This is a genomic window from Flexivirga meconopsidis, assembly GCF_026162425.1.
Taxonomy (GTDB): Bacteria; Actinomycetota; Actinomycetes; order Actinomycetales; family Dermatophilaceae; genus Flexivirga; species Flexivirga meconopsidis.
Genome location: NZ_JAOBQJ010000006.1, coordinates 56,184 through 170,198, shown reverse-complemented (window position 1 = coordinate 170,198; position 114,015 = coordinate 56,184). Strand labels below are relative to the sequence as shown.

Sequence of the window (114,015 nt, the reverse complement as noted above, 5' to 3'; positions counted from 1 at the left end):
GGCCGCCAGCTTCAACGAAGCGGTCGTGGACGTCCTGACCGCCAAGGCGATCGACGCATGCCGGACTCACGGCATCAACGACCTGCAGATCGGCGGCGGAGTGACCGCGAACTCCCGGCTGCGCGCACTCGCCGAGGAACGCTGCGCGGCCGCCGGCATCAGCCTCCGGGTGCCGCGCGTGCGACTGTGCACCGACAACGGGGCGATGGTTGCCGCGCTGGGCTCGCAGCTGGTGCAGCGCGGCCTGCCGCCGAGTTCCCTTGACCTGCCGGCAGATTCGTCCATGCCGGTGAGTGAGGTCAAGGCTTCCTGAATCGGGTGGCCGGGTAGTCGGGGTGCCCGGGTAGTCGGGTGCCGGTGCCGGCGGGCCCGCGAAACTCACCGAATAGGTGGCGGTGTAGATCCGAGCCCGCGTAACTCACCGAATAGGTGGGCGGTGTAGATCCGAGCCCGCGAAACTCACCGAATAGGTCGGCGGCGCGCCGCGGTGCGATCGTATGTCGGCGCGCCGCGCACCTTATCGGTGACTTTTGCGGGTGAGGTGCCGGACGCGCACCTTATCGGTGACTTTTGCGGGTGAGGAGCCGGAGCCGCACCTTTTCGGTGACTTTTGCGGGTGAGGTGCCGGAGCCGAGCCGGCCCGGGGTCACGCACCCGCCGGCGGCGCATCGGGATCGTCGCCGAGGCCCTTCTGGAACCACGCGACATCACGCCATCTGCCGTGCTTCCAGCCGATCCGCCGGTAGATGCCCGACTCGGTGAACCCCAACGATCGGTGCAACGCCAGACTCGCGTCGTTCGGCAGCGTGATGCCCGCGCAGGCCATCCGCATGCCGCGCTTGGCCAGGCGGTCGAGCAGCTCGACATACAGCTCCCCGCCGATCCCCTGGCCATGGGCCGACGGCGCGAGATAGACGCTGACCTCACACGAGAAGCGGTAGGCAGCGCGCGCCTTGAACGGCACGGCATACGCGTAACCGACTGTGTCGCCGTCATTTTCGGCGATCAGCCAGACGTGCTGGTCTTGCGCGCGTTCGATGCGCTGCTGGAACTCCGCCGCGTCCGGCGCCTCGGTCTCGAAGGTGATCTCGGTGTCGATCACGTATGGCGCATAGATGGCCGCGCAGGCCGCGGCGTCGGTGCTAGGCACCGCGTCGCGGATCAACACCGCAGCAGGCCCTGGCGTTCCTTGAGCGCGAGCACCCGCTTCTCCGCCGCCTGCAGCTGCTGTGCGAACCCCTTGTCGGATCCGGCGCGGCTGGTCAGTGCCGAGATCATCGCTGCGGCGTCGGACGGCCGACCGGTCAGCACGATGTCGCCGCCGGCGGCGACGAACCTGACCGCGCGCTCACCGGGCGGGATGCCCGCGACGGCGACGGCGTTCATGTCGTCGGTGACCACCACGCCCTGCCAGCCGAGTTTGCCGCGCAGCAGCCCGTTGATGATCGCCGCTGAGAATGGCGCCTGATTGGCCGAGTCGAGCTTCGGGTAGCGCGCGGAGGACACCATCACCAGCTCGGCACCGGCTTTGATACCGGCCGAGAAGGCCTGCAAATACGGGTCACTCGCGGTCATCGCATCGTCGGAGATGCCGGTGCTGGTGATGTCGGTGTTGCCGGTGATCCGGCCGATGCCCGGGAAGTGCTTGACGGTCGCCGCGACCTTCGCCTCGCCCAGGCCCTGCACCACGTCGGCCACGGCGGCGCCGACGACGCCCGGGTCATTGCCGTACTCGCGGCCGTAGCGGCCGATTGGCTGGTTGGCGGTGCCGATGGAGGATGGCACCGTGTCCGCGACCGGGGCGAGGTTGACGTTGACGCCCGCCGAGCGGAGCTGGGTGCCGATCGTCGCGGCGTAGGACTTGCGCTGTGCCGCGGGCATGGCGCCCTGCTCGCGGGCTGAGACGAGACGAGTGAAGCCCTGGCCCTTGAGCTGCTGCACCGCGCCGCCCTCCTGGTCGGCGGCAATGAGGAGGGGAACACCGCCGGTCGCGGCTGAAGTGGCTTGATCCTGCAGGTGATTCGAGGTGCTGGCGACCTTCGAAATACCCGTCCAGCCGCCGAGGTAGATGACGTTGCCGACGTTGTTGCCGGAGATGTAGCCGTCGATCGCGGTCTGCGGCGCGTTGCCGTCGATCCCGATCATCAGCAACTGACCGACCCGTTGCGCCGGCGTCAGCCGGTCGTAGGTGCTCTGCACGCAGCCGCTCGCGGGCACCGCGGACGCTGAGCCGCTGCCCGACGACGAGCCGCCGCCCGACGACGTGCCGGGGCCCGACCCCGACGGCCTGCTCGACGCTCGCGATGGCGCCGAGGACGATCCGGTCGCCGAACTCTGCGGTGCGGCTGGACCCCGGGACGTGGCCGTGCTGCCGGTGCTGTCCGGGGTGCTGGCGGAATCCCCTGAGTTGCTGCTGCAACCGGCGACGACGAGCGGAACGGTGACACCGAGGGCGAGTGCGTGGCGGAGGCGATGAGCGGTCGGCACGACAACGACGGTAACGCAGCGCAGTGCCGGAGCCCGTCAGGGAAGCGGTGCGAGGACCAGGACCGCCTGGGCGCCACCGACCCGGGTGAGCAGGATCGTGCCCGTCGCGGATCCGCCGAGGCGCAACTGGCGACGCAGCTGATCGGCGTCGACGCTCGCTCCGCGCTTCTTGATCGTCAGCCGGCCGATGTCATGGTCGCGGGCCCAGGCGCGAAGTGCCTTGACGTTGAACGGCATTGCGTCGCGCACCGCGTACTTCTTCGCCCACGGCACGACGACATCCCGTGGCGAGGTGACGACGCCGAGGCCGCCGTCGAGTTCGCTGCCATCGACCCGGCGGATCAGCGCGCCGGTGAGCCCGGCGCGAATCACCGCGCGGTCGGCCTCGTAGACGAAGCCGTGCAGCCGGTCCAGTCGCGCGGTTCTGCTCTGCGCGCCGAGGGCGTCGTCCTCGTGCACCTCGTAGGCGAAACGGCCGTTCACCACGACCGCGCACCGGCCGGGCTGCCAGGCGAGCTCTCCCCACCAGAGCACGCATTCGAGCACTTCGCCGTCGAACGAGGTCCATTGCGCCTGCGTGCCGGGCGGGATCTGGGCGTGGCCGAACGCGGGCGACAGTTTCACGCCGGCTCCGGGCATCCGGGCGCACGTGTCCTGCACGAAGTCCCAGCTGGGGACGAGTTCGTCCAGCCGGAAGGTGCGCCGGGTGCGGCCGGTGATGTCCGCGACTCCAGGCGTACGCCGGGCCGGGTCCATCCAGACCCCTGCGTCCGGTGCCACTTCGCGGGACGGCAGGGGCACCGCCTCGGCATCCTCGTGGCGCACTGTGGCGCGCTCCCACGGGCGAAGGTTGAGCGCGGCGACCGCGGCGGTGAGTTCGTCGGCGTCGACCGCGGTGACCTGCAGTCCGGACCGGGCGAACGCACGCGCGTCGGCGCCGATGCCGCAGCCGAGGTCGAAGACCTGCCGTAGCCCCGAGTCCCGGAACCGCGCCGCGTGCAGCCGCGCGAGTTCGGTGCGGGTCGCCTGCTCCAGGCCGTCGTCGGTGAAGAACATCTGCGCCGCCGCATCGCCGAACTTTCGCGCAGCGCGCGCCCGCAGACGCGACTGCGTCAGCGCCGCACCGACCAGCTCGGCGTCGAATCCGGCGGCGCGCAGTCGGCCGGCGAGCTCCAGTGCGGAGCTTTCGTCATACGGCGGGAGGGACTGCAGCAGGCCCCAGCCCTCACCGGAGGTGAGACGCGCGAGGAGTGCCGGATCCATGCCGCACATCCTCCCGTATGACGAAACGCACTGCACTAGGGTGCCGATTGCCGTCGCTACCCACCCGAGGAGTGCCTCGTGCGCGAGATCGTCGTGTTCTCCGGATCGGCCCACACCGCGCTGGCCGACCGCATCTGCGGGCACCTGGGCGTGCCGCGCTCGCGGGTCGACATCCAGCGGTTCAGCAACGACTGCCTGCAGGCGCAGCTGCTGGCCAACAGCCGGCAGCGCGACGTCTACCTGATCCAGCCGCTGGTGCCGCCGACGCAGGACAACCTGATGGAGCTGCTGCTGATGATCGACGCGGCGCGTGGCGCGTCGGCAGCGCAGATCACGCCGGTCATCCCATACTTCGCCTACGCCCGCTCGGACAAGAAGGACGCCTCCCGCATCTCGATCGGCGGCCGGCTGGTCGCCGACATGCTGGCGACGGCCGGCGCCGACCGGGTGATCACGATGGCCCTGCACGCACCGCAGGTGCACGGCTTCTTCTCCACCCCGGTCGATCACCTGACGGCCATCGGGGTGCTGGCCGAGCACTTCCGGGTGCAGGACCTGACGAACGCGGTCGTCGTTTCCCCGGACTTCGGAAACGCAAAGACCGCAACGCAGTTCGCCAGGCTGCTCGGCCTCCCGGTCGCGGCCGGTTCGAAGAAACGGCTGGCCGATGACAAGGTCGTGATCGACACGATCGTCGGTGACGTCGCCGGCAAGCGGGCGATCGTGCTGGACGACGAGATCGCCACTGGCGGCTCGGTCGTGGAGCTGATGGACCGTCTCGCCGAGCAGGGCTGCACCTCAGCCGACGTCGCCTGCACACACGGGCTCTTCGTCGGCCGGGCGGTCGAGCGCCTCTCGACCCACCCGCTGATCCGCGAGGTCGTCACCACCGACACCGTGCCGCCGCCCCTGGACTGGCCGCAGTTGCAGGTGATGTCGGTGTCCTCGCTGTTCGCCCAGGCCATCGCCCGCATCCACGACGGAGAGTCGGTCAGCAGCCTGTTCGACGGCGTCGACCCCTCACACGCACCGCCCGAGGCGACGCTCCCGCTCGGCTGATGATCTCGATCGCATGAACTCCACGGCCTTCGGTCCGGCGCGCCTCGTCGTCGGCTTCTACCTGGTTGCCGTCACCGTCGGCACTGCGCTGCTGATGCTGCCCTACGCCAAGGCCGGTCCGGGTGGTGCGGAGCTGTCGGTCGCGTTGTTCACCGCGACCAGCGCGACGTGCATCACCGGCATGTCGACAGTGGACGTTGCGACCTACTGGACCCCGCTCGGGCAAACGATCATCTTGGCGCTGGTGCAGGTCGGCGGACTCGGGATCGTCACCATCACCACGTTGCTGATCCTCATGGTGCGCGGCCGGCTCGGTCTGCAGGACACCCTTGCGGCCCAGACGGACTCGCATGCGGCGACCACCGGCGAGGTACGCCGGGTGCTGCTGCGCATTGCCCGCTTCTTCCTCGTCTTCGAAGCGATCATCGCGACGTTCCTGACCATCCGCTTCCGCATCGGCTACGACGACAACTGGCCGGATGCGTTGTGGCACGGGGTGTTTCACGGCATCTCGTCGGTCAACAACGCCGGCTTCAGCAATCTCCCGCAGGGGCTGCTGCCGTTCGTCGGCGACCTGTGGATCGTCGGCCCGATGTGCGCCGCGGTGTTCGTCGGCGGGCTCGGCTACCCCGTCTGGTTCGGGCTGCGGCGACAGTGGCGGACACCGCGCAAGTGGACGGTGCACCTGCGGCTCACCGTGTGGGGTTCTTTGGTGCTTCTGGCGGTGGGGCTGGTTTCGTTCGCCGCGTTCGAGTGGACCAACCCGGGCACGCTCGGCCGGCTCGACCTCGGCGACAAGCTGGTCGCGTCGCTCGCCGGCGGCGTCTTCCCCCGGACCGCCGGCTTCAACACCGTCGACTACGGCCTCATCCGCCCGGAGACGATGATGTTGCACTACGTGCTGATGTTCATCGGCGGCGGCAGCGCCGGCACCGCAGGTGGCATCAAGGTGACCACCTTCCTGGTGCTGGCCGCGGTCATCTGGTCCGAGGTGCGCGGAGAGCGGCAGGTCGTGGTCGGGCGCCGCGCCATACCCCTCAGTGTGCAGCGGCAGGCGCTGACTATCGCGTTGCTCGGGGTGGCCACGGTGATGGTCGGCGCCATCGCGGTCGTCACGCTGTCCGGTGAGACGTTGCAGCTGTCGCTGTTCGAGGTGATCTCGGCGTTCTCCACGACCGGTCTGTCGGCCAATCTCACTGCCGAACTGCCGGTTTCGGCACAGGTGGTGCTGATGACGTTGATGTTCCTCGGCCGAGTCGGCACCATCACGGTGGCATCTGCGTTGGCGATGCGTCGGACCAGACGCCGTTACGAACTTCCGGAGGAGCGCCCCATTGTCGGCTGATCGCACCCGCAAGATGCCCTCGCAGCGCAGCGCGTTGGTGGTCGGGTTGGGCCGGTTCGGCGCCGCCGTCGCGCAGTCGCTGGTGCACGAGGAGTGGGAGGTGCTGGCAGTCGACGAGTCGATGGACCTGGTCCAGAAGTATGCCGACACGCTCACCCACACCGCCCGCGTCGACTCGACGGACCCGGATGCCCTGGTGCAGCTCGGCGCGGCCGACTTCGAGCGTGCGGTCGTCGGCATCGGCAGCGACATGGAGGCGAGTGTGCTGACCGTCGTCAACCTGGTTGATCTGGGCGTCGAGGAGATCTGGGCCAAGGCGGTCACTCCGCAGCACGCCCGGATCCTGGAGCGGATCGGCGCCCACCATGTGGTCTTCCCCGAGCGGGCTATGGGGGAGCGGGTGGCGCACATGGTGACCGGGTCGCTCGAGGACTACATCGAGTTCGACGACGACTTCGCCATCGCCCGCACCCTCGCACCTCGCTCGCTCTGGGGCCGATCGCTCACCGAGTCCGCGCTGCGCACCAAGCTCGACATCACCGTGGTCGGCGTGAAGCGCCCGGGCACCGATTTCACCTACGCACGGCCGGAAACGGTCGTGGTCGAGGGCGACGAACTCGTCGTCTGCGGCCGCACCCACACGCTGGAGAAGTTCGCGCAGCAGAGTGAACGCTGAACTGCGGACGAACATTGGCACTCGAGTTGCGCGAGTGCTAATCACCGCATAGATTCGTCACTGGCACTCTTCCTGGGACAGTGCCAGCCAGGAGCCTTGGCCGACCCCCGCGACGGCGGCCTCGGACGTTCACTCCCGGCGGCACTGCACCAGGGTTCGCATCCGCGGCCTGCGCCACGCAGGCCCCAGCACAGGAAGGTCCCACCGTGTCGGTGAACATCAAGCCGCTCGAAGACCGCATTGTCGTCAAGTCCGTCGAGGCCGAGCAGACCACCGCGTCCGGCCTGGTCATCCCGGACACCGCCAAGGAGAAGCCGCAGGAGGGCGAGGTCCTGGCGATCGGCCCGGGTCGCGTCGACGACAACGGCCAGCGCGTTCCGCTCGACGTCGCCGTTGGCGACAAGGTCATCTACTCCAAGTACGGCGGCACCGAGGTGAAGTACGGCGGCGAGGAGCTGCTCATCCTCTCGGCCCGCGACGTGCTTGCCGTGGTCACCAAGTAAGACCCGCAGATTTTCGTATGACGACGAGGCCCCGGCTCGTGCTCGAGACTGAGCCGGGCCGGGGCATCGTCATACCTCTGGAATTGACGAAAGGTCAGTAATGGCAAAGGAACTGGAGTTCAACGACTCCGCGCGCAAGTCGCTTGAGCGAGGCGTCGACGCCCTCGCCAACGCGGTGAAGGTGACGCTTGGTCCGAAGGGCCGCAACGTCGTCATCGACAAGAAGTGGGGCGCCCCGACCATCACCAACGACGGTGTCACCATCGCCCGTGAGGTCGAGCTGGAGGACCCCTACGAGAACCTCGGCGCGCAGCTCGCCAAGGAGGTCGCGACCAAGACCAACGACATCGCCGGTGACGGCACCACCACGGCGACCGTTCTCGCCCAGGCGATGGTCCGCGAGGGGCTGCGCAACGTCGCGGCCGGCGCCGGCCCGGCCGCGCTGAAGCGCGGCATCGACCAGGCGGTCGACACCGTCAGCGAGCGGCTGCTGAAGAACGCCCGCGAGCTCGAGGGCAAGGACGAGATCGCCCAGGTTGCCGCGCTTTCGGCGCAGGACGAGACCATCGGCAAGCTGATCGCCGAGGCGTTTGACAAGGTCGGCAAGGACGGTGTCATCACCGTCGAGGAGTCCTCCACCGCGGAGACCGCGCTGGAGTTCACCGAGGGCATGCAGTTCGACAAGGGCTACATCTCGCCGTACTTCGTCACCGACACCGAGCGCATGGAGGCCGTCCTGGAGGACGCCTACGTGCTGATCAACCAGGGCAAGATCTCGGCGATCGCCGACCTGCTCCCGGTGCTGGAGAAGGTCGTGCAGACCGGCAAGCCGCTGCTGATCATCGCCGAGGACATCGACGGTGAGGCACTGTCGACCCTGGTGGTCAACAAGATCCGCGGCACGTTCAACGTGTGCGCGGTCAAGGCACCTGGCTTCGGCGACCGCCGCAAGGCCATGCTGCAGGACATCGCAATCCTCACCGGCGGTCAGGTCATCGCCGAAGAGGTCGGTCTCAAGCTCGACCAGGTCGACCTCGACCTGCTGGGCCAGACCCGTCGCGCCGTCGTCACCAAGGACACCACCACGCTGGTCGACGGCCAGGGTGACGCCGAGCAGGTCAGCGGCCGGGTCAAGGAGCTCAAGGCCGAGATCGAGCGGACCGACTCCGACTGGGACCGCGAGAAGCTGCAGGAGCGGCTCGCCAAGCTGGCCGGTGGCGTCTGCGTCATCCAGGTCGGCGCGCACACCGAGGTGGAGCTGAAGGAGAAGAAGCACCGCATCGAGGACGCGATCTCCGCGACTCGTGCGGCCATCGAGGAGGGCATCGTCGCCGGCGGTGGCTCGGCGCTCGTGCACGCCACCGCGGCGCTCGACGGCCTCAAGCTGGAGGGTGACGAGGCGACCGGTGCCGCGCTCATCGGCAAGGCCGCAGTCGAGCCGCTGCGCTGGATCGCCGAGAACGCCGGCCTCGAGGGCTACGTCGCGGTGTCCCGCGTCAAGGAGCTGAAGCCGGGTGAGGGCCTGAACGCCGCCACCGGCGAGTACGGCGACCTGATCAAGCAGGGCGTCATCGACCCGGTCAAGGTCACCCGCTCCGCGCTGCGCAATGCGGCCTCGATCGCGTCGATGGTGCTGACCACCGACACGCTCGTGGTCGACAAGCCGGAAGAGGAAGAGCCGGCCGCGGCCGGCCACGGCCACGGTCACTGATCGCGGCTCCTTTCCAAGAACGCCCGGGCAGCAACCGCTGCCCGGGCGTTCGCACGTCCCCGTGAGCGTGCGACAAGGTCGCGTGTTCGCCGTGCAGCACGCCGCGGATTGACCTGGGTGGGGTCGGCAGCCTTAACCTACGAAGCAGAATGCTCTGGCCCGCACCGGGCGTGAGTGACGGAGAACGATGTGACCTCGGGGATCTGGCAGACGAGCGCCGACCAGGATGACCTGGCCGTGGGGTTTGACGCTGCCCGCGTAACGATTCCGCGCCGTTCGGCGATGTCACAGGCGGAGGCGCAGGTCCCACTGCGCGCTCTCGCTGCCGCGGCCCGTGATGGTGACCAGGCGGCGACCGATGCACTCATGGCGGCTGTGCACCAGCTTGCGGAGCGTTACGCGCGCGGCAAGCTGGGGCGTTTCCCAGCCGCCGTCGATGCCGCGGCGGATGCGGCGCAGGAGGTGTGCGTGGCGGTGCTGACAGCCCTGCCGCGGTATGCCGACCGCGGCGCGCCCTTCGAAGCGTTCGTTTACCGGATCGCCGCGAACAAGGTGGCCGACGTGCAGCGCGGGATCATCCGCCGCCCGACCCCCACCGACGAACTTCCCGACTCGGTCGACGAGGCTCCGGGCCCGGAGGACCTGGCGCTCTCCGGCGAACAGTCCGGCCGGGTGTGGGCTCTGCTGGACCGGCTGTCGCCGCAGCATCGCGAGATCCTGACGTTGCGGGTCGCCGTCGGGCTCTCGGCCGACGAGACCGCCGACGCCCTGGGGATGTCGGCCGGCGCGGTGCGCGTCGCCCAGCACCGGGCGCTCGCGCGGCTGCGCGACCTGCTGGACGGTTCGGAGGCGGATCTATGAGCCCGCCCTCGATCGGCGATATACGGCGGGACGACGAGCTGCTCGACGCACTCGGCGCCCGTCGCGAGGCGCGAGCGCAGGACCAGGTGGCCGGCCTGCTCGGTGAGTGGGTCGCCCAGGTCGACGCCGCGCCGAGCCACGGCAAGGGCGGGCGCTACGCGCGCGCCCGTCGCGGGTCGGCGCGGGTCGGCGTCACCGCGGCAGTCGTCGTGGGCGCACTGTCGATGTCCGGTATGGCGGCCGCCGTCACCGGCGTGCCCGGCTTCTCCCGGGTGGCACAGAACATGGGGCTGACCAACCGCAGCGTGCCCAGCGCGGTCGCCGAAGGTCCCTACAGCCAGAGCCATGACCACCTGACTGGCACCTGGCAGCCCAGCTCACCGGTGCTCAGCACGTCCGCACCGAGATCCGCATCCGGATCCGCGTCACGGCCCGCATCCGGTGACGCGTCGTCGACCACGCTGCTCGCCTCGCATCAACCCCCTCGGCGGGTGATGCCCGGCGACCCGTCGTCGGTCTGGGAGCCGAGCCCGTCGCGCATCGCCCGCGGCGGCCCGGTTGCCCCCGGCACCACAACGACGCCCGCCGCCACCGGAACCCGCACCTCGTCGTCCTCCTCGACCTCCAGCAGCAGCCCGAGTTCGTCCAGCAGCTCCCCGTCGTCGACGTCTTCGCCGTCGAGCCCGAGCAGCAGCAGCAGCCTGTCGCACACCCGGTCGGCGCGGCCGTCTGCCACCTCCAGCAGTTCGGCTCCGTACTCAGGGCCGATCGCGACGCGTCGCTCCTCGGACCCGACGTCACCGAGCGCGAGTGAGCCCACGTCGCCGCTCACTTCGCCATACACCTCCACCCCGCAATCCGGATCGGCGAGCAGTGGTCGCTGACCGTGACCCGGGCCACACCGCCGGCGCGATGGCAGGGACCGGGACGAGGCATCCAGCAACGCCTCTTACACTTTTGTAATGGCGCTCGAGCAGTCCCCGAATCCGGCCCACTCCTTCGACGTTCCGAGCAAGTTCGGCCAGCTCGGCCTCACCTATGACGATGTCCTGCTGTTGCCCGGCGAGACCGACGTCATCCCCAGCGAAGTCGACACCACCTCGCGGCTGACCCGGGAGATCAACCTCCGCGTGCCGCTCGTGTCGGCCGCGATGGACACCGTCACCGAGGCACGGATGGCGATCGCGATGGCCCGGCAGGGCGGCATCGGCGTCCTGCACCGCAATCTGTCGATCGCCGATCAGGCCGAGCAGGTCGACCTGGTCAAGCGCACCCAGACCGGCATCATCTCCAACCCGGTCACGATCGGGCCGGACGCGACGCTGGAGGAGCTCGACGAAACCTGCGGCCGCTACCGCGTGTCCGGTCTGCCGGTCGTCGACGTCGGCGGTCACCTGATCGGCATCATCACCAACCGCGACCTGCGCTTCACCCCGGTCGCCGAATGGGCCTCGACCAAGGTCAGCGAGGTGATGACCGCGTCACCGCTGGTCACCGGACCGGTCGGGATCAGCCGGGACGATGCGACTGCGTTGTTGCGTCAGCACAAGCGGGAGCGGCTGCCGCTCGTCGACGACGACGGCAAGCTGGCCGGGCTCATCACCGTCAAGGACTTTGTGAAGTCCGAGCAATTCCCCTACGCCTCAAAGGATTCCGACGGTCGACTGCTGGTCGCTGCGGCCATCGGCTACTTCGGTGACGCCTGGGAGCGGGCTACCACGTTGGTCGAGGCCGGCGTGGACGTGCTCGTGCCGGACGTCGCCAACGGTCACGCCCGGCTGATGCTCGACATGATCCGCAAGCTGAAGTCCGACCCGGCCACCAGACACGTGCAGATCATCGGAGGCAACGTCGCGACCCGAGAAGGCGCCGCAGCCCTGGTCGACGCGGGTGTCGACGCGGTGAAGGTTGGCGTCGGACCGGGCTCGATCTGCACCACCCGGGTGGTCGCCGGCGTGGGGGTCCCGCAGGTGACCGCCATCTACGAGGCGGCACAGGCCTGCAAACCGGCCGGTGTGCCGGTCATCGGCGACGGCGGCCTGCAATACTCCGGCGATATCGCCAAAGCCCTTGTGGCCGGGGCAGATTCGGTCATGCTCGGCTCTCTGCTCGCCGGCTGTGAAGAGTCGCCGGGGGATCTGGTGTTCGTCAACGGCAAGCAGTTCAAGGCCTACCGCGGCATGGGCTCGCTCGGTGCGATGGCTTCCCGGGGCAAGAAATCCTTCTCCAAGGACCGCTACTTTCAGGCCGACGTCTCCAGCGACGACGAACTCGTCCCCGAGGGCATCGAGGGCCGGGTGCCCTACCGCGGCCCGCTCGGCGCGGTCATCCACCAGCTCGTCGGCGGCCTGCACCAGTCGATGTTCTACGTCGGGGCCAACACCGTCCCCGAGTTGCAGGACCGCGGGCGCTTCGTGCGCATCACCACCGCCGGTCTCAAGGAGTCGCACCCGCACGACGTCCAAGGCATCGTCGAAGCGCCGAACTACAGCTCCTGACTTCGCTCCTCCTCGTTCAGTGAGCTCGTTCCTCGCTCACTGAACGCATCGTCGCTGCGTCGCGGGTCGGCCTCCTCGTTCGGTGCAGTTGTCGTGCGCTGTTGCGTCAACTCGCGCGGTAATGCGTGTACGACGGCATCGTTCGGGCGGCCCGCCGGACCTGCCAGACTCATGCCTATGACGGCAGCCCCGATCCTGGTGTTCGACGGTGACTGCGGCTTCTGCACCCGCAGCGCCGAGGTCGCCGAACGTATCGCGCGTGACAGGTTCACCGTTGCGCCGTGGCAGCGGCTCGACCTCGGCGCACTCGGGCTGACGAGGCAGGAGTGCGAGGAGGCGGTGCAGTTCGTGCGGGGGAGCTGCCCCCGTCATACGCACGTCGCTGGGCACCGGGCGATCGCGGCGGCACTGCGGGCGGCTGGGCGGCCGTGGTCGGTGATCGGCCGGGTGCTCACCGCACCGGGCGTCGACGTCGTCGCCGGACGTGTCTACCAATGGGCGGCAGAGCACCGCCACCAGCTGCCCGGCGGCACACCGGCGTGTGCGCTCCCGGCCAATCCGCAGCAACCGCAGGGTTAGTCGTCCTTGGCGGCCGCGCGCCGGGTCGACTGGTAGAGCACCGCGAGCAGGACGACGAAGACCGCCATACCGATCCATTCGGACGCGTTCGCGAAGCTGTCGCCGACGACTGCCAGCGGTGCGTCGTCGCCCGTCGCGGCGATGAGCGCCGCGATGAGCACGCCCATGATGCTGTCGCCGACGATCAGGCCGGTGGCCATCAGCACGCCCAACCGGCGGCCGTGCTCGGGGTCGCGGCGGGTGCTCATCCAACGGTTGTAGACGACGCCGAGGATCGCGCCGATCGGAATGAGCAGGGTGACCGCCATCGGCAGGTAGAGGCCCATGCCGACCGCGAGCGGCGGCAGGCTCATCCGCTTGGTGCTGCGGGTGAGGATCTCGTCGACCACGATCGCGGCCGCGCCGATCGCGGCACCGAGACCGATCAGACCCCAGTCGAGGCTGCCGCCGAGCACCCCCTTGGCGAGCGAGGTCATCAGTGAGGCCTGCGGCGCGGCCAGCGCGTCCTTCCCGACGCCGGGGGCGCCCTGGAAGCCGAAGGCGGAGTTGAGCAAGTCGAGCACCGGGGCGATGACGATCGCGCCGAAGACGACACCGATGACCAGCGACGCCTGCTGTTTCCACGGGGTGGCGCCGACCAGCTGGCCGGTCTTCAGATCCTGCAGGTTGTCGTTGGAGATCGTCGCGACACCGAAGACGACGGCGGTCACGAACAACACGTAGGCCACCACGGAGGTGACGTGCGACGGTGAGCCGCCCCGACCGTAGACCGCGACCATCAGCAACGAGGCGAGCAGCACCACGAGGATGCCCACACCGGAGATGGGGCTGTTCGACGAGCCGATCAGACCGGCCATGTAGCCGCACACCGCGGCGATGACCGCGCTGATGATCAGCACGAAGATCAGGCTGAGCAGGATCACCCCGAAGGCGCTGTGCAATGTCGTGTCGGCCAGGAACGCCCAGAGCAGCAGGCCGATCGGGATGAGCGCGGCGATGATGACGCCACCGACCACGGTGATCGGCAGGTCCTGTTCGACCAGCTCGACCTGCTGACCGGAGCGACGGTTGCGGGTCGAGGCGACCGCCTGGGCGATGCCGCGAACGATCGGGCCGATGATCTTCAGCAGTGTCCAGATGGCGGCCACCGCGATCGCCCCGGCGCCGACGAAGCGGACCTCGGAGCTGAACGTGCCCGAGACGATGTCTGCGAGCGGCCCGCCGCTGAGGTGACCGGAGGTCTTCATCGGCACCAGCACGCCCCACGAGATGACCAGGCCGACCAGCATCGCGATCGCGACCGTGAGGCCGACCAGGTGGCCGACACCGATCAGCGCCAGCGACAGGCTCGCGCTGATCGCGGTGCCGCCGTTGCCGACCCGGAACGCGGTCGACACCTCGCTGCTGACCAGCTTCGTTGCCGCGAGTATGGCGAACCCGGCCGCGGCCACTGCGCCCTTCACGATCGCCCAGAGCCCCTGGCGGTTGCGCTCGGGGTTGGTGTCCTCGCCGCTGCCGACCTTCAGCACCTCGGCGGCCGCGACGCCCTCGGGATAGGGCAACTCGGAGTTGGTCACCAGTGCCCGGCGCAATGGCACCGAATACATCACGCCGAGGATGCCGCCGACGATGCACAGCGCGAGGGTCGTCCAGTAGTGGAAGCCGCTCCACCAGCCGATGATCACCAAGCCCGGCAGCACGAAGATGATTGCGCTCAGCGTGCCGGCAGCCGACGCGATCGTCTGCACGATGTTGTTTTCCTGGATGGTGCTGTTGCCGATGCGGTGCAACAGCGCCATCGAGATGACCGCCGCAGGGATCGCCGTGGCGAAGGTGATGCCGACCTTGAGGCCGAGGTAGACGTTCGCCGCGGTGAAGATCAGCGTGATGACACCACCCAGGATGACGCCGCGGATGGTGAGTTCGCGTGGTCCCGCGGATGGCCGGGCCGTGGTCTGGGCCATGTGGGTGGCGCTCGCTTTCGAAAGGTCCGAGGTGCGGAGGACCCATCGACGGTACTCGCCCCCTCACCGGCGGTGCACGGGGGCGAGCACCAGGTCGGTTTTATCCGAGGTGCGGTGGCACCGGTCCGGCTGGGTCGAGCGCGGTCGACTGGTTGGCCAGCACCCGCCACGCGTCGTCCCGCCATACCCACACGGTGAGGGTGGCGTTGTCGAGCTGCCGCTGCTCGCCGGCGAGTATGACGCTGCCGCGCATCCGCCGCAGCACGAGCACGACGTCCTCGCGCACCCGCACGGTCGGCTCGCCGTTGTCGAAGCCGAGGAAGTCGAAGAAGCCGGTGCGGACCTTGTCGAGGAACGCGGCCTTGTCGTCCATCTGCCCGTTGGTGTGGCTGTACATCACGTCGTCGGCCAGGAGGGCTTCGAGTGTGTCGACGTCGGCATTCTCCATCGCCTGGTAACGCAACGTGTCCAGGTCGAGAACCGTTGCAGCCGTTGCCTTCTCGTCGTCGGTCATGCGTCGTGCTCCTTGTCGTCGCCGAACGTGTCGAGCCAGGCCCGCACGCTCTCGTTGTGCTCGCCGAGTCGCGGGGGTGCGACGTGTGCGGGCCGGTCGCCGGCCTCCGCACGATCGTCGAATCTCAGTGCGGGGCCGGGCAATTCGATGGTCCCCAGCGTCGGGTGTTCCACCGGTATGACGAGGCCTTGCGACCGGGTTTGGTCCCACTCGTAGACCTGGTCGAGCGTGCGGACCTTGCCCACCGGGATGCCGGCCGCCGAGAACCGCGCCAGCCAGGTGTCGCACGGCTCCTGGACCAACCGGGCCTCGATCAACGTGCGCAGCTCGTCGCGGTGCGTGACCCGGTCGGCGTTCGTTGCGAATCGTTCGTCGGCCGGGTCGATGTCGAGCAACTGCGCGAAGGGGATCCACAACGCCTGGTTGCCGACCGCTACCTGCAGCGGGTCGTCCGCGGTCGGGTAGAGCCCGTAGGGAGTGATGCTCGGATGGTCGTTGCCGATCGCGTGCGGCACCTCGCGGGCGACCGTCCACCGGGTGCCCTGATAGGCGTGCAGTCCGACCAGCGAGGCGAGCAGGCTGGTGCGGATGCGTCGCCCGCGTCCGGTGCGGGTGCGCTCGTAGAGCGCGGCGACGATCCCGAACGCGGCGTTCATGCCCGCCGTCAAGTCGCCGATCGAGACGCCGACCTTGGTGGGTTCGCCACCCGGTTCGCCGGTGAGCGACATCAGCCCCACCTCGCCCTGCGCGATCTGGTCGTAGCCGGCCCGGCCGCCCTCGGGGCCGTCGTGCCCGAACCCGCTGATCGAGCAGACGATCAGGCCCGGGTTGAGCTGCCGAAGCGTGTCGTCATCGAAACCGAGGCGGTCCAGCACCCCCGGGCGGAAGTTCTCGATGAGCACGTCGGCTCGGCATACCAGGTCGGTGAGCAGGTCGTGCCCGGCGTCGGTCTTGAGGTCGGCGGTGACCGACTCCTTGTTGCGGTTGCAGGCCAGGAAGTATGACGAGACGGGCGCACCATCGGACCCGGTCACGAAAGGCGGCCCCCAGCCACGGGATTCGTCGCCGGCGGGCGGTTCGACCTTGATGACCCGCGCGCCCAGGTCCGCAAGCATCATCGTTGCCTGCGGACCGGCGAGCGCGCGGGTCAGGTCGACGACGACGATGTCGTCGAGCATGTGTCAGTCCCTCGCGACGATCGGGGTGCGCACGCTGCCGACCTTCTCGACCTCGACAACGACCTCGTCGCCGGGGTGCAGGAAGACCTGCGGCTTGCGACCGGCGCCGACGCCACCAGGCGTGCCGGTCGCGATCACGTCACCGGGCAGCAGCGTCAGCGTGTCGGTGAGGTAGCTGATGATCGCCGGCACGTCGTGGATCAGGTCACGGGTGTTGCCGTCCTGCATCACCTCGCCGTTGACCAGCGTGCGCACCTGCAGGCCGTCGGCCGGGTTGCCGACCTCGTCCTTGGTCACCACGTCGCTGATGGGGCCGGACCGGTCGGCGTTCTTGCCGACCGTGAACTGTGGGGTCTCCAACTGCTTGGTGCGGGCGGAGATGTCGTTGAACGCGGCATACCCGAAGACCGAGTCCATCGCGGTCTGCGGCGTGGCGGCCCAGGTGGTTGCCCCGATGACGACCGCCAGCTCGACCTCCCAGTCCAGGCCCGGCTCGTTCGGCGGCACCGGGGTCGACTCGCCGTCCACGATCAGGCTCTGCTGCCAGCGGCCGAAGATCATCGGCTTCTTCGGCACGTCCAGACCGGCCAGGTCCTTGGACTCCTCGCCGTGGCTGTAGTAATTGATCCCCACGCAGAAGACCCGCGCTGTGGTGGGTACGGCGGGGGCGAGCTCGACGTCGGCGGCCTTGACCGTGCCGGCACCGGTCGCGGTGGTTGCCGCAGCCGGGTCGGCGTAGAACGCGTCCGCGGTGCCGAGGTCGACGATCGAGTCACCGTCGACGCGGCCGATGTGTCGGGTGCCGTCCTTGACGAATCCAGTCAGCTTCATGTGTTCACTTCTCCCATTTTCCGAAGTCGGGGCCGTCGGGGAAGTCCTCGACGACTGCACCCTCAATGATCGCGTCGTGGTCACGCGGCCCGCCCCAGAGGCGGGACATCTCGTAGGCGATCTCGCGGGTGATCTGGCCGTTCTCGAGCTCGAAGATGTGCACCAGCCGCATGCTGATCCGGTCGCCGGGTTTGAAGCCCAGGTTGGGCATCTGGTCACCGACGACAGTGAGGTCGGCGACCTGGTCGTCGAAGACCGTGTTGCCCCTGGCGAAGCGGCGCAGCGCGTAGGTGCGGTTGTAGTGGACGGTGCTGAAGATGCCCATGTAGGACTTCTTGATCTCGGCCGGGTCGTGCAGCACCACTCCGCGGTTCGGTGCTTCCCAGGTGACCTTGTCGGCATACAGCGCGATGGCCTTGTCGACCGAGTCGGGTGTCTCGTTGTGGAAGTGCGCCTGCACGACGCGCAGGTTGAGCTCCTCGATCTGTTCCTGGGACATCGACGAGGTGTCGGTGGGTCCGATCGGCACGTCCGTGACGTCGCTCATGATGATTCCTTTCGTTGTGGGAGTGGGGGATTCGGGCGGTCAGCTTCGGATGCCGACCGTGGTCGTCTTGCGCGAGGTGAAGCCGTCGATCGCGCCTTCGATGGAGAACTCGCGGCCCATGCCGCTCTCCTTGATGCCGCCGTAGCTCATGCCGGGCAACTGCCCGAGCCCGCGGTTGACCTGCACCCAGCCGGCCTCGATGCGGTCGGCGGTGCGCAGCGCGGTGTCGATGTCGTGGCTCCAGACATACGCGGCCAGCCCGTATGACGAGGCATTCGCCATACGCACTGCCTCGTCCTCGTCGGTCCAGGTCATCGCACTGAGCACCGGTCCGAAGATCTCGTCGGTCGCGGCTGGCCAGGTGGGGTTGACGTCGGCGAGAACCGTTGGGGTGTAGAAGAACCCGCTCGACGCACCCGCGGATCGGGCGCCGCCGGTGAGCACGCGGCCCCCGCGCTCGCGGGTGTCCCGCACGAACGAGTCGACCCGGTCGAACTGCCGCTCGTTGATGATCGAGCCGATGTCGGTGCGCTCGTCGAGCGGGTCGCCGATGACGAGCTGCTCGACCTGCGCGGCGACCTTGGCGGTGAAGGAGTCCGCGATCGACGCGTGCACCAGGAGACGGCTGCCGGCGGTGCACGACTGACCCTGGCGCGGGAAGCGCATGCTGTCGACGACGCCGTTGACGGTGAGGTCGTCGTCCGCGTCGGGGAAGACGATCGACGGTCCCTTGCCGCCGAGCTCCAGGGACACCGGCACGATCCGCTCGGCGGCCTTGCCCATCACCAGCCGGCCGATGGTGGTGGAGCCGGTGAAGGAGAGTTTGGCGATCCTGGGCTCGGTGAGCAGCGCGGCGCCCGCCTCGTCGCCGAAGCCGGTGACGACGTTCAGCGCGCCGAGTGGCAGGTGCTGCTGCGCGAGCCGGGCAACGGCGAGCACCGCGAGCGGTGCCTCCTCGGAGACCTTGAGCACCACGGTGTTGCCGGTCGCCAGCGCTGCCGCGCACTTCACGACGGCCAGTTGCACCGGCGCGTTCCAGGGGGTCATCGCGCCGACGACGCCGAGCGGTTCGCGGGTGGTGAAGTTGAGCAACCCCGGCCCGAGCGGCACGGTCTCGCCCTTGACCTCGGCGGCGCCGCCGGCGAAGTAGCGCAGCAGGTCGACCGCGCTCTGCACCTCCGGGCGCGATTGCCGCCGTATGGCGTTGCCGGTCTCGCGCGTCAGCAGCCGCGCGATCGGCTCGAGTTGTTGCTCCAAGTCGTCGGCGATGCGCGCCAGGGCCCGGCCGCGCTCGGCGGCAGCCATGGTGCGCCACTCGGCGGCTGCGCCGAGCGCTGCGTCGGTGGCCGCCGCGATGTCGGCGTTGCCGCCGCGCGGCACCTGCGAAAGCACTGCGCCCGTTGCTGATTCGTAGATCGGGAACCAGCGGCCGTCGGCTGCCTCGTGCTCCGATCCGCCGATCAGCATGGGTGTCCGCTCGGGGAGAGTGTCAGTCATTGTGCGCCTCGTGAGGTGTGGTGGGTGAACTTGCTCAGGCGGTGAGGCCGGTGGTGAGCGACATCCGGGTCGCGGTCTGTTTGACAACGGCGGTGATGCCGGCGCCGGCTGGTGCCGAGCCCGCGACGTAGAAGTCCGGCCGGAGCAGCACATGCGCGACGCCGAGGTCGGCGAACCAGCGGGTGTACGTGCCGTCCACGTCGATCATGTCGGCGCCGGAATGCTCCGGTCCGATGGTGTGCGCGGCACCGCCCATCCGGTGCAGGCGGTCCTTGGTGGACTCATCGACCTCGTGGGCGGCATCGACGGTGGTCAGCAGCGACCAGGTCCGGCCGACGACCTCGTCGAAGCGCCCGACCCTGCCGTCGTAGGCGACCATGCCCTGCGCGGAGGGCGCGCCGGCGCCGGGCGTGTCCGGCACCCACACCCCCGGACCGAGCGTCGCGTCATACGGGCGCACGGGGCCGATCTTGGCTTGCTCGGCGTGGCTCGCCATCATGTCGACGTTGCGCTGCGCCACTGCCTCGGGATCGGTCATGCAGATCACTTCGCCGAGGCCGACCGAGAAGTCGATGAACCACTTGGCGTGCGGTGCCCGCTCCTGCCCGAAGGTGTCGAGCAGGTCGGGGGCAGCCAGGTCGCGCAACACCAGGTCGAGGCGCCACGCGAGGGCGTTTGCGTCGCGCAGTCCGGCGCACATCCCCTCGCCCGCGAACGGCGGCATGAGGTGCGCGGCGTCACCGGCGAGAATGACTCTGCCAGCACGCCATTCGGTGAGGTAGCGCGCTTGGAATCGCCAGACGACGGCCCGCTGCAACTCGGCATTGTCGGGCCGGACGTCGAAGGGTGCGAGCAGCGACCAGACGTTCTCCGGTGCGGCGAACGTCTCTCGATCCTCGCCGTCGAGCAGCATGAACTCCCAGCGTCGCCGGCCGGGTCCGCCCGGCACGATCGTGTGCGGCCGAACCGGGTCGCAGATCTGGTAGTGCGGCGGCTCGTAAGCGTGCGTCTCGTGCTCGACCACGTCCACGACCAGCCAGTCGTAATAGAAGTTGAGATCGATCATCTCCAGCCCAATTGCGTTGCGCATGAAGCTGTTTGCCCCGTCGGCGCCCACGGCGTATGACGCCTCGGCCACGATCTCCGACAGGGCGTCGTCGGCGCCGGCCTGATCGCCTCGCCGGGTCGGTCGCAGGGTGACGCGGGCCGATGTGGCGTCCTGCTCCAGTGCGACGGCTTCGTAGCCGAGGACGGTGCGCACGTTGGGCAGCGTGGACACGATGCAGCGCAGGCGCTCCTCCAGATCCGGCTGGTTGAACCAGTAGCGGTTACGCCAGCCGTCCGCGGCGGTGGACTGCCAGTCGATCTCACTCAGCACCTCACGGTCAGCGCTGAGCATCTGGTAGATCGCGTCGTGGTAGTCGATCGACGGGTCGTTGTTCGCGTCGATGCCGACCGTGTTGAGGATGCGGGCGATCTCGTGGTCGAAGGTCACCGCCCGCGGCAGCGGATAGGCGGCGGGCCACCGGTCGACGGCGACGACTTGGTGGCTGCGCTGGCCGAGCAGGATCGAGGTCAGCAAACCGACCGGGCCGAGGCCGACCACGACGACATCCGCATGCAGGTGCTCGGCGGAGGTCGTCGGGTCGGCCGCTTGGGCGGTGTTGTCGGCCATGTGCACTCCCAATGTGAAGGATCATTCAGAAATGAATGGATCGTCATTTCGATAGGAGTGATTATGAACACATCCTCACCGATGAGGCAAGGGTCACATCGAAATTAGTGTCGCTGAGAGTGCGCGACGCCGCCCGGGCGTCGGTCAGGTGGGTGTCAGCGTGGGGTCAGCGGATGCGCTGCGCGGCCGGCCCGAACGGCCGGGGCTCGAGGTGGCGTGCATCGTCGAACGACGGCAGGTCCGGCAGTGGCCTGCGGCATACCTCGGCGGCGTCGGCCGGAGTGAGACCGAGCATGCGAAGGTTGTACTCGGCCAGGTGCACCGCGCTGTCCGGGTCGGCGCCGGCGGTGTAGTAGGAGTGGATCGCACTGAGCAGCGACCCGAAGACGATGTCGGCCGCCATCGCCAGATCCGGCACGTCGAAACGGCCTTCGTCGATGCCGAACCCGATGTCGCGTGCGGCACGAGGGCCGAGCGAAGCCATCAGCGCCGGGTGGGCCAGACCGAGCTGTACGACGAACCGGCCCCACACCTTGTCCGAGAGGGCGGCACCCATCAGGTGCCGCAGCGAGGACGCGACCACCTCGGCTGGGTCGGTCATCTCGCGGGTGAGGGCATCGAACCGGACCCCGATGGTCTCGATAGCGTCGTCGACAGCGGCCTGCACGACCGCCTCGCGGTTGGGGAAATAGTTGTAGAAGGTGCCGGCACCGACGTCGGCCTGCTCGGTGATCTCGGCGATGGTGACGTTGCCCAGTCCGCGCTCGGCGATCAGCACGTGGGCCGCGTCGACGAGTCGTTTGCGGGTCTGCTCCTGGCGGCGGCTACGACGATCGGTCGGCTTGCCGGAGCTGGACTGGGACACCGTTCCTCTTCTGGGTGTGCGAATACGGACGAAGACGCCTGCGCAGCGTAGCAATCCGTCGTCCTGGGCCGAAGGCTCCCGGGGTAGCGTCGTGGACCTGGCGAGCAGATGGGCTGCGTCGGTTATGGCACCCAGACGAGTGCGTCCCCGACGAGACGTTCGGCGTTGGCGGCGCCGCTGGGGGTGTTCAGCGGCCCGGATGCCGTTGCGAGAGTGGTGGATCCGCCGCCGTCCAGGTTGACCGCGTCGACCAGGCCGAGTGACTTGGCGACTGCGGCAGACTCGGCGACCGTGGTGCCGACGCTGCTCGCCATGCGGCCGTCGATGGTGACCAGGGCGATCTTGCCGTCCGCTGTGCGGCCGAAGATCGTGCGCGGGTTGCGGTCGAAGAAGCTGCCGGTCCCGGGCGGCGCGACAACCTGCCCATCGGCGGTGAGTCGATAGCGGCCGTTGACGCCGAAGGTCTTCTTGGTCAACGGGATCCGCTGCCCGAAGGCGTCGGTGACCGACTGGCGGAAGCTGAGGCAACCCGCAGCACCGGTGACCGTCTGCAGTGCGGTGGCGTCGGCCCCGGTCGCCTGCACCGACGACTGCCCGGTTGCGAGCGCGGTGCCGCGTGTCGTCCAGTTGCTGCGGACGATGCAGCCTCGCTTGTCCAGCACGATCTCAGCGCCTGGCCCCGATGGTGTGCGAGATCCGAAATCCGGTGTGATCCAGTCAGTTTCGCCGGTTGCCGATGGTGGGTGGTCGACCGCGTCGATGTCGATGCTGTCACCGGTCCGGGCGTTGACCGCCTTGGCCGCCCACTGCACCTTGCCGAAGAGCATCTTGCCGGTCTGGCCGTCGAAGACGACATCCTGCTCGGCCGGGTCGGTCGTCGGGTTGGACAGCAGCTTGCCGCCATACAGTCCGAGTCCGACCGGGTCGCCCGGGTAGTCCTTGCTCGCGGTGAAGGTGAAGAAGGAGGCGTTGGTGCCGATCAGTCCGCCGGCGAAACCGACCAGGTCGGAGACGGTTTCGGTGCGGGCGAGGTCAGGGCCGTAGGTCGCCTCCAGTCGCCCCTTGGCCTTCACCGGGTCGATCAGCACCTCGTTGACCACCCACGGCCCCTGGTCGGTGGTGTTGATCTCGTCGGGGGAGGCGGGCGTCGTGCCGCGCACGATGCGGGTGCGAGTGATCCCCGCCGCGAGCGTCGTGGTCGTGCGGGTCTCGGAGAGGTTCGCGGCGCCGAGCGGCAGTTGCCCGGGTGTGGCGTGTGAGGTCGGCACGGTGATCGCGAGACCGAGCGCGGTGGCGACGGTGGCGGCATACAGGCGGTGACGGAGCATGCTTCGACGTTGCCGCAGTCGTCACCTGGCGTGGGCAATCGGCGGGTGAACGGTGGGCGAAGAGGCGCTACTGCCTGGGCTGCCGCAGCTGACGCTTGAGGATCTTGCCCGAGGCGTTGCGGGGCAGGTCGTCGACGAACTCGATGCGCTTGGGCACCTTGAAGGCGGCGAGCTGCGAGCGGGCGTGGTCGACCAGAGCGTCCGAGGTCACGTGCTCCTTGCTGACGACGTAGGCGGTGACCGCTTCACCCCACTTCTCGTCGGGCACGCCGACGACGGCGACCTCGGCGACGGCCGGGTGCGTGTAGAGCGCGTCCTCGATCTCCCGGGACGCCACGAGCACCCCGCCGGTGTTGATCACGTCCTTGATGCGGTCGACCACGAACACGTAGCCGGCGGCGTCGCGGCGCACCAGGTCGCCGGAATGGAACCAGCCATCGACGAAGGCCGCAGCCGACTCCTCGGGTTTGTCCCAATAGCCGTCGCACAGTTGCGGTGAGCGATAGACGATCTCGCCCTGCTCGCCGGGAGGCACGTCGTTGCCGTCGGTGTCGACGACGCGGGCTTCGACGAACAGCACCGGGCGCCCGGCGCTGTCCGGTCGAGCCTCGTGCTCATCGGGCCGCAAAACCGTTGCCAACGGACCGATCTCGGATTGCCCGAAGCAGTTGTAAAACCCCAGCTCGGGTGCCTTGGCCTGCAACCGTTGCAGCACCGGCACGGGCATGATCGAGGCTCCGTAGTAAGCCTTCCGCAGTTGACCGAGTCCGCGCTCGTCGAAGTCGGGATGATTGGCGAGAGCCACCCAGAGCGTCGGCGCCGCGAAGAACGACCGGTGCTCATCGTCGGACAGCCGGCGCAGGATGTCGGTCGGATCCGGCTTCTCCACGATCGTGCTGCTGCTGCCGACCATCAGCCCGGGCAGCACGAAGACGTGCATCTGCGCCGAGTGGTAGAGCGGCATGACGTGCAGCGCCTCGTCGTCCTCGGCGAAGTCGAGCGCGGTGACGCAGCTGAGATATTCGCTCACCAGCGCGCGGTGCGTCATCACCGCGCCCTTCGGGGCAGACGTGGTGCCGGAGGTGTAAAGCAGCTGTACGACGGTGTCGTCGCTCGATCCCGAAAACACTTGGGGCGTCTTCGGATCCGCGGCGCCGGCCAGTGCCACCTGCAACAGGGAGTCGTCGCCGCGCAGCGGGACGACGAGCGACGGCACGTGCTCGACGTCGGTGAGCCGGTCGCGCATCGCCGGATCCACCAGCACGGCGCTGCTGCCGGACTGACGCAGTAGATAGTCCAGCTCGCGCGCGACCAGGCCGGAGTTGATCGGCACGTGGACGAGGCCGGCGCGCGAACAGGCGAGGAAGCCCACGACATACAGATCCGAGTTGAGGCCGTATGACGCAACCCGCGACCCCGGCTCCAGCCCGAGACTCAACAGGTGCGCCGCCACGGCATCGACGGCGCGGTCCAGCTCGACGAAACTCCATACCCGCTCCTCGAAGCGCAATGCGGTGCGTTCGCCGAATCGACTCGCAGATCGGCGGAGCACGTCGTCGACGGTGTTGCTGCGGGCACTTGCCAGGTTGTCCATGCCTCACCTCACCACGGTTGCCGTCTTCGCGTCCGCGGTTGGCGGGAAGGACGTCGAATCGGTATGTGCGGAACGGGCTCTCGCGCTTCGGCGAGTGGTAAGCAGGTGACGTCGGAGGTGGACGATCAGCAGGGGGCTGTCATGCCAGGTACCCAAGACGACGAACTCATGGCACTGGTCGAGCGTGCATACGACGAACGTCATCGTGCGTGGTTGACCGCACGCCACGACATGAGCGAGTGGCTGCAGCAGGTGTGTGATGAGCTGCTGGCCGGTGCAGACCGGACCCGACTTGACTCTGCGCACTCCCGCATCAAGGAGCAGGCCCGCGCGCTCGACAAGTTGCGCCAGAAGGTCGCCGACGAAGATCTGACGGTGGACACCACGGCGGACGTAGAACGAGAGCTGACTGATCTCGTCGGGTTGAAGGTGCTGTGCAAGTCCACCCGGGATCAGGCGGCCGTGTTCGACGCGTTGCGCGACACCGATCGGTTGGGGGATCTGCGCCTTTACGACCAGCGCGACTATGTCGCCGCGCCGAAGCGTTCTGGATACCGGGCGTGCCATGTCCTGTTCGAGGTGCCGGTGCTCAACGACGACCCGGTGGTCGTCGAGGTGCAGATCAAGACTCGCCTGCAAGACGCGTGGGGCGAGCTGACACACGAGGATCTGTACAAGCCGGGGTCGGCCATGAAGCCGATCGCATTTCACGGGTCCGTCGCGCGTGCGATGGCGTCGCTGCTCGCGGAGGTCGACCTGCTCGCCGATGACCTCGCGGAGGAGCTCGAAGCAACCGCCGACGCACAGGGGCTGGAAGCCGCCGCCGGCGATGTCGAGCCCGCCGCCGCACAAGATGACTTCCGCGAGGTTCGGGTGCGGACGACCGGCGAGCGTTATGCGCTCGCGGTGGACAGCAGTGGACAACAGGGCCTGATCCCGGCCTACGCAGTCCGGTCGGTGGTCGGGGTGAACGGACTGATCAAGGTCGATCATTACGTCGAAGTCGGAGACAAGCTGCGGGTTCAGGTTGAGGAGAATGACCGCGGCCTCTATTACCTACCTGTCGAGCTGGTGCCGCACTGAACCCGTGGTGAGGCATCGATCGCAGCTGACCCGCGGGCACCGGGTGCTGCCCGCGGGTTCGCGGCAAGAACTCTGCTGGATAACCTTGCGCGGTGACTGAGATCGAGATCGGCCGAGGCAAGCGCGGCCGCCGCGCATACTCCTTCGACGACATCGCGATCGTGCCCTCGCGGCGCACCCGCGACCCGGAGGAGGTCTCGGTCGGCTGGCAGATCGACGCCTATCACTTCGACCTGCCGGTGGTGGCCGCGCCGATGGACTCGGTGATGAGTCCGCAGTCGGCGATCGAGCTGGGCAAGCTCGGCGGTCTGCCGGTCCTTGACCTCGAAGGACTCTGGACGCGTTACGAGAACCCGGAGCCGCTGCTGCGCGAGATCGCCGGACTCGACCCGACCGACGCCACCGCGCGCATGCAGCAGATCTACCAGGAGCCCATCCGCCCTGACCTGATCACGTTGCGGCTCAAGGAAATTCGCGACGCAGGCGTCACCGTTGCCGGTGCGCTCTCCCCGCAGCGCACCCAGGAGCACTGGAAGACCGTGGTCGACGCGGGAGTCGATCTCTTCGTCATTCGCGGCACCACGGTCTCGGCGGAGCACGTCAGCGGACGGGCCGAGCCGCTCAACCTCAAACGCTTCATCTACGAGCTCGACGTGCCGGTGATCGTCGGCGGCGTCGCGACCTACACGGCCGCACTGCACCTGATGCGCACCGGCGCCGCCGGTGTCCTCGTCGGCTTCGGCGGGGGAGCGGCGCACACCACGCGCCGCACGCTCGGCATCCACGCCCCGATGGCGTCGGCAGTGGCCGATGTCGCCGCCGCGCGACGCGACTACATGGACGAGACCGGCGGCCGGTATGTGCATGTGATCGCCGACGGTGGCATGGGCTTGTCCGGTGACATCGTCAAGGCGTTCGCCTGCGGCGCCGACGCGGTGATGCTGGGCGCGGCACTGGCCCGCTCCAGCGACGCGCCGGGCGCCGGTTTCCACTGGGGCTCCGAAGCCCACCACGGCGACCTGCCGCGCGGTGAACGCGTCGAGGTGCGCACCGTCGGCACGCTGCCGGAGATCCTCACCGGGCCGGGCCAGGGCGCCGACGGCACCACCAACCTGATCGGTGCGCTGCGCCGGGCGATGGCCACGACCGGCTACTCCGAACTCAAGGAGTTCCAGCGCGTCGAGGTCGTCGTCGCGCCCTATCAGCGCAGCTGACGCCGCAGGTCGCGGCCATATTTCGGGCCAACCCTCCACATGTGAGCGTGGTCACCTTACTCTGGAGTAATGACGGATCAGCTGCTCTCCGAGGATGCCCGCTCGACTACCCAGCAGGAGCCGAAAGCCGCGCCGCGGCCCAGTCCGGCTGACCACGCGATCGACCCGCTGCTCGCCACCCGGCTCGCCGGGCGTGCGCTGACCTCGGCCGACGCACCCAAGATCGAGTGCGTCACGCCGTTCACCGGCGGGCTGCTCGCCACCCTGCCCGGGTCGACCGTCGCCGACGTCGACCGGGCCTACGAGATCGCCCGGGCCGCGCAGAAGGGCTGGGCCGCGCGGCCGGTCAAGGAGCGCGCCGCCGTGCTGCTGCGCTACCACGACCTGATCCTGAAGAACCAGGACGAGCTGCTCGATCTGATCCAGCTCGAGTCGGGCAAGACCCGCCGCCACGCGTTCGACGAAGTGCTCGACGTGGCCGGGGTATGCCGCCACTACGCACGCCGGGCCGAGCACTACCTCAAGCCGCGCCGCCACCTCGGCGCGATCCCGGTGCTGACCCAGTCGGTCGAGCTGCACCAGCCGCGTGGCGTCGTCGGCGTCGTCGGTCCCTGGAACTACCCGCTGTCGATGTCGATCACCGACGCGCTGCCGGCGCTGCTCGCCGGAAATGCGGTCGTGCTGCGCCCCGACGAGAAGGCCTCGCTCACCGCGCTGCGCGCCATCGAGCTGCTCGACCAGGCCGGTCTGCCGGAAGGCCTGCTGCCGGTCGTGCTCGGTGCTGGCCGCACCGTCGGCGAAGCCGTGCTCGACCGCGCCGACTACGTCATGTACACCGGCTCGACCGCCACCGGCCGGATCGTCGCCGAGCGCGCGGCGTCCCGGCTGGTCGGTGCCTCGCTGGAGCTCGGCGGCAAGAACGCCATGTATGTCGCGGAGGACGCCAACCTGCGACTGGCCGCGGAATGCGCTGTGCGCTCGTGCTTCTCGTCGGCCGGTCAGCTGTGCATCTCGATCGAGCGACTGCTGTTGCACGAGAAGATCGCCGACAAATTCCTCAAGCTCTTCCTCGCCAAGGTCGAGAAGATGAAGCTCGGCGCCGACCTCGCCTACGGCAACGACATGGGCTCGCTGATCTCGCAGCAGCAGCTCGACAAGGTGACCGAGCACGTCGAGGACGCCCGCGCGAAGGGCGCCAAGGTGCTCGCCGGCGGGCACGCGCGCCCGGAGATCGGCCCCTACTTCTACGAGCCCACCGTGTTGGACGGCGTCACTGAGGCGATGGACTGCCGACGCGGCGAGACCTTCGGCCCGGTCGTCGCGATCTACCGGGTGGCCGACGACGCCGAGGCGGTGGCCGCGGCCAACGACACCAACTACGGCCTCAACGGCTCGGTGTGGACCCGTGACATCAAGCGCGGTCGCCGGGTTGCCGAGCAGATCCGCTGCGGCACGGTCAACGTCAACGAGGGCTTCGTGGCCGCGTGGGGCAGCAACGGTTCCCCGATGGGCGGCATGGGCGAGTCCGGTCTCGGACGCCGGCACGGCTCCGAGGGCATCCTGAAGTACACCGAGTCGCAGAACGTCACCGTGCAGCACGGGCCTGCGTTCGTCGTACCGCCGGGAGTGTCCGAGAAGCTCTGGGCGAAGTCGATGAGCAGTGGCCTGAAGATGATGAAGGGATTCCGCATCTCATGACGACAACCGTTCAAAACCCGGGCACCACAACGGGATTCGACCACGACGTTGTCGTCATCGGCTCCGGGTTCGGTGGATCGGTCTCCGCGCTCCGACTCGCCGAGAAGGGGTATGACGTCCACGTCTACGAGTCGGGCCGCCGGTTTGAGGACCACGACTTCGCCAAGACCTCCTGGAACCTGCCGAAGTACCTCTGGGCGCCGAAGCTGAAGTGCTTCGGGGTGCAGCGCTACCACCAGCTGCCCGGCGTGATGATCCTCGCCGGGGCCGGTGTCGGCGGCGGGTCCCTGAACTACGCCAACACCCTCTACAAACCGCCGGCCGCGTTCTTCCAGGACCAGCAGTGGGGCCACATCACCGACTGGGATGCCGAGCTCAGCCCGCACTATGACGTCGCCCGCCGGATGCTCGGCGTGGTCGAGGAGAACCCGTGCGAGGGGCCGGTCGAGAAGCTGATGAAGGAAGCGGCCAACCAGCTCGGCGTCGGCTCGACCTACCGCAAGACGCCGGCCGGAGTGTTCTTCGGTGAGTCCGGCAAGACCGTGGCCGACCCCTACTTCGGCGGAGAGGGCCCGGAGCGCACCGGTTGCACCGAGTGCGGCAACTGCATGGTCGGCTGCCGGGTCGGCGCCAAGAACACCCTGATGAAGAACTACCTGGCGCTCGCCGAACAGCGCGGCGTGACCATCGAGCCGATGCGGACCGTGGTGGAGCTCGAGCCGTTGGGCAACGGGTTCCGGATCACCACCGAACGCACCGGCGCCTGGGTGAGCAAGGACCGCCGTACCGTCACCGCGGGGGAGGTGGTGGTCGCCGCGGGCACCTGGGGCACCCAGAACCTGCTGCACAAGATGAAGGTCACCGGGCGGCTGCCGCACTTGTCGGACAAACTCGGCGAACTCACCCGCACCAATTCCGAGGAGCTGGGCGGGGCGGCCGCGGTGCAGGTGCCGCAGGACGTCGACCTGACCAAGGGCGTGGCGATCACCACCTCGTTCCACATCGACGAGCGCACCCACATCGAGAACGTCCGCTACGGCAAGGGCTCGGACCTGATGGGGCTCATGTCGACCTTCCTGGTCAACGGTGACAAGGGCATCCTCGGCCGCACCGCCGAACTGCTCGCTCAGATGGCGAAGGCGCCGATCAAGGCGGCGCAAGCGCTCGGCCCGCACTGGAGCGAGCGCACCATCATCGCGCTGGTGATGCAGAGCATCGACAACTCGATCACGGTCAAGCCGCGGCGCCGGTTCGGGCGCATCGGGCTCACTACCGCACCCGGGTACGGCGAGCAGAACCCCCGGTGGATCCCCGCCGGGCACAAGGCGATTCGCGCGATCGCCGACCAGCTGTCCAAGGTCGGCAAGGTCGACGTGATCGCCGGTGGTTGCTGGCCGGAGTTCTTCGGTATGCCGATGACCGCACACTTCCTCGGCGGCGTCGCGATCGCCGACTCGCCGGACAAGGGCGTCATCGACCCCTACCACCGGGTGTGGAACTACCCGCAGTTGCACGTGGTCGACGGGTCGGCGGTTTCGGCCAACCTCGGCGTCAACCCGTCGCTGACCATCACCGCCCAGGCGGAGCGGGCCATTTCGATGTGGCCGGCCAAGGGCAGTGACGACGAGCGCCCGCAGCAGGGCGAGGCCTACCAGCGGCTGGCCGCCCCCGCCGCTCGAGTGCCCGGCGTCGACCTCGGTATGCCGCAGGTCCCGGCGACAGTCGCCTGACACAAGAGGGACGGTCGCCGACCGCCCCGGGCTCGGCCGCAGGGCCGGGACGTATTCTGAGCCACGTGCTCCGATCCGCGTTCCGGCCCCGCATGCTGGGGCTGCTCGCGCTCGCGATCGTGCTGGTCACCGCGTTCGTCATCGCCGGTTTCTGGCAGTGGGGCGTGGCGCAGCAACGCGGCAGCAAGTCGATGGACGACGCGGAGAGCCGCCCGGTCGTCGCGTTGAACACCGTGCTGGCGCCGCAGCAGAAATTCCCCGACGACGGGTCGCTGCGTCCGGTGCGCTTCACCGGCCGCTACGACCCCGCGCACCAGGTCCTGATCAGCGGTCGCACGCTCGGCGAGCAGGACGGCTTCTGGGTGGTGACCCCCGTGGTGGTCGACGGCACCGGCGCGCGGATCCCGGTGGTGCGCGGCTTCACCGCCACTCCTGCCGCCGTCGCCAAACCCAGCAACACGCAGGTGACGGTCACCGGTGCGCTCGCGCCCGGTGAGTCACCCTCCACGTCGGAGGGCCCGCCCGGACAGCTCAGCAGCGTCGACCTGGCCTCGATGCTGACCCAGTGGGGCGGCAACATCTACAACGGTTTCGTCTTCCTTACCGGAGAGCAGCCGGCGATGAAAACCGCTGGCGTGCAAGCATTCCCGCCGCCGAAGCCCGGCAACACCGGCCTCAACCTGGTCAACGCCGGCTACGCACTGCAGTGGTGGACGTTCGCCGGCTTCGCGATCTTCATCTACTTCCGGGAACTGCGCGACCAGGCACACCCCGAGCGACGGTCCACCAGGAAGAACGCGCAGAATCGCACCGCAAGCGCCGAACCCAGCACTCCCGAAGGAAGCCATGTCTGACACCGCCACCCTCACCACCGACGCCGGCGAACTCCGCAGCGGTGACGACCTCGGCGCGGTCGAGACGGCGCTGAAGTTTTTCCGGGTCATGGCGGTCATCGCCGGTGTCGCGCTGCTGATCCTGTGCGTGGAGCTCATCCTGCGCTACGGCTTCGACAACGAGGCGCTCACCTGGTGGTCACCGATCCACGGCTTCCTCTTCATGATCTTCATGGCCTCGGTCGCCTGGCTCGGCAGCAAGCTGCGCTGGAGCTGGCCGCGGATGGTCGGTTACGTGTGCACCGCGTTCGTGCCCATCCTGTCGTTTTGGCTGGAACGCAAGGTGAGCAAGGGTGTTGAGGAGCTGCTGGCGCAGGTGGACGCGCGGGCGCGCTGATCTCGATACGCGGCTCGTTCCTCGCCGCTACTCGATCAGCGGGGTGTGGCTCGTTCCTCGCCGCTACTCGATCAGCGGGCGGGGGCTCTACTCGATCAGCGGGCGTCGATAGACTGCGCGGGTGACAGCCCCGCTCACCGAAAAGCCCGTCCTGGTCGTCGACTTCGGCGCGCAATACGCCCAACTCATCGCCCGTCGCGTGCGCGAGGCACAGCTCTACAGCGAGGTCGTGCCGCACACCATGCCGGCCGCCGAGATGCTCGCCAAGGACCCGGCCGCGATCGTGCTGTCCGGCGGTCCCTCATCGGTGTATGACGAAGGTGCCCCTGAGCTCGACGCCACCCTGCTCGAGGCGGGCGTCCCCGTGTTCGGCATCTGCTACGGCTTCCAGTCGATGGTGCGCGCACTCGGCGGCACCGTCGAACACACCGGGCTACGCGAGTACGGCGCGACCCAGGCCGAGATCGGCGACACCGGGTCGACGCTGTTCAACGGCCAGCCCGCCGAGCAGTCGGTGTGGATGAGCCACGGCGATTCCGCCTCGGCCGCCCCCGACGGCGTCAAGGTCACCGCCACCACCCCCGGTGCCGCGGTCGCCGCGATCGAGGACGACGAGCGTCGCCTCTACGGCGTGCAATGGCACCCCGAGGTGATGCACTCCACCTTCGGACAGCGGGTCCTGGAGAACTTCCTGCTGCGCGGCGCGGGCCTGGCCGCAGACTGGACCCCGAAGGCGATGGTCGAGGAACTCGTCGAGCAGGTGCGCGAGCAGGTCGGCGACGACCGTGCGCTCTGCGCGCTGTCCGGCGGTGTCGACTCCTCGGTCGCGGCCGCGCTCGTGCAGCGCGCGATCGGCGACCAGCTCACCTGTGTCTTCGTCGACCACGGTCTGCTGCGCGAGGGGGAGGCCGAGCAGGTCAAGCAGGACTTCGTCGACGCCACCGGTGTCGACCTGATCGTCATCGACGCGACCGAGCAGTTCCTCGGCGCGCTCGCCGGCGTCAGCGACCCGGAGGAGAAGCGCAAGATCATCGGGCGGGAGTTCATCCGCGTCTTCGAGCAGGCCGCGCGGGACATCGTCCAGGACAGGGGCGATGAGGAGCACCCGGTCAAGTACCTCGTGCAGGGCACGCTCTATCCCGACGTCGTCGAGTCCGGCGGCGGCACCGGCGCCGCCAACATCAAGTCCCACCACAACGTCGGCGGTCTGCCGGACGACCTGCAGTTCAGCCTGATCGAGCCGCTGCGGCTGCTCTTCAAGGACGAGGTGCGCCAGGTCGGACTCGAGCTCGGAGTGCCCGAGCAGATCGTCCACCGCCAGCCCTTCCCCGGACCCGGCCTCGGCATCCGCATCGTCGGGGAGGTGACCAAGGAACGCCTCGACATCCTCCGCGCCGCCGACCAGATCGCCCGCGCCGAACTGTCCGCAGCCGGTCTCGACCGGGAGATCTGGCAGTGCCCCGTCGTACTCCTCGCCGACGTCCGCTCGGTCGGGGTGCAAGGCGACGGTCGCACCTACGGCCATCCGATCGTGTTGCGGCCGGTGTCGTCCGAGGACGCGATGACCGCCGACTGGACCCGCCTGCCGTATGACGTGCTGGCGCGCATCTCGGGCCGGATCACCAACGAGGTCCCGGAGGTCAACCGGGTCGTGCTCGACGTCACGAGCAAGCCACCGGGCACCATCGAGTGGGAGTGAGTGCCGGACCGACCGGCTCCTCACCGCACGGACAGCACGCGCACAGGTCGCCGGGTGACGATGAGCGGGTGAGTGCAGCACAGGTCCGCGAGATGGCGCAACCGCCTGCCTTCGCCGACCGCGAGTGGCACCCGCAGCCGACCGACCATCAACCGCGCCGGCCCTCCGGCCTGCCGCTATGGGCGCACAGTCTCGCGATGGCGGTCCTCGCCGCCGTCGGTATGGCGATCGTCGTTCGCGTCGCCATCCACTCGGTGCGCGGATTCCGCCTCGACCAGCGGATGATGGACTCACTCACCGCATCGCCCAGCGGGTGGGCGCGCATCCTCGACGTCCTCACCACCGTCACCGACGCCACCGTTGCGCTCTGTCTGCTCGGCTGCGTCGTGGTCGCGCTGGTGCAGCGACGTTGGTCGGTCGCGGTCGCCGCCGCGGTGCTGATCGCCGGCGCGAACGTCTCCACCCAGGTGCTGAAATATCAGGTGCTGGACTCGGTGGGCGGTCGCAACACCCTGCCGAGCGGACACACGACCGTCGGGCTGTCGCTCGCGCTCGCCGCGGTGATCGTCTCGCCGTACCGGTGGCGGCCGGTCGTGGTGCCGGGAGCCGCGGTGATCGCCACCTTCATCGGCGCCGGCACGGTCGCCGGTCACTGGCACCGTCCCGGCGATGTGCTCGCCGCCGGGATGGTATGTCTCGGCTGGGCCGCGGTGGCGCTCACCATTGCCGGCCTGCTGCAGCGCGGAACCCCGTCGCGCCCGGTCGTCAAAGGGCTGCCGACGGCCGCGCTGGGCGGCGTGCTGCTGGCCGGGCTGATCTTCGTGCTGATCGGGGTGCGCCCGTCATACGGCATGATCGACATGCCGTTGGCCGTCGTGACGCTCGGCCTGATCGGCGTGATGTGCGCGATCGTGATCGGCTGGGTGTCGGTCGCTGCGGACCGCCGACTGCGCTGAGCGCTCCGCCCTCAGGCGCGAGCCGTGCCGACCTTCGGCGAGGTCCACCAGGCCAGCCAGCCGAGCGCGCCGAGCGGGATCTCGGCCAGGTGAGTGAACACCATGAAGACGAAGACGCCCGCGGTGGCCGCCGCCGGACTCGCGCCCCAGGTGACCAGGATGCCGAACGCGCTGACCTCGGTGAAGCCGAGGCCGCCCGGGGTGATCGGGATGGCCGTCATCAACCGGCTGATCGCGTAGGCCGCGAAGAGGTCGGCGACGGGCAGGTTGACGTTGACCGCGTCCATCACCCGCCAGAACAACAGGAACCAGATGCCGAGCTGGCCGATCACCCCGAGCGACATCGGGAACCAGCCACGCTTGGTGATCGTGCTCATCCGGGCCCGCTGATCGAGCAGCATGTGCTTGACGTTGAGCGGCTTGCCCTTGTTGTCGCCGCGCCGGACGCGGGCGATCAGGTGCCCGAAGCGGTCATCGATCTGGCCGCCCAGCCAGGCGGTCCAACTCGGCCTGGTCAACGCGACGACGAAGCCGATCAGCAAGAGCAGCCCGATGATGCCGCCCCACCATGCGCCGCGGCGCACCAGGCTGGGCATCGCGTCGGTGGAGGAGGAGACCGCCGCAATACCGGCGAGCGGCAGGGCAACCCGGAACAGCACATTCCACAGGCCGCTGACGATCAGCCCGGTCGAGATGTTGCGGCGGGCGAAACCCCAGGAGCGCAGCATCAGGTAACTGGAGGCCATGCCGACGGCACCGCCGCCGGGCAGCAGGTTGCTGACCGCGGAGCCGGACACGTTGAGGATTGACGCCTTCACATGCGAGAGGCCAGGCAGCGCCGCCGACAGGGTGAAGGTGTAGACCGCGAGGCCGAGCACGGTGAGCCCGAACAGCTCCAGGCAGGTGCGTGGCCCGACCATGCTGAGGTGGTGGCCGATCTTCTCCCAGGACGTCTGGGTGACGACCGGGAGCAGCACGATGATCACCGCGGCCAGTCCGAGACCGAGCACCGCATTGAGCACGAGCCGCCAACTGAACTTCGGCATCACCGGGTCCGCACCGTCCTCATCGCCGCCGGCTTGATTGTCGGCGATGATCTCGTCGATGTGCACCTTGCGGGTGTGCTCGGCCGCGTCGGCACGCCGTCCCGAGCTCCTCATGGCAACCCCGCAAAGATGTCGTCGCTCACCGGACCGGTGTGCGCAGGGTCGCGGAACCATTCCCGACCGAATACCAGATCATAGATCGGCCGCGGAATCCGGAGGAACAGGGCCAGCGTCCGGTCGGCGCCGTCGTCGGCCGCCGCCTGCGACGCATGCGCCGACATCGCGGCCCGTTTGGCGCGGATCTGGCGGCGTACGTCGACACGGTGCGTGACCTGCGCGCGCGGGGTGAAGGCGCGCTCGTAGACGCCGAGGTCGAAGTCGCTCGGGAAGCGGTAGAAGCGGCCCACGAGGCGGATCACCCGAGTCAGCAACTCGCGCGGCACCGTCGCCTCCACGACGCGGGGCGTCCCAGCGAGCTCGGCGGCGCGGGCACCGACCTCGTGCACCTTGACGTGGTCGCGGTGCCCGTAGCCGCCGGCCGCGTCATACGACATCAGGACGTCGGCGTGCTCCGCACGCAGGATCGCGGCAAGCAGCTGCGCCGCATCCTCGGTCGTGGCCCGCCCGAAACGCTGCCCGCCCGGCGGGTCCGCGGGGATCTCGCCGGTCATCCCGGAGTCGGCATACCCCAGATGTATGACGCGAGCCACGCCCATCGCGGTCGCGCTGCGAGCCAGCTCGATCAACCGGCGCGTGCCGAGGCCGTCGCGCAGGTCGTCGGTGGTCAGCCCGAGCGCACCATCGGTCGCCACCACCAGCACGACGCGGTGTCCGGCCGCGGCGGCCTTGGCCAGCGTGCCGGCGGTCAACAGTGCCTCGTCGTCGGGGTGCGCGTGAAAGGCCACCAGGGTGTGGGACATCTGGTCCATCTTCGCGCATCGTGGGCGTCGTTCCCGACGTCCCGGCAGGTCGTGTCGTGGTCCGGGTTTCGCTGGCGCGGTGTCGTCCGTGGCCATCTTCGCGCATCGTGCGATGAGTTCCCGACGTCCCGGCAGGTCGTGTCGTGTCGAACACGGACAATACGAGCCATGAGGATCGCGCTGGTCTCCGACTGCTACCCGCCCAGGCTGGGCGGCATGGAGGCTCAGGTGCACGGGCTGGCGACGCAGCTGCAGACCGCCGGTCACCGGGTGGAGGTCTTCACGATCACGCCGGGCTCGGGTGATCCGATCGACGGGGTCGCGGTGCACCGGCTCGGCCTGCCGCGGGAGTTGCCCGGCGGCTGGCTCGTCAACCCCGCGGCGGCGCGACCGCTGCGGGCTGCGCTGCGGACCGGCGGGTTCGACGTCGTACATGCCCATCTCGGGGTGGTCAGCCCGTTCGCGATGGACGGGGTGCGGGTCGCGCACGGTCTCGGTCTCCCGGTCGCGGTGACCTGGCACAGCGTCACCGCGCGCGCCGAACCCGTGGTGCGGGCGCTGGGTTACCCACGTCGGTGGGCTCGCCGCGGCGCTGCCCTGTCGGCCGTCTCGCCGGTCGCCGCAGCTCCGATCCGGCGCACGGCCGGGGCGCGAGTTGCCTTGCTGCCCAACGGGATTGATGCGTCGTTCTGGAGTCCGGCGGGTGGCATCGGCGCCGGTCGCCCGGGTGCTCTGCGCGTCGTGTCGGCGATGCGGCTCGCGGCCCGCAAGCGCCCGCTGGAGCTGGTCAGCGCGGTAGCGCGGGCCAGGGAGGCAAGCGGTGTCGACATCCAGCTGACCATCGCGGGGGACGGGCCGCTGCGAGGGCGGTTGGAGCGGCTTGCGGGCGCAACGGGCGGCGCCTGGTGCGCACTGCCGGGCCGGCTCACACCGGTCGAGCTCCGCGAGCTCTACCGATCGGCCCAGGTGTATGTCGCACCCGCTCGGCTCGAGGCCTTCGGGATCGCCGCGGCCGAAGCATTGGCGAGCGGGTTGCCAGTGATCGCGCCGCGGGCCAGCGGCGTCGCGGGGTTCGTCGAGGACAACCGCACCGGTCTGCTCGTCGACGACGACGCGGGACTTCGCGGCGCGCTGGTGCAAGTCGCGGGAGATCATCGGTTGCTCACGGGCCTTTCGTCATACGCGCGGGAGGCGGGGCCTGGGCTCGACTGGTCGAACGTGGTCGGGGCGGTCATCGCCGAGTACGAGCGGGCGATCGCCGGCTGAGCCGATCAATCCCAGGTGCGCGTCTGCGCGAGTTTGCGCTCGAACTCCTGATTGCGACGCCAGCGGGAGACACCTACTGCAAGACCTGCGAGCAGCAGGAAGGCGGCTCCGGTGCCGACCGCCAGCCAGATGCCGAGTGAGGACCAGTCCGGGTGGTCGATCAGCCGCCAGAGCACGACGGCGGCCGACATCACGAGGAGCGCGACACCATGGATCACGGTGGGCGAGCTGACGCCGGTGTTGGCTTCGCCTTGCGGCGGAATCGGTTGCGGCACAGGCTGAGTCATCGTGTTGTCGCTCATTTCGCTTCCTTGATCTCCACGTCGCCCACGCCCACCCGGGCCTGCACGTCGATGGTCTTGGGTCCGTCGCCGACGGTCACGGTGCGCTTGGTGTGCACCCCGCCGTAGGTCGCGGTGTTGCCCGACTGCCGCACGCTGATGCCACCGAGATCGACATCGCTCGTCACCTGCAGGGTCACGCCCTTGGGCGGGACGATGTTGAGTTGCCCGACATTGACCCGGGTGTGCAACGTGGTGTTCTGCGGCAGGGCCGCCGGGTCGATGCGGGAAAGGTCGATGGTGCCGGTGCCGACCTTGAGCGCGAAGTTGTGCTGGGTGCCGGCGGCGACCGAGGTGGGGCGCCACTGCTGGTCACCGATCTCACCGGTCCACGGCATTCCCTTCGGCACCAGGGAGGTGACGACGGCCAGCACCGCGACCATCGACGCGATCGGGCCGAGTGCACCGCCGCGGCGCCCCGCTAGTCCCCCGATGACCAGGGCGAGCGCCGCGACGGCGACCCCGGCGGCCAGGCCCACTTGGAGGGCACTGTCGCCGTGGGAGGTGCCTAGCAGGATCGCGGCCGTGAAAGCGCCTGCCAGCACTGAGATTCCGAGGATTGCGAAGGTCGGTCCGGCGCCGATCGACGTGCGCTTGGGTGCCGGCGGCGCGACCGGGACCGGCGGGATCGGAGCCGGCGGCGGAGTCCAGAACGGGTTGTCGCCCTGTTTGCGCAGGTCGACACCGGCAGCGGCCGCACGGTTGCCGACCGATTGGGTGGGGGCGGCGTCCGCGGGCGAGGTCCGGTCCGGGTGGACCCGGTGGTCGGCCGCCGCCTCCCGCAGCTGGCCGCCGAGCCGGTCGGTCCACTCCTGGCGCGACTCGCCGTCGCGGCGTGCACCCGGGCCCTTGCCGTTCCAGGCGAGGAAGACCCATGCCAGCAGGCCGAGGCCGATCGCCGGACCGCCGACGTTCCAGCCGGAGCCGAAGGACCAGAACAGCCCGAATCCGCTGAACATCAGCAGCAGGGTGATGATGCACAGCGCGATCGACGAAGCGTCGCCGTGCCGCAGCGCCTTTTCGGCGACGATCTGCCCGTCGTCGTCCGGCAGCAAGGACCAGGCCAGGAAGTATGCCGGGACACCCACTCCGAACAGGAACGTCGCGAGGAGGAACGCGGCCCGCACGATGAGCGGGTCGACGCCGAAGCGGGCGGCGATGCCGGCGCACACGCCGCCGAACCACTTGCCGTCGCGGCGACGGGAGATGCCGAAGCCGCGGATCGCGGTGAAGAGGCGGTCAATCGCATCGGCGTGGCCACGGCCGCTGCCGTGTCCAGAGCCGTGACCTCCACCGTGGCCGCCGTCGTGCGGGAGCGTTTGCTGCGTCATACCCACCAATGTGTCGGGGCGAGGCACGCACTGCCATGCGGGTCGACCCTGACGACCCCCTGAGCCGTCCCCGAAACGTGCTGCGATGGCTCGGAGCACGCGCTCGCGTGGGCCAGACTGGACCTCATGAGCGGTGTGGCAGGAGCAGCCGAGCGGACGGGCCCGGACCGTCCGCCGCTCGCTCGTCCGACGAACGGGCGGATGGTCGCCGGCGTCTGTGCCGGGGTCAGTGCCCATCTCGGCGTGCCGTTGCAGAGCCTGCGGGTGCTCACCGCGTTGTCCGGGCTGTTCCTCTTCGGGCTGCCGGTCTATGTCTTCCTCTGGCTCACCATGCCGGAGACCGACAAGCCGCCGTTGATCTCACCGTTCGACAAGACCCAGCAGCGGGTGCCGAAACGGCGGCTGCTGCTGATCGGGCTGCCCGTGCTGCTCGTCGGGGGACTGGCCGTGTCCGGCGGCATCCGTTCGGCGGGCCACCTTTCCCTGACCCTGCCGCTGTTGGTGATTGCCGCGGGCCTGGTGCTGGTCTGGTCGCGTCTGGATCGCTCCGAACGGCGCCAGTGGTTGAGCGCCGAGGATCGCCGGGAGACCCGGATCCGCACGGTGATCGGGGTCGCGGTCGCGGCGTTCGGGCTGATCCTGTTGCTGTCGCAGGGCGGGGGACTGACCCGACTGCGCGACGTGGCGATCGCGGTGCTCGTGGTGCTGGTCGGTGCGGCGATCCTCGGGGCGCCGTTCATCGCGCGACTCTTCGACTCGCTGCGGCAGGAGCAGGCCGAACGTATCCGGGCGACCGAAAAGGCAGACATCGCAGCGCATTTGCACGATTCGGTGCTGCAGACCCTCGCGTTGATCCAGCGTCGCGCCGACGATCCGCAGGCGGTGCAACTGCTTGCCCGCGCCCAGGAGCGTGAGCTGCGGGGCTGGCTCTACGCCCAGGACGAATCGGCGGACAGCACGCTCGCGTCCGCGGTCACCGAGGCGGCCCACGACGTGGAGACCCTGCACGGCACCCCGATCGATCTGGTGGTCACCGGCGACCGCCCGCTCGACGAGAGCGGCCACGCGTTGGTGCGTGCTCTGCGCGAGGCGCTGGCCAACGCGGTGCGGCACGGCGCGCCGCCGGTCTCGGTCTATCTGGAGGCCGGGCCGCGCGAGGTCGAGGCGTTCGTGCGCGATCACGGCACCGGCTTCGACCTCGACGACGTGCCCGACGACCGGCTCGGGGTGCGCGAGTCGATCATCGGCAGGATGGCTCGGCACGGCGGAGAGGCAGAGGTACGACGGCGCGACGACGGCACCGAGGTGCGGCTGCGGATGACCGGAGCCGCGGAAAGCCCCAGCAATCACGAGGAGAGCAACGGATGACCGCACGAGTGGTGCTGGTGGACGACCACCGGATGTTCCGGTCCGGGGTGAAGGCCGAACTCGACGATTCGGTGACCGTTGTCGGCGAGGCGCCGGACGTCGACGCGGCGATCACGGTGATCCGGCAGGCCAAGCCGGACGTCGTGCTGCTGGATGTGCACCTGCCCGGCGGCAACGGCAACGGCGGGTCGGACGTGATCACCGGGTGCGCCGGCCTCGAGACCGAATCCGGAGCGCCGGTGCGGTTTCTCGCGCTGTCGGTGTCGGACGCGGCGGAGGACGTCATCGCGGTGATCCGTTCGGGCGCGCGTGGCTACGTCACCAAGACCATCAGCCCGGATGACCTGGTTTCCGCCATACATCGAGTGGGGGAGGGTGACGCGGTGTTCAGCCCGCGGCTCGCCGGTTTCGTGCTCGACGCGTTCGGCGCGACCGCCGGCGAGATTGCCGAGGTCGACGAGGAGCTCGACCGGTTGTCCGCCCGCGAGCGCGAGGTGATGCGGCTGATCGCGCGTGGCTACCAATACAAGGAAGTCGCCAAGGAACTCTTCATCTCGGTGAAGACCGTTGAGACACATGTGTCGTCGGTGCTGCGTAAGCTGCAACTGTCGTCGCGGCACGAGCTGACCAGCTGGGCGATGCAGCGTCGCTTGCTCTGAGGGGGAGTAGCGGCGGGACCATGCAGGGGGAGTCATGGGTGATGGGGTCGACCTGAGCAAACCGGACCTGGAGGACGCGGAGGACAACTCCGGCTGCCTCGGCTGGCTGGGTTGCATGGGCTGGGTGTTGCTCATCTGCATATTCGTGCTCGGCGCCGCGTCGCTGATCGCGGGCGGGGTGAGCCTGCTGACGCATGACACATCCCGGCGAACGCGTTGCAGGAGCGAGGGCGCCAGTCGGTCGCGTTCAACTGCCGGGCACACATCGTCGAGGGGGAGGACGGCCCGGTGGTGGGGGCCCTTCAGGTGACCTATCCGATCAACAACAACCTGCGCACGACGGTGACCAGCAACCTGCGCGACATCTACCCGCAAGACGATCCGGGCACCTCGCTGTCCGAGGGGTGGCACCGGCCCGAGGCGAACTCGCGCTACAGCTGTCCGTTCGAGGTTGTCTACGACCCCGGGAACCCGAAGCGGGTCATGGCGCAGAAGGACGTCGACTACGTCGCCGGCGGCGCGCAGGACTCCGACGACCGGACGCTCGTGATCGCGGGTGCGGTGATGGTTGTCGTGCCGGCAGCCATTTGGGGATTGCCCATCTGGTCCGGCGGGGCGGCCGCTGAGGGCTACTCGGCCGGGGCCGCCTCCTCGGCGCGACGCTGCTCGGCATACTCCGCGACCTTGCGCTGGAGCTTGCGCCGCAGGACCGTCGACAGCGCGAGGCCGAAGAGGAGCGCGACGCCGAGGCCGACATACGAGAAGTCCTTGAGGTACTTCTCGGCCGCCTTGCCGAGGTAGTAGACCAGGTAGGTCGTGCCACCGGCCCAGCAGATGGCGCCGGCCAGGTTGGCCGTGAGGAAGCGCGGGTAGTGCATTTTCAGTGAACCTGACAGCGGACCGGCGAAGATGCGCAACAGCGCGATGAACCGGCCGAAGAAGACCGCCAGCATCCCCCAGCGGTGGAAGACGTGCTCGGCGTAGGCGATCAGGTCCTTGTTGAAGTGGTGCGGGAACTTGCGCTCCAGGAATCCGAACAGGTGATGCCCGTAGCGGCGGCCCACCGTGTAGCCGATCGTGTCGCCGATGACTGCGCCGCACACCGCGGCGATCGCGATGCCGTGCGGGCTGATCGACAACTCGTGCTTGGACGACATCACCGCCGCCGCGACCAGGACGATCTCACCCGGCACCGGTATGCCGAGGCTCTCGATGCCGACGGTGAGCCCGGCGAGGAGGTAGACCGCGAACGGTGGAATCGTCGTCAGCCAGTGCTCCATGTCAGTCCTAACGCCAGCCGTCCCCGGTACCTCCGGGGATGTCTGCCCGGGGATCGTACGGTGTCCGGCTGAAACGGAAGCCCGCGACGTCGAGGTGAGTCGGTTCCTGCGGTGACGGCAACGCTGTCAGTCGTTCGCCGGCAAAGTATTCGTCGACGCCGACCCACGCCCCGTCGGCGGCGGGCACGAAGCTGGAACCGCGGCCGTTGCCACCCACCGGCAGCAGCCGCAGGGTGCCGTCGCCGTGAGAAGTCACGGTGTGCGGGCGGGGGCCCCAGAACCAGGTGCCGGTCAAAGCGGCTGCCGTCGCACGATCCGCGGGCGCGGCGGCCGTCCACTCCGGTGTCCTGCGCGGGCTGTGCCGGCGGGCGAGGTCGAGCAGCCCGAGCGGGTCGATGCCGAGCCCGGCGGTGTTGTTGACCAGCAGCACCACCCCGTCCCCGGTCTCCGGGTCGACCCGGATCACCGCCTGGTGGCCGGGCATCGAGCCGCCGTGACCGATGTATCGCACGCCGTCCCGGTTGACGATGTCGAGGCCGAAACCGTAAGCGCGCGACCAGCTTTCACCGGGTGCGTCGTTGATCAGGGCCGGCACCTGCATCTCGCGCCGGAGCTCGTCGCCGAGCACGTCGGCGTTGCCGCGGGCGAGGAAGGTCGCGAACTTCGCGAGGTCACCGACCGTCGACCAGAGCTGTCCGGCCGGTGCCATCGCCAGGGTGTCGGTGGCCGGCTCGTCGTGCAGCAGGTCGGCATAGGGGTGGACCGCGAGTCCCGGAGCCGCGTTCGGCCCGGGGTCGTATGACGTGTGGGTCATCCCGAGCGGCCCGACGATTTGCGACTGCACCAGTGCCGACCACGAGGGGCCACGCAACCGGGACGCCAGCTCGCCGAGGACCGCGAATCCGGAGTTGCTGTAGTGGAACCGGCGGCCCGGTCGATGGATCTGCCGGATGCTCGGAAGCAACTGCGCCCAGGTGCGGCCGGGACTGCGCTCCCACCAGTCGCCGTCGGTCTCGGCAGGCAGTCCGGCGCCGTGAGTGAGCAATTCGCTGATCCGGACGCCGGGCAGGGTGTCGGCAAGCTCCGGCAGGTGATCGCCGATCGGATCGGTGAGTGCGACCAGCCCGTCCTGCACGAGCCGAAGGGCCAATACCGCGGTGAACGTCTTGGTGATCGAGCCAATCCGGTATTGCGTTGCGGGAGAGGCGGGTTCGCCATCCGGGCGCCCGTCGATCCGGCCGGCGGCACCACTCCAGGCGAGCGCCCCGTCGGCGAGCACACCCGCTGCGACCGACGGGGCTCGGGCAGCGCGTTGAGCCGCGGCCAGGTGGGCGGCGAGCAGACGATCGGTGGGTTCCTCGAACTGCATGACTCCCGATCCTGGCAGATCCCGCTCCACCCACGGATGAGACAGTCGGGCGATGCGCATCATCACCGCGAACGTCAACGGCATCCGCGCCGCCGTGCGACGCGGCGGCCTGACCTGGCTGGCCGAGCAGGAGCCCGACGTGCTGACCCTGCAGGAGGTGCGAGCGGGTGACGACCAATTGCAGGCTGCGTTGGCGGACTCGAAGTTCGCGACTGGCAGATCGCGCACGCACCGTCGTCCGCGGCCGGTCGGGCCGGGGTCGCGGTGCTCAGTGCGCACGAGATCATCGCGGTGCGGGTGGGATTGCCCGGCTTCGAGGAGCAGGGTCGTTGGGTCGAGGCCGACATCGACGCGCCGGGCGGCGCGGTGACGGTTGCCTCGGCATACGTGCACACCGGCGAAGCGGGCACGCCGAAGCAGGACGAGAAGTTCGCCTTCCTCGCGGCGATGGGAGAGCGGTTGGCGGCGCTCGGGGACCGCTCGGCGGCGGCGACCGGGGACTTCAACGTCTGTCACACCACGCGAGACCTCAAGAACTGGAAGGGAAATCGCGGCAAGGCAGGTTTCCTCCCCGACGAGCAGGCCTACCTCGACCGCTGGCTCGCGGACGGTTGGGTCGACGTCACCCGGGTGCATGCAGGGGACGTCGACGGCCCGTACACCTGGTGGTCGTGGCGGGGAAAGGCATTCGACAACGACGCCGGCTGGCGGATCGACTACGTGCTGGAGTCGCCGTCGCTGGCTGTTCGGGCAGGGGCCGTCACGATCGGACGAGCTGCGTCATACGACCAGAGGTGGAGCGACCATGCCGCGGTCATCGTCGACCACGACTGAGCGGGCTGGAAAGCTCGATCCAGTAGCGACGAATCCCGTCGGGTGCCTCGTCGCGCACTCCGCCGCAGCGCTCAATGGTCCGCGCCGAGGCCGGGTTGTCCTCGTCGCAGGTGAGCAGAACCCGTTGCAGGCCAAGGCTTTTGGCCTCATCCAGGGCAAGCCGCAGCGCCTGCGTCGCGACTCCACGCTGGCGAGCCGAGGGGCGCACGCCGTAGCCGATGTGGCCGCCGACCATGGTGAGCGCCTCGTTGAGCTCGTGACGAAGCGATAGCGAGCCGAGCACCCGATCGGGCGCGGTGTCGTCGACGATCCAGAAGACGGTGTCGTGCACCAGGCCTTCCGGCATCTGGGTGGTCGGGTCGGCATACGCCTCTCGCTGTGCGAGCCAGTCGGCGAAGCCCGACGGGTCCTGCAACTGTTCGTCGCTCGTGCTGCGGGTGCCGTAGCCGTGCCGGGCCGCGGGCGACTCGAATTCGAACAGGCTCTCCAGGAAGCTCTCGCGCAGCCGCGCGGTGGGCAGGATCAGTCGAATCATTTTGCAGCTCTTGCGGATTCGTGGCGCGGCGCCATCGAGAGCACGTCGCCCACGAGTCGCTGTGCGAAACCGTCGTCGACCGCCAGGCCGAAGACGACATGGTGGTAGAGCGGTGCGATGACATGGTTGAGCACCTGCTCGACGCCTGGGGTGGACTCGTCCCGAGCGCGGGCTCGAACGATCATCTCGGCAAGTTGCTCCTGGCGACTGGTCCAGCACGGGCACTGCTCGACCTGTCCGTCGCGCGCCGAGACCAGAGCGCGCAGATAGCGCGTGCGGTGTGCCCTGCTGATGTCGCGCGAGATCACCAGTGCCCATTCGCGCAGGTCGCCGGAGAACGTCCCGGTGTCCGGGACCTCGTCGTCATCGCGGGTGAACGCCGCAACCGCGACCTCCTCGAGCAGTGCGTCGATGTCACCCCACCGTCGATAGACGCTGGTCGGGTTGACGCCGGCACGCTCGGCCACCATCGGGATCGTGATGTGGTCGGGGCGCTCGCGTGCCATGAGTTCGCCGACGGCGTCGTAGACGGCGTTCTGCACGCGCGCGCTCCGGCCGCCCGGGCGGCGCCGGATCTCTGGAGTCTTGGTCGCCATACCCGCCATTATTGCAGTTCAATTTGCATTAGTCTGAGCACGGCGTACTCTCGTCTCTAAAGCAATGTTCGTTGCAATTAGTGAGGTTGCGTATGTCGGTCCGGCTCTCCCGGCCTGGTGGCTTTGTCGTCGCGGGACTGACGATGGTCGGGATGATGGCGGCTGCGGCGGCGCCCTCCCCGCTGTACCCGATCTACCAACAGCTTTGGGGTTTCTCGGCTTTCACGCTCACCGTGATCTTCGCGGTGTATGTCGTGGCGCTCCTCGCGACGCTGCTCACGGTCGGCTCGCTGCCCGACCACGTCGGCCGGCGGCCGATCCTGATCGGCGGCATGGTGCTGCTCGCGATCGGGATGCTGCTCTTCGTCCACGCCTCCGGCACCGCAAGCCTCCTGCTCGCGCGGATTGTGCAGGGCGTCGCGACGGGGGCAATGACCGGGGCCGTGAGCGCGTTGATCGTCGACCTGGCGCCGAGCCCGCAGCGCGGGTCGATGGTGAGCACCGGCGCTCCGTCGTTCGGGCTCGGTGTCGGGGCCGCGCTGGCCGGCGCGCTCGTGGAGTACGCGCCGTGGCCGAGATATCTCGTCTACTGGGTGCTGCTCGCGGCATACGCGGTGCTGGCGATCGCGCTGCTGTACGTGCCGGAGGAACGCGACGCACCACGTCCGCCGATGACGGTCCTGCTGCGCAGTCTGCGACCGAGCCTCGGGATCGCACCGCAGACGCGGCCGGTGCTCGCCGGCCTGGTGCCGGCGTTCGTCGCCACCTGGGCGCTCGGCGGTCTCTACCTGTCGCTCGGTTCGTCCGTGCTCGCCAAGCTGCTCGGCGTCACCAACCATTTCGTCGTCGGACTCGTGCTGGCCGGGTTCTTCGTGCCGGCCGCCTTTTCGCTGCTGGTCGCGGGGCGGATCCGCGCGCCGCACCGCCGAGCCGTCGGGCTGACTCTGCTGGGCGGGGGAGTTGCGATCACCGTGATCGGCGTCCTCGCCGCGTCGCTGCCCGTCTACCTCGCGGGCTCGCTCGTCGCCGGCGCCGGCTTCGGCATCACCTTCCTCGTCGCGATGGGCGCGATTGTCGCCGCGACCCCGCCGCACAGTCGGGCGCAGACGTTCGCGACCGTTTTCGTGCTCAACTACACCGCGTTTAGCGTGCCGGCGGTGCTGGCGGGCCTCGCCGTACAGGTGTGGGGGCTGCGGCCGACCCTGGTCGGCTACGGGGCGCTCGAGGTAGTTCTGGTTCTGCTGGCCGCGGCGCTCGCGGTGCGGCAGCATGAGGGGCATGGCGTATGACGAAGCTCTCGTCGAGCGCATCCGCGCACAGGTCGTCGATGAACTCGACGTGACCGACAAGCGGATGTTCGGCGGCCTGGCCTTCCTGGTCGGCGGTCGGATGGCCGTTGCCGCCAACCGCAAGGGTGCGCTGATGGCTCGGGTCGACCCGGAGGACATCGACGCGCTGCTCGCCCAGGAGGGCGTCTCGCCGATGGTCATGCGCGGCAAGGAACTCGCCGGCTGGGTGGTCGTCGACGGTGCGCGCCTGGACGACGACGGATTGGCGCAGTGGCTGGACCGGGCGCTTGAGTACGCGCGCACGCTGCCGCCGAAGTGACTCGGGCGGCGTGAGGGCCGGGTGACCGGCGACCCGGTCGCCGTCGGTGGCGGCACGTAGGCTTGAGCACCGACATGAGCAGCCTCTTCGACGACATCCCTCTGCCCGGACTGCCGGCGGACGCCGCGTCCGCCACCGTGCCCACCGACGTCGACGCACGGGGCGTGCCGACGTGGGCGAGCCTGGGCGGCTCGGCGCCCGCGGCCACCGACGCGGCGGGCCCGGCCGGCCCGTCCATGGCGCGGCCGGAGAGCCTGGTCGAAGGCCTCAACCCGCAGCAGCGCGAGGCCGTGCTGCACGAGGGTTCGCCGCTGCTGATCGTCGCCGGTGCCGGCTCCGGCAAGACCCGTGTGCTGACCCACCGCATCGCCTACCTGATGGCTGCCCGCCACGTGCAGCCCGGGCAGATTCTGGCAATCACCTTCACCAACAAGGCCGCCGCCGAGATGCGCGAGCGCGTCGAGGGGCTGGTCGGGGGAGTCGCCCGGACGATGTGGGTCTCCACCTTCCACTCCGCCTGTGTGCGCATCCTGCGCCGCGAGGCCACCAAGGTGGGGCTGAAGTCGACCTTCTCGATCTACGACGCCGCCGACAGCCAGCGCATGATGGCGCTGGTGATGCGCGACCTCGACCTGGATCCCAAGCGCTTCCCCCCGCGGTCGTTCAGCCATCAGGTCAGCAATCTCAAGAACGAACTCATCGACGAAGAGGCTTACAGCACACAGGTTTCCGAGGGCACTCACCAGGAGCGCATGCTTGCCGAGGCCTATGCGTCATACCAGCGGCGGCTGCGGCAGGCCAACGCGCTCGACTTCGACGACATCATCATGATGACCGTCAACATCCTCCAGGCTTTCCCGGACGTCGCCGAGCACTACCGTCGTCGCTTCCGGCACGTGCTGGTCGACGAATATCAGGACACCAACCACGCGCAGTATGTGTTGGTCAAAGAGCTTGTCGGACATGGTGTTCCGGACGAGGCGCTGGGGGAGGTGCCGCCCGCCGAGCTGTGCGTGGTGGGTGATGCCGACCAGTCGATCTACGCATTTCGTGGCGCGACGATCCGCAACATCGTGGAGTTCGAGAAGGACTACCCCGACGCGCGCACGATCCTGCTGGAGCAGAACTACCGATCGACGCAGAACATCCTGCAGGCCGCCAACGCGGTGATCGCCAAGAACCCCGACCGTCGCCCCAAGAACCTCTGGTCGGATCAAGGTGCCGGCGAGCAGATCGTCGGGTATGTCGGGGACTCCGAGCACGACGAGGCGGCGTTCGTCGCGCGCACGATCGACCAGCTTGGCGACGAGCAGGGCGTGAAGCCGAAGGACGTCGCGGTCTTCTACCGCACCAATGCCCAATCCCGAGCATTGGAAGAGGTTTTCGTGCGAGTGGGGCTGCCCTACAAGGTCGTCGGCGGGACCCGCTTCTACGAGCGCCGTGAGGTCAAGGACGCGCTGGCCTACCTGCGCGTGGTGTCCAACCCGGCCGACACCGTCAACCTGCGACGCATTCTCAACGTGCCCAAGCGTGGCATCGGCGACCGCGCCGAGGCATGCGTGTCCGCGCTGGCCGAGCGGGAGCGTATCCCGTTCGTCGCGGCGTTGGGCCGGGCGGCGGATGCGCCTGGTATCGCTACTCGTTCGGTGACATCGATCAACGCGTTCACCGCCTTGCTGGAATCGCTGCGGCAGGTGCACGAGGCCGATGACACGGGGGTCGGTGACCTGCTCGAAGCAATCCTCGACCAGTCCGGCTACCTGTCGGAGTTGCGGCGCAGTCCGGACCCGCAGGACGAGACTCGGGTGGAGAACCTCGCCGAACTCGTAGCCGTGGCACAGGAATTCGACGAAAACTACCCCGGCGGCTCGCTCGAGGACTTCCTTGAGCAGGTGTCGTTGGTGGCGGACACCGACGAGATCCCGGACGAGGAGGGCGAGGAGACCGGTGTCGTCACGATGATGACGTTGCACACCGCGAAGGGGTTGGAGTTCCCGGTCGTCTTCCTCACCGGCATGGAGGACGGCACCTTCCCACACATGCGGGCGCTCGGCGACCCGAAGGAGCTGGAGGAGGAGCGCCGACTGGCGTATGTCGGCATCACCCGTGCACGAGAGCGGCTGCACCTGTCGCGTGCGGAGGTGCGGTCGGCGTGGGGCGCGCCGCAATACAACCCGCCGTCGCGCTTCCTCGACGAGATCCCGTCGTCGCTCATCGACTGGCAACGCACCACGACGACGGCGACGCGCCCGTCGTCGACTCCTGCGGTGGCTCGCCTGGCCGCAAAACCGGGTGTGCGCAGTCCCGGGAATCGGCCTGTCATTGCGCTGGATTCGGGCGACCGGGTCACCCACGACTCATTCGGCCTGGGCACGGTCGTCCGGGTTGAGGGGCAAGGTGACCGGGCGATGGCGCACATCGACTTCGGTGGCGACACCGGGGTGAAGCGGCTGCTGCTGCGCTACGCGCCGGTCGAGAAGCTCTGACCCGCGCTCCGGTAGGCAACCTTCGGCTAGCGGGCGGAGTAGAGAAGGTGTGAGGTTCTCATCCTGGCTGAATGAGCGACTGGGTAGGCGGCCGACGCTCGGCCTCGTCGCGGTGGTGCTTTGTGCGTGTGCTGCGTCATACGCGGTCGGCGCGGGGGTGCTCCACTTCGTGCACCGGCCCGAGACGCCGCGGAGGGCCGTCTGGGTGTCGTCCATGTCGGCGGCAGTGCCGGCTGGTGACGGCACGGCAGCGGTGACTGTCGACGCTGACCCCGCCGCGGCGACCGTGCTCTGGCGGCGCTGCTCGATGCGTGACCAATGTCGCTCGGTCAGAGGCGAATTAACCCATGCGCGCGCTATTCGGCTTGCGACCTCAGTGCGTCGAGCGAGCGTTCTGCCCGATGGCCCGGTCAGCTGCCCCGCGGGCTTCGCGGGCAGCGCGCGCGTGTACTTCCGCTACTCGGGCAAGTCCGGGTTCGAGGTGGTCGATGTCGAACTCACGGGCTGCCGCATCGTGGCCGCACCCGGACGTCGCTCGCTCGGCCCGGGGGCGGAGCCGGCGGGGCTGCTGGCCGCATGGTGGCCAGCCGGGCTCGACCGGCCAGGTCCGACCGGCCGGATGTGACTTCTCGCCGGTAGCTGAGGATCTCCCTGAGCCATTGGGCGGAGGTCGCCTGCGGGCCGTCTGCCAGCCGTCTGCGGGCCGTCTGCCGGTCTGTCGGCCGGCGCCAGGAGAGCCTCTGGTCGCGCGTCGACGGGGCCAACGCTCGCCGCGGGATCAACGCGGGTGCCGCGGGACGAGGGACCGCCCTCGCGGCCTCACTCCGCTTCGCTCCGCTAGCGCTCCGCTTCGCTGCATAGGGCCGCTCACGCGGCCCCTCGCCCCGCTCAGAGATCTCGCCACGCACCCGATCGTGCCCCTTCTGCAACCTCCCGTTGGCGGTGGTCGAGTAGGGCGAAGCAGCAAAGCCCTTGGGGCCGTCGGGGGATGGTCGAGTAGGGCGGAGGAGCGAAGCGGGGGAGCCCGTATCGAGACCACCCCACCACGCAACACCATCCCACCCGGCGCTGACAACCCCCGCTCGATTCCACGAATCACACTGGAAACACTCACGATTCAGCCTTGTTCACCCTTCCCAACCACATCGAACACGTGTATGATTGACGCATGTCCCAGCTGCAGCAGGCACTCACCGGCCAGGTGATCACCGCTGCCACCACCAGCGAACTCCTGCAGGCAGCACACACGCTGCTCCGCGCCGCGTTCAACAACGCCCGCCACGACGCCAACAGCACACAGGGCGACGGCACACCAGGCGGCGGCACGGGTCTTTCGGATGGCGAGTTGCTCGATCAGGTGCTCGCCACCCAACAGGTGCAAAACTCCGCCTGGGCCACCCAAACCCTGCGGCTGGACCAACTCGCGCAACGCGAATACGACAAACACCCGCACCACCCCGACACCTGGACACCGTTGGAAGTCGGTGCCCGCCTGGGATGGACCGACCGGCAAACCAGCCTGCGACTCACCCAAGCGACCGAGAGTGTCCGCTACACGCCCCGCTTGGTCGACCACGCCGGCACCGGCGAGTTGGAGGCGCGGAAAGTGATCGCGGTCAGCGACACCCTCGCCGACACCGCCAGCACCCTGGAATCAGCTGACGAACCCCACACACCGGGGTTGGCCGCGAAGATCACCGACGCAATCCAGACCGAGATCCTCGCCAGCACCCCGGAGACCTCAACATCGACGAAACTGCGCCGCCGCACCCGGGCGCCTACTGACCCAGCACGCACCGGTCGCGTCCGACCACGCTGCGGCGGCACGACGACGAGACTGCACTGATGTGACCGTCGCACCCCAGTGGGAACCAGGCATGTCCACCCTCACCGCCGTCCTGCCCGCGTTGGACGCGGCGCAACTCATCACCGCAATCAACACGCACGCAAAGACCCTGCACGAGACAACCACGACGACCAAAACATTGGGCGAGTGCCGGGTCGACGCCCTCACCGACCTGCTGTTGTCCAACGCGCACGTGACCACCGAACTCGTCCTGCACGTGCCGTTCCACCCGGCTACCGCCGCGTCCACAAACACGAGTCCGGAGGCCGGCACTGACGGGACCGAAGCGCACGGCCGCCACCGTGCGACGGGCACGAGTGACGCAACCGGCACGGGCGTGGGCGGCGGGGTCGGCGTGCTGGACCGGCCGAGCATCATCGACGACACAGCAGCAACCGACGCGACACCCGGAGCAGTCGGCGCGTGGACATCGAAGGCACGACCGCCCGGTCCGCCTGAGTTCATACTCCCGATCAACTCGGTCGTCCTCGACCTCGACACCTGCCGCCCGACCAGTTGCCGCCCGATCAGTGAGGCCGAACGCCAACTCAAAGCCAAGGTGCTCGAAGCCGCGCTCCGCACTGGCACCCGACCACCACCCGATCGGATCCGCTCCCAGCAGTCCACACCCCGCGAAACTCCCGCCCCCACCGCGAACCCCGCGCGGTACCGGCCCGGCGACGTCCACGTCCCCGGTGTCGGGGTCATCCCCGCGACCGTGATCCGCGAACTCACCAGCCTGCTCGGCACCAAACTCACCCGCGCCCTGGTCAACGCCGACACCGGCACGGTGGCCGAAACCGCCAACCAGACCTACACCCCCGGCGCCCGCCTGGCACGATTCGTCCGGGCCCGCGACCAACACTGCCGATTCCCCGGCTGCACCCGACCGGCAACACTCACCGACCTCGACCACATCACCCCCTACCCCGACGGTCCGACCGCAGCCCACAACCTGCAATGCCTCTGCCGACACCACCACCGCGCCAAACACGAAACCGGCTGGACCGTCACCATGACAACTGATGGCACCTGCACCTGGACCAGCCCCGCCGGACACGTCTACACCACCCACCCCGCCGACTAACAGGCCGCTGATCTCGATACGGCCTCGCCTAGCGGCTCGGCCTACTCGATCAGCGTGGGAAGGGGCTCGGCCTCTTCATGATCGGCGCCGGGGTGCTGCATCTCACGGTCGGACGCGAAGAGTTCGAAAAGCTGGTGCCGCAATGGATTCCGGGTTCACCGGCCGCGACGGTGCTCGGGTCGGGAGTGGTCGAGCTGGGGTCGGGGCAGCGTGCTGGCTGCTGCCACGGGAGCGCCGAAAGGTCGGTCTCGGCCTGCCCCCTCTTCTTCGTGCTGGTGTTCCTGGGCAATCTTCACAAGTACGCACAGCACAGCAACGCCTTCGGGTTGGACTGGTGCTGGCCACAGTTTGGGCAGCCGGCATCCCGCGCATCAGGCAGCCCGCACGACGGGGCCGGCACTCCGACTAGAAGATGCCGCGGGCCCGCAACCACGGCGCCGGGTCGACCGCGGTGCCGCCCAGGTGCACCTCGAGATGCAGGTGCGGGCCGGTCGAGTTGCCGGTGTTGCCGGAGTAACCCACCAACTGCCCCTGAGCGACGCGCTGACCGGCATACACGACGACGCTCGACATGTGGCCGTAGACGATCTGGGTGCCCTCGCCGTAGTCGACAACGACGTGCACGCCCAATCCCTCGACCGGGCCTGCCGACACGACCGTTCCGGCTCGCATCGCAACCAGCGGGGTGCCGAGCGGCACGGCGAAGTCGTCGCCCTGGTGGTTGGTAGAGCCAATCCCTCCGGGGGAGACTCTGCCGCCGAAACCGGAAACCATCGGCGCGGAGCAGCTGCGCGTCGCGCACACCCACTCCGGTGCGGGCTTGCTCGAACTCGACGACGCAGATGTGCGCGCAGCTGGCTCCGTCGAGGGTGACGCGCTCGACCGGCCGGTAGCCTGCGTCGACTTCCCTGGCGTCCGCAGCGGTGGCCGGCCGGAGCCACGGGAGGCGCTGCCCGGCAGTGAGCGGTCGGCGACCTCGGCGCTGGTCATGGCAGCCGACTGCGCGGGAGTCGGTTGCCCGGCGGTTGCCGCCACCGACGTCAGACGGGGCCGAGGGTCGGCAGGTTGACTGCCCGCCGAGCGAGTGCCCGCGGCGAGCAGGCTGCCACTGCCGAGTTGTAAGGGGTTCACGCCGGCGATTGCCGCACCGCCCGCCGCAACGGTCGCGGCTGCGATGCCGACCGGCACGACGATCCGACCGACTGTCCGCGAACTCGTCGCCACCGCCCGGTGGCGACCGCCGGACCGTCCCGCGCGATGCCCAGCGGCACCCGCGCGGTGCCGACCCTCGTAGCGGGTCATCGAGCGCTCTCACCGTCGAAGATGTCGCGGGTAACGCTGACGCCGGGGGTGCACACGCGCGTCATGCTATCCCGGGTCACGGACCGATAACGACCGAAAGGCGGAAAAAACTGGACAAGTGACCAAAACGGGCGATCTAGCCTCCCCGCGCTCACAGACCGCGAGCCCGCAACCACGGCCCTGGATCAATCGGTCGACCATCCTGGCGGATCTCGAGGTGAAGATGCGGTCCGGTCGAACGCCCGGTGCTTCCGGACAAGGCCACGACCTGGCCGTCCGTGATCCGCTGCCCGACCGTGACCCGGGCGGTCGACAGATGGCCGAAGATCACCCGAGTGCCCTGGCCATGGTCGATCTCGACGCGCAGCCCGAGCCCGCCATACCAGCCAACGGCCACTACCCGACCCGAGTGCATGGCGCGCAACGGAGTGCCGGTCGGGACCGCGTAATCGTTGCCCAGGTGATTAGTCGACCCGATGCCGCCCGGAGACACGCGAGCCCCGAAGCCCGAGGTCAGGGCGGTCTGGCACCCAGCGACCGGGCAGGCCCAGCCGGAGGTAGTGGGTGGCGAGGTTCGAGGCGGCAATCGAGGTGTCGCCGTGGACGAGGACGCCTGGGGTGCAACGGGTTTCGTCATCGGGCCCGTTGACGTGACTGGCCTCGCGGGGGTTGGTTTTGCGAAGGGCTTCGCCGTCGCGGCCTCCGGCAGCGTGATGCGTGCTTCGGCATCGGCAGGGGACGGACGGGTCAGCTGCACCCGCAGCGCCGCGGTCCGGGCCAGCCGGGCGGCCGCCGCCGGTGTGGGCTCGCGGTCGGTCGGCGTCACGATCGTCGACTCGGCCAGCCCAGCGGTTGCCTCGACCGGCAGCGATAGCTTGCCACTCCAAGCGACCGCGCCGAGCGTCACGCCCGACAGCGCCGCAGCAGGTATGACGCAGCGGCGCGCTCGGTGCAGCGCGTCAACCGGCGCCCGGTGCCTGCCCTGATAGCTCGTCATGGTCGGTCTCCTCACAGCCGCGGTGCGACTGAAGGTAGCCCGGCCAGGGACGCGGGCGAGTCGACAAGGTCGCCGGCTGTGGACAAGCCTCAACCAGCGCAAGCCTCAACCCGCACAAGCCTCAGCCAGCGAGAACGGGCTCCGTCGGGTGCGCAGCAGCGCGGGCGTCCCGGTCATCGTCGACCGGGACCGCGATCTCTTGCCGCGGCTCCCAGCGTGCGGCCGTGAACAGCAGACCGAGTAAGAAGCTGCTGAACATGGTTGCCGGGATCAGGTATCTCGCGAACGCGATCGGACCCGCGACCAGGAAGGCGAGGTTGATGAACGCGGGCCAGCAGCAGGCCAGCTGGAACCAGTTGCGACGTCGAATCGCCGCGACTGCCAACAAGATCGGCAACCACGACGCGTAGAAGGCCATCGACGCGAAGAATGTCCGGTCCGGCAGGATCTCGACTGTCTTGCGCAGCTTGTCGCGCACCCCCTGCAGCGCATCCGGGTCCTCAATCTCGTCGGCGAGGGTCTGGATCTCGGCCCGGCTGGTGCTCGGGTAGCTGAGCTTCTTCCAGTTGTCGACGTGAGCGCTGAAGTTGTTCTCGTTGCCGATGCGCAGCGGTGTGGTGGGGGTGAAGTACTGGTAGGTGTTCGCCGCCGTCGCCGACGCGGCTGTGCCTGGGTAACGGAACAACTGCTTGAACCACACCTCGAAATAGGCGCGCTTCTGCGCCGCCGGCGCATCATCCCGCCAGCGTGCCTTCACCGCGTCGGAGCGCTCCGGGGCATAGACCTTCGCCAGCGTGTTCCATCGCAGCATGGTGTCGATGGTGGCGCGCTCGTCCGGCGGGACCTCCGGGCCGTGCTCCTTGACGATGCGGGCCGTCTGCTGCGTCGGGATCGACAGCATGTCGTTCGAGGTCGGCTTCTGCACTCCCCATGCGGGAAGGATGACCGAGGTCCACAGGCCGAGCGTCACCACCGCCACGCCGACGAACCCCGCGACGAGCGGCAGCCAGAAACGTTTGCTGACGACGATCAACAGCACGACCAGGGACAGTGCCGCCAGGTAGATGTTGGTCCGTTTGGTCAGCACCAACAAGCAGCAGATGCAAACCATTGCTGCCGAGACCGGCACGCGGCGGAGGATGCGGCCGCGGGTGCGCGCGATTTCGGCATACAGGACCAGGAAGGGCAACCAGAAGATCGTGGACAGCCCGTCCTTGCTCATCATGATCGAGAGGGTCAGCGTGGCCGGTGAGAAAGCCGCAATAATCACCAGTGCCAGGCGAATTCGGCGACTGAGTCCGAGCTTGGTGAGGTAGCACAGGCAGAACGCGACACCGGCGCCGAGTGCCAGGACCTGCACCACCAGGTAACCGAAGAAACCGAACGCGGCATTGCCGAGCGCGTCGCCGAGATCCCAGAACCAGCCGAAAACCATCGTGTCGAACCAAGGGTGGTGATCCGACGGCTTGGCCAAGCCCATCCACTGCAGGCGCTGAGCCATGGTGTCGGCGTCCATGTTGCCGGGATAGTGCAGCGCCAGCCAGACCAGCCATGCGCCGGAGATCGGCAGCCAGCAGGGGATGAACCAGCGCCGCATGGCAGCTGTCATCGTGGTGGTCGGGGTCGTCGGCAACCGGCGATCGCGACGATCCAGCCAGCTGAACAAGGCGACGAGCGCTGCATAGATCAGCACCGCGAGAAGTGCGATCAGCAGCACCGAACGCGCCAGCGACGCTGTGGACCGGGTCAGGTCGATAGCCGTCGCGGTCCGCTGGAATGAACTGCCGACGACGGTGAAGGCGGCGAACAGCAGCGCCACGAATGCGAGTAATGGCTGCCACCACCGGATTCCGTCGCGCCAGTGCGTCGGCGCGGCCCCGGTGACTTCCTCCCCGTTGGTCACCCCAGCACGGTAACCCGATTGGCGCGCCGCGCCCGGCAGCGACACCCTTGCGGGCGGAACGTATACCGGGTATACATGCTCTGGCCAGGGATAATACTGGGTATATCGAATCGGGGAATCATGTCGATCAAGCACAGCCTGCTGGCCCTGCTGCACGAGGGACCGATGTATGGCGCGCAGTTGCGCGGCGAGTTCGAGGCGCGCACCGGAGGCACCTGGCCGCTCAATGTGGGGCAGGTTTACACCACGCTGAGTCGCCTAGAGCGCGACGGACTCGTCGCCGGCGCGGGTGCGCCGGACGACGAGGGCCGGATCGCCTACGAACTGACCGACGCCGGGCGCGCAGAACTCGACGCCTGGTGGAGCGTGCCGGTCGGTCGGGAGCAGACTCCTCGCAACGAACTCGCGATCAAGCTCGCGCTCGCCGTCACCCTGCCCGGGGTCGACGTGCAGCAGATCGTGCAGACCCAGCGCACCGCCACGATGACCCACCTGCGTGACCTGACCAGGCTCAAGCGCACAGCCGACGGCGAGGATCTGGCCTGGGAACTGGTGCTCGAATCTCTGGTATTCGCAGACGAAGCCGAGATCCGCTGGCTCGATCACGTGGAAGCGAGGATCGCCCGGCTCGACCCTTCCCAGGCGAAAGCCTCGCGGACGGCGCACGTCGCCTCCGCGGGGAGCGCTGGAGTGCGTGAGGCGGTGACCCGGCGATGAGTACGACGACACACCCCGCACTCCTGCTCGACGGCGTCGAACGCACCCACGGCACCGGTCCGACCGCGGTGCACGCGCTGCGTGGGGTGAGCTTGGCCGTGGAGCCTGGCGAGCTCGTTGCTGTGATGGGCCCGAGCGGATCCGGCAAGTCCACCCTGCTGAACGTCGCCGGTGCGCTCGACGCGCCGACCGGCGGCCGAGTGCTGATCGACGGACAGGAGTTGTCCGCGCTCGGCCGCAAGCAACTCGATCGACTGCGCCGGCGCACAATGGGTTTCGTCTTCCAGGACCTGAACCTCATCCCGTCGCTCACGGCGCTCGAAAACGTCTCTCTCCCACTGGAACTCGACGGCGTCGCCCTTCGCACAGCTCGGGCGGCGGCGCGTGCGGCGTTGGACAAGGTCCGCATTCCGGAGCTCGCCGACCGATTTCCGGAGCAGCTATCCGGGGGCCAGCAGCAGCGGGCCGCCATCGCCCGCGCGCTGGTCGGAGACCGCAGCCTGGTGCTCGCCGACGAGCCCACCGGCGCGCTGGACTCGACGACCGGCGAAGCCGTCCTGCGCACGCTGCGGCAGCAGTGCGACGACGGCGCCGCCGGCCTCCTGGTCACCCACGAGTCGCGGCACGCGGCGTGGGCCGACCGGGTGATCTTCCTGCGGGACGGTGTGGTGGTCGATTCGACCGGCGACGCCGCGACGCCGGAATCCCTGCTGGATCGGGTGGTCTGACATGAGCAGCTCGGGGGAGCGCATGACAGACCATCCGATCCACGAAAATCACGCGATAGCAGGATATTTCGGCGCCTGGCGGTTGTCGTTGCGACTGGCACGCCGAGACATTCGACGACACCGCGGGCGTGCGCTGCTCGTGGTCTTGCTGGTCGGGCTGCCGTTGCTGATCGTCGCTGCTGGTGCAACGTTTGCCTACACCCGGGACGTGAGTAGCAAGGAGGGGTTGACGAGGACGATGGGCGCCGCGCAGGCGTACCTCTACCCGGTCGACCAATGGCAGGTCAGGCAGTCTCCGGACGGCAGTACGACAGGAGGCGACGGTCTGCTGCCCAGGGCGAGCACCCTGCCGGGTGCGCGTCCTGGTCGGGCGGTCACGGCCGCCGGTTTGCAGGGGGTGACCGGAGGCGAAGTCCTGCCGGTGAGCAATCGCTCAACGCGGGTGCAGTTCGGTGACCGCAAGATCTCCGCGCAGGTGCTCGGCATCGACGGTCGGAATCCGGCCTACCGAGGAATGGCGCGGCGGACGACCGGCCGTTGGCCCACCACCCCCGACGAGGTGCTGGTCACTCGGGCCGGCAAAGCCCGAGGTATTCCATCGCAGGGTCGGATCAGGTTGAGTGAGGCCGGCAAGATCCGTGCGGTGACAGTCGTCGGGACGGCGGCTGCGCCTGGCGCCGAGGCGCTCGTCGCGTTGCCCGTCGGCGCGGATGGTTGGCTGCTGAAACGGGACACCCCGGTCGACTGGGCCGAGGTCAAACAACTCAATCGCTACGGCCTGGTCGTGCAGAGCCGCAGCGTCATCGAGCATCCGAGCCAGGCGGCGAATGACGGCCCAGCACAACGACTTTCGTACGACGCCAACCCCGTGCCGGCGAGTGTCTGGACGCTCCTGGCGGTCGGTTTGGTGATCGTGATTGCCATGCTCGCCGGTCCCGCCTTCGGCGCCAGTGCCAGCCGGCAGCGGCACGCGCTCGGCCTGCTGGTCAGCAACGGTGCGACACGGCCGCAGCTGCGGCGCTACCTATTGGGGCAGGCGCTGCTCCTCGGTGCGATTTCCGCCCTGGTGTCGATCGTCGCCGGGGCAGTTGTCGGTTGGGCGGCGATAAGAGTGCACGTCGCCATGTCGCCGACGGCCGTCGCGCCCGGTCCGCTCGAACTGCGCTGGCGCTCCGGAGTGCTGCTCTTGCTGATCGCGATCGTGGCGTCATTGGTGGCGGCCTACATTCCGGCCGTCGCCGCGGCACGCCTGCGTCTGATCGAGGTGCTGCGCGGGCAGGTTTCGCCGCGGACCGTACGGGCCGGTTGGCCGGTCGCCGGTGTCGTCCTTGCCGCAGGCGGCGCATTCCTGCTCTGGGTGGCGATCGTGCCCAGCCTGGACGCGGGTAGCCGAAACGTCAGCAATCTGCCGATCATCGGTGCCATCGGCCTGGGTGCCGCCGCGCTCTTTGGTGGCGTGCTCATGACCACGCCCTGGCTGCTCGCGCAACTGGGGCGGGCCGCCGGACGGTTCCCGCTGGCCATACGCCTGGCAGCTCGGGACGTCAGCCGGCAACGCGGCCGCGCCGTGGCGACTACCGCCGCGATTCTGGGGACGGCCGCCCTGTGCTGTGCGGCGCTGATCGGCTACGCGACGGTGCAACGCGACTACGCGGCCGAGTACACCCCGCAGCTCCCAATGGGACAGGCATCGGTGGACCTGTATGGCGACAGCGATGCCGCCGCTGCCGAAAGGGTTGTTCAAAAAGCGATTCCGCGCGCCGAGATCGCAGCCGTGAGCGTTCTCGGATCACGCCCGACTCTGGGGACGTCGTCTGAGTGGGGAGTCGCGATGTACTCCGGCACGTGCACCGACCAGGAAGCCATGCAGGCCGCAGCCAGCGACTCGTGTCACATTGTGTCGTCTCCGCTCGCAGGCAACACGATCGTCGTTGGTGACGTCGATGACCTCGCACGTGTATTCCGGCTCAGTGACACCGACCGACGGCAACTTCGTGACGGACGCCTGCTGTTGCCCACGGCCGGGCGACGCGACGGCCCGACACCGATGCATGTCGTGACCGGAACGGTGGACCGGTTCGGTGATGATCGGGTGAAGGTTGCGGCGAGCAAGGTCCTTCCCGCCATCGCGAGCACCCAATCGTCCCTCACGTATGCAGCGCCGAAGGACGATACCTACGTCATGTCCGGTCCATTTCCGGCTGGGCTGGCAACCCCGGCCGCGGTGCGGGGATTGGGCGCGGTCAGCGTCGCCCGGTTGGTGATCAGTGCGCCAGGAGGAGTGTCCGCGGACGCGCAACGGACGATCGCCGAGCGCATCGATGACGCCGACCGCTTCTGCGTCGAGCGCGGCTACCAGGATGACAATCGCTGGGTGTTCGTCATCATCGGTGCGGTGTTCGGGCTGCTGCTCCTCGTCGCAACCCTGGTGTCGACGGCGATGTCTCAGGCCGAATCCCGTGCGGACAGTGCGACGCTCGCGTCGATCGGTGCACCCGGCCGAACGCGAAGGGCGATCGCTGCGTCGAATGCTGCGGTCGTCGGGCTGGTCGGAGCCCTGCTCGGTCTGGTTGTGGGCCTGGTGCCGGGCATCGCGGCAGCCCGTGCGCTCACCGGCGGGTTCGGTGGGCGCAGCGCGGCGGTGATTCCGTGGGGGCCAATGCTCGCAGTCGTGCTCGGAGTGCCGCTGCTGGCCGCCATACTCGCCGGTCTGGTGACGCGGGGACGCCCGCCGATGACCCGTCGTACCACCTGACGGACGTGATGTCGGTCACCCCCCGATATGGTGCGCGTATGACGACAAGCCCGCTCCGCATCGTGGTCGCCAAACCAGGACTCGACGGTCACGACCGTGGCGCAAAGGTCGTCGCCCGCGCGCTGCGCGACGGCGGCATGGAGGTCATCTACACCGGCCTGCACCAGACACCCGAGCAGATCGTCGAGGCCGCGATCCAGGAAGACGCGGATGCCGTTGGCCTGTCAGTGCTTTCGGGCGCGCACATGACGCTGTTCGCCAAGGTGATCGAGCTGCTCAAGGCGAAGGACGCCGACGACATCGTCGTCTTCGGCGGCGGCATCATCCCGGAGGAGGACGTGCCGGCGCTGCAGGAGATGGGCGTTGCCACCGTCTTCACCCCGGGCGCGACCACGACCGAGATCGTCGACTGGGTGCGGACCCACGTGGGCGCGGCGGAGCGCGAGGGCTAGCATCCAATACCGGACGACGAGGTCCGGACACGCCCCATCCGGCGCATCACGGGCCTTTCCCTTTCTCTCGATGACGAGGATGGATTCCGCGTGGATCTTTTCGAATACCAGGCGCGCGACATGTTCGAGGCGCACGGAGTGCCGGTGCTGGCCGGCAAGACCGCAACCACCCCGGAGCAGGCCCAGCAGGCCGCTGCCGAGATCGGCCCGAAGTCCGGCGGCGTGACCGTGGTCAAGGCCCAGGTCAAGACCGGTGGCCGCGGCAAGGCCGGTGGCGTGAAGGTCGCCAAGTCGCCCGAGGAGGCGGGGCAGCTCGCGCAGGGCATCCTCGGCATGGACATCAAGGGCCACACGGTCGGCACCGTGATGATCGCCCAGGGCGCCGACATCGCTGAGGAATACTACTTCTCGGTGCTGCTGGACCGCGCGAACCGCAACTACCTTGCGATGTGCAGCAAGGAAGGCGGCATGGAGATCGAGCAGCTCGCGGTCGAGCGCCCGGAGGCCCTCGCCCGTGTTGCGGTCGACCCCAACGTCGGCATCGACGAGGCCAAGGCGCAGGAGATCGTGCAGCAGGCCGGCTTCGACGCCGAGACCGGCGCCAAGATCGTGCCGGTGCTGCAGAAGCTGTGGGACGTGTATGCCGGTGAGGACGCGACCCTGGTCGAGGTCAACCCGCTGGTCAAGACCGGCGCCGGTGACATCCTCGCGCTCGACGGCAAGGTCACCCTCGACGGCAACGCCGACTTCCGCCACCCCGACCACGAGGCCCTCGAGGACACCGCCTCCACCGACCCGCTCGAGGCCAAGGCCAAGGAGAAGGGCCTCAACTACGTCAAGCTCGACGGCGAGGTCGGCATCATCGGCAACGGCGCGGGCCTGGTCATGTCGACCCTCGACGTGGTCGCCTACGCCGGTGAACAGCACGGCGTGAAGGCCGCCAACTTCCTCGACATCGGTGGCGGCGCCAACGCCAAGGTGATGGCCGACGGTCTCGACGTCATCCTCGGCGACGAGCAGGTCAAGTCGGTCTTCGTCAACGTCTTCGGCGGCATCACCGCCTGCGACGAGGTGGCCAACGGCATCAAGGGCGCCCTGGAGATCCTCGGCGCGGGCGCCACCAAGCCGCTGGTCGTGCGCCTCGACGGCAACAAGGTCGACGAGGGTCGCGCGATCCTCAACGAGCTGAACCACCCGCTGGTCACCCAGGTCGACACGATGGACGGCGCCGCGGCCAAGGCCGCAGAGCTCGCCGGCTCCGCCAAGTGATCCGCTGACGGCATACGACATAAGGAATCTTGAACAATGTCAATCTTTTTGAACGCTGACAGCAAGATCATCGTCCAGGGCATGACCGGCGGCATGGGCTCCAAGCACACCGCCCTCATGCTCGAGGCCGGCGCCAACATCGTCGGTGGCGTGAACGCCCGCAAGGCCGGCACCACCGCCGAGATCGGCGGCAAGGAGCTGCCGGTCTTCGGCTCGGTGAAGGAGGCGATGGACGCGACCGGCGCCAACGTCTCGGTCGCCTTCGTGCCGCCGAAGTTTGCCAAGGACGCCGCGATCGAGGCGATCGACGCGCAGATCCCGCTGCTGGTCGTCATCACCGAAGGCATCCCGGTGAAGGACACCGCCGAGTTCTACAACTACTCGATCGGCAAGAAGACCCGGATCATCGGCCCCAACTGCCCGGGCATCATCACCCCGGAGGAGTCGCTGGCCGGCATCACGCCGCACACCATCGCCGGCAAGGGACCGATCGGGCTGGTGTCCAAGTCGGGCACGCTGACTTACCAGATGATGTACGAACTGCGCGACTTCGGCTTCACCACCGCGATCGGCATCGGCGGTGACCCGGTCATCGGCACCACCCACATCGACGCGCTCGAGGCGTTCGAGGCCGACCCCGACACCAAGGCGATCGTGATGATCGGCGAGATCGGCGGCGACGCCGAGGAGCGTGCCGCGGCATACATCAAGGAGCACGTGACCAAGCCGGTCGTCGGCTACGTCGCGGGCTTCACCGCGCCCGAGGGCAAGACCATGGGCCACGCGGGCGCGATCGTGTCGGGCTCGTCCGGCACCGCCGCCGCCAAGAAGGAGGCCCTCGAGGCTGCCGGGGTCAAGGTCGGCAAGACGCCGTCCGAGACAGCCAACCTGATGCGCGAAATCATGAAAGACCTTCAGAAGTAAGGTCGTTCACGACTGACCAGAGCCGGGTGCCCGATGTGGATGCCCGGCTCTGGTCATGTCACGGGCCCTCACGCGGCGACGATCGCGAGCACGGCGCCGCCGATGAGGAACGGCCCGAACGCCAGGTGGGTATGCCGGTTCGCGCGCCGGGTGAGCACGAGCGCTGCAGCCCACAGGCCCGCGCCGAGGAAGGCGAGCGCGATCGCGCCGACGACCGTGCCCCACGACAGCCAGCCGGTGAGGACGCCGAGGCTTGCGCCGAGTTTGACGTCGCCGAAGCCGAGCCCGGCGCCGCCCGGCGAGGCGAACATGATCGCGAAACCGGCTGCGAAGACTGTCAACCCGGCGGCGGCCGAACGACCGAATGCGGGCCAGTCGTGAGTGCTCGCCGACGCCAGTGCCGTGATGAGCAGGCTGCCGGGGATCAATGGCAGGGTGATGCGGTCGGGCAGCCGGTGGGTGCGTGCGTCGATCACCGCAAGCGCGAGCAGCGGCACGGCTGCGAGGACGTAACCGAGCGCCGCCACCACGTCGAACCGGTCGGTGAGCACGTCCCAGGCTAAGCGGCCGAGCACCCTCGAATCCGTCGTCCACAGCGGACGGATCTGCCGCACGACCGGCGAGCCTGCCGGGCGCCGACGGATATCCCGGCGACCATGGTCGGCGATGAGCCTTCTCGATCGTGCCCGCAACCTGACCAGTCTCGCCGCTCCGGAGTCACCGGCGCAGCGGCGCGACTGGCGCCAGCTCGCGATCGCCGCCGGGTATGGCGCCGTGGGCGCCGCGTCACTGGGGCTGCTCCTGGTCGTGCCGGTGCTGCTCGCCTGGGCGGCCGACCCGCGCAGCAGCGTCGGCTGGACGGACGCGCTGAGCTTCAGCGGGGACGGCTGGGCGCTCGCGCATCGCGGCCACATCGGGGTCGACGGCGCCGGTCAGTCGGTGGTGTTCGCACCGCTGCTGCTCACCGCGCTCGCACTTGTGCTCGCGCGCACCGCGGCAAAAGCGATGCTGGGTTACCTGTCCGAACGGGCGGGCGCCTGGTGGGAGGGGCCTGCGTCATACGTCGGTGGGTATGTCGTGACTGGCCTGGTGATCTGCGCGCTCGCGATGAGCGGGCCGGCGTCGCCCAACGTGTTCACGGTGATCCCGGGGGCGTTGCTGATCGGCGCGGCCGGGTGCGTCTGGGCGCTGCTGCGCAGTGAGGAAGGCGTGGCCAGGCAGGCGAAAGAGCTTGTCGACGAACGGGTCTCGCTGTCGACCAAACGAGCGCTGCGACCCGCTGTCGAGGGCGTCTTCGGCTATCTCGTGATCGGTCTGGTCATCGTGCTCGGGCTGGTCGTCTTCCACCTGGGGTCGATCGGCGCACTGAACGGACAGCTGCGGCCGGGGTTCTTCGGCGGGGTCGTGCTCTGGCTCGGCCAGCTCGCGGCACTGCCCAATCTGGTGCTGTGGGCGGCAGGTTGGACGACCGGTGCTTCCACGCAACTCGGCGCGGTCAGCATCGGCACGGGCAGCGTGCACGGCGGCGTGCTGCCGATGATCCCGGTGCTCGGTGCGGTGCCGGACGCCGGCCCACTGCCGTTCTTCACCGCGATCGCGCCGCTGCTGCCGATCGCGCTCGGCTGCGCGGTCGGCTGGCGCGCCCTCGGCCGGCTGACGACCTACACTTCCCTGCGCACCAAGGCGACGACGGCCGCTCAGGCCGCGGCCGCGACCGGGTTGCTGGTGCTGGTGCTCAGCTGGCTGTCCACTGCCGGGGTGAGCGGCGGGTCGCTCGACTACATCGGCCCGTCGCTCATGCTGGTGCCGCTGCTGCTGGTCGAGCTGGTGCTCGGGGCGGTGGCCACCACTCTCGTGCTGCACTGGCAGCGTGCGCTGCGCCGCTGAGCGGTTGTCGGTGGGCAGTCATATGGTCCTCGGATGGACGATGACCTCGCGCGTGCCCGGCTGACCGAGCTGGGGCGAAGCGCCCGGCTGCGGCTGGGCGAGCTGCGGGCCAGCTTCGATGACGTCGTCGAGGCGCTGCGCGACAGCAACGCCGACGACGAGCACGACCCCGAGGGGCGCACCATCGCGGTCGATCGGTCGATGATCGACACGCTCGCCAAGGATGCCGAGGCGCAACTGGCCGCGGTCGACGCAGCATTGGCGCGGCTGGACGCCGGGACCTACGGAGTGTGCGAGCGCTGCGGCGCCCCGATCGCCGACGGCCGGCTCGAGGCCCGTCCGACCGCGACCGTCTGCACCGACTGCGCGCGGGCGACCTAGCTAGCCGCAGCCTCAGCCGCCGGTGATCATCCGCCGCATGTCATCGCTGCGATCGCTGAGTTGCTCCTTGCACAAGGCCTGGGTGGTCTTGGTGTTGGCCTTCGACATGCAGGTCTCGTAGCGCTGCGTGGTGCCCCAGAAGACATAAGGCATCGCGACCATCACGATCAGCGCGACCGTCAGCGCCAAGCCGACCGACGTCCACAGCTTGATAGGTCCCGGGGTGCGCGCGGCGGCGAGTGCGCGCAGGGTCAGCACCGACTCGACCGCGGACGCGACCAGCGGCACCAATGCCACAACATTGAAGGGGACCGGCATCAGCGTGGCGAGGAAACCGAGCAGCAGATAGCCGAGGCCGCGCCGCGAGTGCACCACTGATCGCGGAGTCACCGGCTGGTCGGTCATACGAAGACATCCCCCGGGGCGGTTGCGGCTGTCAGGTCGGGCGATAGGTTGCCCGTCGTGATCAACGATTCTGCCGCGCCGGGTGTGCCCGCTTCCGGTCCGGTGCCGATCGTGGTGCTGGTGTCCGGTTCGGGGACGTTGCTGCAGGCCCTGCTCGACGCGTCCGCCGACCCGGAGTATGGCGTGCAGGTCGTCGCGGTCGGGGCCGACCGCGACGGCATCGAGGGCCTGGCCCGTGCCGAGCGCGCCGGGGTGCCGACGTTCGTGCACCGGGTGCGGGACTACGCCGACCGAGCCGCGTGGGACCGTGCGGTCAGCGAGGACGTCGCGTCATACCACCCGGAGCTGGTGGTGTCGGCGGGCTTCCTGAAGCTGGTGGGGGAGTCATTCCTCGAGCGTTTCGGGGGCCGCTACCTCAACAGCCACAATGCGCTGCTGCCTAGTTTCCCGGGCATCCACGGGCCGCGTGACGCGCTGGACTATGGCGTAAAGGTCACCGGCGCAACGCTTTTCGTCGTTGATGCAGGCGTCGACACCGGCGCGATCGTCGCCCAGTGCGTGGTGCCGGTCGAGGACGACGACACCGTCGACACGCTCACCGAGCGGATCAAACAGGCCGAGCGGCCGCAACTGGTCGACTGGGTCGGCCGGCTCGCCCGCGAGGGCTTCCGGGTCGAGGGACGCCGGGTGGTGCTCGGCTCCGCCGATTCGGCCGGCGGCACCGACGCCCGTTAAGCTGGCGGCACACGACTGGCGCAGGTGGGCAACCACCGGGGAGTGCAGTCGCGTGCATCGTCCGCCTGGGTGCGCGCCGGATATCCGCCGAACTCTGCGAGGAGAGTCATGTCCGAGTCGCCCGCCACCGACAACTCCGGCCGCCGCCCGATCAAGCGCGCGCTGATCTCCGTCTACGACAAGACCGGTCTGGAGGAGCTCGCGCGCGGGCTGCACGCGGCCGGCGTCGAGCTGGTATCGACCGGCGGCTCGGCCAAACTCATCGACGGCCTCGGCATCCCGGTCACCAAGGTGGAAGACCTCACCGGCTTCCCGGAATGCCTCGACGGCCGGGTCAAGACGCTGCACCCTCGGGTGCACGCGGGGATCCTCGCGGACACTCGTGTGCCCGAACACCTTTCGCAGCTTTCCGAGCTCGGCGTCGCGCCGTTCGAGCTGGTGGTCTGCAACCTCTACCCCTTCCGGGAGACGGTCGCGTCGGGTGCGACGCCCGACGAATGCATCGAGCAGATCGACATCGGTGGCCCGTCGATGGTGCGCGCTGCGGCCAAGAATCACCCGAGCGTCGCGATTGTGACGGAGCCTGCGTCATACAACTCCGTGCTGGAGGCCGTGACCGGCGGCGGTTTCACCTTCGAAGCGCGAAAAATGTTGGCAGCACGCGCTTTTGCGCACACCGCCGACTACGACAACGCCGTCGCCAACTGGATGGCGGGCGGGTATGTCGACACCAGCGACGGCACCGGCTTCCCGGCGTGGTCGGGTGCGACGTTCGAGAAGGCGCAGGACCTGCGCTATGGCGAGAACCCGCACCAGGCAGCCGCGCTCTACCGGCACTGGCGGCCCGGCGTCGCCTCCGCCGAGCAACTCTTCGGCAAGGCGATGTCCTACAACAACTACGTCGACGCGGACGCGGCGGTGCGTGCGGCATACGACCACGGCGACCTGCCGACGGTGGCGATCATCAAGCACGCCAACCCCTGCGGCATCGCGGTCGGGGACAAGGACGAAAGCATCGCGTCGGTGCACGCGAAGGCGCACGCGTGTGACCCGGTGTCGGCGTTCGGCGGCATCATCGCGACCAACCGGCCGGTCACCCAGGAGATGGCCGAGACGGTCAAGGACATCTTCACCGAGGTCGTGATCGCGCCCGACTTCGAGCCCGGCGTGGTCGAAATCCTGAGCAGCCGCAAGGCGATTCGGCTGCTGAAGCTGCCGGCCGAGCTGGCGCAGCAGCGCGACCCGGTCGAGATCCGGCCGATCAGCGGCGGCATGCTCATGCAGCAGGTCGACAAGGTCGACGCGGTCGTGCGCGACGAGTCCGGTGAGATCACCGGCGGCGACGACGCCGCCAACTGGCGGCTGGTCTCCGGCACGGCAGCCGACGAGCAGACGCTCGCCGACCTGCAGTTTGCCTGGAGGGCGGTCCGCGCGGTGAAGTCCAACGCGATCCTGCTCGCCTCCGGCGGTGCCTCGGTCGGTGTCGGCATGGGCCAGGTCAACCGGGTCGACTCCTGCGAACTCGCGGTCGACCGCGCCGGCGCCGAGCGCGCCCGCGGATCGGTCGCCGCCTCCGACGCGTTCTTCCCCTTCCCCGACGGACTGCAGGTGCTCATCGACGCCGGCGTCAAGGCAGTCGTCGCACCCGGTGGGTCCCTGCGCGACCAGGCGGTCATCGACGCCGCCGCCGACGCCGGGCTCACGATGTACTTCACCGGGACGCGGCACTTCGCGCACTGAGGAAGCTCGCCGCTCGCAGGCTCGCGGCGAGCTTCCTCAGTGCCCCGTGTTTTTGGCGCCGGCTCCTCCTCCGCCGGAGCTCGCTGGCGCTCGCCCGGGCGGCATCGTCGCCGACGCGGGTTCCGGGGCGAGCGAGCTCGTCATACAAACAGGCACTGGTCACACAAAGTGGGGACTTGTCACGTGCTACAGCACGTGACAAGTCCCCATTTCGTGGACCAGTCGCTCCGAGCGTGACAAGTCCACATTTCGTGGACGAGTCGTCAGCCGGCGGACAAGTGGCTCGTTCGGTCAGGAGTTGTTCGCGGCTGCCTCGACCTTGCGCAGGCGGGCCACGAGGGTCTTGAGCAGCGCAGCGGCGATGTCGCCGTCACCGCGGACCAGCGGCATGAACGCCATCGACGACAGTGCGAACGTGGTCACGCCGTTCGGGCCGGCGACCACATTGGCCGATCGCGGCGCGCCGTCGATCATCGACAGTTCGCCGACGTAGTCGCCGACGCCGATCTCGCCGCGCGACTGTCCGCCGACATCGACGGTGGCGCTGCCGTCGAGCACGACCCGCAGACCGGCCTCCTGCGCGCCCTCGCTGATCACCTTGCCGCCGGCGGCGGTCTTGAACGTCGCGCCGGTGTCGGCGATCTGTGAGATCGCGGCCGGGCTGAGACCCGCGAAAAGGTCGATACCTGCAAGAACCTGCTTCAGCTGGGCGCTGGCCATGAATCCCTCCGGATGAGAACACCGAGTGTGCAACAGGCAAAAGCTAGCAGCGGCCGCAGCCTTTCGCCGGGTAGATTCGCCGGTCATGACCGCCTGCGGCCGGGTAACGCGGCGAAGCTGCGACAGAGCACGCGGTGACTCCTGAGAGAATGCAGCCGTGATCACCTGTGCGCGCTGCGGATTCCAGTCGCCGGTGGGGACCAGGTTCTGCCCCAACTGCGGCGCCGCACTCGCCCAGGGCGGCCTGCAGGCGCCGGTGCGCAAGCACGTGGTCATTCTCTTCGTCGACATCGTCGGCTCCACCAGCCTCGGCGAGTCCATCGACCCCGAAGCGTTGCGCGCCAGCCTCGCTCGCTATTTCGATGCGGTCTCCAAGGTCGTCTGGAAGTACGGCGGCACCGTCGAGAAGTTCATCGGCGACGCCGTCATGGCCGTCTTCGGCGTCCCGGCGACGCGTGAGGACGACGCGACCCGCGCCGTCCAGGCCGCCACCGAGATCCACTCCGCGGTCAAGGAGGTCTCCGGCCGCATGCAAGCCCAGCTCGGGCAGAGCCTGCGGGTGCGCATCGGGATCAACTCCGGCGAGGTCTTCGTCACTCATCAGCCCGACGGGCAGATCTCGGTCACCGGCGACGCGGTCAACGTGGCCGCCCGCCTGGAGGCCGCCGCGGGGCCCGAGGAGACGTATGTCGGTGACACGGTCGCCGACCTCGCCGGACCCACCGTGACGCTCGACTACGTCGGGCCGATCACGCACAAGGGCAAGACCGAGCCGCAGGACGTCTACAAGGTCTCCGAGAGCGGCACCCGGCACGGAGTGCTGCGCCGGACTCCGTTTGCCGGCAGGGAGATCGAGCTGCGCGACCTCGGCGCGATCGCCGACCGGTCGTTGCGTTACAGCCAGGGCTGGTTCCTGACGTATGTCGGGGAGCCCGGCATCGGCAAGAACCGCCTGGTGTCGCACTTCCTCGACGAGCGCGACGGGATGCGGGTGCTGCGTGGCACCGCCCAGCCGCTCGCGACCGACGGCAGCTACGGGCCGCTCGCCAAACTGCTGTCCGCGATCGGCGACGACTGGCCGGACATCGTTGCCGGCATGTTCGACGATGCAACCGCGACAGCGATCGTGCGCCGGCTGAAGTCCGCGACCGCCCGGTCGGAGGAGACCACCTCCACCGACGACATCGTCTGGGCGGTGCGCAAGGTGCTGTCCCGGTTGGCCCTCGCCGGGCCAATCGCGGTGGTGTGGAAGGACATCGAGTGGGCGAGCGACCCGATGCTCGACCTCATCGAGCAGCTGATCGAGCCGTTGCGCACCTACCCGGTGCTGACCATCTGCACCGCCCGTCCCGAGCTGTTCGAACGCCGACCGATGTGGGGCGGCGGCCAGCAGTCCCGGGTCGAGCCCGTCGACGCACTCGACGCCGCAGCGCTGCGCGAGATGGCGAGCGAGCGGATGCCCGAACTCGAAGCAGCCGCAAAGGAATCCGGCCAGTCCGTCGACGTCTCGCTCAACGCGCTCATCCGGCGCAGCGACGGCAACCCGCAGGTCTTCCAGGTGCTGCTGGAGTGCATGTGCGACGGGGAGGAGTTGCCCGTCTCGGTGCACACGCTCTTCGAGGCAACCCTCGACCGGCTGACCCCGATGGAGCGCGCGTTCTGCGAGGTGGGCAGCGTGCTCGGGCGCGAGTTCTATGCCGAGGCGGTCGGCCCGGTGCGCACCGCCAGCCCCGACCCGGCCGACGACGGCAACGACGTGGCCGGCCGGCTACGGCAGCTGAACATCCTGGAGTTCGGCGACCAGGACACCAGCGGATTCACCCGCTACCAGTTCGTGCAGTCGATGCTGATGGAGACCGCCTATCGAACCCAGGCGCGTCAGGTGCGGTCCGAGCGGCACGTGCGAGCGGCCGACTGGCTGACCGCCAACGCTGACCGCCTCGACGGCTCGCAACGCCAGGCGATCGCCGAACACCTTCGCCAGGCGTATGACGAAATCGCCGCCGTATCAGCGGATCTCGAGCTGGTGGACGGCATCCGCGACCGCGCCGCCGAAGCAGGATTCCAGGCGGCGGAGGAGCTCGATCTGCGCGGTGAGCCCGGCGCGCGCGAGTCCTACCTCGACCTGCTGCCACTCTACGAGAACGGCGACCCCCGGCTGCACGACCTCGCACACCGGGCGTTCATGCGGACCGACCACATCGACGTGCCCGAGATCGAGGAGATCGTCCAGCTGCTCGACCGCAAACTCGAGGAGTCGCCGGCCTGGCTGGTGCACCGCGAGGCGATGCTGCTCGCCGGCCGGCTGCAGACCGGGGTGACCCTGCCGTTGGAGGGGATCGACGTGGCCACCGAACTCGTCGGGGCGGCAAGCTCGTTCGCCGACCTGGAGGGTTTGCGCTTCGACGCCGGCTGGGCGCGAGTCCTCGCCTACGGCCTGGCCGGACGGATGAGCGAAGGGCTCACCGAGACCGGGCGACTGAGCGAGCTTGCCGACGCGGCGGGCGACCGGCCAGTGCGCCGCCGCCTCACCTTCGCCCGGGTCGAATACGGCATGTGGAGCGACCAGCCCGTCGCGACCGTGCTCGAGGACGTCGACCAAGCGCTGGCCGCTGCGGGCGCGCAACGGGATCGCATCCTCAGCCTGCTGCCGATGCGCGTGTGGCTGCGGGCGATGCGGGGTGACCGCACCGGCGCGACGGCCGACTGGGACCGGGTGCTCGAACTGTCCAGCGGCGCGGACTATCTGGCCCGTGAGACCGACCGCTGGGCGATGGCGCTCTACAGCTTCGGCGATGCCTCCGGTGCCGCCGACGCGCTGCAGGAGAGCCTGCCGTTGCTCACCCCGATCGCGCAGCTCGACAACAGCCTCTGGATCGTCCGCCTGCGCATGCGGGCGGGGGACTTCGCCGGCGCGCTCGAGGCCTTCGACGGCGACCTCGAAGCACCGACGCTGGACGACGACGGTTACAGCCCCGGTCTACGGGACAGCGTCACCGGACTGCTGCTCGCCGCTACCGGACGGGAGGACCTGGCCCGCACACGACTGCAACAGGCCCGCGACGGCACCCGGGGCATGTCGATGCCGATCACCCTCGCCGAACGCGACATCGACGAGGCGATGGCCCTGCGGATGCTGGGCGACGAGCCGGCCGCACAGTTGGCTCGTGAGCGAGCGGCCTCGGCATACGACCGCAAGGGGGCGAGCGCCATGGCACGCAACATCGACAGGTGGCTCACCGCCACCGATACCTTGAAAGGGGACGCGCATGCTCACCCACACGCGTGAATTCCGCACCGGGGGAAGCGAAGTCGTGCTCGACATCACCAGCGAGTGCGCCGATTTCGTCACCCGTGCACCCGACGGCCTCCTGCAGCTCTTCGTGCCGCACGCCACCGCCGGCATCGCGATCCTCGAGACCGGTGCCGGCAGCGACGAGGACCTGCTTGCCGCGTTGCGCGACCTGCTGCCCGCCGACGACCGGTGGCGGCACGCGCACGGCAGCCGCGGCCACGGTCGGTCCCACGTCATGCCGGCACTCATCCCGCCCTACGCCACCGTGCCGATCGTCGACGGCCGGCTTGCGCTCGGCACTTGGCAGAGCATCTGCCTGGTCGACCTCAACGTCGACAACGCGGTGCGCACCGTGCGCTTCTCGTTGATCCCCGGCTGAACGCGGCCCGGCGCGCGGCGTGAAAAGATACGAGCCGTGACCGCGACGATCCTGGACGGCAAGGCAACCCTGGCGACGATCAAGGACGAGCTGCGTGCGCGCATCGCCGCGCTCCGTGAGCGCGGGGTGGTGCCCGGGCTCGGCACGGTGCTCGTCGGCGACGACCCGGGCTCGACCTGGTATGTCAACGCCAAGCACCGCGACTGCGCGAGCGTCGGCATCACCTCGATCCGCCGCGACCTGCCGGGCACCGCGACCCAGGCCGAGGTCGAGTCGGTCATCGACGAGCTCAACGCCGACCCGGCGTGCACCGGCTTTCTCGTGCAGCAGCCCACCGGGCTCGACGAATTCGCTTTGCTGTCAAGGGTTTCCCCGGACAAGGATGTCGACGGCCTGCATCCGACCAACCTCGGCAAGCTGGTCCTGGGGGAGCCCGGCCCACTACCCTGCACCCCGATCGGCGCCATCGAGCTCCTGCGCCGGTATGACGTGCCGCTCGCGGGCGCAGAGGTGGTCGTGGTCGGGCGCGGCATCACCGTCGGCCGGCCGCTCGGACTGCTGCTCACCCGTCGGAGCGAGAACTCCACGGTCACCCTGTGCCACACCGGCACCCGCGACCTCGCAGCGCACACCCGCACCGCCGATGTGGTGGTCGCCGCGGCCGGAGTGCCGGGGCTGATCACCCGAGACATGGTCAAGCCGGGAGCCGCGGTGCTCGATGTCGGTGTGTCCCGCGTCGACGGCAAGATCGCCGGTGACGTCGCTCCGGAGGTCGCCGAGGTGGCCGGGCACCTCAGCCCGAACCCGGGGGGAGTTGGGCCGATGACCCGGGCCATGCTGCTCACCAACGTCGTGCAGGCGGCCGAGCGGCTCGCCGAGGCGGACACGCCCGCGTGACTCCATTCCGGCTCGGCCCCCTGTGGTGGCTGCTGGCCGTCGGCTGCGTTGTCGCGCTCGGTGTGCTCACCACCACGTCCGTGCGAGCCGGCGGCTACCTGCTCGCCGGCTGTCTCGCGGCGGCCGGTCTGCTGCGGATCTACTTGCCGGAGAAGGCTGTCGGCGCACTCGTCATACGCTCGCGAATGGTGGACGGGGTGTTCTTCTTCACCCTCGCGGCGGCGGTGGCGTTCATCTTCAGCATCGTCAAACTGGGCGGCCTGCCGGGTTGAGAAAAGCCGGGCCGACGCTGTGCGCGTCGACCCGGCTTTCAGGTAGTCCGGCGGCTCAGATGAGGCCGAGCTCCTTGACCGTGTCGCGCTCGCCCTCGAGCTCCTTGACCGAGGCGTCGATCTTGCCGCGGGAGAAGTCGTCGATCTCCAGGCCCTGCACGATGCTCCACTTGCCGTCGGCGACGGTCACCGGGAACGAGGAGATGATGCCCTCGGCAACGCCGTACGAGCCGTCGGACGGCACCGACATCGACACCCAGGCGCCGTCCGTGCCGTGCTGCCAGTCCCGGGCGTGGTCGATGGTGGCCGAAGCCGCCGAGGCGGCCGAGGATGCGCCGCGGGCGTCGATGATCGCCGCACCGCGCTTGGCGACGGTCGGGATGTAGGTGTTCTCGATCCAGTCCTGGTCGCCGACGGCCTCGGCCGCGGACTTGCCGCCGACCTGCGCGTGGAACAGGTCGGGATACTGGGTCGCGGAGTGGTTGCCCCAGATCGACATCTGGGTGATGTCGGTGGTCTTGACCCCGAGTTTGGCCGCCAGCTGCGCCAGCGCCCGGTTGTGATCCAGGCGGGTGAGCGCGGTGAAGCGCTCGTTCGGGATGTCGGGGGCGTTGCTCATCGCGATGAGCGCGTTGGTGTTGGCCGGGTTCCCGGTCACGGTGACCTTGATGTCGTCGGCCGCGACGTCATTGAGGGCCTTGCCCTGCGGGCCGAAGATGCCGCCGTTGTCCTTCAGCAGGTCGCCGCGCTCCATGCCCGGGCCACGCGGCTTCGCGCCGACCAGCAGGGCGTGGTTGACACCGTCGAAGACCTTCTTGGCGTCGTCGCCGATCTCGACGCCGGCGAGCAGCGGGAAGGCGCTGTCGTCCAACTCCATGACGACACCCTCGAGTGCCTTCAGCGCCGGAGTGACCTCCAGCAGCCGGAGCTCGACCGGGGTGTCCGGGCCGAAGAGGTCGCCTGCCGCGATGCGGAAGAGCAGGCTGTAACCGATGTTGCCGGCGGCGCCGGTGACGGCGACCTTGACTGGCGTGGTGCTCACGAGATTCCCCTTAGGGCGCGAAATTGAATCCTTGGCTTGGTACTTCCGCAAATGACGCTAGCAGCGCGGACCGGACGCGCTCGCAGCGGTCCGAGGAGCGCCGGATAACCTGGAGGCCGCGCGCCACCGCGCGCCCGCCGTCCGGTCGGCGCGACCGCCCGCCCGGAACTGCGAACCCCGTGTTACCAAGGAGCCCTAGTAGGTCATGGAGAAGATCAAGGTCAAGAACCCCGTCGTCGAGCTCGATGGCGACGAGATGACGCGGATCATCTGGCAGTTCATCAAGGACCGACTGATCCATCCCTACCTCGACATCGACCTGAAGTACTACGACCTGGGCATCGAGAACCGGGACGTCACCGACGACCAGGTGACCGTCGACGCGGCCAACGCGATCAAGGAGCACGGGGTCGGCGTCAAGTGCGCGACGATCACCCCCGACGAGGCGCGCGTCGAGGAGTTCGGCCTCAAGGAGATGTGGAAGAGCCCGAACGGCACGATCCGCAACATCCTCGGCGGAGTGATCTTCCGCGAGCCGATCATCATCTCCAACGTGCCGCGCCTGGTGCCGGGCTGGACCAAGCCGATCATCATCGGCCGCCACGCCCACGCCGACCAGTACAAGTCGCAGAACTTCAAGGTGCCCGGCGCCGGCAAGGTGAAGATCACCTACGAGCCCGCCGACGGCAGCGAACCGCTCGAGCTCGAGGTCGCCGAGTACGGCGACGACGGCGGCGTCGCCATGGGTATGTACAACTACAACAAGTCGATCGAGGATTTCGCCCGCGCCTCGCTCAACTACGCGCTGCAGCGCAAGGTGCCGTGCTACCTGTCGACCAAGAACACCATCCTCAAGGCGTATGACGGGCAGTTCAAGGACATCTTCCAGCGCATCTACGAGGAGGAGTTCAAGACCGACTTCGAGGCTGCGGGCATCACCTACGAGCACCGCCTCATCGACGACATGGTTGCCTCCGCGCTGAAGTGGGAGGGCGGTTACGTCTGGGCCTGCAAGAACTACGACGGTGACGTCCAATCCGACACTGTCGCACAGGGATTCGGCTCGCTCGGTCTGATGACCTCGGTGCTGATGACCCCCGACGGCAAGACCGTCGAGGCCGAGGCGGCACACGGCACGGTGACCCGCCACTACCGCCAGCACCAGCAGGGCAAGGCGACCTCGACCAACCCGATCGCCTCGATCTTCGCCTGGACCCGGGGTCTGGCCCACCGCGGCAAGCTGGACGAGACCCCCGAGGTCACCCAGTTCGCCGAGACCCTCGAGCGGGTCTGCATCGAGACCGTGGAGTCGGGTCAGATGACCAAGGACCTGGCGCTGCTGGTCGGCCCGGACCAGCCCTTCCTCACCACCGAGCAGTTCCTCGACGCGATCGACCAGAACCTGCAGAAGGCGGTCGGTCAGCCGGCAGCCTGAGCCGTTCCGACGCGCTCCAGCAAGGCGCTCACCTGACGCACCCGGTCCGCCCAGTCGACGCCCGTCGGCCCGGCGACCGGGTGCGGTGTTTGCAGGGCACGGCGCACGGCGGCGGGAAAACCGGCGCCCTCGGCGATCGTCGCCGCGGGACTGTCGACGAAGCCGGCAACCGGTGTCGAGACCACCGGGCGACGTGCCGCTTCATACTCGTAGCGCTTGATCGGGTCGAGGGCCGCGGTGAAGTCGTCGACCACGTGTGGGACCAGCAGCACGTCGGCGTGCAGGAGATAGCCGGGCACCGACGACGCCGCACGCGCCCCGAGTATGGCGACGCCTGCGCCCGCCAGGCTCGCCCGCGAGGCAGGGTCCAGCGCGTCCGGTCCGACCAGGACGACCGTTGCGACGGCTGCAAGTTCGGCCGCGGTGGCCCGGACCAGGTCGACATCCAGCCGGTCGGTGTGCAACGTCCCGGCATACAGGACGACCGGGCCTGCGGGCAGGTCGGTGGGCGCGGGCAGGGGTCCGGCATACGCGGCGAGATCGGCGGCGTTGGGCACGAGCTCCACTCGCCGGTCGCGGCCCTTGACGCGCTGCAGCTGCGGCGAGCACACGATGACCTCGGCCGCCTCGGCGAGCAGGGTGCGCTCGTTGGCTGCCAGCCGGGCCAGCTCCCGCGGCGACCGCCGCGCGGCCAGCCAGTCATCGGTGATGTCGTAGAGGGTCGGCCAGCTGGTGAGCCGGAGCAGGGCCGCGCCGTCGGGCGCGTTGACCCACAGGACCGGGCGGTCGAAGCCGATGCGGCGAGCCGTCCGGACGACGTGCCTCGCCCAGCGACCGTCGGACTCCGGGGCGATGCGCCGAGGGAGCCATTTGGTCGGTTCGAGCAGCCAAAGATGTTGCCAATGCTGCGAATCCGACGGACCCGCCGGGCGCAGCCCACGGCCGCGTCGGGGTGCTCGGCGCCGCCGCGCCGCGTGGAGCGGGTCCTGGGCGGGTTCGACGAAGAGCACGCGCAGCCCGGGGTCCGCGCCGAGCAGTCCGTCGATGAGGTGTTGGTTGCGCCGGCGCACTTCGTCCCAGGCTTCCAACGAGATGACAACCAGGTCCATCAGACGACCCGGGCGTAGATCTCGTCGATCCGGCGGACCATCTGCGCGGTGCTGAACCGGGTCCGCTGGACGTCGCGCAGCGCCGCTCCGCAGCGCGCGCGGCGCTCGGCGTCCGTGGCCAGTGCCGACAGCAGATTGCCCGCGCGCACATGATCGCCCGGCGGAAACAGCAGGTCGGGGGTGACGGCACCGACGGTCTCCAGGTGGCCGCCGCCCGCTGCGGCGACGACGGGCAGTCCCGCCGCCATCGACTCGAGGGCGGTCAGACCGAAACCTTCGATCCGGGTGGGGGACAGCAGGATCGAGCTCTCGTCCAACAGCCTGGCAATGTCACCTCGGTGGCCGAGGAAACTGGTCGAGCCTGCGATGTCGAGCCGGTCGGCCAGGCGTCGCAGGTCCGGCTCCTCACTGCCGGAGCCGGCTATCAGCAGCCGCCAGCCGGCCGCCGCCAACCCGGAGGACGCGAATCCCCGCAGCGCGACCGCGGACTCCTTCTCGGGCTCCAGTCGTTGGGCGAGCAGCACGGTCGGCGCCCGCGCGGCGACCGGTTCGGGTCGCTCGTCGATGCCCGGATGGACCACGCACAGCTGCGTGCCGGCGGTGGCAGCGACATACGCACTGACCGCGATCTGCTCGCTCAGCAGCCCGTCGAACAGTCGGAACACCCCGGATCGCAGGCGAGAGCCGCCACGCCGGGAGGCGAAGTGCCGAGTGGCGACTACCGGCGCGCGCCGCCAGGCGCGGCGGGGGAGCAGCGCCGCGGTCTCCGCCGCGGTCATGTGCGCGTGAATGATCTGCGGATCCCACGTCCGCAACCGGCGCAGCTGGCGGTGCACCTCGAGCGTCGTACTCGCCGGCAGCCAGCGAACACCCTGCCCGTCCAGCACGGCCGCGGTGCGCTCCGGCTCACCGCCGACGACGACAACGTCGTGTCCGGACGCCGCCTGGGCGAGGGCCAGGCGGGTGACGTACTGCTCCACACCGGCGAAACCGTCGGATCTGACCGACTGGACGATCCTCATCGGGCACGCTCCCCGGCGACCTCGCGGGCCAGCCGCAGGTAGTCTGCCGCCACCGCGCCCCAACCGAGAGACTGCGCGGATTCGCGTGCCGCTGAACGCGTTTGGGCGACCGGAAGGTTGCGGACGGTCGTGATCGCGGCCGCGATCGCGGAGGGTTGGTCGGTGCTGAGCGCACCGGTGCGCCCGTCGCGCACCAACTCCGCGGCGGCTCCGACCGGGGTCGCGACGACCGGGAGCCCGGACGCCAGCGCCTCGGTCACCACCAGCCCCCACGACTCGTAGGCACTGGGCTGCGCCAGCACGTCCGCCGCCGCGAAGAACGGTGCCGGGTCGTCGACGGCCGGCTGGAACATGCAGCGGTCGAGGACGGACGCCTCGCGGGCGGCCGCCCGCGAAGCGGCGCGTTCCTGCCGGCTGCCACCGACCACGAGCAGACGCACATCGGCCGGCAGCTCGGTCAGCGCGCGCAGCAACGGGCGCAGCCCCTTGCGGCCATGCTCGTGTCCGACGAACAGCACCACGAAAGCGTCTGCCGGCACACCGAGTTCGGCGCGGATCGCGGACCGGCGGGCGGCAGTCGCCGGCCGGAAGTGCTGCAGGTCCACGCCGTTGCCGATCACCGTCGTGGGCACCGCCAGCCGGGGAAACTCCGCGCGCAGTAGCCGGTCCTCGGTGCTGCACAGATTGACGATCCGCCGATGTATGACGGTGCTGCCGTAGCGGTGCCGGTCGCGCAGATGAGTGACGACGTGCAGCGGGTTGCGCAGCATGCGCCGGCGAAAGTCACCCCGAGCGCGCATGGCTGCGGTGAGCAGGCCGTGGTTGACGTAGATGTCACCGGCGAGCGCATCGTTGTGGGTGATCGTCACGGTGTCCGAGGGGTCGTCGCGGATGATCCGTCGCAGCCGGGCCGTGCCGACGGTGCTGAACCAGATCACCCGCGCGGCGACCGCCGCGTAACGCAGCGGGCCCGGCAGCGCATCAGGCAACCAGGAGCCGCCGCACTCGCGCAGGGTGAAGCGTTCGGTGGCGACGCCCCGGGCGGCAAACTCCTGCTCCAGCGCGTAGGCCACGCCGCCGACACCACTGCCTGGGCCGATCTGCGGGGCGACCTGCCTGATGCGCAGGCTCATCGGGCCAGCGCTCGCTGCAGGGTGTCCGCCGACGGTGCGTCGGCGGCCTCGCGGGCCCGGGCGGTCGCCTCGTCATACGCCTGGGCACCCAGGCAGATGCCGATCCCGACGAACGGCAACGACGTCGTCACCGCGACCCAGAAGATGTCGAACTGTCCGGCGATGACGCGATTGGCGAGCAGCGCGAACGCGAGCGCGCCGTAGCGCTGATCGATCCCGGCCAGCTTCTTCAACGACCCGAGCGCCCAGATGAGGAAGCCGAGCAGGCCGATGATGCCCGCGGAGGTGAGCACCTCCAGCTCCGCTTGCGGGGGCTGGAAGCCGGAGGGAAAGCGGTCGGTGTACCACCAGCGCAGTCCGACACCGAACCAGACGTCGTGCTGCCAGACGGATATCGACTGGTCATACCAGGTCAGTCGTTGATTGCTGGAGCTGAACTGGTTGCCGCCGCTGAGCTGATTGGTGACCAGGGTGGTGATGAAACCGATGACGGGCACGACGCCGAGAAGCAGAAGCTGCGAGCGACGCGCCTGACGGTCGCCGCGCAGCACGAGCCAGGCGATCGCCACGACCAGACCGATGGCGGCCTGCCGGGACTGGGCGAGGCCGATGCCGCCGACGCAGATCCAGAAGACGGTCAGGCCGACGCCGCGCGGGAGTCGCATCCACCGTTCGCGGGCGTAACTGACGGCCGCGACCAGGGAGAGCACCGAACCGGAGAAGTTCTTGTTCATCTCGAACGGGAACGTCGCGTTGATGGCGGCGAAGTCCCCGGAGGCGTATTGCCGGATCGCGGCGGCATACACACCTGCTGCGATGACGACGCCACAGGCGAGGATCAGCCAGGTCGCGACAGCGGCCCGGCCGTGCCGGCCGAGGACCCACCCGACGAGCAGTGCGCCGGAGATGAGCAGCCACTCGTGGAACCACTCGACGTAGTTGGCGCGATAGGGGTTGGCCACGAGGGTCAGTGCAGTGGAGGCCTGATAGATCGCCGACAGCCACAGCAGGCTGCGCAGCGGCGGTGACAACGGGCGTGTCCCGCCGATGATCGCCGGTGCGACGCACAGACCGAGCGCGAGGTCGGACACGGTCAACGAGGTGTCGCCGGCCCCGGTCCGGGCCACCACGAAGAACAGCGGCAGGCAGATGAGCATCATCAGGGCCGGGTCGGTCAGGCCGACGGTGAAGATCAGTAACGCGATGACGACCGCGACGACCACCGTTTGATGCGTGGGCAGCAGGTGTCCGAGCGCGAGCGAGGCGATCACCACGCACAACGCGCCGAGCGCGTAGAGCGCGCGCTGCCCGAAGGTTTGCCAGGCCGTCACGCCGCCTCCAGCAGGTCGCGCTCCTGCGCCAGCGGGCCCAGGACCAGACGTCGGGCGCGGTCGAGGAACTCGCCGCGACGGTGGCGTATGACGAGGGCCCGCGCCATGGCGCCGACAATCCCGGCGGCCCGGGTGACCTGCCAGCCGGCCGCCCCGAAATGCTTGCGCACGAAGCGCTCCTGCCCCGCGGCGAAATGCGTCTCCCGGCGGCGCGGGTCGGTGCTGGTGGCTGCGCCGAGGTGGCGCGCGACCACGTCGTCGCTGAGGCGATGCCGCCAGCCGAGCAGCGCCGCGCGCCGAGCCCAGTCGGTTTCCTCGGCGTAGAGGAAGAAGTTGTCGTCGAAGCCGCCGACCTGTCGCAGCGCCTCGGCGCGCAGCAGCAGCACCGACCCGATCGCGTAGCGGCCGGGTCGCAACCGCCCGAGACCGACCGCCTCGACCCACGCTCCCGCCGGCGTCGGCCACGGCCACCAGGCCCTGGTCTCGGCGCCGGACCCGTCGACCTGGCGTGCGCCGATGCTGGCCAGCTGCGGGTCCGCCCGCAGCTGTGCTTGCAGTCGCCGGGCGTCGGCACTGCCGAGCTGGGCATCCGGATTGAGCAACAGCACGTCGCAGTCGTCGGCAAGGACGGTCAGCGCCCGGTTGACGCCGCCGGCGAAGCCGAGGTTCGCACCGGGGTCGAGGTATGCCGCACCGGCCGCGACGGCGGCCGCTCGCACGCGGGAGTCGGACGAATTGTCGACGACCACGACCGGCAGACCAGCGACGCTGCGCAGGCAGGCCGCGACCAGGTCAGGGGTGCCGTAGGCGACGACGACCACCTGCAGCGCAGGCACCGACGATGAACCGGTTGCAGGTGAATCGCGTTGTGCCACCTCGGCATACAGCCGGGAGAAGCTCGCGCCGACGGCCTGCCAGCTCCAGCGCGGGGCCAGCTCCAGCGCGCGTCGGCGCAGCGTCGAGTGCAGACCCGGGTCGATCGCGAACTGCGCGAGCGCCTGTCGCAGTGCGCTCGGGTCGCCGGCGGGCACCACCACGCCCGCGTCGTCGACCACGTCCGGGAGGGCGCCACTGTCGCTGGTCACCACGGGTGTGCCGCAGGCCAGCGCCTCGGTGGCGACCCGGCCGAACTGCTCCACCCAGCTCGCCGTGGTGCGCGACGGGACGGCGAGCACGTCGAGCGAGCGGTAGAAGCCCGGCAGCGCGGCGTGATCGAGCGAGCCGCGGAAGGTGATGCGGTCGCCGGCCGCGCTCGCGGCGGCCCGCAACGTTGCCTCCTGCGAGCCGGCGCCGGCGATGTCGAGCCGGAGCGCCGGGTCGGCCAGCACTGCCTCGATCAGCACGTCGACGCCCTTGTGCGGCTCGAGACGCCCGGCATACCCGACCCGCACCGCGGCGGGGTCGACCGGCCGGGCTGCCGGCGCGGGTGCGAAGTGCGCCTCGTCGAGGCCGAGCGGGATCACCCGCGCCCGGCCGGGAAAGCCCCGTCGTTCGCAGCGCCGCGCCGCCGCGCGATTGCAGGTTTGCACCGCGGCCGCGTGCCGCAGCGCCCAGCGTTCGAGCGGGCCGAACGGCGGCGGGTAGCGCTTGTCGATGTTCTGCGCCGAATAGAGGATGTATGGCGCGCGACGGCGGTGCAGCAGGCGCAGCAGCAACACCTGCGCCGTCGCGAGCGCGAACGGCTCCTCGTGCAGGTCGAGCACGTCGTGCGGCTGCCCGAGCGCTCGCCAGAGTGCGAACGGCTGATAGACGAACAGCGCCGGGTGCCGGCCGAAGGTGGCGATCCCGCGCACCTGCTCTCCGGGCCGCGCTCGGAGCGGGATGCGCTGTCCGGCCTCGTCCCAGGCCCGGGCGGTGATCGAGGTGACCTCGTCTCCGAGGCGGCGCGCCGTGCGCTCGCGTTCGCGCCACGCGTCGACGACACCGCTGTGGCTGATGCGGAGTACGCGCACGGGGACAGGTCTTCCCTCTCGGGTGGGCTCCGGCCGCGCCCGGTGGCGCGCCGCACGTAGTGTATTGCCAGGCCAGGGTGGGTTCTGCCATATGTCAGACTGAGCCGATCGTTATGCCGACCACGGAGACCTGACTCGATGACACTTCGCGAGTTCTTCGCAGTCCTGCGTGCCCGCTGGAAGATCATCGTCGTCGTCACCGTCTTGGTGACCGCCGCGGCGGCTGCGGCCTCGTTCGCGCAGCCCAAGGTGTACCAGGCCTCGACCACGATCTACCTCGCCGCGACGTCGGGCAACCAGTCCGCGATCGCCCGGCAGGACCTGCTCACCTACACCCAGGTCGTGGGGTCACCCGAGGTCATGGGCCCGCTGCGCAAGGACGCCGGCGTCTCACCCGGCGCACCGATCGGCGTGTCCGCGTCGGTCGGCACCAGCTCCAACGTGCTCCGCATCACCGCCACCGCGCCGACCGGGGCGCAGGCGGCGGCGGTCGCCAACGCAACCGGCCCGGCCCTTGCCAAGGTCGCGCCCAAGTTCAGCTCCCTGCTCACCGGCGGGGACACCGTCCAGTCGCAGACCATCACGCCGGCAACCGCCCCCGGGGCGCCGATCTCGCCCAACACCAAGCGGGACGTCCTGCTCGGGCTGCTGCTCGGGTTGTTGCTGGGCTGCAGCGCCGCTTTGCTGCGGCACGCCTTCGACACCCGGATCCGGACCGTGGAGGGCCTGCAGGAGCTGTCCGACCGGCCGGTGCTCGGGGAGCTTCCCCTCGGCGCCCACGGCCTGGAGCCGGACACCCTGGTCGACGAACCGGTCGGTGCGGCGGTCGAGGCGACCCGCCGGCTGCGCACCAACGTGCGGTTCGCGAGCGTGACGACCGGCAAGCACGCCATGGTGGTCAGTTCGCCGGCGCCCGGCGACGGGAAGACCACCACCGCGATCGCTCTGGCGCTGGCGATGGCGCGGGACGGCGCGGACGTGTTGCTGGTGGACTGCGACCTGCGTCGTCCGAACATTGCCACGGTGATGGGGCTGGAGGGTTCGGTTGGCCTGACCACGGTGCTGCTCGGCAACGCGACCCCGGAGGAGGTCACCCAGCAGTGGCACGACACCTCACTCGATGTGCTGCCGGCCGGTGAGCTGCCGCCCAACCCGACCGAGTTGCTCGGCTCGGAGCCGATGCAGCAGACCTACGATCAGCTCGTCAAACGCTACGACTTCGTGATCCTCGACAGCCCGCCGCTGCTGCCGGTGATCGACGCCGTGCTGCTGGAACAACTCGCCGGCAACCTGCTGCTGGTGGTCGCGGCCGAGCGCAGCACCCGCCGTGACGTGCACGCCGCGACGCGGGTGCTGGAGACTGCCGGCTCACGACCGTCCGGTTTCGCCCTCAACTTCGTCGCGGGATCCGGCACCGGCGGCCGCTACGGCTACTCCTATGCGTATGGCGACAACCCCCGCCCGGCAAGCAAGCGGCTGACCCGACGAGGACGTGCGGCACGCCGGCGCGGCAGCGCCCAGCCCTCACGCCGTGCGCGTCGCGGTCGCTGACCGATCGAGCAGGTAGCCCTCGCGCACCAGCTGGCGCACGAACTCCTCACTGGCGGAGGCGATCTCGGCCAGCGGTAGCCCGCTCGCGGCGGCGACCCGCGACGTGAGCTCGTCCCCAACGGTTTCCAGGGCGCACCGCAGGATCACCGCGGCCTGCGGGGGCAGCACCATGATCGGACCGGTGTCGAGGTTGGTCAGCCACGCCTGCGGCGAGTCACCGGTCGCGTCAAAGGCGTAACCGGTCGAGGCAGCGAGCACAAAACGCGTCATCGGGGCCGCAGCTCCTCGCGGACCGCCCTGGCGAATCGCCCGACGAAGTCGCGCGCGAGGTCACCCCGGCTGGGTGCCCGACCGAGCCGCACCTGCAGGTTCTGCGGGTTGACCAGCAGTGCGCGCACCGCGGTGCGCGCACCGGTCCGCAGGTCGGGCGCGGCGCGGACACGGGCGGCCCATTCCGCACGGCGGCTGCCGCCATACGCGGCGACCCGCCAGATCGCGTGCTGTCCGTCGCGTGGGTAGCGCTCGAAGTCGCCGGTCACCAGCGCGAACGCCACACTGGCATCGAGCTGGGCAACCCGCGCGAGCAGCGCACTGCGCAACTGTGCCGACGCGTCGGCCCAGGCCTGGGTCAGGTCGGGGTGGTCTGGGGCGCACCGGTCGCGAACTGCGTTGATGCTGAGGATGATTCGCTGGTCGAGCAGGCCCGGGGTCGCACACCGCCGGCCGCCGATCGATTGTCGCTGCCGGGCGGTCCAGAGCAGGTCGAAGACCTCGCTCGCATCGTCGCCGAACCCCGGCCAATGGCGGTGCACGTCGAGGTAACCCCACACGTCGTGCCGCAGGGTCGCGGCGTGCTCGAAGGAGGACCCGTGCGCGAAGTCGGTCTCCTGTCGCCAGCCCGCCTGCTGCAGCGCGTCCATGTAATGCCGCACCCGGTCGGGGTCGACGAGCACGTCGGCGTCGGTCGAGATCCGGGGCCGGCCCTCATGCCAGAGCCGGCGGTCGGTCGCCGGTCCCTTCAGATGCAGCACCCGCACCTCGGCCAGGTCGGCAACGCGCTGAGCCGCTGCATGGCCCAGCTCCACCACGACGCACATGGGCACGATGTGCTGCGTCATGGCAGCATCGTATGTCGCTGCCCGTTCGGGCGGGCTGGTCCGATCGAGGAGCCTTTCGGTGATGACGACGACTCCCGCGCGGGTGCTGGTGGTGTGCACCGGCAACATCTGCCGGTCGCCGGCCGCGGCGGCGCTGCTGCGCGCGCAGCTCTCGTCATACGGCATTGACGTGGGTAGCGCCGGCACCGCGGCGGTCGTCGGCGCACCGATGACGCCGCAGATGCGGCGCCTCGTCGAGGAGGCCGGCGCGGATGCCGAGCACGCGGCGGTGCAACTGCGCCGGCCGGCGGTCGCGGCCGCGGACCTGGTGCTGACCGGGACCGCGGAGCATCGCGGCTACGCCGTACGCCTCGCGCCCGGGGCGGTGCGCCGGTCGTTCACATTGCGGGAGTTCGCCCGGCTCATCGCGGACGCCGAGGTGGACCAGCGGCTCACTCCCGCCGAGCGGGTCGCGGCACTTGCGGCCCACGCGCAGAGCCACCGCCGGGCGTCCGGCGGCGACGACATTGCCGACCCGTTCGGTGGCACCCAGGGCGGGTATGACCAGACCTTCGCCGCGATCCGCGGCGCGGTCGGTGTGATCGCCGACCGGGTCGTGGGTGGCCGCGTGCCGCGGGTCAGCCCTCGGCGTGCACCAGCCACCGATTGATTCGGGCAACCACGGGGCGCGTGGCGCGGGGCACGTGCGCGAGCATCGTGGCGGAGTCGCCCGGAGTCAGACCGGCACGCAGCGGCCGGAGCGCTCCGAGCCCGACGATCACGCCGAGCACGCAGGCGATGGCCGCGGTTGGGATCGGTGGCGTGTCAAGCAGATTCGCGATCCACCACAAGGCGGGCACCGCGACGATCGCGACCAGCAGCGACCTGGCGGCGGCGAGGACCTGGCCGGGTTGCAACAGCAGGCTCGCCCCTTCCAGCCGGGTCATCAGCACCAGGTGGGTCAGCTTGCTCGCCGCCAGCGCGAGCACCGCCCCCCACGCGTCCCACACCGGGATCAACGCGAGCGCCAGCACGACATCGACCACCAGTGCGGCCACGCTCAACGCCGCGAGGCGCACGCCGGACTGCCGCGCGTAGAGGAAGGCCGAGACCGGTCCGCTCAGCATGGTGATCGCGTTGAGCACCGCCGCGACCACCATGATCGGGGCGGCCTGCTCGAAGCCGGATCCGTAGATCAGCGGCATGAGCAGCGCCACCGGCACCGCGAACAACAAGCAGGACAGCGTGCCGAACACCGCCGCGACCCGCACCGCGCGCAGAAACGCCGGCGGCAGCTTGTCGGGAGCCACCGCGTGCAGGCCCGCGAGCGCCGGGGCCAGCGGGCCGGTGAGCGCGCCGGCCGGAGCGTAAAGCTGACCCGCGATGCCGATCGCCAGGGCGAACACCCCGACGGCCGTAGGTGTCGAAAGCCATTGCAGCAGTAGCACTTCACTGCGCGACATGACCAACCCACCGACCAACCCGGCGAGACCGGTCGGGAGGGCGAAGCGCCAGAAGCCGGCCGGGAAACCGGTCGGGACCCGCGGTCGGATCACCGCTTTGCGATAGCGCGGGTCGACCAGGAAGATCGCCGCGATCGGGATGAGTGCGCCGACCGACAACCGGGCGATCCAGGTGGGGTCCGGGCTGCGGGTCGCAAGCGCCGTGATCACCACGGCGGTCTGGCCGGTGAGGTTGACTCCCAGCACCAGCTTGGCCTCGGCCGCACCCTTGTTCTCCAGGGTGAGGCAGTCGTTGAGCCCGCCCAGCGAGGTCGGCACCCACACCAGCAGCAACACCGCGAGCACCATTGCCGTCGCGTCCACCGACAGCGTCACCAGCACGAAGACGGTCAGCAGCGGCGCGACCACGAGCAGCCGGAAACCCTGCGTCCTCGACAGCAGCTCCTGCACCCGCGCGGTGTCGCCCGCGGCATGCGCTCGTGCGCCGAACTGGATCAACGCGGCCGACACCCCGATGTCGACCAGCGCGAAGGTGACCTCCAGCGCGGCGGTCAGGTAGGCGAGCCGGCCATAACCGTGCACGCCCAGGACGTGGGCCAGCAGGATGTTGACCAGGACGACCACCGGGAGCGACACCAGCGTCCCGATGATCGTCCACGAGACACCCGCGATCGCCCGCGCCTGGAGCGCAGACCCATCCAGCTGGGGCTGTTCGCTGGGGCCGGTCATCGAGTGTCCAAGCGGGTCGAGGTGGCTGAACGGAGCGGCCCGGATGCCACACTGACGCGGGTGACGACCAAGCTCGGCGCATACATCCTGCCAGGGGACCCGACCTGGCTCCGGTCGAGCCTCACTCGCTATTACGACCGTCTGGACGCCCTGGTGGTCCCGGTGCCGACCGACGGACTCGGCTGGACCGGCCGGCCGATCCCGGTGCAGGAGTGCCTGCGGATCGTCCGCGAGGTCGATCACCGCGGCCTGCTGCGCATCGTGCCAGGGCGCTGGGCCACCCCGGATGCCCCGTTGCGGGCGGACACCGCGCAGCGTCGGGCCGCGATGGACGCACTGACGGATGTCGACTGGGTGGTGCAGCTCGACAACGACGAAGTGCTGCCCGATCCTGCGGCATTGCTGGACTGCGTGCCGCTCGCCGAGGAGTTGGGCGTCGATGCCGTCGAATGGCCGATGGCGGTGCTCTACCGCCGGATGCCGGGCGGGAAGGTGCTCGCCGTGGCCAACCGTGACGGCGGGGTACACCACGACTACCCGGGGCCGGTCCTGATCAGGGCCGGCGCCACACCGGTCGAGGCGCGCCGGGTCGACGGACCGTTCCTGCGCCTCGTCGTCAGCGGCGATCGGCAGTCCCTGCAGATCGCCCGGCCGCCGGTGGACGGTGAGCATCGGCGCACGACGCTGCGCGCCGACCAGGCCATCTGGCACAACTCCTGGGCGCGCTCGCCCGCAGTCGTATGGCGCAAGGTGCGCAGCTCCGGGCACGCGAGCCGGGCATTGCGCCGCTACACCGCCGTGCGCTGGTTGCCGGCACCGCTGCTGTGGCGGGTGACTCGCGACCTGCATCCCTTCGCCGAGGGCCTGTGGCCCCGGTTGCGGCCGGTCGTCGTGCCGGCGCAGCTGCTGACTCCCGAGGATCGCTGAGCCGTCATACGGTCCCCGAAAACCTGCCTGTCGCCGTTCTGGAAGGCACCCATTCGCCCATCCGTCCTGGTCGCTCGTCATACTCGGTAGTCGGATGTGCCGGCGGACTGCCGGCGCCATTTGTCGGCAATGCGGCGCAGCGGGAGGTGTAGGTGGCCCACCACGTCGTGGTGTTGTCGTTCCACGGCCGCGTCGACACGGTCCGCTGCGTCGACTCGCTCATGGCCGACGGCAGCCGCGCCGACCGGTTGCGCGTGCTGGTGATCGACAACGGCTCGTATGACGGGGCACTCGCCGAGGTGCGCGCGGCGCATCCGGCGGTGGATGTTCTGCAGCTACCGGTCAACCTGGGCTTCGCCGGGGGCATGAACGTCGGCATCCGGCGGGCGCTCGCCGCCGGCGCGGACACCGTCACCGTGCTGAACAACGACACCGTCGCCCCGGCCGGCACCATGTCGCGACTGGCGCGCACGGCGTCCGACGGGTCCGTCGTGTCGCCCGAGGTGCGTTATCTGGACGCGCCGGACACCGTGTGGTTCGGCGGCGGCACCGTCGATGCGGCGACGGGGCTCGCGCGCCACCTTCGCCCCGCCGAGTTGTCCGCGCCGGACCCCGACGGCGTGCGCGCGACGACGATCCTGGCCGGCTGCTGCATCACCGCACCGGCGTCCACCTGGCGCCGGGTCGGTCTGTTCGACGAGCGCTACTTCCTCAACTTCGAGGACTCCGACTGGAGCCTGCGGGCCGGCGCACTGGGGGTGCCGCTCGTCGTCGACACCCGCGCCCGGCTGTTGCACGCGGTGTCCGCGTCGTTCACCGGACCGAGCAGATACCTCGGCTCCTACTACTACACGCGCAACGGCCTGTTGTTCGGGCGGGAGCGATGCGGTGCCGGGCCGGGCACGGCATACCGGTTCGTCCGGCGGCACGTGCTGCCCGGCGTGCGTGCGGCGGCCCGCGAGCAGGGGGTCCGCGAGGGGGCGCGGGCGGCCACCGTCGTCGCCTGGTCGCTCGCCGACCGGGCGAGGGGCCGATTCGGTGCGGCGCCGGCACCGCTCCGGTCGATGGCCAGGCGGTGGGCGGCATGACCCGGGTCGCGCTGCTCTTCCACTCCAGCGAACTCAGCGGTGCGGAGCTCGGGACCGTGCGCATGCTGCGGTCGCTGCCGGACGACGTCGAGGTCGAATGCGTTGTCTTGCAGGACGGGCCGATCGCCGACCGGTTGCGGGCCGACGGGCGGCCGGTGCACGTCATACCGGCCGATCCGCGAGTGACCGCTCACGAGCGCAGTCGCGTCGGCCCGCTGCGTGCCGTGGTGGGCGCGGCCCGGTCGGTCCCGACGGTGCGGCGGGTGGCTCGTCTGCTGGCCCGGCTCGACGTCGACGCGGCCTGCAGCACCTCGCTCAAGACGGCGTTGCTGGCGGTGCCGATCGCGCGGCTGGCCGGCGTGCCGCTGGTCTGGCACCTGCACGACCGCATCGCACCCGACTATCTGCCGGCGCATGCGGTGCGGTTGATCCGAGCGCTCGCCCGGCACGCGCCGGCCTCGGTGATCGTCAACTCCGCGTCCGCTGCCAAGACCCTGCCCGGTGTCGACGCCGTTGTCGCCCACCCCGGCCTGACCGCGGAGCAGATCGCCACACGCCCCCGTCCGCAACCGACCGGGCACCCGGTGATCGGGATGGTCGGCCGGCTGAGCGAGACCAAGGGCCAGCTGCAGATGGTGCGGGCGATGCCCTCGGTGCTGGCCGCGCACCGGACGCCCGGTTGCGCATCGTCGGCGCGGCGAAGTTCGGTCAGGAGGCCTACGCGTCGACCCTGCGCGCGGAGATCGCCCGTCTCGGCTTGACCGACCGAGTGATCCTCACCGGTGAACTGGAAGACCCGACAACGCAATTCGCGGACTTCTCGGTGGCCGTGCATGCCTCGCCGGTGCCCGAACCCTTCGGGCAGGTGGTCACCGAGGCGATGGCACAAGGCGTGCCCGTCGTTGCGTCGGCGGCCGGTGGGGTGCTGGAGATCGCAATGCCCCGCGACGCCGAACCCGGTGCGCCGCTCGCGCTGCTGACCCCTCCCGGCAATGTGGCGGCGCTGGCGGACGCCGTCGTCGCGGTGCTGGACGACCGCCGCGGCGCCGACCGCAGGGCGCGGCTGGCGTACACCTACGTGCGCACCGCGTTCCGGGTCGAGGACACCGCCTCCACCGTGGCCGAGGTATGGCGCAGCGCCGCTCGCCGCACGCGCCCGCCGGTAGCCGTCGGTCACGACTACGTCACCCAGCGCGGTGGCGCGGAGCGGGTGGTGCTCGCGATCGCGAAGGCCCTGCCCGGGGCGGGCGTGCACACCATGCTCTACGAGCCTTCCGGTTCGTTCCCCGGGTTCGGGTCGCTGCCGATCAGGGCGGGTCTGCTCAACCGGGTGCGCACGTTCCGTGAGCACCACCGCAGGTCCTCACCCTTCCTGCCCTTCATCGCGCCGCTGACCCGGGTCGACGCCGACGTCGCGGTGCTGTCGACCAGCGGCTGGGCGCACGCCTTTCGCACCTCCGGCCGCAGCATCGTCTACTGCCACTCGCCGGCGCGGTGGCTCTACCAGACCGACGCCTATTTCGGTGCCGCGTCCGGCAGGTCGCCAATGAGCTTGTCCTTGCTGGCGTTTCGGCCGCTGCTGCGGCGCTGGGACCGGCGCGCCGCTCTGCGGGCGGATCGTTACCTCGTCAATTCCTCGGCGGTGCGGGAGGAAGTGCGGTCGATCTACGGGCTGGACGCCGAGGTGCTCTTCCCGCCATACGGCATCGACGCGGGTGGGTCGCGCGAGCGTCCCGCCGAGGTCGAGTCCGACGACTTCTTCCTGGTGGTGTCACGGTTGATGCCCTACAAGCACGTCGATCGGGTCGTCGAGGCGTTCCGCGGCACTGCGCACACGCTCGTGGTCGTCGGCAACGGACCCGAACGGGCCGCGATCGAGGCGCTGCTGCCGCCGAATGTCAGGCTGCTGTCCGACATCGACGACGCCCAGTTGCGGTGGCTCTACTCCTCGGCCCGGGCGCTGGTGGCGGCCAGTCTGGAGGACTTCGGACTCACCCCGGTGGAGGCGGCGGTCTTCGGCACACCGACCGTTGCGCTGCGCGCTCGCGGTTACCTGGACACGGTGGTCGAGGGGGAGACCGGGCTGTTCTTCGACGAGCCGACCCCGGCCGCGATCGCGGCCGCCGTGGAGCGGGCCCGGACCGTCGACTGGGACGCGCAGCGCATCCGCCGGCACGCCGAACGGTTCTCGCCGGAGCGTTTCGAGCGCCGGCTGCACGCTCTTGTCGCCGAGCTCGGCCCGTCCTCGCGCGGCTGAGCGGCCATGTCGTGGAAGATGTGGGTATGACGAAACGCAGGCCGGTCAACTGCTGGCTGACCGACATGGACGGCGTGCTGGTGCACGAGGAGCACGCCATCCCGGGAGCGGCGGAGTTCTTGCAGCAGCTGCAAGAGCGCGAGCTGCGCTTTCTGGTGCTGACCAACAACTCGATCTACACCCCGCGCGACCTGCGGGCCCGGTTGCTGGCCAGCGGCATCGACGTGCCCGAGCAGGCGATCTGGACCTCGGCCATGGCCACCGCGCAGTTCCTCGACGAACAGCGGCCCAACGGCTCGGCCTACGTGCTGGGCGAGGCCGGTCTGACGACCGCGCTGCACGACGTCGGCTACATCATGACCTCGCGGGACCCGGACTACGTTGTGCTGGGGGAGACCCGCACCTACTCGTTCGAGGCGATCACCCGGGCGATCCGGCTGATCGAGGGCGGTGCCCGGTTCATCGCGACCAACCCGGACGCCACCGGGCCGTCGGCCGAAGGATCGCTGCCCGCCACCGGGGCGATCGCCGCGCTGATCACCAAGGCGACCGGTGTCGAGCCCTACTACGTCGGCAAGCCCAACCCGTTGATGATGCGCAGCGCGCTCAACCGGATCGACGCCCATTCCGAGACGACGGTGATGATCGGCGACCGCATCGACACCGACATCGTCAGCGGGCTCGAGGCCGGTCTGCGGACGATCCTGGTGCTGAGCGGATCGACCCGGCCCGCGCAGGTCGAGCGACACCCATTCGTGCCGACCCGGGTCGTCGACTCCATCGCGGACGTCGTGCCACTCGTGGGGGAGCTGGCGCCGAAATCCGGTCAGCCGGAGGCCGATCCGGCCTGATCGGACCGGCCGCTGTTGCGGCGGACGAAGTCGATGAGGTCCGCGCTCTGTTGCACGCGGCTCGGCTGGTGCACATAGGTCATGTGGCCTGCCTCGTAGAACTTGTGCTCCAGGCGGGGCAGCAACTCCGGGGCCAAGCGTGCGACGTCGTCCTGCGCGCAGTAATAGGGCGTCGCGCCGTCGTAGTAGCCGTAGGCGAAATGCACTGCCAGTGAAGGGTTCTGGCGCATCGCGCGGGAGAGTCTGTCAATCACGTAGACCGGGGAGTTCTCGAACTCCTTGAAGCTCCACTCCTCGTTCACGCCCTTGCCGAAGACCCGGAACACCTCGCCGTCGGTCACCCCGAGGTCGGCGTGCAGATAGTGCTGGAACGCTGCGGCATATGGGCCGGAGATCGCGTCCATCGACGGGTCGGCATCCATCGACTCGGCGATCCGGCTGGCCGCGAGGCCGGTGAAGCGTGAGTCGAGGCGACCGACGGTGGTGCCGTTGTCGCGCAGGAGCTCACCGAAGTAGCGCCAGTGCTCGATGCGCAGGTCGGCCCGGTCGACGTAGTCCTCAGTCAGGCCGGTCAGTCGGGCGATCGTCGAAACCGCTTCTGCGCGTTCGGTTTCGGTGAGCCGGTTGCCGCGGGCGAGCACCCACGGGTAGTCGCGGTCGGCATAGGCCTCGGCCTCGGCGATCACCTCGGCGAGGGGTCGGTCGCCGTGCTTGCCGTGGTAATGCGCGGTGGCGGCGTAGAACGGCAGGTAGAGCACGTGTGCGCGGTCGTTGCCGTGCTCGAAGTTGGCGGTGCCGAAGTTGAGGACGCTGCTGATCAGCATGAGCCCGTTGAGGTACATCGCGTGCTCGGTCTGCAGGTGCTGCGCCAGCCCCGCCGCGCGGGTGGTGCCGTAGGACTCGCCGGCAATGAACTTCGGCGACAGCCAACGTCCTTGCGCGGTCACCCACTGACGGATCACCTCGCCGACCGACTCGATGTCGGCGGTGAAGCCGTGGAAGTCCTTCGGCTTGCCGCCCTCCACGACCCGCGACTGCCCGGTCGAGACGGGGTCGATGAAGACCAGATCGCTTGCGGACAGCAGGGTTTCGGCGTTATCGGTCAGGTCGTAGGGCGGCGGCAGCAGGTCACCGGCATCGCCCATCACCACCCGTCGCGGCCCGAGCAGACCCAGGTGCAGCCACAAGCTGGAACTACCCGGTCCGCCGTTGAAGGCGAAGGTCACCGGCCGGTCGTGCGGCTCGGCGTTGTCGAGGGTGTATGCCGTGATCGCGACGCGCGCGGTCGGCTTGCGGCCTTGCCACACGCCGTCGTCGATCTTGTCGTCCCGCAGCACCACCGTGCCGGAGGAGCTGGTGTAGTGCAGCGCACCCGACGGGGTCGTCAGGGTGTGGCTGCGGGTGACCAGCTGGTCGGTGGGGTCCGGATGCGGCGAGTCAGTCGGTTCGGGCACGAAGCGAGGCTAGCGCGGGATCAGGTGCAGGGCTTGCCGTCCGCGGTGACTGTGGGCGCTTGCACCGCAATGTCAGGACCGCTGCGCGACGATCAGGTTGATGCCGTTCTTGCTGATCTCTCGCCGCGCCCGTTCGTCGAGTTCGGCGTCGGTGACCAGGGTGTCGACCTTGTCCAGCGTGGCGATCGTGGACAGGCCGATGATCCCCCACTTGCTGTGATCGGCGACCACGACGATCCGCTTGGCCGACTTGATCAACGCCCGGTTGGTCTGTGCTTCCTGCAGATTCGGCGTCGTGAGCCCCGCCTCGAGGTCGATGCCGTGCACGCCGAGGATGAGCGTGTCCACGTGCACGTCGGCGAGCATCTGGTTGGCGACCGGGCCCGCGAGCGCGTCGGACGGCGTGCGGACGCCGCCGGTCAACACCACGAGCCGGTCGTGATCCTCCGGGTCGTAGAGCAACTCCGCCACCCTCGGGGAGTTGGTGACCACGGTCAGCCGCTTGATCGGACGAAGCTCCTGCGCCACGGCATACGCGGTGGTGCCGGCCGACACCGCGACCGACGAGCCGGGGGAGATCAGGCTGGCGGTGGTCCGGGCGATCTCCGACTTCTGCACCGGGTTCATCTCCGACTTGGCGGTGAAGCCGGGTTCGTCGGCGCTGCGATCGGCCTGCGTCGCGCCGCCGTGCACCTTGCGCACCAGCCCCTTGTGGGCGAGCGCCTCGATGTCCCGGCGGATCGTCATGTCACTGACGCCGAGTTCGGCGACCAGCTCGGACACGCGCACGCCGCCATGGTCCTGCACGGCCTGTGCGATCAGCTCCTGGCGCTGACGGGCGAGCATCGCGACTCCTTCGTTCGGCTTGCGACACTTCCCCATATCTAAACACGTTCAAACAACAAGGCATGGGCGCTGCGGCCACCCGCGGCGTCGTCGCCATACCCCGGTGGTGAGAGAATCACCGCCGAACTCCAGCCGCGAAGAGAGCGCCACCATTTCCATGAGCTCCACGAGCAACGACACCGCCACGCCGCGCATCCTGTCCGGCATGCAGCCGACCCACGACTCGCTGCACCTGGGCAACTACCTCGGTGCCCAGGTCAACTGGGTGCGCATGCAGCGCGACTTCGACGCATTCTTCTGCGTGGTCGACCAGCACGCGCTCACTGTCGGCCCCGAGCCGGAGGAGTTGCGCCGCCGCACCCGCGTCACCGCCGCCCAGTACCTCGCCGGCGGCATCGACCCGGACGTCTCGACCGTGTTCGTGCAATCCCACGTGCCCGAGCACTCGCAACTGGCCTGGGTGCTCAACTGCATCACCGGGTATGGCGAGGCGGCCCGCATGACGCAGTTCAAGGACAAGTCGGGGCAGCGTGGCGCGGAGGGCACCAACGTCGGGCTGTTCACCTACCCGATGCTGATGGCCGCCGACATCCTGCTCTACGACACCACCGCGGTGCCGGTCGGTGAGGACCAGCGCCAGCACCTTGAGCTCACCCGCGACCTGGCGGGCCGGTTCAACGCCCGCTACGGCGACACCTTCGTCATACCCGAGGCACACATCCCCGGTGAGACGGCCAAGATCATGTCGCTGCAGGAGCCGACCGCCAAGATGAGCAAGTCGGCGGCCAATCAGAACGGCAACCTGATGATGCTCGACGAACCGAAGGCGAACACCAAGAAGATCAAGTCGGCGGTCACCGACACCGACAACGCCGTCCGGTTCGACGCGGAGAACAAGCCGGGCATCGCCAACCTGTTGCGCATCCACTCGGCACTGTCGGGGGAGTCGATCGACACCCTCGTCGAGCGGTACGCGGGGGAGAACAAGTATGGCGCGCTCAAGACCGACGTGGCCGAGCAGGTGGCGGCCGTGCAGGCGCCGTTCAAGGCACGGGTCGAGGAGCTGCTCGCCGATCCGGCCGAGCTCGACCGGATCCTCGCCCGAGGTGCCGAGCGGGCCCGCTCGGTCGCCGCCGAAGTGCTCGAACGCGCTTACAACGCAGTCGGTTTCCTGCCGTCGGTGGTCAATAAATGACGACCATCGGGGTGTCCATCCCGATCCCCTCGCCATACGGCGAGCAGTTGCAGCAGGCCCGTCGCGACGTCGGTGACCCGCTCGCCGACGCCGTCCCGGCGCACGTGACCCTGATGCCACCGACGGTCGTCGAGGACGACGAGTTGGCGCACCTGCGCAGCCACCTGGTGAAGGTGGCCGGGGACGCGCGACCGTTCCGGATGACCCTGCGCGGCACCGGCACGTTCCGGCCGCTGTCACCGGTCGTTTTCGTTGCGGTGGCCGAGGGGATCGCAAGCTGCGAGCGGCTCGAGCAGGCGGTGCGGTCCGGGCCCGTCGAGCGCGAGCTGCAGTTCCCCTACCACCCGCACGTCACGATCGCCCACGGCCTCGACGACACGGCGCTGGACCGGGCGTTCGACGAGTTGGCGTCATACGACTGCAGATTCGAGGTCGGCGGCTTCGACCTCTACGAGCACGGCGATGATCAGGTATGGCGACCGGTGGAGTCCTTCGTCTTCGGTGACCGTTGACTGAGCGCGCGCTGAGTGTGACCCGCGCCACTTAGGTGGACCTTCTTTCGATGTCAAGGTACTTTCCGGCGTAATCTGAAGATCGTGGCAACCTCAACCGTCTCCAAGCCGCCGCGCACCGGCAAAGCCGGAAGCACCGTCTTCCTCAAGACCCTCATGGCGGTCACCGGCTTCATCTTCGTGCTCTTCGTGGCCGCGCACATGTACGGCAACATCTTCAAGTTGTTCGCTGGCCATGAGGCCTTCAACGAGTACTCCGAGCACCTGCGCACCATCGGCGAGCCGATGCTGCCCCGGCGCGGACTGCTCACGATCCTCGAGGTCGTGCTCGGCATCAGCGTCGTGCTGCACGTCTACTCCGCGGCGCAGCTGTGGAAGCGCGCCAAGGCCGCCCGACCGCAGCGGTACGTCGTGAAGAAGTCCATCGCACAGTCCTTTTCGAGCAAATGGATGCGCTGGGGTGGCCTCTTCCTGCTGCTCTTCGTGATCTGGCACCTGTTGCAGTTCACCATTCCCAAGATCAACGTCGGCGACGGCGGCAATGCCGTGTCGATCAAGAACGACCCCTACCTGTTGGTCGTGAACAGCTTCCAGGTGTGGTGGCTGACGCTGATCTACGTGCTGGCGATGATCGCGCTCGGCATGCACCTGCACCATGGCATCTGGAGCGCCTCGCAGACGCTCGGCTTCACGCCGACCGCGCGCGCTCGCAAGATCGCCAAGACCACGGCCACCGTGGTGGCACTGGTCGTGGCCGTCGGCTTCGTCATACCGCCGCTGGCCATCCTCTTCGGCGGAATCAAGTAAGGACGCCCAACATGGCTGAACTCATCGATGACCTCTACCGTCTCGGCGACCCGATCCAGGACACCAAGGCCCCCGAAGGTCCCATCGAGGACAAGTGGACCGCGGCGAAGTTCGACAACAAGCTGGTCAACCCGTCCAACCGCCGCAAGCTGTCGGTGATCATCGTCGGCACCGGGCTGGCGGGCGCGTCCGCCGCCGCCACGCTCGGCGAGGCCGGCTACCACGTGAAGTCCTTCTGCTACCAGGACAGCCCGCGCCGTGCGCACTCGATCGCCGCGCAGGGCGGCATCAACGCCGCCAAGAACTACAACGACGACGGCGACTCGGTCTACCGGCTCTTCTACGACACGGTGAAGGGCGGTGACTACCGCTCGCGTGAGGACAACGTCTACCGGCTGGCGGAGGTCGCCAACAACATCATCGACCAGTGCGTCGCCCAGGGCGTGCCGTTCGCCCGCGACTACGGCGGCCTGCTCGACAACCGGTCGTTCGGCGGTGTGCAGGTGGCCCGCACCTTCTACGCGCGCGGCCAGACCGGTCAGCAGTTGCTGATCGGCGCCTACCAGGCGATGGAGCGGCAGGTCGGCGCCGGCACGGTCGAGCAGTTCACCCGACACGAGATGCTCGAGGTCATCGTCGTCGACGGGAAGGCCCGCGGCATCATCGCCCGCGACATGGTCACCGGCGAGATCGAGACCCACCTGGCCGACGCGGTCGTGCTCGCCTCCGGCGGCTACGGCAACGTCTTCTTCCTGTCGACCAACGCGATGGGCTGCAACGTCACCGCCACCTGGCGCGCGCACCGCAAGGGCGCCTACTTCGGCAACCCCTGCTACACCCAGATCCACCCGACCTGCATCCCGGTCAGCGGCGACCACCAGAGCAAGCTGACCCTGATGAGTGAGTCGTTGCGCAACGACGGCCGCATCTGGGTGCCGAAGAACCGCGAGGACGCCGACAAGGACCCCCGCGACATTCCCGAGGAAGACCGCGACTACTACCTGGAGCGGATCTACCCGGCGTTCGGCAACCTGGTGCCGCGCGACATCGCCTCCCGGCAGGCGAAGTACATGTGCGACGACGGCCGCGGTGTCGGCCCGCTCGTCGGCGACTTCCGTCGCGGCGTCTACCTCGACTTCGCCTCGGCGCTGTCGCGGATGAGCCGCGAGGCCATCGACGAGAAGTACGGCAACCTCTTCGACATGTACCAGCGGATCACCGGGGAGGACCCGCGCGAGGTGCCGATGCGCATCTACCCCGCGGTGCACTACACGATGGGCGGGCTCTGGGTCGACTACGACCTGGAGACCACCATCCCGGGTCTGTACGCCGTGGGCGAGGCCAACTTCTCCGACCACGGCGCCAACCGACTCGGTGCCTCGTCGCTGATGCAGTGCCTGTCGGACGGCTACTTCGTGCTGCCCAACACCATCCGCAACTACCTGGCGCAAGGCCCGTTCGAGCCGGTCGCGCCGGACGCCCCGGAGGTGCGCGAGGCCGAGGAGTCGGTCAAGTCGCGGATCGACACGCTGCTGTCGATCAACGGCGAGCGCTCGGTCGACTCCTTCCACCGCGAACTCGGCCACATCATGTGGGAGTACTGCGGCATGGAGCGCACCGAGGAGGGCCTGCGCAAGGCGATCGACCTGATCCGTTCCTTGCGCGAGGAGTTCTGGCGCAACGTGCGGGTGCTCGGCACCGCCGACACGCTCAACCAGTCGCTGGAGAAGGCCGGCCGGGTCGCCGACTTCCTCGAGCTCGGTGAGCTGATGTGCATCGACGCGCTGCACCGACGGGAGTCGTGCGGCGGTCACTTCCGCGCGGAGAGCCAGACCGAGGACGGCGAGGCACTGCGCGACGACGAACACTTCCTCTATGTCGCCGCCTGGGAGTTCGCGGGTGAGCCGAGCGGCGCCCCCGGTGCCCCGGTGCTGCACAAGGAAGACCTGATCTACAAGGCCATCGAGCTGAAGCAACGGAGTTACAAGTGAATCTGACGCTCAAGATCTGGCGACAGGCCGGACCGGAGGCACCGGGTGAGATGGTCACCTACCCGGTCTCGGACATCTCCGAGGACATGTCCTTCCTGGAGATGCTCGACGTGCTCAACGAGCAGCTCAACGCCAAGGGCGAGGAGCCGGTGGCCTTCGACTCCGACTGCCGCGAAGGCATCTGCGGCATGTGCTCGCTGATGATCAACGGCGAGGCGCACGGGCCGGAGGTCACCACCACCTGCCAGTTGCACATGCGGTCCTTCACCGACGGCGACACGATCACCATCGAGCCGTGGCGCGCCGAGGCGTTCCCGCTGGTGCGCGACCTGATCGTGGACCGCTCGGCGTTCGACCGGGTCATCCAGGCCGGCGGCTACGTGTCGGTCAACACCGGCGCGGCGCCCGAGGCCAACAACCTGCAGGTGCGCAAGGAGAAGGCCGACCGCGCCTTCGACACCGCGACCTGCATCGGCTGCGGCGCCTGCGTCGCGGCCTGCCCGAACGCCTCCGGCATGCTCTTCCTCGGCGCCAAGATCACCCACCTCGGTGAGTTGCCGCAGGGACAGGCCGAGCGCGACGCGCGCGTGGTGAAGATGCTGAGTCAGCATGACGCCGAGGACTTCGGCGGCTGCCAGAACCTCGGCGAGTGCGCGGCTGCCTGCCCCAAGGAGATCCCGCTCGACGTGATCAACCAGCTCAACCGGGACTTCATGAAGGCCAAGCGCTGACGCGCTGACGTCATACGGCCGGCTGGTCGGGCGCCCCGGCTCCGTCAAAAGTCGACCCTCGGCATAGCAACGCGCCGCGAGACCTCGGTTTCGCGGCGCGTCCGTATGCCGAGGGTCGACTTTTGCCGAGGGTCGCTCGCGCGCGGCCGTGATCTCGGGGCGGGTATGCCGGGTCAGCCGGCCAGGCCGCGGCGCTCGGGGAAGTGCGCCCGCCACGCGTCGGTACGGCGGGGCAGCACGACTCCGCGCTCGCGAAGGGCGGCACCGACCCGGTCGAGTGTCGCGCCGGGAGTGCGCCAGATGTCCGGTGAGGTGATGACCACGAACCGCCAACCGAGCTGCTCGAACTCCTCGCGTCGCAAGATGTCGCCGTGCCATTGGCCGGTGCGCTCGATGTGATGCCGTCCGTCGTACTCGATGGCGAGCAACTGCTCGAGGTAGGCCAGGTCGAGCCGGCGGAGCAGCCTGCCGTCGGAGGCGTAGATGCGATGATCGACGACCGGTTCGGGCAGTCCGCCGAGCACGAGCAACAGCCGCAGCATTGTCTCCCGTGGCGAGTCGACGTTGCTGCGCACCAGGGTGGCCGCCCGGCGGGCCAGTCGGATGCCCCGGCCGCCTTCTTTCCCGGCCGTGGCAGCCACCAGGTCGGCAGCGGTGAGTCCGGTATGGCGAACCAGCGAGTCGCCGAGTGTGACGAGCGGGACCAGCTCGGTGAACGGCGCCAGATCGAGGTACGTGCCCAACGGTGTGGTCAGCCGAACCCCGTTGCGCTGCACCATCTTTGGCGGTTTGCGAAATCGGTGCACTCGGATCCCCGGGATCTCGCAGCGCACCTTGTGCGGCACCGCGAGGTGGACGTCCGAGGTCTCCGGCGGCGCGGCGCCCCAGAGCGACGCGGTCGTGTGATGGCTCACGCCATACGACATCGGGACGAGCTCGAGGGCAGCGTGGACCCTGGTGAGCAGGCCGACGTCCTGACCGGTCGCGACGAAACAGCCGCGGAAGACCCGCCGGTAGTCGTCGCCGGTGAGTTGCGCCCGGGTGATGCCGGCGGACTTCGCGCCGGCCGGCCGGAACGGTCGGCGATCGTCGAACGGGGTCGTCATCCGCCCCAGCATCGGCGGTTTCCGGACGGGGCGTCGGACGTTGTCCACAGGGGTGCCGAGCCGGCGCCGTGTCCAGCCGCGGCGTTTCTCGACCCTCGGCATACCGACACGCCGCCGATCGAAGGTTTCTCGGCGTGTTCGTATGCCGAGGGTCGACTTTTGCCGGGGTCGAGCGCGGGGGACGGCCAGGTGGACGGGCGCGACCCGGTCAGGCGACGCGGCGGGCGTATGCCGGGTTGATCGCGTCGGCGTAGAAGTCGAGCAGTTGGTCGACGACCGATGCCCAGCTGCGCTGCTCGACCTTGCGGCGGCCGCTGGCGCCCATTCGCACGCGCATCGACTCGTCGGACGCGAGTCCGCCGACCGCCTGGCGCAGCGCGCCGTCGTGCTCGGGGTCGAAGAGCAGACCGGTGACGCCCGGCTTGACGATGTCGAGCGGTCCGCCGGCCGCCGGAGCGACCACCGGCAGGCCGGCCGCCATCGCCTCCTGGAGGGTCTGCCCGAAGGTCTCGTGGCAGCCGGTGTGCACGAACACGTCGAGCGCAGAGTAGGCCTGAGCCAGCGGGATGCCCTCGCGGAAGCCGAGGAAGTGCGCCTTCGGCAGCAGCCGCTCCAGTCGGTCTCGGGACGGGCCGTCACCGACGATGACCACCGAGGTGTTCGGCAGATCCGCGACCTCGGCGAGGCGGTGGATCTCCTTCTCCGGCGCGAGCCGGCCGACATACCCCAGGACGGTCTCGCCGTGCGGGGCGACGCAGCGCCGCAGGTCGGTGACTTCCTCGTCGAAGCGACGATCCGGGTGGTAGTTCACCGTGTCGACACCGCGTCCCCAGAGTGCGGTGCGGGGTATGCCGTGGTCGTTCAGCTCCTGCAGCGTGGTCGAACTCGGCGCCAGAGTGATGTCGGCCAGCGAGTGCAGATGACGCAGCCACCGCCAGGTCGCGCGCTCGACGCCGCCGGAGATGGGCCCGCCGTGTTGGGCGAGGTAGGTGGGCATGTCGGTCTGATAGACCGCGACCGACGGGAGCCCGAGGTTGCGTGCGGCGGCGAGACCGCGGGCACCGTGCCCGAACGGCGAGGCCGCATGCACCACCTGCGGGGCGTAGTCGGCGAGGATCCGCTCCAGCTCGAAGGTGGGCACGCCGACGCGGAACCCGCGGACGGTGACACCACGAACCGTGCGGACTTCGAATCCGCGGTATGCCGTCGGCGCGGGGCCGGGGCAGACGACCATCGCTTCGTGCCCGGTGTCGGCCAGATGGTCGAGCACACGGCACACGCTGGTGGTCACGCCATTGAGGGTCGGCAGGAACGACTCGGTCACGATCGCTACTCGCACGACCCTCAGCGTCGGCGCGGCGGGTGGAATCGGGGTTAACCGCAGTCGCCCGGTCCAGTGAGCGTCATGTGAACGTCATGGTTTAACGTCTGCCCCATGTCTGAGATCTCGGCGGGGCCGATCGACGGATTCTGGGCCGTCATTCCGGCGGGCGGATCCGGCACCCGGCTGTGGCCGCTGTCCCGGTCGGGCTCACCGAAATTCCTGCATGACCTGACCGGGTCCGGCTGGTCGCTGCTGCAGGGCACCGTCGACCGACTGGCCCCGCTCTCCGAGCAACGGCTGCTCATCGTCACCGGTCTGCGGCACGCGGAGGAGGTGCGCGAGCAACTGCCCGACCTCGGCATCGACTCGCTGTTGGTCGAGCCGTCGCCGCGCGAGTCCATGCCGGCCATCGGTCTGGCCGCCGCGATCCTGGCGCAACGGGATCCGGACGCGGTCATCGGCTCGTTCGCCGCCGACCACGTCATCCGCGACGACGAGTCGTTCCGCCGGAGCGTGCGGGAGGCAGTTGCCGTCGCCGAGACCGGGATGCTCGTCACGATCGGCATCGAACCCACAAGTCCGGCAACGGGTTTCGGCTACATCAAGCTGGGGTCGCAGCTCGGTGTGGCGGGAGCCCCGCGAGCACACGGTGTCGAGTCGTTCGTCGAGAAGCCGGACGCGCCGACCGCGCAGTCCTATCTGGACAGCGGCGATTACCGTTGGAACGCAGGCATGTTCGTCTTCAAGGCGACCGTCCTGCTGGAGATGCTCGACCAGTATCAGCCGGGTCTGGCGGCCGACCTGCGCGCGATCGCCGACAACCCGCTCCGACTCACCGAGCTGTGGCCGCGGCTCACCGAGATCGCCATCGACAAGGCCCTTGCCGAGCCCGCTGCCGCAGACGGGCGAGTTGCCGTCATACCGGGTGAGTTCGACTGGGACGACGTCGGTGACTTCGACTCGCTGGCCTCGTTGCTCGCCGAATCCGCCGACGGTGTCAAGGTGCTCGGCAAGTCCGAGTATGTCGTCGCTCAGGAGACGACCGGTGTGATCGCACCACGGTCTGGCCGGGTGGTGGTCACCCTCGGTGTCGAGGACATCATCGTGGTCGACACCTCCGACGCCGTCCTGGTCACCACCCGTGCCCGGGCGCAGGACGTCAAGCGGGTCGTGCAGCGGCTCAAGGCCGACGGCCGGGCCGATCTGACCTGACAGGGCGTCCGTAAACTCACCGGCATGGACCTGCGGACCCGCGCGCTCGACGCAAGCTACCGGGCGGCGATCCGGCCGACGCTCTTTCGCATCGGCGGGGGTGATGCAGAGGCCGCGCATCACGCGACGCTGGCCCGCATGGAGCAGCTCGGCGAGCGTCCGGCGGCGCTGCGCACGATCGGGCGCGCGCTGCGGGTGCCGACGACTCCCGTGGAGGTTGCCGGGATCACCTTCCCCGGCCGGGTCGGCCTGGCGGCCGGGGTCGACAAGAACGGCGTCGGTGTGAAGGCCTGGGAACACTTGGGATTCGGGCACGTCGAGCTGGGCACGGTCACCGCGCAGGCGCAGCCCGGCAACCCGCAGCCACGGCTGTTCCGGCTGCGCGGCAGCGACGCGATCATCAACCGGATGGGCTTCAACAACGACGGCGCGCAGGCCCTCGCCGAGCGGTTGAAGCAAGCCGGCCCGATCGACATCCCGGTCGGGGTGAGCATCGGCAAGACCAAGGTGACGCCGGTCGAGGAGGCGACCGCCGACTACCTGGCCAGCCTCGCCGCGCTCGACGACTACGCCGACTACTTCGCGGTCAACGTCTCCAGTCCGAACACGCCCGGGCTGCGTTCCCTGCAGGACAAGGAGCCGCTCGCCGAACTCCTCGCCGAGCTCGTCGTCGCCACCACCGAGCGCAGCGGCACCCCGATCTTCGTCAAGATCGCGCCCGACCTGACCGACGAGGCGATCGACGACGTGCTGGAGGTGGCGCAGCGCGCCGACGCGAGCGGGATCATCGCGACCAACACCACGCTCGGTCGCGATGGCATCGCGGACTCCGACCTGCCGCTGGCCGACGAGGCCGGTGGGTTGTCGGGCGCACCGCTCACCCGGCGGGCGAGGTATGTCGTGGGTCGCGTCGCGCAGAGCTCGCCGCTGCCTGTCATCGGCGTCGGGGGAGTGATGACTGCCGACGACGGGAAGGCGCTGATCGACGCCGGCGCCTCGCTCGTGCAGGTCTACAGCGGGTTCATCTACCGAGGTCCCGCGTTGATCACCGAGCTCAACCGCTCACTCGGCTAGGCTGAGACGAATGTTGCAGCGCGCCAAGCAGATTCGGGATGGGTTCATTCCGGCGGTCTTCGGGCTGATCGTGCTCATCGCGCTGCTCTCGGTGCTGGCCGGCTGTTTCGGCGCCAGCAGCTCCGGCAGCGATGCGGCAAGCAGCCACGGGACCCTGTCGGCGACCGCGAGCGATGCGGGCCGCCGCGACGGGCTGCCGACGGTCGCGGCGAGCGACCTGCCGCCCGAGGCGAGGGCGACCATGGCGCTGATCGCCAAGGGCGGCCCCTATCCATACCGCCAGGACGATGGTGTCTTCGGCAACCGCGAACGCATCCTGCCTCGCGAACCATCCGGCTACTACCGTGAATACACCGTGGTGACACCGGGATCCAAGGATCGTGGCGCGCGTCGCATCATCGCCGGCAAGGACGGCACTCTCTACTACACCAGCGACCACTACGACAGCTTCCGGAGGATCGTCCAGTGACCGGTGTGCAGAGTCTGATCGAGCACGCGAGCTCCGGCATACATCGCACGAGCGACGCCGACGATGCGGAGCAGCTCGCCCGCGAAAACAACTGGCGGGTCGTCGATCTCGACACCCGCAACGCGCACGACAAGGCTTCTTTCCTGGCCGTATGCCGCAGCGCTTTTGACCTGCCGGACTGGTTCGGCAACAACTGGGACGCGCTCGAGGATTCCCTCACCGACGTCGACACCCGACCCGGCGTCCTCGTGCTCTGGCGTGGCGCCGGGTCGCTCGACGAGAGCACCCGCGAGGTCGCCACCGACATCCTGGCCGAACGCGGCCGACGCGCAGAGCGAGGACTGGCGCCGTTCCTGGTGTTGCTGGTCCATTGACCGACATGCCCGGCGTGGGCGCAGGCCCGCGGCATACCATCAAGTCTTTGTGAGCGACCTTGCAGCCGATCCGGCGACCTCGACGGTGACGACCCGCGCCCTGCTGGCCGAGGTCGACGCGCTGGTGCCGCAGTTGGTGTTGTGGCGGCGCGACCTGCACGCTCACCCCGAGACGGCACGAACCGAAACCCGCACCACGGCATTCCTGCGCGACACGCTGCGCTCCCGCGAGATCGCCGTCACCGACCTGCCGCGCACCGGGCTGATCGCCGACCTCGGCGCCACCGAACCACGCCACCGGGTGGCGCTGCGCGCCGACCTGGACGCGCTGCCGGTGCCCGAACGCAGCGAACTCTCCTACGCCTCCACCGTGCCCGACGTCTGCCACGCCTGCGGACATGACGTGCACACCACGGTGGTGCTCGGCGCGGCGCTCGCCCTCAAGGCCATCGAGCCGGCATTGATCGAGCGCGGGATCGCCGTCCGGTTTCTCTTCCAGCCCGCGGAGGAAGTGATGCCCGGCGGCGCGCACGAGCTGGTCGAAGCCGGTGCCATGCACGGGGTCGACCGGGTGCTGGCGGTGCACTGCGACCCGAGCATCGACGTTGGCACGGTCGGCCTCGCCGACGGTCCGATCACCGCGGCCTGCGACGCGATCGACGTGACGCTGACCGGGCCGGGCGGGCACACCTCGCGTCCGCACCTGACGGCGGACCTGACGTTCGCGCTGGCCAAGGTGCTGACCGATCTGCCGGCCGCGCTCAGCCGCCGGCTCGACCCACGCGGCGGGGTGGCGCTGGTGTGGGGGCAGATCGACGCGGGCAACGCCGCGAACGTGATCCCGTCCACCGGGCACGCTCTCGGCACCCTGCGGATCCTGGACGCCGAGGAGTGGCGGCGGCTCGATGGTCTGGTGGAGCGCCTGGTGCAGGAGATCGCTGCGCCATACCAGGTGCGCGCGCAGGTGCGGCACATCCGCGGCGTGCCGCCGGTCGTCAACGACCGGGCCGCCGTCGACCTGCTGCGCCGGGCCGCTTCGGCCGCGATCGGCGACGGGGCGGTCGTCCCGACCCGTCAGTCGCTGGGCGGCGAGGACTTCTCCTGGTTGCTCGAGACCTGCCCCGGCGCGATGGCGCGCCTTGGCACCCGCACGCCCGGCGGGCACACCTACGAGCTGCACCAGGGCGACCTGGTGATCGACGAGGCGGCGATCGGTGCCGGGGCTCGGATGCTTGCCGTCGCGGCCCTACTGTCCGGTTAATAACGGTTCGGTCGCGGCGCGGCGACATCCGGGAGACAACTGCGGTGTGACGCCGCTAACCTTGCGCCTTGGCCCACCTCCGCGACCTGCGGCAGCGGTCCGTCACTCGGGCCCGGCAGCCCACCGGCAGCCGCGGCCACATTGAACTAGACGAAGGAGACACCGTGCGTCCGGTGATCAAGATTGCGGCCGTGGGGGCCGTGGCGGCAATGGCACTCGCGGGTTGCGGGAGCAAACCGGCGGAGAACAACGCCGGCGGCGGGTCCGGCACCGGTGGCGCCCAGGGCAGTGCTTCGGGCAAGAAGATCAGCGCCTGCATGGTGTTGGACACCGGTGGCGTCGACGACAAGTCGTTCAACGAGAACTCCTGGGCCGGCATGCAGGCCGCCAGCAAGGCAAACCCGAACATCACGGTCAAGTACGTGCCGTCCAACTCCGGCAGCGACTACACCCCGAACCTGACCAAGTACGCGCAGGGCGGTTGCGACACCGTCATCGGCGTCGGCGGGCTCATGGGCGACGCGATGAAAAAGGCCGCGCAGCAGTTCCCCAAGGTGCACTTCGCCGAGATCGACAACTCGGGCCAGGGGATGCCCAACATGTACGGCATCGAGTACAACACCGCACAGGCCGGCTTCCTCGCCGGCTACCTCGCCGCCGGCATGTCGAAATCGGGAACCGTCGGCACCTGGGGCGGTCTGTCGATCCCGCCGGTGACGATCTACATGGACGGCTTCTGGGAGGGCGTCCAGTACTACAACAAGCAGAAGTCCAAGAGCGTCAAGGTGCTCGGCTGGAACGAGAAGAACCAGAAGGGCGGCACCTTCTCCGGTTCGTTCACCGACCAGAACAAGGGCAAGTCGATCACCCAGGCGATGGTCAGCCAGGGCGCCGACATCGTCTTCCCGGTGGCGGGCGCCTCGGGTCTCGGCGCCGGCGCGGCGGCTGCGGCTTCTGCAGGCAAGCTCAACCTGATCTGGGTCGACACCGACGGCTGCGAGAGCGCCGCCAACTACTGCAAGTACTTCATCTCCAGCGCGACCAAGAACCTGTCCGGCGGTGTGGAGACCTACCTCAAGGCGGCCGCCGACGGCACCTTCCCGACCGGCAACTACGTCGGCACGCTGAAGGATGACGGGGTCGGACTGGCGCCGTACCACAACTTCGACGGTAAGGTCCCGGCCGACCTGAAGAAGGAGATCGACCAGGTCAAGGCCGACATCATCTCGGGCAAGATCAAGGTCACTTCGCCGAGCCAGCCGAAGTGAGGTAACAGCCAGGGTGGGCGCAGCGGTCGCTGCGCCCACCCTGCTGCCTGTTCTGTTTGACTTGACGGCAGGCGTGTATGACGAAACCGCCCCGAGGAGGAGGACCGGTGAAGCTCGAACTGCGTGGGATCACCAAGCGATTCGGCACATTCACGGCGAACGACCAGATCGACCTGGTCGTCGAGCCGGGGGAGATCCACGCGCTGCTCGGCGAGAACGGCGCCGGCAAGTCGACCCTGATGAACGTGCTTTACGGGCTCTACGAGCCGACCGCGGGCGAGATCCTCATCGACGACGTGCCGCAGCGCTTCTCGGGACCGGGTGACGCGATGCGCGCCGGTATCGGCATGGTGCACCAGCACTTCATGCTCGTGCCCGTGCTCACCGTCGCTGAGAACGTCATGCTCGGCGACGAATACACCCGCGCCGCAGGCATGTTGGACGAAAAACGCGCCGAGAAGGTGGTGCGGCAGCTGTCGCAGGACTATCACCTGGAGGTCCACCCCGACGTCCTCGTGGAGGACCTGCCGGTCGGCATCCAGCAGCGCGTGGAGATCCTCAAGGCGCTCGCCCGCGACGCGAAGGTGCTCATCCTCGACGAGCCGACCGCCGTGCTGACGCCGCAGGAGACCGACCACCTGATGGACGTCATGCGCTCGCTCAAGGAGCGCGGCACCTCGATCGTCTTCATCAGCCACAAGCTGCGCGAGGTGCGCGCGATCGCCGACACGATCACGGTCATCCGCCGCGGCAAGGTGGTCGGCCAGGCGCAGCCGTCGGCCACCGCCGCCGAACTCGCCGCACTGATGGTCGGCCGGCCGGTGCAGCTGCAGGTCGACAAGGCGCAGGCGCAGCCGGGGGAGACCGTGCTCGACATCGACAACCTGCGGGTCATGGCGCCGACCGGGCAGGTGCTGGTCGACGACGTGAGCCTGGAGGTCAAGGCCGGCGAGATCTACGCGATTGCCGGGGTCCAGGGCAACGGCCAGTCCGAGCTCACCGAGGCGATCGTCGGCCTGGTCGAGCCGGCGGCCGGCACGATCAAGCTCGGCGACGCCGACGTCACCGACTCCTCCACCGACGACATCCTGGCCCGCGGGGTCGGTTACGTGCCGGAGGACCGCATGCACGACGGTCTCGTCGGCAGCTTCAGCATCGCCGAGAACCTCGTCCTCGACACGTATGACGAGAAGCCCTTCGGCAGCGCAATCTCGTTGAACCTGAACGCGATCGGCAAGAACGCCACCGAGCGCATCGAGGAATTCGACGTACGCACGCAAAGCGCCGACGCGGCCGCGTCCACCCTGTCGGGCGGTAACCAGCAGAAGGTGGTGCTGGCCCGGGAGATGTCGCGACCGCTCAAACTGCTCGTGGTCTCCCAGCCGACCCGCGGCGTCGACGTCGGATCGCAGGAGTTCGTCCACAAGCGACTCGTCGCCGAGCGCGACCAGGGCACCGCCGTGCTGCTGGTCAGCACCGAACTCGACGAGGTGATCGGCCTCGCGGACCGGGTCGGTGTGATGTACGGCGGCAAGATCATCGGCGAACTCCCGCCCACCGCGTCGGCCGAAGAGTTCGGCCTGCTGATGGCTGGACAGGCCTCCACGGAAACCAAGGAGACAGCATGAGCACCGGCGGCGACGGGCCGGACTTGAGCAAGCGCGAACCCAAGGCCGAGGAAACCGCCGAGCAGTCGGCAGTGCAGGGCGACACCGAGCTGAAGCGCGCGGAGAGCGGCGACGACCGCACCCGCGAGACGATCACCCAGATCCTGCGCAGCGACCACCCCGCGGTGGTCACCGTGCTCGCGGTGATCTGCGCGATGATCGTCGGCGCGATCCTGATCATCGCCTCCGACGGCCCGACCCGCGACGCGATGAAGTACTTCACCGCCGCGCCGGCCGACACCTTCAACGCCGCCGGGTGGGCCGTCCGGGACGCCTACCTGGCGATCTTCCAGGGCGCGATCTACAACCCGAACGCCGGCCAGAAGCTGGCGCCGATCTCCGAGACGCTGGTCTATGCGACGCCGCTGATCCTCGCCGGTCTGTCGGTCACGTTGGCCTTCCGGGCGGGCCTGTTCAACATCGGTGCACAGGGTCAGATCCTGATGTCAGCGGCCCTCGCCGGCTACATCGGTTTCGCGTGGGATCTGCCCGCCGGCATTCACATCGTGGTGGCGATCATCGGCGGCATCATCGGTGGTGCGATCTGGGCTGCGCTGGCCGGCGTGCTCAAGGCGAAAACCGGTGCGCACGAGGTCATTACGACGATCATGCTCAACTACATCGCAGTGTTCTTCGTCAACTTCCTGCTCACCGAAAGCTGGTTCCAGGCACCACCGTTCAGCCAGGCGGTCTCCCGCACGGTCGACGGCAATGCGCAGTTCTGGCACCTGTTCGGCTCCGACCTGCGGGTCAACTTCTCGTTCGTGCTCGCCGTGCTGGCGACGGCGTTCGTCTGGTGGCTGCTGAAGTACGGCACGTTCGGCTTCCGGGTGCGCGCTGTCGGCGCCAACCAGGACGCAGCACGGACCGCAGGCATGAGCGTCTCCTCGACGTACATCTGGGTGATGGTGGTCGTCGGTGCTCTCGCCGGACTCGCCGGTGTGTCGCAGATCCTGGGCAGCGCTAACAACTACCAGGTGACCGCGAGCGTCGACGGCGGCGTCGGCTTCACCGCCATCACGGTCGCGCTGCTCGGCCGGGGCACCGCATGGGGCACGTTCTGGGCGGGTCTGCTCTTCGGCGCGCTGACCGCCGGCAGCGGGCAACTGCAGGCCTCGACGTCGACACCGCCCGACCTGGTGCAGGTGCTGCAGGCGCTGGTCGTCATATTCATCGCCGCGCCCGGCCTGATCCGGTTGATCTTCCGATTGCGCCGCAGCTCCGCAGGCGGCTCCGCCGTGCTCGCGAAGGGATGGAACGGATGAGCCAGCACTCCGTCGAACAGGTCGAGGTAGCGCCCGGCGAGGTCGTCACCCAGCACCTGGTCGAGGTGCCGATGTCGCCATCACGGCGCATCGGCATCGGCGCCGCGATCGTGGTGATCGGTCTCATTGCAGCCGTGCTGCTCGGCAAATCGGCCGGCTCGTCCTCGACCAGGTTCGACCTCAACGGGTCCGGCGCGGACCTGACCGTGCCGACCTTCTCGGTCCCCGGCACCGGGCTGATCATCGCCTGCGGCGTGGTCATCATCGCGCTCGGCGTGGTGCAGATCGTGCGCGGCTTCGGCAAGCGGGCGCTGCGCTACGTCGGCATCGCAGTCGCGCTGCTGTTCATCGTGGCGTTCCTGACGTGGGCCGGCACCGAGGGCAAGCAGTCAGTGCAGGTCGGCTCGCTGCTGCAGCAGACGCTCTTCCTCGCGACCCCGCTGATCCTCGGCTCGATGGCCGGTCTGATGTGCGAGAAGACCGGGGTCATCAACGTCGCGATCGAGGGCCAGATGCTTTTCGGCGCGTTCGCCGGGGCGCTGTTCGGCACCATTGCCAGCAACTGGTTGGGGCTGCTCGCCGCGGTCATCATCGGCGGCCTGGCCGGTGCCCTGTTGGCCGTCTTCGCCATCAAGTTCACCGTCAATCAGGTGATCCTCGGTGTCGTCATCAATGCGTTCGCGCTCGGCCTCACCGGTTACCTGTATGACGCGGTGATGGCCAACGACGCCACCAGCACCAACCAGCCTGCGGTGTTCAATCCGATCAAGATCCCGCTGCTCGGCGACATCCCGGTGGTCGGCTCGCTGCTGTTCAACCAGACGATCATCACCTACCTGATGTACGTCATCGTGATCGTTATCGACGTCATGCTGCTGCGCTCCCGGTGGGGCCTGCGCACCCGGGCGGTCGGCGAGCATCCCAAGGCCGCCGACACGGTCGGCATCAACGTGCTGCGACTGCGTTACCGCAACGTCATCCTCGGCGGCTGCATCGCCGGCCTCGCCGGTGCCGCGCTCACGATCGGCTCGGTCGGGCAGTTCAACAAGAACATGACCTCCGGCCAGGGCTTCATCGCGCTGGCGGCGCTGATCTTCGGCCGCTGGACGCCGCGCGGCGCGCTCGGCGCGTCGATCTTCTTCGGCTTCGCCAGCGCCCTGCAGACCGCGTTGTCCCTGCTCGCCACCCCGGTGAAGATCGACTCCAACCTGCTGCAGATGCTGCCCTACCTGGCCACCATTTTCGCCGTCGCCGGTCTGGTCGGCCGGGTGCGGGCGCCCGCCGCCGACGGCGAGCCCTACGTGAAGGGCTAGGTCATGACGCAATCACCTGCCGGAGGAGATCGGGGTCCCCGCGAAGCATCGGAGCGAGGAACGAGCGCAGAACTTCGTGGGGTGGTCGATTGGGATTCGCTGACCGACGCTGCGACCGAGGCGATGCGGGCCGCGTACGCGCCATACAGCCGCTTCCCGGTGGGGGTGGCCGGGCTCGTCGACGACGGCCGGGTTGTCTCCGGCTGCAATGTCGAGAACGCCGCGTACGGCGTGACGCTCTGCG

The 114,015-nt window shown here is 69.2% G+C and carries 105 protein-coding genes, 1 pseudogene and 1 riboswitch (2 of these 107 running past the window's edge); of the genes and pseudogenes, 66 read left to right on the top strand and 40 right to left on the bottom strand.

The genetic code is table 11. The features are described 5' to 3' along the window. On the top strand, window positions 1-313 hold the final stretch of the coding sequence (gene tsaD / locus N2M23_RS20065; RefSeq protein WP_265448040.1) for a tRNA (adenosine(37)-N6)-threonylcarbamoyltransferase complex transferase subunit TsaD. The gene continues 734 nt to the left of window position 1, outside the view; the window shows 313 of its 1,047 coding nt (coding positions 735-1,047); its start codon lies beyond the left edge, outside the window; its stop codon occupies window positions 311-313. Window positions 314-646: 333 nt separating this feature from the next. On the opposite strand, the gene N2M23_RS20060 is transcribed toward tsaD, so the two are convergent. Next, entirely contained in the window at window positions 647-1,150 is a 504-nt protein-coding gene (locus tag N2M23_RS20060; RefSeq protein WP_265448038.1) for a GNAT family N-acetyltransferase, read from the bottom strand. 11 nt (window positions 1,151-1,161) lie between these two features. After that, window positions 1,162-2,199, bottom strand: coding sequence for a glycoside hydrolase family 3 N-terminal domain-containing protein (locus N2M23_RS20055; protein WP_265448037.1), 1,038 nt, complete (start codon window positions 2,197-2,199; stop codon window positions 1,162-1,164). On the opposite strand from N2M23_RS20055, the gene N2M23_RS20050 reads away from it, so the two are divergent. After that, window positions 2,189-2,476 carry a hypothetical protein gene (locus N2M23_RS20050; RefSeq protein WP_265448036.1) on the top strand — a complete coding sequence of 96 codons (288 nt, stop codon included), beginning with the start codon at window positions 2,189-2,191 and terminating at the stop codon, window positions 2,474-2,476. The two genes, N2M23_RS20055 and N2M23_RS20050, sit on opposite strands and share 11 nt — an antisense overlap. A gap of 47 nt (window positions 2,477-2,523) precedes the next feature. Here N2M23_RS20050 and N2M23_RS20045 read toward each other — a convergent pair whose 3' ends face one another. Continuing rightward, window positions 2,524-3,750, bottom strand: coding sequence for a class I SAM-dependent methyltransferase (locus N2M23_RS20045; protein WP_265448035.1), 1,227 nt, complete (start codon window positions 3,748-3,750; stop codon window positions 2,524-2,526). A gap of 78 nt (window positions 3,751-3,828) precedes the next feature. Between N2M23_RS20045 and N2M23_RS20040 the strand changes: the two genes are divergently transcribed. The 9 genes from N2M23_RS20040 (at window position 3,829) to N2M23_RS20000 (ending at window position 12,982) form a co-directional block, all read left to right on the top strand. After that, a complete protein-coding gene (locus N2M23_RS20040; RefSeq protein WP_265448033.1) occupies window positions 3,829-4,809 on the top strand; it encodes a ribose-phosphate diphosphokinase in 981 nt (326 codons plus the stop codon). A gap of 13 nt (window positions 4,810-4,822) precedes the next feature. Next, window positions 4,823-6,154 (top strand): TrkH family potassium uptake protein, encoded by a 1,332-nt coding sequence (locus tag N2M23_RS20035; RefSeq protein WP_265448032.1) that lies wholly within the window; start codon window positions 4,823-4,825, stop codon window positions 6,152-6,154. 13 nt (window positions 6,155-6,167) lie between these two features. Continuing rightward, window positions 6,168-6,830, top strand: coding sequence for a potassium channel family protein (locus N2M23_RS20030; protein ID WP_265448126.1), 663 nt, complete (start codon window positions 6,168-6,170; stop codon window positions 6,828-6,830). Window positions 6,831-7,036: 206 nt separating this feature from the next. After that, the gene (groES, locus tag N2M23_RS20025; protein ID WP_171155934.1) at window positions 7,037-7,333 is read left to right on the top strand and encodes a co-chaperone GroES; all 297 of its coding nucleotides are present in this window, start codon (window positions 7,037-7,039) and stop codon (window positions 7,331-7,333) included. 100 nt (window positions 7,334-7,433) lie between these two features. Next, window positions 7,434-9,044: a chaperonin GroEL gene (groL, locus tag N2M23_RS20020; RefSeq protein WP_265448029.1), complete on the top strand. Its 1,611-nt coding sequence runs from the start codon at window positions 7,434-7,436 to the stop codon at window positions 9,042-9,044. 189 nt (window positions 9,045-9,233) lie between these two features. Then, a complete protein-coding gene (gene shbA / locus N2M23_RS20015; RefSeq protein ID WP_265448028.1) occupies window positions 9,234-9,905 on the top strand; it encodes an RNA polymerase sigma factor ShbA in 672 nt (223 codons plus the stop codon). Further along, complete coding sequence (locus tag N2M23_RS20010; RefSeq protein ID WP_265448027.1) at window positions 9,902-10,789, top strand: hypothetical protein; 888 nt, start codon at window positions 9,902-9,904, stop codon at window positions 10,787-10,789. The genes shbA and N2M23_RS20010 overlap by 4 nt, the downstream gene beginning before the upstream one ends. A 78-nt stretch (window positions 10,790-10,867) precedes the next feature. Next, window positions 10,868-12,403, top strand: a complete 1,536-nt coding sequence (guaB, locus tag N2M23_RS20005) for an IMP dehydrogenase (protein WP_265448026.1) — start codon at window positions 10,868-10,870, stop codon at window positions 12,401-12,403. 177 nt (window positions 12,404-12,580) lie between these two features. Beyond that, a complete protein-coding gene (locus tag N2M23_RS20000) occupies window positions 12,581-12,982 on the top strand; it encodes a thiol-disulfide oxidoreductase DCC family protein (RefSeq protein WP_265448024.1) in 402 nt (133 codons plus the stop codon). On the opposite strand, the gene N2M23_RS19995 is transcribed toward N2M23_RS20000, so the two are convergent. The 10 genes from N2M23_RS19995 to N2M23_RS19950 form a co-directional block, all read right to left on the bottom strand. Continuing rightward, window positions 12,979-14,946, bottom strand: a complete 1,968-nt coding sequence (locus N2M23_RS19995; protein WP_265448023.1) for an OPT family oligopeptide transporter — start codon at window positions 14,944-14,946, stop codon at window positions 12,979-12,981. The genes N2M23_RS20000 and N2M23_RS19995 overlap by 4 nt on opposite strands. Window positions 14,947-15,046: 100 nt before the next feature. After that, window positions 15,047-15,460 carry a nuclear transport factor 2 family protein gene (locus N2M23_RS19990; protein WP_265448021.1) on the bottom strand — a complete coding sequence of 138 codons (414 nt, stop codon included), beginning with the start codon at window positions 15,458-15,460 and terminating at the stop codon, window positions 15,047-15,049. Continuing rightward, on the bottom strand, window positions 15,457-16,638 hold the full coding sequence (locus tag N2M23_RS19985) for a CaiB/BaiF CoA transferase family protein (protein WP_265448020.1): 1,182 nt from the start codon (window positions 16,636-16,638) through the stop codon (window positions 15,457-15,459). The genes N2M23_RS19990 and N2M23_RS19985 overlap by 4 nt, the downstream gene beginning before the upstream one ends. A 3-nt stretch (window positions 16,639-16,641) precedes the next feature. Continuing rightward, window positions 16,642-17,469 (bottom strand): fumarylacetoacetate hydrolase family protein, encoded by an 828-nt coding sequence (locus N2M23_RS19980; protein WP_265448018.1) that lies wholly within the window; start codon window positions 17,467-17,469, stop codon window positions 16,642-16,644. Window positions 17,470-17,473: 4 nt separating this feature from the next. Then, window positions 17,474-18,016 carry a nuclear transport factor 2 family protein gene (locus N2M23_RS19975; RefSeq protein WP_265448016.1) on the bottom strand — a complete coding sequence of 181 codons (543 nt, stop codon included), beginning with the start codon at window positions 18,014-18,016 and terminating at the stop codon, window positions 17,474-17,476. A 39-nt stretch (window positions 18,017-18,055) separates the two neighbouring features. Next, window positions 18,056-19,513 (bottom strand): aldehyde dehydrogenase family protein, encoded by a 1,458-nt coding sequence (locus N2M23_RS19970; protein WP_265448014.1) that lies wholly within the window; start codon window positions 19,511-19,513, stop codon window positions 18,056-18,058. A gap of 34 nt (window positions 19,514-19,547) precedes the next feature. Next, the gene (gene mhpA, locus N2M23_RS19965; protein ID WP_265448012.1) at window positions 19,548-21,188 is read right to left on the bottom strand and encodes a bifunctional 3-(3-hydroxy-phenyl)propionate/3-hydroxycinnamic acid hydroxylase MhpA; all 1,641 of its coding nucleotides are present in this window, start codon (window positions 21,186-21,188) and stop codon (window positions 19,548-19,550) included. Window positions 21,189-21,354: 166 nt separating this feature from the next. Further along, on the bottom strand, window positions 21,355-22,053 hold the full coding sequence (locus N2M23_RS19960) for a TetR/AcrR family transcriptional regulator (RefSeq protein ID WP_265448010.1): 699 nt from the start codon (window positions 22,051-22,053) through the stop codon (window positions 21,355-21,357). 122 nt (window positions 22,054-22,175) lie between these two features. After that, the gene (locus N2M23_RS19955; RefSeq protein WP_265448008.1) at window positions 22,176-23,381 is read right to left on the bottom strand and encodes a phosphodiester glycosidase family protein; all 1,206 of its coding nucleotides are present in this window, start codon (window positions 23,379-23,381) and stop codon (window positions 22,176-22,178) included. 67 nt (window positions 23,382-23,448) lie between these two features. After that, window positions 23,449-24,975, bottom strand: a complete 1,527-nt coding sequence (locus tag N2M23_RS19950) for a fatty acyl-CoA synthetase (protein WP_265448006.1) — start codon at window positions 24,973-24,975, stop codon at window positions 23,449-23,451. A gap of 117 nt (window positions 24,976-25,092) precedes the next feature. Here N2M23_RS19950 and N2M23_RS19945 point away from each other — a divergent pair, with 117 nt between their 5' ends. The 8 genes from N2M23_RS19945 to N2M23_RS19910 all read left to right on the top strand — a co-directional run bounded on the left by N2M23_RS19945 (window position 25,093) and on the right by N2M23_RS19910 (window position 34,585). After that, window positions 25,093-26,058 carry a GTP pyrophosphokinase gene (locus tag N2M23_RS19945; protein ID WP_265448004.1) on the top strand — a complete coding sequence of 322 codons (966 nt, stop codon included), beginning with the start codon at window positions 25,093-25,095 and terminating at the stop codon, window positions 26,056-26,058. Between the two features lie 92 nt (window positions 26,059-26,150). Then, window positions 26,151-27,272 carry a GuaB3 family IMP dehydrogenase-related protein gene (locus N2M23_RS19940; protein ID WP_265448002.1) on the top strand — a complete coding sequence of 374 codons (1,122 nt, stop codon included), beginning with the start codon at window positions 26,151-26,153 and terminating at the stop codon, window positions 27,270-27,272. 69 nt (window positions 27,273-27,341) lie between these two features. Continuing rightward, entirely contained in the window at window positions 27,342-28,970 is a 1,629-nt protein-coding gene (locus N2M23_RS19935; RefSeq protein WP_265448000.1) for a succinic semialdehyde dehydrogenase, read from the top strand. Beyond that, entirely contained in the window at window positions 28,967-30,700 is a 1,734-nt protein-coding gene (locus N2M23_RS19930; RefSeq protein WP_265447999.1) for a GMC family oxidoreductase N-terminal domain-containing protein, read from the top strand. Before N2M23_RS19935 ends, N2M23_RS19930 begins: the two co-directional genes overlap by 4 nt. 65 nt (window positions 30,701-30,765) lie before the next feature. Continuing rightward, window positions 30,766-31,554: an SURF1 family protein gene (locus tag N2M23_RS19925; RefSeq protein WP_265447998.1), complete on the top strand. Its 789-nt coding sequence runs from the start codon at window positions 30,766-30,768 to the stop codon at window positions 31,552-31,554. Continuing rightward, window positions 31,547-31,930: a DUF3817 domain-containing protein gene (locus tag N2M23_RS19920; RefSeq protein ID WP_265447996.1), complete on the top strand. Its 384-nt coding sequence runs from the start codon at window positions 31,547-31,549 to the stop codon at window positions 31,928-31,930. The genes N2M23_RS19925 and N2M23_RS19920 overlap by 8 nt, the downstream gene beginning before the upstream one ends. 121 nt (window positions 31,931-32,051) lie before the next feature. After that, entirely contained in the window at window positions 32,052-33,629 is a 1,578-nt protein-coding gene (gene guaA, locus N2M23_RS19915) for a glutamine-hydrolyzing GMP synthase (protein ID WP_265447995.1), read from the top strand. Between the two features lie 68 nt (window positions 33,630-33,697). After that, window positions 33,698-34,585, top strand: coding sequence for a phosphatase PAP2 family protein (locus tag N2M23_RS19910; protein ID WP_265447993.1), 888 nt, complete (start codon window positions 33,698-33,700; stop codon window positions 34,583-34,585). 11 nt (window positions 34,586-34,596) lie between these two features. Here the strand turns inward: N2M23_RS19910 and N2M23_RS19905 are convergent, their stop codons facing one another. Together N2M23_RS19905 and N2M23_RS19900 are read right to left on the bottom strand one after the other, a co-directional pair. Continuing rightward, entirely contained in the window at window positions 34,597-35,745 is a 1,149-nt protein-coding gene (locus N2M23_RS19905; protein ID WP_265447991.1) for a lysylphosphatidylglycerol synthase transmembrane domain-containing protein, read from the bottom strand. Next, window positions 35,742-36,560: a PIG-L family deacetylase gene (locus N2M23_RS19900; RefSeq protein WP_265447989.1), complete on the bottom strand. Its 819-nt coding sequence runs from the start codon at window positions 36,558-36,560 to the stop codon at window positions 35,742-35,744. Before N2M23_RS19900 ends, N2M23_RS19905 begins: the two co-directional genes overlap by 4 nt. A 159-nt stretch (window positions 36,561-36,719) precedes the next feature. On the opposite strand from N2M23_RS19900, the gene N2M23_RS19895 reads away from it, so the two are divergent. After that, window positions 36,720-37,817, top strand: a complete 1,098-nt coding sequence (locus tag N2M23_RS19895) for a glycosyltransferase family 4 protein (protein WP_265447987.1) — start codon at window positions 36,720-36,722, stop codon at window positions 37,815-37,817. A 5-nt stretch (window positions 37,818-37,822) separates the two neighbouring features. Here N2M23_RS19895 and N2M23_RS19890 read toward each other — a convergent pair whose 3' ends face one another. Beyond that, a complete protein-coding gene (locus N2M23_RS19890) occupies window positions 37,823-38,119 on the bottom strand; it encodes a hypothetical protein (protein ID WP_265447986.1) in 297 nt (98 codons plus the stop codon). Further along, a complete protein-coding gene (locus N2M23_RS19885; protein ID WP_265447985.1) occupies window positions 38,116-39,489 on the bottom strand; it encodes a PspC domain-containing protein in 1,374 nt (457 codons plus the stop codon). Before N2M23_RS19885 ends, N2M23_RS19890 begins: the two co-directional genes overlap by 4 nt. 126 nt (window positions 39,490-39,615) lie before the next feature. Between N2M23_RS19885 and N2M23_RS19880 the strand changes: the two genes are divergently transcribed. Beyond that, on the top strand, window positions 39,616-40,857 hold the full coding sequence (locus tag N2M23_RS19880; protein WP_265447983.1) for an ATP-binding protein: 1,242 nt from the start codon (window positions 39,616-39,618) through the stop codon (window positions 40,855-40,857). Further along, a complete protein-coding gene (locus N2M23_RS19875) occupies window positions 40,854-41,516 on the top strand; it encodes a LuxR C-terminal-related transcriptional regulator (RefSeq protein WP_265447981.1) in 663 nt (220 codons plus the stop codon). The genes N2M23_RS19880 and N2M23_RS19875 overlap by 4 nt, the downstream gene beginning before the upstream one ends. A 629-nt stretch (window positions 41,517-42,145) precedes the next feature. Here N2M23_RS19875 and N2M23_RS19870 read toward each other — a convergent pair. Next, window positions 42,146-42,796, bottom strand: a complete 651-nt coding sequence (locus N2M23_RS19870; protein WP_265447979.1) for a DedA family protein — start codon at window positions 42,794-42,796, stop codon at window positions 42,146-42,148. 7 nt (window positions 42,797-42,803) lie between these two features. After that, window positions 42,804-44,249 carry a serine hydrolase domain-containing protein gene (locus N2M23_RS19865; protein WP_265447978.1) on the bottom strand — a complete coding sequence of 482 codons (1,446 nt, stop codon included), beginning with the start codon at window positions 44,247-44,249 and terminating at the stop codon, window positions 42,804-42,806. Here N2M23_RS19865 and N2M23_RS19860 point away from each other — a divergent pair. Continuing rightward, window positions 44,218-44,999, top strand: a pseudogene (locus N2M23_RS19860) (exodeoxyribonuclease III). The gene N2M23_RS19865 and the pseudogene N2M23_RS19860 sit on opposite strands and share 32 nt — an antisense overlap. Here N2M23_RS19860 and N2M23_RS19855 read toward each other — a convergent pair. Then, window positions 44,980-45,534, bottom strand: a complete 555-nt coding sequence (locus N2M23_RS19855; RefSeq protein WP_265447977.1) for a GNAT family N-acetyltransferase — start codon at window positions 45,532-45,534, stop codon at window positions 44,980-44,982. The pseudogene N2M23_RS19860 and the gene N2M23_RS19855 overlap by 20 nt on opposite strands. Beyond that, window positions 45,531-46,130, bottom strand: coding sequence for a TetR/AcrR family transcriptional regulator (locus tag N2M23_RS19850; protein ID WP_265447975.1), 600 nt, complete (start codon window positions 46,128-46,130; stop codon window positions 45,531-45,533). Before N2M23_RS19850 ends, N2M23_RS19855 begins: the two co-directional genes overlap by 4 nt. 92 nt (window positions 46,131-46,222) lie before the next feature. On the opposite strand from N2M23_RS19850, the gene N2M23_RS19845 reads away from it, so the two are divergent. The 6 genes from N2M23_RS19845 (at window position 46,223) to N2M23_RS19820 (ending at window position 53,157) form a co-directional block, all read left to right on the top strand. Further along, the gene (locus N2M23_RS19845) at window positions 46,223-47,419 is read left to right on the top strand and encodes an MFS transporter (RefSeq protein WP_265447974.1); all 1,197 of its coding nucleotides are present in this window, start codon (window positions 46,223-46,225) and stop codon (window positions 47,417-47,419) included. Beyond that, complete coding sequence (locus N2M23_RS19840) at window positions 47,409-47,738, top strand: TfoX/Sxy family protein (RefSeq protein ID WP_265447973.1); 330 nt, start codon at window positions 47,409-47,411, stop codon at window positions 47,736-47,738. Before N2M23_RS19845 ends, N2M23_RS19840 begins: the two co-directional genes overlap by 11 nt. Window positions 47,739-47,812: 74 nt before the next feature. After that, window positions 47,813-50,224, top strand: a complete 2,412-nt coding sequence (gene pcrA / locus N2M23_RS19835) for a DNA helicase PcrA (RefSeq protein ID WP_265447972.1) — start codon at window positions 47,813-47,815, stop codon at window positions 50,222-50,224. Between the two features lie 445 nt (window positions 50,225-50,669). Further along, complete coding sequence (locus N2M23_RS19830) at window positions 50,670-50,849, top strand: hypothetical protein (RefSeq protein ID WP_265447971.1); 180 nt, start codon at window positions 50,670-50,672, stop codon at window positions 50,847-50,849. A 543-nt stretch (window positions 50,850-51,392) separates the two neighbouring features. Further along, entirely contained in the window at window positions 51,393-52,070 is a 678-nt protein-coding gene (locus N2M23_RS19825; RefSeq protein ID WP_265447969.1) for a hypothetical protein, read from the top strand. A gap of 31 nt (window positions 52,071-52,101) precedes the next feature. Continuing rightward, on the top strand, window positions 52,102-53,157 hold the full coding sequence (locus tag N2M23_RS19820; protein ID WP_265447967.1) for an HNH endonuclease signature motif containing protein: 1,056 nt from the start codon (window positions 52,102-52,104) through the stop codon (window positions 53,155-53,157). Between the two features lie 405 nt (window positions 53,158-53,562). Here the strand turns inward: N2M23_RS19820 and N2M23_RS19815 are convergent, their stop codons facing one another. The 3 genes from N2M23_RS19815 to N2M23_RS19805 all read right to left on the bottom strand — a co-directional run bounded on the left by N2M23_RS19815 (window position 53,563) and on the right by N2M23_RS19805 (window position 57,359). Then, complete coding sequence (locus N2M23_RS19815) at window positions 53,563-54,459, bottom strand: M23 family metallopeptidase (protein WP_265447965.1); 897 nt, start codon at window positions 54,457-54,459, stop codon at window positions 53,563-53,565. Between the two features lie 151 nt (window positions 54,460-54,610). Continuing rightward, the gene (locus N2M23_RS19810) at window positions 54,611-55,456 is read right to left on the bottom strand and encodes a M23 family metallopeptidase (RefSeq protein ID WP_265447963.1); all 846 of its coding nucleotides are present in this window, start codon (window positions 55,454-55,456) and stop codon (window positions 54,611-54,613) included. Window positions 55,457-55,577: 121 nt separating this feature from the next. After that, window positions 55,578-57,359 carry a DUF6020 family protein gene (locus N2M23_RS19805; RefSeq protein WP_265447962.1) on the bottom strand — a complete coding sequence of 594 codons (1,782 nt, stop codon included), beginning with the start codon at window positions 57,357-57,359 and terminating at the stop codon, window positions 55,578-55,580. 120 nt (window positions 57,360-57,479) lie between these two features. Here N2M23_RS19805 and N2M23_RS19800 point away from each other — a divergent pair, with 120 nt between their 5' ends. The 6 genes from N2M23_RS19800 to sucD all read left to right on the top strand — a co-directional run bounded on the left by N2M23_RS19800 (window position 57,480) and on the right by sucD (window position 64,204). After that, complete coding sequence (locus N2M23_RS19800; RefSeq protein WP_265447960.1) at window positions 57,480-58,076, top strand: PadR family transcriptional regulator; 597 nt, start codon at window positions 57,480-57,482, stop codon at window positions 58,074-58,076. After that, complete coding sequence (locus N2M23_RS19795; protein WP_265447959.1) at window positions 58,073-58,804, top strand: ABC transporter ATP-binding protein; 732 nt, start codon at window positions 58,073-58,075, stop codon at window positions 58,802-58,804. Before N2M23_RS19800 ends, N2M23_RS19795 begins: the two co-directional genes overlap by 4 nt. 22 nt (window positions 58,805-58,826) lie before the next feature. Beyond that, window positions 58,827-61,559 (top strand): FtsX-like permease family protein, encoded by a 2,733-nt coding sequence (locus N2M23_RS19790; RefSeq protein WP_265447958.1) that lies wholly within the window; start codon window positions 58,827-58,829, stop codon window positions 61,557-61,559. 38 nt (window positions 61,560-61,597) lie between these two features. Then, on the top strand, window positions 61,598-62,011 hold the full coding sequence (gene icmB, locus N2M23_RS19785; RefSeq protein WP_265447956.1) for a coenzyme B12-dependent isobutyryl CoA mutase small subunit: 414 nt from the start codon (window positions 61,598-61,600) through the stop codon (window positions 62,009-62,011). A 90-nt stretch (window positions 62,012-62,101) separates the two neighbouring features. Continuing rightward, window positions 62,102-63,280: an ADP-forming succinate--CoA ligase subunit beta gene (gene sucC, locus N2M23_RS19780; protein WP_265447955.1), complete on the top strand. Its 1,179-nt coding sequence runs from the start codon at window positions 62,102-62,104 to the stop codon at window positions 63,278-63,280. Between the two features lie 36 nt (window positions 63,281-63,316). Next, window positions 63,317-64,204 carry a succinate--CoA ligase subunit alpha gene (gene sucD / locus N2M23_RS19775; RefSeq protein ID WP_265447954.1) on the top strand — a complete coding sequence of 296 codons (888 nt, stop codon included), beginning with the start codon at window positions 63,317-63,319 and terminating at the stop codon, window positions 64,202-64,204. A 68-nt stretch (window positions 64,205-64,272) separates the two neighbouring features. Here the strand turns inward: sucD and N2M23_RS19770 are convergent, their stop codons facing one another. After that, a complete protein-coding gene (locus N2M23_RS19770; RefSeq protein ID WP_265447952.1) occupies window positions 64,273-64,818 on the bottom strand; it encodes a prepilin peptidase in 546 nt (181 codons plus the stop codon). 52 nt (window positions 64,819-64,870) lie between these two features. On the opposite strand from N2M23_RS19770, the gene N2M23_RS19765 reads away from it, so the two are divergent. Both N2M23_RS19765 and N2M23_RS19760 read left to right on the top strand, forming a co-directional pair. Continuing rightward, a complete protein-coding gene (locus tag N2M23_RS19765) occupies window positions 64,871-66,091 on the top strand; it encodes a cell division protein PerM (protein WP_265447950.1) in 1,221 nt (406 codons plus the stop codon). 33 nt (window positions 66,092-66,124) lie between these two features. Next, window positions 66,125-66,472 carry a TraR/DksA family transcriptional regulator gene (locus N2M23_RS19760; protein WP_265447949.1) on the top strand — a complete coding sequence of 116 codons (348 nt, stop codon included), beginning with the start codon at window positions 66,125-66,127 and terminating at the stop codon, window positions 66,470-66,472. Window positions 66,473-66,484: 12 nt separating this feature from the next. On the opposite strand, the gene N2M23_RS19755 is transcribed toward N2M23_RS19760, so the two are convergent. Beyond that, complete coding sequence (locus N2M23_RS19755) at window positions 66,485-66,877, bottom strand: hypothetical protein (RefSeq protein ID WP_265447947.1); 393 nt, start codon at window positions 66,875-66,877, stop codon at window positions 66,485-66,487. 57 nt (window positions 66,878-66,934) lie between these two features. Here N2M23_RS19755 and purN point away from each other — a divergent pair, with 57 nt between their 5' ends. Both purN and purH read left to right on the top strand, forming a co-directional pair. Continuing rightward, on the top strand, window positions 66,935-67,612 hold the full coding sequence (gene purN, locus N2M23_RS19750; protein WP_265447945.1) for a phosphoribosylglycinamide formyltransferase: 678 nt from the start codon (window positions 66,935-66,937) through the stop codon (window positions 67,610-67,612). 1 nt (window position 67,613) lies between these two features. Continuing rightward, a riboswitch (ZMP/ZTP riboswitch) is annotated at window positions 67,614-67,690 on the top strand. Between the two features lie 30 nt (window positions 67,691-67,720). Beyond that, the gene (gene purH, locus N2M23_RS19745; RefSeq protein WP_265447943.1) at window positions 67,721-69,352 is read left to right on the top strand and encodes a bifunctional phosphoribosylaminoimidazolecarboxamide formyltransferase/IMP cyclohydrolase; all 1,632 of its coding nucleotides are present in this window, start codon (window positions 67,721-67,723) and stop codon (window positions 69,350-69,352) included. Between the two features lie 291 nt (window positions 69,353-69,643). Here the strand turns inward: purH and N2M23_RS19740 are convergent, their stop codons facing one another. Then, window positions 69,644-70,072 (bottom strand): cyclic nucleotide-binding domain-containing protein, encoded by a 429-nt coding sequence (locus tag N2M23_RS19740; protein ID WP_265447941.1) that lies wholly within the window; start codon window positions 70,070-70,072, stop codon window positions 69,644-69,646. A gap of 157 nt (window positions 70,073-70,229) precedes the next feature. Between N2M23_RS19740 and N2M23_RS19735 the strand changes: the two genes are divergently transcribed. From N2M23_RS19735 to N2M23_RS19720, 4 genes are read left to right on the top strand one after another with little or no spacing between them, the layout of a single operon-like run. Beyond that, entirely contained in the window at window positions 70,230-73,361 is a 3,132-nt protein-coding gene (locus tag N2M23_RS19735) for an adenylate/guanylate cyclase domain-containing protein (RefSeq protein ID WP_265447939.1), read from the top strand. Next, a complete protein-coding gene (locus N2M23_RS19730; RefSeq protein ID WP_265447937.1) occupies window positions 73,342-73,746 on the top strand; it encodes a secondary thiamine-phosphate synthase enzyme YjbQ in 405 nt (134 codons plus the stop codon). Before N2M23_RS19735 ends, N2M23_RS19730 begins: the two co-directional genes overlap by 20 nt. Before the next feature lie 36 nt (window positions 73,747-73,782). Then, window positions 73,783-74,643, top strand: a complete 861-nt coding sequence (locus N2M23_RS19725; RefSeq protein ID WP_265447936.1) for a bifunctional methylenetetrahydrofolate dehydrogenase/methenyltetrahydrofolate cyclohydrolase — start codon at window positions 73,783-73,785, stop codon at window positions 74,641-74,643. Continuing rightward, the gene (locus N2M23_RS19720) at window positions 74,640-74,915 is read left to right on the top strand and encodes a DUF3017 domain-containing protein (protein ID WP_265447934.1); all 276 of its coding nucleotides are present in this window, start codon (window positions 74,640-74,642) and stop codon (window positions 74,913-74,915) included. Before N2M23_RS19725 ends, N2M23_RS19720 begins: the two co-directional genes overlap by 4 nt. Before the next feature lie 55 nt (window positions 74,916-74,970). Here the strand turns inward: N2M23_RS19720 and N2M23_RS19715 are convergent, their stop codons facing one another. Further along, window positions 74,971-75,957 carry a malate dehydrogenase gene (locus tag N2M23_RS19715; RefSeq protein ID WP_265447932.1) on the bottom strand — a complete coding sequence of 329 codons (987 nt, stop codon included), beginning with the start codon at window positions 75,955-75,957 and terminating at the stop codon, window positions 74,971-74,973. A gap of 205 nt (window positions 75,958-76,162) precedes the next feature. Here N2M23_RS19715 and N2M23_RS19710 point away from each other — a divergent pair, with 205 nt between their 5' ends. After that, window positions 76,163-77,392 (top strand): NADP-dependent isocitrate dehydrogenase, encoded by a 1,230-nt coding sequence (locus tag N2M23_RS19710; protein WP_265447930.1) that lies wholly within the window; start codon window positions 76,163-76,165, stop codon window positions 77,390-77,392. On the opposite strand, the gene N2M23_RS19705 is transcribed toward N2M23_RS19710, so the two are convergent. Genes N2M23_RS19705 through N2M23_RS21065 form a run of 5 tightly spaced genes read right to left on the bottom strand, consistent with a single transcriptional unit; the run spans window position 77,377 to window position 83,939 of the window. Continuing rightward, entirely contained in the window at window positions 77,377-78,501 is a 1,125-nt protein-coding gene (locus tag N2M23_RS19705) for a glycosyltransferase (protein ID WP_265447928.1), read from the bottom strand. The genes N2M23_RS19710 and N2M23_RS19705 overlap by 16 nt on opposite strands. Next, window positions 78,501-79,523 (bottom strand): glycosyltransferase family 4 protein, encoded by a 1,023-nt coding sequence (locus tag N2M23_RS19700; RefSeq protein ID WP_265447926.1) that lies wholly within the window; start codon window positions 79,521-79,523, stop codon window positions 78,501-78,503. The genes N2M23_RS19705 and N2M23_RS19700 overlap by 1 nt, the downstream gene beginning before the upstream one ends. Continuing rightward, window positions 79,520-80,656, bottom strand: a complete 1,137-nt coding sequence (locus tag N2M23_RS19695; protein ID WP_265447924.1) for a glycosyltransferase family 4 protein — start codon at window positions 80,654-80,656, stop codon at window positions 79,520-79,522. Before N2M23_RS19695 ends, N2M23_RS19700 begins: the two co-directional genes overlap by 4 nt. Next, window positions 80,653-81,987 (bottom strand): O-antigen ligase family protein, encoded by a 1,335-nt coding sequence (locus N2M23_RS19690; RefSeq protein ID WP_265447922.1) that lies wholly within the window; start codon window positions 81,985-81,987, stop codon window positions 80,653-80,655. The genes N2M23_RS19695 and N2M23_RS19690 overlap by 4 nt, the downstream gene beginning before the upstream one ends. Then, complete coding sequence (locus tag N2M23_RS21065) at window positions 81,984-83,939, bottom strand: glycosyltransferase (protein WP_265447920.1); 1,956 nt, start codon at window positions 83,937-83,939, stop codon at window positions 81,984-81,986. The genes N2M23_RS19690 and N2M23_RS21065 overlap by 4 nt, the downstream gene beginning before the upstream one ends. 138 nt (window positions 83,940-84,077) lie before the next feature. On the opposite strand from N2M23_RS21065, the gene N2M23_RS19680 reads away from it, so the two are divergent. Next, window positions 84,078-85,490: a tyrosine-protein kinase domain-containing protein gene (locus N2M23_RS19680; protein ID WP_265447919.1), complete on the top strand. Its 1,413-nt coding sequence runs from the start codon at window positions 84,078-84,080 to the stop codon at window positions 85,488-85,490. Here the strand turns inward: N2M23_RS19680 and N2M23_RS19675 are convergent. Then, complete coding sequence (locus N2M23_RS19675; RefSeq protein WP_265447918.1) at window positions 85,464-85,760, bottom strand: hypothetical protein; 297 nt, start codon at window positions 85,758-85,760, stop codon at window positions 85,464-85,466. The genes N2M23_RS19680 and N2M23_RS19675 overlap by 27 nt on opposite strands. Beyond that, a complete protein-coding gene (locus N2M23_RS19670) occupies window positions 85,757-86,608 on the bottom strand; it encodes a nucleotidyltransferase family protein (RefSeq protein ID WP_265447916.1) in 852 nt (283 codons plus the stop codon). The genes N2M23_RS19675 and N2M23_RS19670 overlap by 4 nt, the downstream gene beginning before the upstream one ends. Before the next feature lie 61 nt (window positions 86,609-86,669). Here N2M23_RS19670 and N2M23_RS19665 point away from each other — a divergent pair, with 61 nt between their 5' ends. Continuing rightward, the gene (locus N2M23_RS19665; protein ID WP_265447915.1) at window positions 86,670-87,257 is read left to right on the top strand and encodes an arsenate reductase/protein-tyrosine-phosphatase family protein; all 588 of its coding nucleotides are present in this window, start codon (window positions 86,670-86,672) and stop codon (window positions 87,255-87,257) included. Here the strand turns inward: N2M23_RS19665 and N2M23_RS19660 are convergent. Next, entirely contained in the window at window positions 87,226-88,779 is a 1,554-nt protein-coding gene (locus tag N2M23_RS19660) for a lipopolysaccharide biosynthesis protein (protein ID WP_265447913.1), read from the bottom strand. The genes N2M23_RS19665 and N2M23_RS19660 overlap by 32 nt on opposite strands. Before the next feature lie 60 nt (window positions 88,780-88,839). Here N2M23_RS19660 and N2M23_RS19655 point away from each other — a divergent pair, with 60 nt between their 5' ends. From N2M23_RS19655 to N2M23_RS19630, 5 genes are all read left to right on the top strand, one after another. Further along, window positions 88,840-89,706 (top strand): hypothetical protein, encoded by an 867-nt coding sequence (locus N2M23_RS19655; protein WP_265447911.1) that lies wholly within the window; start codon window positions 88,840-88,842, stop codon window positions 89,704-89,706. Window positions 89,707-89,858: 152 nt separating this feature from the next. Beyond that, window positions 89,859-90,794 carry a glycosyltransferase family 2 protein gene (locus tag N2M23_RS19650; protein ID WP_265447910.1) on the top strand — a complete coding sequence of 312 codons (936 nt, stop codon included), beginning with the start codon at window positions 89,859-89,861 and terminating at the stop codon, window positions 90,792-90,794. Continuing rightward, entirely contained in the window at window positions 90,791-91,555 is a 765-nt protein-coding gene (locus N2M23_RS19645; RefSeq protein ID WP_265447909.1) for a glycosyltransferase, read from the top strand. Before N2M23_RS19650 ends, N2M23_RS19645 begins: the two co-directional genes overlap by 4 nt. Beyond that, window positions 91,474-93,051, top strand: coding sequence for a glycosyltransferase (locus tag N2M23_RS19635; protein ID WP_341870615.1), 1,578 nt, complete (start codon window positions 91,474-91,476; stop codon window positions 93,049-93,051). The genes N2M23_RS19645 and N2M23_RS19635 overlap by 82 nt, the downstream gene beginning before the upstream one ends. A gap of 26 nt (window positions 93,052-93,077) precedes the next feature. Beyond that, entirely contained in the window at window positions 93,078-93,902 is an 825-nt protein-coding gene (locus tag N2M23_RS19630; protein WP_265447907.1) for an HAD-IIA family hydrolase, read from the top strand. Here the strand turns inward: N2M23_RS19630 and N2M23_RS19625 are convergent. Beyond that, window positions 93,878-95,356, bottom strand: coding sequence for a S10 family peptidase (locus N2M23_RS19625; RefSeq protein WP_265447905.1), 1,479 nt, complete (start codon window positions 95,354-95,356; stop codon window positions 93,878-93,880). The genes N2M23_RS19630 and N2M23_RS19625 overlap by 25 nt on opposite strands. A 72-nt stretch (window positions 95,357-95,428) precedes the next feature. After that, on the bottom strand, window positions 95,429-96,202 hold the full coding sequence (locus N2M23_RS19620) for a DeoR/GlpR family DNA-binding transcription regulator (RefSeq protein WP_265447904.1): 774 nt from the start codon (window positions 96,200-96,202) through the stop codon (window positions 95,429-95,431). Window positions 96,203-96,359: 157 nt separating this feature from the next. Between N2M23_RS19620 and trpS the strand changes: the two genes are divergently transcribed. The 5 genes from trpS to N2M23_RS19595 all read left to right on the top strand — a co-directional run bounded on the left by trpS (window position 96,360) and on the right by N2M23_RS19595 (window position 101,438). Next, a complete protein-coding gene (trpS, locus tag N2M23_RS19615) occupies window positions 96,360-97,397 on the top strand; it encodes a tryptophan--tRNA ligase (protein ID WP_265447903.1) in 1,038 nt (345 codons plus the stop codon). Continuing rightward, window positions 97,394-97,909, top strand: coding sequence for a 2'-5' RNA ligase family protein (locus N2M23_RS19610; RefSeq protein ID WP_265447902.1), 516 nt, complete (start codon window positions 97,394-97,396; stop codon window positions 97,907-97,909). Before trpS ends, N2M23_RS19610 begins: the two co-directional genes overlap by 4 nt. Before the next feature lie 84 nt (window positions 97,910-97,993). Beyond that, window positions 97,994-98,716, top strand: coding sequence for a succinate dehydrogenase cytochrome b subunit (locus N2M23_RS19605; protein ID WP_265447900.1), 723 nt, complete (start codon window positions 97,994-97,996; stop codon window positions 98,714-98,716). 11 nt (window positions 98,717-98,727) lie between these two features. After that, window positions 98,728-100,707, top strand: a complete 1,980-nt coding sequence (locus N2M23_RS19600; protein ID WP_265447898.1) for a fumarate reductase/succinate dehydrogenase flavoprotein subunit — start codon at window positions 98,728-98,730, stop codon at window positions 100,705-100,707. Then, window positions 100,704-101,438 (top strand): succinate dehydrogenase/fumarate reductase iron-sulfur subunit, encoded by a 735-nt coding sequence (locus N2M23_RS19595; protein ID WP_265447897.1) that lies wholly within the window; start codon window positions 100,704-100,706, stop codon window positions 101,436-101,438. Before N2M23_RS19600 ends, N2M23_RS19595 begins: the two co-directional genes overlap by 4 nt. 173 nt (window positions 101,439-101,611) lie before the next feature. On the opposite strand, the gene N2M23_RS19590 is transcribed toward N2M23_RS19595, so the two are convergent. Both N2M23_RS19590 and N2M23_RS19585 read right to left on the bottom strand, forming a co-directional pair. After that, window positions 101,612-102,544, bottom strand: a complete 933-nt coding sequence (locus N2M23_RS19590) for a hypothetical protein (RefSeq protein WP_265447896.1) — start codon at window positions 102,542-102,544, stop codon at window positions 101,612-101,614. Between the two features lie 208 nt (window positions 102,545-102,752). Then, on the bottom strand, window positions 102,753-103,883 hold the full coding sequence (locus N2M23_RS19585; protein WP_265447894.1) for a glycosyltransferase family 4 protein: 1,131 nt from the start codon (window positions 103,881-103,883) through the stop codon (window positions 102,753-102,755). 96 nt (window positions 103,884-103,979) lie between these two features. On the opposite strand from N2M23_RS19585, the gene N2M23_RS19580 reads away from it, so the two are divergent. From N2M23_RS19580 to N2M23_RS19535, 10 genes are all read left to right on the top strand, one after another. After that, window positions 103,980-105,080 carry a mannose-1-phosphate guanylyltransferase gene (locus tag N2M23_RS19580; protein WP_265447893.1) on the top strand — a complete coding sequence of 367 codons (1,101 nt, stop codon included), beginning with the start codon at window positions 103,980-103,982 and terminating at the stop codon, window positions 105,078-105,080. A gap of 24 nt (window positions 105,081-105,104) precedes the next feature. Further along, entirely contained in the window at window positions 105,105-106,154 is a 1,050-nt protein-coding gene (locus N2M23_RS19575) for a quinone-dependent dihydroorotate dehydrogenase (RefSeq protein ID WP_265447892.1), read from the top strand. Between the two features lie 10 nt (window positions 106,155-106,164). Next, window positions 106,165-106,623, top strand: a complete 459-nt coding sequence (locus N2M23_RS19570; RefSeq protein ID WP_265447890.1) for a guanyl-specific ribonuclease — start codon at window positions 106,165-106,167, stop codon at window positions 106,621-106,623. Next, window positions 106,620-106,997, top strand: coding sequence for a barstar family protein (locus N2M23_RS19565; RefSeq protein WP_265447889.1), 378 nt, complete (start codon window positions 106,620-106,622; stop codon window positions 106,995-106,997). The genes N2M23_RS19570 and N2M23_RS19565 overlap by 4 nt, the downstream gene beginning before the upstream one ends. A 49-nt stretch (window positions 106,998-107,046) precedes the next feature. Next, the gene (locus tag N2M23_RS19560) at window positions 107,047-108,258 is read left to right on the top strand and encodes an amidohydrolase (protein ID WP_265447888.1); all 1,212 of its coding nucleotides are present in this window, start codon (window positions 107,047-107,049) and stop codon (window positions 108,256-108,258) included. Between the two features lie 164 nt (window positions 108,259-108,422). Beyond that, window positions 108,423-109,526, top strand: coding sequence for a BMP family lipoprotein (locus N2M23_RS19555; RefSeq protein ID WP_265447887.1), 1,104 nt, complete (start codon window positions 108,423-108,425; stop codon window positions 109,524-109,526). A gap of 107 nt (window positions 109,527-109,633) precedes the next feature. Further along, entirely contained in the window at window positions 109,634-111,154 is a 1,521-nt protein-coding gene (locus tag N2M23_RS19550; protein ID WP_265447886.1) for an ABC transporter ATP-binding protein, read from the top strand. Continuing rightward, on the top strand, window positions 111,151-112,458 hold the full coding sequence (locus N2M23_RS19545; protein WP_265447884.1) for an ABC transporter permease: 1,308 nt from the start codon (window positions 111,151-111,153) through the stop codon (window positions 112,456-112,458). Before N2M23_RS19550 ends, N2M23_RS19545 begins: the two co-directional genes overlap by 4 nt. Continuing rightward, on the top strand, window positions 112,455-113,771 hold the full coding sequence (locus tag N2M23_RS19540; protein WP_265447883.1) for an ABC transporter permease: 1,317 nt from the start codon (window positions 112,455-112,457) through the stop codon (window positions 113,769-113,771). Before N2M23_RS19545 ends, N2M23_RS19540 begins: the two co-directional genes overlap by 4 nt. Before the next feature lie 3 nt (window positions 113,772-113,774). Next, window positions 113,775-114,015, top strand: the 5' portion of a protein-coding gene (locus N2M23_RS19535; RefSeq protein ID WP_265447882.1) for a cytidine deaminase. It continues 236 nt past the right edge of the window; 241 of the gene's 477 nt are visible here — the first part of the coding sequence; its start codon is at window positions 113,775-113,777; the stop codon falls past the right edge of the window.

Excerpts from the sequence above, each read along its gene's own strand:
- N2M23_RS19900 (WP_265447989.1), bottom strand. The coding sequence starts at position 36,560 with ATGGACCAGATGTCCCACACCCTGGTGGCCTTTCACGCGCACCCCGAC.
- N2M23_RS19980 (WP_265448018.1), bottom strand. The coding sequence starts at position 17,469 with ATGAAGCTGACTGGATTCGTCAAGGACGGCACCCGACACATCGGCCGC.
- N2M23_RS19920 (WP_265447996.1), top strand. The coding sequence starts at position 31,547 with ATGTCTGACACCGCCACCCTCACCACCGACGCCGGCGAACTCCGCAGC.
- N2M23_RS19955 (WP_265448008.1), bottom strand. The coding sequence starts at position 23,381 with ATGCTCCGTCACCGCCTGTATGCCGCCACCGTCGCCACCGCGCTCGGT.
- N2M23_RS19905 (WP_265447991.1), bottom strand. The coding sequence starts at position 35,745 with ATGAGGAGCTCGGGACGGCGTGCCGACGCGGCCGAGCACACCCGCAAG.
- N2M23_RS19875 (WP_265447981.1), top strand. The coding sequence starts at position 40,854 with ATGACCGCACGAGTGGTGCTGGTGGACGACCACCGGATGTTCCGGTCC.
- N2M23_RS19880 (WP_265447983.1), top strand. The coding sequence starts at position 39,616 with ATGAGCGGTGTGGCAGGAGCAGCCGAGCGGACGGGCCCGGACCGTCCG.
- N2M23_RS19660 (WP_265447913.1), bottom strand. The coding sequence starts at position 88,779 with ATGACCGGCCCCAGCGAACAGCCCCAGCTGGATGGGTCTGCGCTCCAG.
- N2M23_RS19855 (WP_265447977.1), bottom strand. The coding sequence starts at position 45,534 with ATGATTCGACTGATCCTGCCCACCGCGCGGCTGCGCGAGAGCTTCCTG.
- N2M23_RS20035 (WP_265448032.1), top strand. The coding sequence starts at position 4,823 with ATGAACTCCACGGCCTTCGGTCCGGCGCGCCTCGTCGTCGGCTTCTAC.
- N2M23_RS19670 (WP_265447916.1), bottom strand. The coding sequence starts at position 86,608 with ATGACGCAGCACATCGTGCCCATGTGCGTCGTGGTGGAGCTGGGCCAT.
- N2M23_RS20030 (WP_265448126.1), top strand. The coding sequence starts at position 6,168 with ATGCCCTCGCAGCGCAGCGCGTTGGTGGTCGGGTTGGGCCGGTTCGGC.
- N2M23_RS19695 (WP_265447924.1), bottom strand. The coding sequence starts at position 80,656 with ATGAGCCTGCGCATCAGGCAGGTCGCCCCGCAGATCGGCCCAGGCAGT.
- N2M23_RS19850 (WP_265447975.1), bottom strand. The coding sequence starts at position 46,130 with ATGGCGACCAAGACTCCAGAGATCCGGCGCCGCCCGGGCGGCCGGAGC.
- N2M23_RS19665 (WP_265447915.1), top strand. The coding sequence starts at position 86,670 with ATGACGACGACTCCCGCGCGGGTGCTGGTGGTGTGCACCGGCAACATC.
- N2M23_RS19930 (WP_265447999.1), top strand. The coding sequence starts at position 28,967 with ATGACGACAACCGTTCAAAACCCGGGCACCACAACGGGATTCGACCAC.
- N2M23_RS19885 (WP_265447985.1), bottom strand. The coding sequence starts at position 39,489 with ATGACGCAGCAAACGCTCCCGCACGACGGCGGCCACGGTGGAGGTCAC.
- N2M23_RS19730 (WP_265447937.1), top strand. The coding sequence starts at position 73,342 with ATGCTCACCCACACGCGTGAATTCCGCACCGGGGGAAGCGAAGTCGTG.
- N2M23_RS19840 (WP_265447973.1), top strand. The coding sequence starts at position 47,409 with ATGGCGTATGACGAAGCTCTCGTCGAGCGCATCCGCGCACAGGTCGTC.
- N2M23_RS19790 (WP_265447958.1), top strand. The coding sequence starts at position 58,827 with ATGACAGACCATCCGATCCACGAAAATCACGCGATAGCAGGATATTTC.
- guaB (WP_265448026.1), top strand. The coding sequence starts at position 10,868 with ATGGCGCTCGAGCAGTCCCCGAATCCGGCCCACTCCTTCGACGTTCCG.
- N2M23_RS19820 (WP_265447967.1), top strand. The coding sequence starts at position 52,102 with ATGTCCACCCTCACCGCCGTCCTGCCCGCGTTGGACGCGGCGCAACTC.
- N2M23_RS19645 (WP_265447909.1), top strand. The coding sequence starts at position 90,791 with ATGACCCGGGTCGCGCTGCTCTTCCACTCCAGCGAACTCAGCGGTGCG.
- N2M23_RS19810 (WP_265447963.1), bottom strand. The coding sequence starts at position 55,456 with ATGACGAGCTATCAGGGCAGGCACCGGGCGCCGGTTGACGCGCTGCAC.
- N2M23_RS19600 (WP_265447898.1), top strand. The coding sequence starts at position 98,728 with ATGGCTGAACTCATCGATGACCTCTACCGTCTCGGCGACCCGATCCAG.
- N2M23_RS19800 (WP_265447960.1), top strand. The coding sequence starts at position 57,480 with ATGTCGATCAAGCACAGCCTGCTGGCCCTGCTGCACGAGGGACCGATG.
- mhpA (WP_265448012.1), bottom strand. The coding sequence starts at position 21,188 with ATGGCCGACAACACCGCCCAAGCGGCCGACCCGACGACCTCCGCCGAG.
- N2M23_RS19540 (WP_265447883.1), top strand. The coding sequence starts at position 112,455 with ATGAGCCAGCACTCCGTCGAACAGGTCGAGGTAGCGCCCGGCGAGGTC.
- N2M23_RS19865 (WP_265447978.1), bottom strand. The coding sequence starts at position 44,249 with ATGCCGTTGACGTTCGCGGTGATGATGCGCATCGCCCGACTGTCTCAT.
- N2M23_RS19970 (WP_265448014.1), bottom strand. The coding sequence starts at position 19,513 with ATGACTGACACTCTCCCCGAGCGGACACCCATGCTGATCGGCGGATCG.
- N2M23_RS19570 (WP_265447890.1), top strand. The coding sequence starts at position 106,165 with ATGTTGCAGCGCGCCAAGCAGATTCGGGATGGGTTCATTCCGGCGGTC.
- N2M23_RS19985 (WP_265448020.1), bottom strand. The coding sequence starts at position 16,638 with ATGCTCGACGACATCGTCGTCGTCGACCTGACCCGCGCGCTCGCCGGT.
- N2M23_RS19975 (WP_265448016.1), bottom strand. The coding sequence starts at position 18,016 with ATGAGCGACGTCACGGACGTGCCGATCGGACCCACCGACACCTCGTCG.
- N2M23_RS19870 (WP_265447979.1), bottom strand. The coding sequence starts at position 42,796 with ATGGAGCACTGGCTGACGACGATTCCACCGTTCGCGGTCTACCTCCTC.
- icmB (WP_265447956.1), top strand. The coding sequence starts at position 61,598 with ATGACGACAAGCCCGCTCCGCATCGTGGTCGCCAAACCAGGACTCGAC.
- N2M23_RS19710 (WP_265447930.1), top strand. The coding sequence starts at position 76,163 with ATGGAGAAGATCAAGGTCAAGAACCCCGTCGTCGAGCTCGATGGCGAC.
- N2M23_RS19765 (WP_265447950.1), top strand. The coding sequence starts at position 64,871 with ATGAGCCTTCTCGATCGTGCCCGCAACCTGACCAGTCTCGCCGCTCCG.
- N2M23_RS19795 (WP_265447959.1), top strand. The coding sequence starts at position 58,073 with ATGAGTACGACGACACACCCCGCACTCCTGCTCGACGGCGTCGAACGC.
- N2M23_RS20010 (WP_265448027.1), top strand. The coding sequence starts at position 9,902 with ATGAGCCCGCCCTCGATCGGCGATATACGGCGGGACGACGAGCTGCTC.
- N2M23_RS19680 (WP_265447919.1), top strand. The coding sequence starts at position 84,078 with ATGACACTTCGCGAGTTCTTCGCAGTCCTGCGTGCCCGCTGGAAGATC.
- N2M23_RS19825 (WP_265447969.1), top strand. The coding sequence starts at position 51,393 with ATGTCCCAGCTGCAGCAGGCACTCACCGGCCAGGTGATCACCGCTGCC.
- N2M23_RS19630 (WP_265447907.1), top strand. The coding sequence starts at position 93,078 with ATGACGAAACGCAGGCCGGTCAACTGCTGGCTGACCGACATGGACGGC.
- N2M23_RS19610 (WP_265447902.1), top strand. The coding sequence starts at position 97,394 with ATGACGACCATCGGGGTGTCCATCCCGATCCCCTCGCCATACGGCGAG.
- N2M23_RS19700 (WP_265447926.1), bottom strand. The coding sequence starts at position 79,523 with ATGAGGATCGTCCAGTCGGTCAGATCCGACGGTTTCGCCGGTGTGGAG.
- sucD (WP_265447954.1), top strand. The coding sequence starts at position 63,317 with ATGTCAATCTTTTTGAACGCTGACAGCAAGATCATCGTCCAGGGCATG.
- N2M23_RS19580 (WP_265447893.1), top strand. The coding sequence starts at position 103,980 with ATGTCTGAGATCTCGGCGGGGCCGATCGACGGATTCTGGGCCGTCATT.
- N2M23_RS19705 (WP_265447928.1), bottom strand. The coding sequence starts at position 78,501 with ATGGACCTGGTTGTCATCTCGTTGGAAGCCTGGGACGAAGTGCGCCGG.
- N2M23_RS19545 (WP_265447884.1), top strand. The coding sequence starts at position 111,151 with ATGAGCACCGGCGGCGACGGGCCGGACTTGAGCAAGCGCGAACCCAAG.
- N2M23_RS19995 (WP_265448023.1), bottom strand. The coding sequence starts at position 14,946 with ATGGCCCAGACCACGGCCCGGCCATCCGCGGGACCACGCGAACTCACC.
- N2M23_RS19890 (WP_265447986.1), bottom strand. The coding sequence starts at position 38,119 with ATGAGCGACAACACGATGACTCAGCCTGTGCCGCAACCGATTCCGCCG.
- pcrA (WP_265447972.1), top strand. The coding sequence starts at position 47,813 with ATGAGCAGCCTCTTCGACGACATCCCTCTGCCCGGACTGCCGGCGGAC.
- N2M23_RS19990 (WP_265448021.1), bottom strand. The coding sequence starts at position 15,460 with ATGACCGACGACGAGAAGGCAACGGCTGCAACGGTTCTCGACCTGGAC.
- N2M23_RS20045 (WP_265448035.1), bottom strand. The coding sequence starts at position 3,750 with ATGGATCCGGCACTCCTCGCGCGTCTCACCTCCGGTGAGGGCTGGGGC.
- N2M23_RS19935 (WP_265448000.1), top strand. The coding sequence starts at position 27,342 with ATGACGGATCAGCTGCTCTCCGAGGATGCCCGCTCGACTACCCAGCAG.
- N2M23_RS19760 (WP_265447949.1), top strand. The coding sequence starts at position 66,125 with ATGGACGATGACCTCGCGCGTGCCCGGCTGACCGAGCTGGGGCGAAGC.
- purH (WP_265447943.1), top strand. The coding sequence starts at position 67,721 with ATGTCCGAGTCGCCCGCCACCGACAACTCCGGCCGCCGCCCGATCAAG.
- N2M23_RS19755 (WP_265447947.1), bottom strand. The coding sequence starts at position 66,877 with ATGACCGACCAGCCGGTGACTCCGCGATCAGTGGTGCACTCGCGGCGC.
- N2M23_RS19620 (WP_265447904.1), bottom strand. The coding sequence starts at position 96,202 with ATGCTCGCCCGTCAGCGCCAGGAGCTGATCGCACAGGCCGTGCAGGAC.
- N2M23_RS19590 (WP_265447896.1), bottom strand. The coding sequence starts at position 102,544 with ATGACGACCCCGTTCGACGATCGCCGACCGTTCCGGCCGGCCGGCGCG.
- groL (WP_265448029.1), top strand. The coding sequence starts at position 7,434 with ATGGCAAAGGAACTGGAGTTCAACGACTCCGCGCGCAAGTCGCTTGAG.
- N2M23_RS19675 (WP_265447918.1), bottom strand. The coding sequence starts at position 85,760 with ATGACGCGTTTTGTGCTCGCTGCCTCGACCGGTTACGCCTTTGACGCG.
- N2M23_RS19575 (WP_265447892.1), top strand. The coding sequence starts at position 105,105 with ATGGACCTGCGGACCCGCGCGCTCGACGCAAGCTACCGGGCGGCGATC.
- N2M23_RS19950 (WP_265448006.1), bottom strand. The coding sequence starts at position 24,975 with ATGGACAACCTGGCAAGTGCCCGCAGCAACACCGTCGACGACGTGCTC.
- N2M23_RS19740 (WP_265447941.1), bottom strand. The coding sequence starts at position 70,072 with ATGGCCAGCGCCCAGCTGAAGCAGGTTCTTGCAGGTATCGACCTTTTC.
- N2M23_RS19895 (WP_265447987.1), top strand. The coding sequence starts at position 36,720 with ATGAGGATCGCGCTGGTCTCCGACTGCTACCCGCCCAGGCTGGGCGGC.
- N2M23_RS20000 (WP_265448024.1), top strand. The coding sequence starts at position 12,581 with ATGACGGCAGCCCCGATCCTGGTGTTCGACGGTGACTGCGGCTTCTGC.
- N2M23_RS19815 (WP_265447965.1), bottom strand. The coding sequence starts at position 54,459 with ATGACCCGCTACGAGGGTCGGCACCGCGCGGGTGCCGCTGGGCATCGC.
- trpS (WP_265447903.1), top strand. The coding sequence starts at position 96,360 with ATGAGCTCCACGAGCAACGACACCGCCACGCCGCGCATCCTGTCCGGC.
- N2M23_RS19845 (WP_265447974.1), top strand. The coding sequence starts at position 46,223 with ATGTCGGTCCGGCTCTCCCGGCCTGGTGGCTTTGTCGTCGCGGGACTG.